Raw genomic sequence first — 115,343 nt, forward strand, 5'->3', positions numbered from 1 at the left:
ACGTTAGTTGTACGTGAGCATATTTTTGCAAACCTTAGCAGTGATGGCATCATCTAGACCCATAGGTCATTCTTTCTGTCAATGCGTAAGTCCTAAATATGATAAAAATCAAACCATATATTAAGTAAGGCAGTATAAACAATTAAAAATTTGTAGTAAGCACAAAGCGTGCTGCTAATTTGAGAGCTTCAGCTTCATTAGGAATTAAAGGTTAGCAGCAAGTAGATCAGCAGTTATAATCAATATAAAACTTCAATTTTCAAAATATTATGAATTTAACTGTAAAAACTGCGCATTTAACAACTGCACCTAAGTTAACTTATGATGTGCTGATTGAAAATCAACAAAATGGCGAAGTTAGTGCAATAGTGCTAGGCTTGCCAGATTTTAAAGGTTCTGGTGTGACTAAAGAAGAAGCATTAGAGAAACTAATTCAACTTTTACAAGAGCAGAAACCAGAAATAGTGACTTTGGAAATTGAGCTTCCCCAAACCGAACATCCTTGGATGAATTTTTCGGGAATGCACAAAAATAACCCTCTTTTTGCTGAGACAGTGGAATACATAGAAGCTGAACGAAGTCAAGTTGACTTGGAGAATGAGACAAAGTAAGTATTATGAAATTTAATCCTTAAAATATTGTTATTACTATTATTACAGCAACAGAACAACTGGTGGGACGACTCAATGTTATGTTCTAGCTGTACAATTTTCGATAGTAGAGAAGAGAATAATAATATTATATCCAGTACGAAAATAAGGTAGGTGACCTTGTGGTTCTGTATTATCAAAAGTAATATCTTTTTCATACAACCAGTTTGCTCCTTTCCTCCATCCTACGGTGTCACAAAACGCTCCCCAAATTTCTGAATTGTACTGATTCGTTCCTCCTAAACTTTGATAAATGAGCTTTTGGACAGAAAAACCAAACCGTTCATCACTGTATTTAAGCCACAATTGGTCAATAGTGCTGAGGTCTTGACAAGGAAAATTATCGATATCTTTAACACTCAAGTACCCTTCATTATCCGGTTTCGCTACCACTAACATCACTCGCGCTGTTTCTTCATCTGCTTCTTTCCATTTTCCTGTTGCAAGATAGTCACGCAGTCCGGTATAGTCCATTCCCACTGAGGATTTCAGTTCTACCTCCGCAATTGTGGGAACGCCCTCCCCAGTTGTAGAGACGGGATTAGGGGATGGGTTCTCTCTATCAAAAACGCTTTGTCTAGCCATTACGAACCCAAATCCAACACCTGCTAACCCTAGAACTTGTAGAAAACGACGACGCGAAGGTTTAGATAAATTTGTAGACTGATTAGTTTGCGAAACTTGAGATTGAGTTGGCTTAATTGATGATGAAGTAGCTGTATTGCTTAATGAGGCAACCTGCCAAATATTGGTTGATTCAACAACAGCAGCTTGTTTTGGTCTAACAAACCCAGGAAATATATCAGTACCAAGTTTTATCGTGCGATCGCACCAATAACACTTACCATAAGTTCGGCTGTAATAGTGGCTATCTACCTTTCCACAGATAGTTAACTCATTAACAGCAAGTCTGAGCGCCTTTACCCAATCCCCAGCAGTTGGGCGCAAGCTAGAATTTTTATAACCATCGTTAAAGCATTTGAGAAAACATCGCTGAACCTCTGGGTGAACAATCTCAAGAGGAATTATCCTTTCTACAGGTTGAATCAAACTGTTTGGTGCATACAGCCATAAACCCTGACGTATAAGTTCATTATTTTGTGGAGTTTCACCTGCGCCTATCCACTTTCCTGCAAAAGGACTTTCACCACCAAACAACAACTGATAGATAATGACTGCTAACCGAAAGCGATCGTGTACTTCCGTTTGATCAATGTTAGAAAAATCTTTATCAATCAGTTCCGGTGGTGTATAGCCCTCTGAACCAACTAGACAACGATAAACCTTATTATTTTTCGGATTCCGAACCTGAAAAGAATCAGTATCAATTATTGAAGGTAAGGCGCGATCATTAACAAGAATATTTTGCGGCTTGATGTCACCCAAAACATAGCCAGAAGTGTGAATTGCTTCAATAATTGAGGCGATATTCAACGCTGTTGTGTGCAAAAAACGCCAATCAACCTCAAGTTTTAAAGTCTTACGACGCTGGGTGTTATATACATCAATAAGTTCTTTTGCTTCCTTTATTTCCGGCATCAAAAAGCCCACACAATCACCCTGAGTGTCTTTCAGTACCGACTTAGGCCAAGCAAAAGAAATATGATTGAGGTGAGAGTTTGGCTCTTTGGGTCGGTGCGCTATCATCACCGCCAACTTTTGCACGCGCTCAGGTTTTTGGTCGTGATAAATTTTCGCTAAGTAACCATTGCGATTAGTTCGCCAAACCTTTGCTTCTCCACTAATTTTAGGTTCACCCAGCAGAGTAATCGATTGACTCGTACTGGTACAAGTGAGAACTGTCATCGAATTTTACTCTCTATCAAACAAGCACAAAAGTAAAGTTTTATCATCGTCAGTGCGAGAATTTAGCCGTTCCGAGTTAAGAAATTCCATCAGATATTTATCTTCATCCTCTGGATTAACAGGTTCGTGTAAGTATTCCTCCAAAGGTTTAAAAAAAGGTGGGAAGGGTTTCCAGTCACTCAAACGAATTGCTACTTTTTCTAGTCCATCAGTGGAAGCACAAATAAACTCTTGTTTTTGGGAAATAACCTCTACCTGCATTTCTTTTAGTGCATTTGTTGAGGTGATAAAAGTTGTCTCATTAGCAAATTCACCTTTATCTGGTTGAAACAACAGTTGATATTCTGAGTTTTCGGAACGCAGCACAATAAATCCATCGCCGATTTGCATAGCTGCAACGCAGTCAGGGGTTGCCACAAAAACCAATAAAGTACAAGCTAAATCATTGATAGAACAATCTCTTTCATCTGCTTGCTTTTGTAATTCTGTAATGACTTGGTTCACAATCTTAGAAAAGACTTTCTCAGCTTCTTCTTTAGCCAGTGGTTGAGAAAAAGCTTGCTTCTGAGGAGATTCATTAATATCAGAAAAGCATTTGAGTACCTTTTCTACCGCCAACTTAGAACCAATATCAGAATGTTTAGCACTACCAGCGCCATCAGCAACAGCGCCTACAATCACATCATTAAAGATGCGATAATCCCCATAATCTTGACAATCTATCTCCTGGTTTTGATGACTTGTTCCAATCGCGTAACGTACAACAGCTTTCCAATTCACAAAATTTCCTCTAACTAGTAATTTGACCCCATCCCATAGCTGGTAAAGCTACAGCTTGCCCTACTTTGCCACTAGAAACACGTTTCACCGAAGCAGAAAGCCAGACAAACAGCTCGCGAAAATCTAAGCCATTTAATGTAACTGGTGGACGTTGAGGAGGGGAAATTTGTTTGAGGATATTCATATCAGCATCCTTTACACCAACCGCGAAAAATGACAGTCGGCTTTGTGTTTCTGCTTCTCTCAACCTTTGCGCGGCTAACTGCCAGGAGTCATTTGGCGCTCCGTCTGTAATTAAAAACACCCAAGGGCGATAATAAAGAATACCGTTGTCTTTGTAAGTCTGTTTGCGGTTTTCTAGAAAATCCAAAGCATACTCAATCGCCCCACCCATTGGGGTTAAACCATCTACTTCCAATGTAGGCGGTGTAAATTGGTCAATCGTCACAAAGTCTTGTATCAGCTTAACTATGGGGCCAAATGTAATCATCGCAACTTCCACACTCAGCGATGCTTGGGAATCTTTTACTACATCTGCTTTGAAAGCAGCAAGTCCTCGATTTAACTCTTGGATAGGCTGACCTGACATAGAACCAGAAGTATCGAGTAAGAGAATTACTGGGCAACGATTTTCTGGATTTTCAACAAATTCAGGGAATCCTACAGCCATTTGATACTCCCAATTAAGTAAATAATTATACAAAATATATCCATTAGATTTTATTAGCTAATAAATACTTAAACAGTAGTGTTTTTACTGAAATAACTTCCCTACTTAAAATGTACGGGCTGATGGCGATCGCAATTATTTGTCTACCTAAAGTGTTCCGCATTCGCTAAACTCAGAATTGCTGCAATATTCCTCCTGAAATGTCAGACTTCCAAACTATTAGCGCTGCTGTTGCCAGACTTTACGATACCTATGCCTTCTAAAGATATATTCCATCAATCTGTCCGCACTGCTTTAGAAAAAGATGGTTGGATGATTACCCATGATCCTCTGCATCTCAAAGTTGATGACATTGAATTTTTTGTGGATTTAGGAGCAGAAAGACTATTAGCAGCACAAAAACAAGGTCAAAAAATAGCTGTAGAAATTAAATCGTTTGTAGGTGCATCTGAAGTAACGGAATTTCATCTCGCTTTAGGTCAAACCTTGAATTATCGGCTAGCATTAAAAAAAGAAGAACCAAAACGTATTTTATATCTAGCTATTAGCCAAGATACATACCAAGACTTTTTCTCACGTCAATTTATTCAAGATTCTTTAAAAGAATATCAAATTAAACTTTTAATATTTAATTATTTAAATCAGAACATTGTTTTATGGAAGGAATAAATTACTCTCAAATTATTCAAGATATTTTAAACAAACATTCTGCTAATGACGTAGCTAATGGTACAGAGGTTCAATTTTTGTTTGATGCAGAACGCCATCATTATCAAGTTTTAAATATTGGCTGGAAAGAACAACGTAGAATTTATGGAGTTATCATTCATGTTGATATCAAAGACAAAAAAATTTGGATACAAAGAGATGGTACAGAAATCGGTATCGCTAATGAATTAATTGCGGCTGGTGTACCTAAAGAAGATATTGTATTAGGATTTCATGCTCCTTATAAACGCAAATTTACGGACTTTTCTGTTGGATAAGTAGCAGTAAATAAGCATAGTAATCTTTGCTTTAATCAGCCACTATCCGCTAAACTCAGAAATGCTGCGTTATTCCTCATCATGTCCGATTCTCAAACCGTTAGTGCTGCTGTTGCCAAACTCTACAATACTTACCCCTTTCCGCCAGAAGCCCTGTTGGATGAACCACCTCCAGGCTACAACTGGCGCTGGAATTGGCTAGCTGCTCATAACTTCTGCACAGGTCAAAAACCCCAAAGGCAAGATATTCAGATTTTAGATGCAGGTTGCGGTACTGGTGTGGGTACAGAGTACTTGGTTCACCTCAATCCTCAAGCTTCTGTTGTGGGAATTGACCTCAGTACTGCTGCTTTAGCTGTGGCCAAAGAACGTTGTCAGCGTTCTGGAGCGAACCGTGTTGAATTTCATCACCTCAGTTTGTTTGACGTGGAACAGTTACCGGGTGAGTTTGATTTAATTAACTGTGTTGGCGTTTTGCATCATACCCTCGATCCCATTCGCGGTATTCAAGCTTTGGCGAAGAAGTTAGCCCCAGGCGGCTTGATGCACATTTTTGTGTATGGAGAGTTGGGGCGTTGGGAAATTCAACTGATGCAAAAAGCGATCGCACTTATTCAAGGTGACAAAAAAGGCGACTACCGCGATGGTGTCCAAGTCGGGCGACAAATATTCGCTTCACTACCAGAAAATAACCGAATTGTCAAATACGATAAACAACGTTGGTCACTAGAAAACAACAAGGATGAATACTTTGCTGATATGTACGTTCATCCCCAAGAAATTGATTACAACATTGAGACGCTGTTTGAATTAATCGATGCTTCGGGATTGGAATTTATTTGTTTCTCAAATCCGAGTTTCTGGGATTTAGAGAGACTTTTGGCTAAAGCACCAGAGTTAGTAGAACGGGCAAAACAATTGAGCGATCGCCAGCTTTATCGCCTGATAGAATTATTAGACCCAGAAGTAACTCATTACGAATTTTTCCTCGGTCGTCCTCCTTTAATCAAAGCTGACTGGTCAGAGGATAACACTTTACTGGCAGCAATTCCCGAACTGAATCCTTGCATTGAGGGATTTCCCAGTCAATGTTTTTTTAATTACGATTACCAAATTGTTAATTTATCTGTAGCAGAGTTTGAGTTTCTGCAAAGATGTAATGCTAATTCCACAGTTGCAGAGATATTGACAAATGTAGAACTGGGATTAGATAGGGTAAGAACCCTTTTGCAACAGCAGTTGATTTTATTGACACCTGCTTAGGGAATTCAAGTAAAAAATATCCAATTATTTATTGTGGGATGAGCGTTTCGGCTATCCCACAATCAGATATTTATCCAACAACAGCTGGACTTGCTACCTTTTCTTGTCTTTGGGAAGGCGGACGCATTCCCAAACCAAGTAAATTCAGCATTTCTCGGTCAGTATCGTAATCGGGACAAGGAGTTGTTACTGTCAACATCTTGTTGTCGTCGCTGGAAAAGATAGAATTAGCTCCTGCCATAAAGCAGAAAGCTTGCTCAACTTGAGAAAGTCTCGCCCTTCCGGCACTAAGACGCACATCGGAAGTTGGCATTAAAATTCTGGCTGTGGCAATCATCCGCACAATATCCCAAATGGGAACATCAGGCTGATTTTCTAAGGGTGTGCCGGGTACTTGGGAAAGAATATTAATTGGTACGGATTCTGGATGGGGATGTAAGTTTGCCAGAGTTTGTAACATCCCAACCCGGTCATCGATAGTTTCGCCTAAACCAAGGATACCGCCTGAACATACAGTAACATTTGTCTGACGGACATTCTCAATTGTATTTAAGCGATCGCTATATGTCCTTGTGGTAATAATTGTGCTGTAATATTCCTGCGAGGTATCTAAGTTATGGTTGTAGGCGTAAAGTCCCGCTTCTTCTAATTTCCTAGCCTGATTTGCCGTCAACATACCTAGAGTGCAGCACACTTCTAAACCCATTGCAGTCACATCCTTGACCATTTCTAGGACTTCCTCAAATTGTGAGTTATCCCGCACTTCGCGCCAAGCAGCACCCATACAAATGCGACTAACACCAGTTTCTTTAGCTTTTTGGGCGATGTTAACTACTGTTTCTTTTTCTAGGAGTGCTTGCGCCTTTACCTCTGTTTTATAGCGGGAAGATTGGGCGCAGTAGCTACAATCCTCTGGACAACCTCCCGTTTTAATCGATATGAGCTTGCAAACTTGTATCTTTGTTGGGTCATGATATTGGCGATGCACGCTAGCAGCTTGATAAATAAGCTCTAGCAAAGGCGTGTTGTATATCGCCCTAATCTCTAATTCCTGCCAATCGTAGCGTATTCCCACCACATCACTATCCTTCTTGTAGACTGGGTTAATCAAGAGCTATTTTTTACTTGAATCTGCTGTGGTACAGCGTTTGAGCAAAGCGATTTTATCGAAGTTATGCCCCGCACTGTGTTTTATCATCCATTGGCTCTCAATCCTTACGCTCTAGATATTAGACATCAGCTTATCAAGATTTTGGTTGAATGGCAGATTAAGAGCAAAAATACTCATAGATTGGGGATTATTGACCCTTAATTATTAACAAACTTTATGAAAAAGCGATGACACTTACGTAAGTCGTAATGATCAGACAGCTAAATTAACTGCTGCTAAACCGCAGGTTATGAGAGAATTTATAAGATTTAAAGAGTGTTTTAGGAAGAGATCCCCTTGATTAAGTAATTTATGATATCAGAACTGCCAATAATTGCAAGCGATCGCCTGTTATTACGAGCAGCGATCCATGAAGATATACCCCAAATTCTCAAATATTTTATTAATAACAAAACTTATCTCACTCCATTTTACCCTCTTTGGACTGATGGTTTTTCACTGAAGAATATTGGCAATATCAGATAGAGAATAGTTTTCTAGAATTTATCAATGGGCAATCATTAAAACTATTTGTTTTTACCAAAAAAAATCCTACCGTAGTTATTGGAACGGTTAATTTTAGTAATTTTGTCCGAGGAGCCGCTCATTTTTGCTATGTGGGATATAGTCTTGCTGAAAATAAACAAGGTAAAGGATATATGACAGAGGGTTTAAAGTATGCAACTCAATATTTATTTCAAGAGTTAAATTTTCACCGAGTCATGGCTAATTATATGCCTCATAATCGGCGCAGTGGCAATGTACTCAAAAGACTCGGTTTTGTTATTGAAGGATATGCTAGAGACTATTTGTTAATTAATGGTCAATGGGAAGATCATATTTTGACAAGTCTTACAAATCCTGATTGGAAAGCACCCGATTTTTAAGAGACACTGAGATTTTTTATTAATTTACTATTTTAATTATCGACTATATCTGTTGAAAAAACAACTAATTTATACTTGCTAATTATAAATTTTATTTAGACAATTTATATAAGTGAGTTAGACTTAAAATGAATTCACACACTTTTTGATATTCAGTGAAACATACCCATTTATATACCTATATATAATATTATATATCTACCTAATAATGAATTTGACATATCAATTGTAAATATCTCAAAATTCATAGCAAATTCATAATAACTACACAACAACTCCACAAGCAAATGCAATAGTAATATTTGTTAACTACCAGGCTTAGTTATTAAGGTTAGCTTTAACCGATGTGTCCAATTTTATTAAATAGTTGGGGAGTTTTTGAAAATGCTCATTAATTCTATAAAGCGCTTATCTGTCTTTTCTACTATCTTCGCTTTTGCTACCATCTTAAATGGAGTTGTCTTCGCAGCACCAGTCCCAAATCCCACTACTACACCAGTCTTAAAACCTCAGACTAGTGCTACATCACACAAGGCAATCAAACTCACAAATCAACAGCGCCTACAAATCCAAATGGCTCGCCAGCAAAGAGATAAAGATATTGAGGCTCTATTAAACCCGTCCCAAGATACTAAATTTAAGGCGGCATTACAATCCCGTCAGAGAATCAGAATAGTTTTAAAATCTTTGGATCTGAATCAAAATCAACAGAAACAAGTTCAATCAATTTTGCAAACTTATAACCTACAAGTGAAAAAAATTCTTGCTTCACAAGTATCACAAACAACATCAAAATCAGTAGAAATTACTTCGCCAACATCACAACCAATTACAAAATAAAAAATCAGTTTTATTTCATTAAGTTTAAGTTTTGTAAGACTGGTGGATTTTATCCAAACTTCCGTTGAGCCAGTCTTATTTTTTTAATATGCAAAACTTTATTTATTTTAAAAGAGGGCAGGAGGAAATAATTATAAATGAAAACTTTAGTTTTGGGTCATTAGTCAATTTAAAAAAAGAATTGTATCGGTTAGAAAGTATCATAAAATACAAGTGGGTCAGTGCGGTCTTCTCCGTTCTTTACGAAATGCTCTGCGTTCGCATAGCCTCTGCTTTTGGCAGAAGAGGAGAAGCCCACTGTAGGATGTTAGAACTTACGCAACTAGCACAGTGCGATTGTTAAATTAGTATTTATATACCAATCTGGTATCGAGCCGAGAGAGATCGTTGTAATTTCCTGCAAGATAGCGATCGCCTGTCTGTCATAATGCCTGGTTAGCATTCCTTACACTACCCCCGCGCAAGTGATGTTCAGATGTGTTTGCCCTTGTCTACCTGCCCACGCCGCGCTTTGTGCCAGTTGCGTAAGTCCTGGATGTTTCGTTCTTGCTTCAATTCCATGTTTTTCAAGGTGGCTTACTTCTTCTACCTCCTGAAGCGCTCGCGATTTTGATCGCAGCGCTGCCATATTTTAAATATGGATCGCTTTTTGTGTCTATGCTGATGATGCTGAAGCCAGAGGTAGTATTAAAGGAAGAATGAATTAGCTTTGCTCGTAATGACTCTGGCTGAAACTCCAAACGACAAGAATTCTAGCAATCCTTTTCTCACCCTCAACTACGAAACTGCCTTAGAATCTCTAGGTGGTGACTACTACGATGAGGTTGCAGCAGCTGAATTTCCCCAACACCTCCTGCGTTGGCGTAACGATGAACTATTGCCCCGTTTCGGTCTAGACCCTCAAGTAGTCAAAGACGAAGATTTCATCAGAGCCTTTGGTCAATTTCAGGGACGCAAACCCTTGTTGGCTCTACGCTACCACGGCTATCAATTTGGTGAATATAACGGACAGTTGGGTGATGGTAGAGGCTTTCTCTACGGGCAAGTACGCGCCAATGATGGCGAATTATACGATTTTGGCACTAAAGGTTCTGGCAGAACACCCTACTCCCGTGGTGGCGATGGTATGCTCACGCTCAAAGGTGGGATGCGGGAAGTTCTGGCTGCGGAAGCACTGCGCTACTTGGGTGTACGTACCTCGCGCTGTCTGAGCATGATTGAAACAGGTTTACCCCTCTGGCGGGGTGATGAACCTTCGCCTACCCGTTCAGCTGTGATGATTAGAATGAGCAGTTCTCATATTCGATTTGGCACTTTTGAGCGGCTGCACTATTTCCAGCGTCCAGATTTGACTAAGAAGCTGTTAGACCACGTAATTGAGCAGTATTATCAACACTTAAATGGTGAAGAAGATAAATATGCCCTGTTTTACGCCGAATTAGTTAAACGGGTTGCAGAATTAGTAGCCCAGTGGATGGCGGCTGGCTTTTGTCATGCAGTCCTAAATACTGACAATATGTCGATTACTGGAGAAAGTTTTGACTATGGGCCTTACGCATTTATTCCGAGTTTTAACCCATCCTTTATCGCTGCATATTTTGACTATTATGGACGCTACTGTTACGGGAATCAACCAAGTATTTGTCATCTAAACTTACAAATGCTCCAAGAACCTTTAAAGGCAATTATTGATAAAGGTGCAATGGAAGCTGGATTAGCTCGATTTGATGAGTATTATGAAGCGGAATACAGTTCTTTGATGTTGAAAAAGTTAGGTTTTGAGGAGCTGTCACATCCACAAGCTTTGGAACTGTTGAATCTAACGATTGAATTTTTGAAAGATAGCCAAGTTGGTTATCACCAATTTTTTTATGAGATGGCTCGTACTTTTTCATCGAAATGGCGAGATGAACCAGGTTTTGTAATGGATAATTCAGATATTGTGCCAGTACCGGGTGCATCTGGAATATTTGATGATTGGTGCATACTATATCATCAAATTTTGAACGATTTTGATAGTGATGCCTACGACGGGCTACGCCTACGCACCGATGAAATTGCTCAAACTCTAGCTGTTAATAATCCGAAAACAGTATTATCAAGACCTGTGATTGAATCTGTTTGGGAAGCAATTGCCCAAGAAGATAATTGGCAACCTTTTTATGAGTTGATCGAGGCAATTCAGTCTAGGAAATAGTTAATGAGGGGGATTGGGCACGAGAGGCAGAGGGGAAAAACTTACTGCAACTTTTCCTCTTCTCCCCTACTCCCCTGTCTTTAACTAAACTGCTGGGCATAAAACCGCGCATAGCGACGCTCTAGGGCTAATAATTCTTCATGGGTTCCCGATTCGACAATTTGACCCTGTTCGAGAACTAAAATACGATCGCACCTCTTAACTGTTGATAAACGGTGAGCAATAATAAACACCGTTCGTTTTTCCATCAATCTTTGCAGCGCTTCCTGTACCAATGCTTCTGATTCGGAATCTAATGCTGATGTCGCCTCATCGAGAATCAATATTCGGGGATTGAGCAAAACAGCACGAGCGATCGCAATTCTTTGTCTTTGTCCACCAGATAAGTTTACCCCACGTTCGCCTACCCAAGTCTTATAACCTTCTGGTAGTTGGCTAATAAACTGATGGGCATTCGCAATTTTCGCCGCCTCTTTAACTGCTTTTATGTCAAAAATATCTTGTCCAAAGGCGATATTTTGGGCAATTGTCCCCGAAAACATAATGGTTTCTTGAGGAACAATCCCAATTTGTCGCCGCAGACTATGTAACTTCACATCCCGAATATCAACATCGTCAATGAAGATTTGACCAACTTCAGGATCGTAAAAACGGGGTAAGAGATTCACAAATGTAGTTTTTCCAGCACCAGAAGCACCCACAAGAGCGATCGCTTCACCTGGCGATACTAATAAACTGATATCTTTTAAAACAGGTTCGCCCGGTTTATAGGCAAAAGAAATATGACGATATTCTACTTTGCCATTGACTGGAGAAAGAGCGATCGCATTTATCTTTTCGATCACCGTTGGCTGAATTGCCATCAATTCAAAAACGCGGTCAACAGATGCTTCACCCTGCTTAAATTCATTGTAATTATTAGTAGTGTGACCAATGGGATCAATTAACAGCGCCGCCGCCGCCAGATAACTAAAAAAATTTGCCACTGTCAAGTGGCCTTGGGAAATCTGCCACGCTCCTACAATCAGTAACAATAAGGCACTTAAAGCTTCCAGAAATCCGATAATCGGAATTTGAATTGCTTTTAGACGTTCGGCTGAGTATTTTGCTTTGAGACTGCGTTCTGCTTCATGACCAAAGCGAGCAATTTCGTAATTTTCGGCAGCAAAAGCCTGTACTAAACGAATACCGTTGAAAACTTCCGCAAGGATGGCTGATAAACCCGACACGCGATTTTGACTTTTTAAGGAATATTTGCGTAAGCGTTCACCAAACCAACTGACTAAAATACCTATTAATGGTGCAACTATCAGTGTTGCTAGTGTCAGTTGCCAATTCAAGTAAATCATGTAAATAGGAATTGCTAGCAACTGCAAAATGCAGGGGATAAAGTCGTGAAATCCTTTATTTACGACTTCGCCAACGCGGTCAACATCTTCGGTAAGGCGATAAGATAAATCACCTGCTTTTGCCGTTTCAAAATAGCTGAGATTGAGCTTTTGGAGATGAGCGTATACTTGCTGGCGAAGATGAAAAGCAACTCTTAAAGCTGCTTTTGCCATGTACATATCTTGTATAGATTGAAATAAGCCTCTCACCAGAAATACTAAGGCACAACTGCCAGTTATTTGAGCGATCGCGACTACATTACCTTGGGCAAAGGGAGTTGCCAATTTCCCAGCGAGATTAATTAATACTAAAGTCGCCAGTACGTATCCTGATATACCAATAAGTCCCTTGGTAATGGTTTGCCACTGGAGCCGGATATAAGGCAGTAGTTGCCAGTAATTAGAACGGGTTTTCAAGCTTGAAGATCCACAACAATATTGTTTGACGCTAACAGCTTTTGGCGAGTTTCTGAACAGTTCACCAATTAGTTACAAACTGTTGTAGTATTAAATTCAAAAGAATGTTACACAAATAACTAGTTTAAGTACTAAAAGTATATCTTCTTATAGATGCTAGTTTTTTAGTATTTATTAATACTTGTATTAAGATTTGAGTATTGCTTACAGCCACGCTTCATAGTTTTGCAGGTTGAGCAACATGGATGTAAATAACTTTGACCAGCAGATAGAGGAGTTGCGATCGCGGGTAAGGGGAATATGGCAGCGCACTGCAACTCAACCGAACTCACACCAAGAGCTAATAATAGAGGCTTTCGATGAACTCCAAATAGCAGTAGAAGAACTATTAGCTGCCTCTGAGGAGTTAGAGGAAACAAGAGTAGCAGTAGAGAAAGAACGCCAGCGTTACCAAGAATTATTCGATTTTGCGCCAGATGCTTACTTAGTAACTGATGCCACAGGAAAGATCCTAGAGGCTAACAATGTAGCAGCAACCATGTTCTGTATGGCCCTAAAATATCTGGTAGGTAAACCATTAATTCTGTTTATTGCTCAACAAGATCGGCAGTTTTTTCGCTCCCAGATAAATAATCCACGGCAGATACAAGACTGGGTAATTGATTTAAAGCCACGCTTCAATAAGCCCTTTCCTGCTAGTATCAGGACATCTCCAGTATATGACTCACAAAAAAAGTTGGTCAGCTGGCGTTGGTTGCTGCGTAATATCAGCGAAGCTAAACAAGCACAAGAACGAGTGGCAAAACGTACAGAGGATCTGGCAAAAGCAAATGAGCAATTGCTGAGTGAAATTACAGAGCGTAAACGAGCCGAGTCACAACTGCTGCACCTTGCGCTTCACGATGTACTGACGGGCCTGCCAAACCGCACTTTATTTATGAACCGCTTAAAAGATGCGGTCGATTATTCCAAACGGCATTCAGATTATCTGTTTGCTGTTTTGTTTATAGATTTAGATCACTTTAAGTTGATCAACGACAGCCTGGGACACGCATTGGGAGATCAATTACTGTTTACCGTAGCTCAAAGGCTTCAAGAATGCTTGCGCTCTGTAGATATAGCTGCGCGCCTGGGAGGAGACGAGTTTATCATCTTGCTGGTGGGAATTAAAGATGTACTAGAAGTGGTAGCGGTTGTTAAACGAATACAAAAGAAACTGGCACTTCCAGTAGTTTTAGGCGGGCAAGAAGTTTCTACTACAGCAAGTATTGGCATTGCCTTAAGCATAACAGGTTGTCAACAACCAGAAGATTTCTTGCGTGACGCCGATATTGCCATGTACCGAGCTAAGACACAAGGTAGGGCGTGTTATGAGATTTTTAACACTGATATGCATATTCAAGCAATGGCACACTTGGAGTTGGTTAACGAGCTACGCCGAGCCATCGAGCTTCAAGAGTTTCAGGTTTATTATCAACCGATAGTGTCACTCAGTAGCGGCAGGATAACTGGTTTTGAAGCGCTTGTGCGTTGGCTACATCCAAAATACGGCATTGTTTTGCCAGAGTATTTCATGTCAACTGCCCAAGAAACCGGGCTAATTATCCTGATTGAGCAATGGGTTTTGTATGAGGCATGTAGTCAGATACAACAGTGGCAAGAGCAATTCTTTTCTAACTCTAAGGGTCTGCCTGAGTCTCCTTTGAGTATTAGTATCAATCTTTGTAGTACTAGATTCAGCGAAGAAAAGTTACTGCCGCACATCAACAAAGTTCTACAAGACACTGGACTTTCCGCACCAAGTTTGACGCTAGAGATTACAGAAAGCGTAATTATGGAGAACGATGATAAAGCCATTATCAGACTAAAGCAACTGAGAAATTTAGGAATTAAGTTGGCAATTGACGACTTTGGTACGGGCTATTCCTCATTAGGTCGTCTCCACCACTTTCCAATTAATCAGTTGAAGATAGACCGCTCTTTTGTTAGCGGGAGCATTTTTGATCATGGAAATTTAGATATCGTTCAGACAATTATTACATTGGCACACAAATTAAGTGTGGATGTGACTGCTGAAGGAGTGGAGACAGAAGAACAACTAGCAATGTTAAGAAATTTGAGTTGTGAATATGGGCAGGGATATTTTTTCTCTCATCCATTAGATAGCTCTGAGGCGGCGACATTAATTATGGCAAATCCTCAGTGGTAATCCGCCAAGAGCAACAGCGAAATCTGTCTTTTATCAGGATGAGATTTTGGTAGATAAAAAATTAGCCCCCTCCTTACTTTTAAGGAAAGAGCTAAATAAATCTGAAAATTTAATTACGAATTACTTAATATCCGCCTTCTTCTTCGTATTCTGGCTGTCTTTCCTTGACTTTCTTAGGAATATTCACTGGCTTTGGCGCATCTTCCCAAGCATCGCCCTCTACGTCGTCATAATCATCGTATTCGTCAACATAAGGCTTGTTGTAGGGCTGGGCTTCATATTTTAGCGGCTGCGGTTGTTGATACCTGTCGCTGCCTGTTGCCTCGCTCCAGTTATCTTCTTCCTCATCTTCTTCGTATTGAATAGATTCATACTGCTGTGCTTTCATTACCTGACGCCGTGGCCTTTCTTCTTCCACATAGTCTTCTGTCCATTCTTCTTCCCGCGCTACGGGTTCAGGGGCACGAACTTTTTGCCTGGGTGGCTGCAATGGCACTCCACTAGGTAGTTGATTAGCTGGTGCAACTTGGCGCGGTGGAGTATAGCCGTATTCTTCTTCTACATCTCGCTCCCACGGCGCTTTGCCGATACCCAGGCGCTCTAATAAACCGACTGTCAACTGGTTTACTCGTTCTTCGGCTCCCTCAAACACAATCAACCGATTGGGGCCAGTGCTGACAATTTCATCGACTGAGAACTCGTAAGTACTCAAAAATTGGTCGGGAATTTGGGGCAATCCTAAAGAAGCAATGACTATAGATTCAAGCTTCCCACTCTCGCCGTTAAACTTGAAGCCGCGAACTTTGCCTAAGACTTCACCTGTTTCTGTAATTACTTCCCAGTTAATTAAATTACTGAAAGATTCAACATCAATATCTTCAATGACATCTTCGTTATCAACCAGGATGACATCACCAATCTGGCTGATGTTGTTGAGGTACATATAGCGCGGTATGCCCGAAATGGAGATCAGGCTGTCTCGCAAACCAAGAGCCACAACCTCTCTTTGATCGATATCAACCCAGACTTGACTGATGATGCCTAGCCGCTTGCCGTTGTCGCGGGTAATCACCTGGGTATTTAATATGTCGGAACGCCTAATTATCTGTTCGGAGGTCATTCTATACCGAGTCCTGATCTCGAATCCGGTTTGTCTATACACTATTATTAACAAAAACTCAAGCAGATGTATTGGATGATTGTAACTTAATCCCCAAAACTTGAGTGTAAGCTCCTCGTGCTTGAGTAACGCCAATTGTGCGTTCGGCTGATTCTATCATCGGACGACGCAAACTCACAACTATAAATTGCGCTTGTTGTGACTGTTGTTTAATCATTTTAGCTAATCGCTCTACGTTTGCCCCATCTAGAAACATATCTACTTCGTCAAAGGCGTAAAATGGCGATGGGCGGTAACGTTGCAGAGAAAAGATAAAGCTTAAGGCTGTAAGTGATTTTTCTCCCCCAGACATAGAAGCTAGGCGTTGTACGGGTTTACCTTTGGGGTGAGCGACTAAATTCAATCCACTATTAAAGGGATCTTCGGGATTTTCGAGTTGCAGGTAGCCGTCGCCGTCGGAAAGGACGGCAAAAATTGATTGAAAGTTTTCGTTGACGGCATCGAAAGCTTCTTTAAAAGCAAGTTGTCGCAATGTGGTAAAGTTTTCAATCCGCAAAAGTAATTCGGTGCGTTCCCCTTCCAGTGTCTCTAATTTTTGTGTGAGTTCTTGGAGACGGTTTTGAGTGCGTTCATATTCTTCCAACGCCAGCATATTTACAGGCTCCATTGCTTGTAAGCGTTTGGTAAGCGATCGCAATTCTTTCTGCAATTCCTCTAAATCTACTTTATCTGGAACTTCTGGCAAGGGATTTGGTAATTCTGCTCCCACATCTCGTAATTGAGTTTGCAGTGCAATTAGTTCCTCCCGGCGCTTCTCTTGGGTTTCTTGGAGTTTTTCGATTTCCCATTCCAATTGTTGTTGGCGTAAAAGATGCGATCGCACTTCTTGTTCTGTAGCGTCGCGTTTTTGTTTCTCTTCTCCCAAATTTTGCTCCATTTGACTCAACGATAAACGGGTTTGGGTGATTTGCTCGTCTATGGTTGTGATTTGTGTGGAGACGCGATGAATCGCGTCTCTACAAGAGATTTGTTGGGTTTCGTATTCTGCAATGCGCGTTTCTGCTTCTTGGATTTTTTCTTGCAAACGTTGTTGCTGATTTTCTAAATTTTTTAATCTTTGTTCAGCTTCTCTTAACGCCGTCTCTCGTTGTTGCAATTGTTGCTCTTGAATTTTAATTGTGGCTTGGATTTGTTGCCATTCACTGGGGGTTTGGGATGCTTCTAACTCTGCTAATACGTGTCGCAATTGTTGCAATTCGCTTTCTTGTCCTGGTAATTCCCGCTCTAAAATTTCTAAACGTGATTGAGCAGTGGCTAACTTTTCACTGTTTTGGGCGAGTTGCGATCGCGTCCCCTCTAATTGCGTTGTTAAATTCTTAATGTCTTTTTGCAACTGTTCCAATTGCAACTGCTGTTCGCGCCGTGCTTGACGTGCTTCGGCGAGTTCCTGAGTCAGTTTTTTGGTTCTAGTTGACAAAGTAGCGATCGCCTCTGTACAACGCTCTAAAACTCGCTCAATATCCACCAAGCGACTTTTTAAAGCGATCGCTTCATCAGATTCTGCGGCTTCACCCGTACCAAACCGCAGCGCTGAACGCTGGGTGTTGCTACCACCAGTCATTGCACCGCTAGTTTCCAGAAGTTCCCCGTCTAAAGTAACGATGCGATACAGTCCTAAATTTTTCCGCGCCGCCTCTAGGCTGGCAAAAACTACCGTGTTACCAAAAACATAGCTGAATACATCTTTGTAACGGCGATCGCAATCAACTAAGTTAACAGCATAGTTAACAAAACCGCTAGCAAAACGCAGCGTTGCATCTTGGGTAAATTTGGGAGCGTGAACTTTATTCAGTGGTAAAAAAGTCGCCCTCCCTGCACGTTTTTGTTTGAGCAGTTCAATCCCGGCTGCGGCGATCCCGTCATCTTCCACCACAATATGTCCCAGGCGTCCACCAGCAGCCATTTCTAAGGCTAGCTGATGGCGGGGTTCCACCAGTCCCAACTGCACAACTAAGCCGCAAACACCAGGCATTCCTGATTGTAAAATAACTTTACTAGCTTGGGTTCCTTGGACTTCTTGCTGTGCTTGCGCTTGCGCCTCGATTTTATCCAACTGGCGTTGTTTTTCTCGTTGTTCAAAAAGTAACCGTTTTTGGGTTTCCTGTTGGATTTGCAGTTCTTGCTCTGTAGCTGAGAGATTTTGGGCTAAATTTTGGATGGGTTCGTTAGAGGTGTTAAATTCCGTTTCAACTCCACTACACTGAGTTTGTTTTTCTGCTAATAGCGGTTCGTCGCGTTCAATTAACTGGGTTTGCTCTTGGATCAGCCGCTGTAACTGATTATTGCGTTCCCTGAGTTGGGCTTGTTCGGTGCGTTGCGGTTCTAGAGTGTGCAGTAAAGCTTCAATTTGACGGTTGAATGCCGTTTGTTGCTGCACCCACGCTTCTGAAGCTGAGGCGATTTCTGCTGCGGCTTGGCGGGAAGTTTGTAGCGCTTGCTGTGTTTCATCCCTTTGTTGCTGACAATAGACAATAGATTGCCCCTCTACAATTTGTGTTTCGGCAATTTCTTCTAGGGAATGACGGTGTTTTTGAATCTCTTGCTGAGTTTGAGCTAGACGTTTTGCAGTTTCTTGGGAAGCTGTTTGTAATTCCGTTAGCTGACGCTGGAGTTGTTTACGTTCTGCTTCTTGGGTGGCGAGGGTAGATTGTACTGCCAAAAGTTCATCTTCTCCCAATGCTTTTACGTGGGCATTGAGTTGTTCAAGTTGATCTGTTTTTTCAACGATTTGGGAATTTAGGTTTGTGAGTTGGGTAGTGAGTTCACTAAAATTGCGATCGCCTGTTTGAATTTCGTTAACTAACTTTTCTTGTTGTGCTTGTAGCGATCGCCATGATAAAACAGCTTCCCAAGATTGTTTAGCGAGAAATTCCGTGCGGAGTTTTTGATATTTCTCAGCTTTCGCCCGATCTTGGGAAAGGCGATCGCGCTGTGCAGTTAATTCCGTTTCAATAATCCGACAGCTATCTTCTTTTTCCTTCACCTCGTCTAAAGTTGATTTGGCTTGGATAATTTTGCGATCGAACGCCGCCACCCCAGCTAATTCATCAATAATTTCCCGGCGTTCCCGCCCATTCATCGAGATAATGCTGGTGACATCCCCTTGCAGTACCACATTGTAGCCTTCAGGATAAACCCGGAGATTACTTAGTTCTCCGTGTAATTCTGTCAATGTGCAAGGTACACCATTTATATAATAATTCGATGTGTAAGTCCCTTGGTGAGTTACTCGTAGCCTTCTAGTAACACTCCATTCAGTTGGGGACTGGCGACTGGCGACTGGGGAGTGGGAATTCTCCAGTTCTTCATCTACTTCCTCCCTTTGTGGCTTTACATCTTTGTGTGAGATTTCATCGGACAAATCAAATGTCACTGTGACGCTAGCCTCAATCGAAGCACGTCCTTTAGCCGTTTGAGTATTATTTACCAAATCCGGTAAACGTTCGGCTCGCATTCCCTTAGAACTGGAGAGTCCCAGGCAAAAGAGCAGTGCATCTAAGATATTAGACTTACCCGAACCATTTGGCCCAGATATGACAGTACACCCCGGTAGCAAAGGGACAGAGGTAGTGCCACCGAAGGATTTGAAGTTCGTAAGTTCCACGCGCTTGATGTGCACCATAGGCGCTGGTTCCCTGGGCTAATGAAGAACAAGTGTATCAACTTATTAAAAATTCGCAAGAGGGTAAAGACGATAATTGAACACGATCGTAGACGCGTTGCGGTGAACCTGCAAGCTTTATCCGAAGGCTTAACGCAGGCGATCGCTCAGTTTAGGGCAAAAATTTTGATATCGCAAACTCATCATCAAAATTTTCCCAGAGCAGATAATATCATGTATGACTGATTACTTGTAATTCAAAAATCTCTACATTTGCGTGTCTTTGCGTCAGTCCTAATTACAACTATTCAACCGGACACAATCTCAAAATAGTTTAAGTGCTAAGGATAACCAGTTGGTATAGTTTTAATCATCTCTTCTGTATCTGTCGTTGTCAGTTAACCGTGACAACGAAGCGTTGCATTTTTATCTTAGGATATAACTAGTTTGAAATAAGCTCAAGACATTCTTACACCGTAATGTGACCTGCTAAGGAACATAGGGCAGCAAGGTAAAAAAGTAACTTAACCAAATGGTAAAGGATATTAAAAGCACCAAATGAATTTATAATATAGTAATCTTTACAATTGGAAAAACGTAGAAAGAAAGTCTTCTTTACTACTTAAATCTGCTGTCTGTGATTTGATTCTTAACCCCCAAATATTTGTAGAACTTAGTAATGAAGAGATTAATTAAAGGTCTGCGCGAATTTAAATCTAGCTATTTTTCGACACATCAACAATTATTTGAGCAGCTTTCACACGGTCAAAAGCCCAGGGTCTTATTTATTACCTGTTCTGATTCGCGTCTCGATCCAAATCTAATTACACAAGCCCAAGTTGGTGAATTATTTGTGATTCGGAATGCAGGTAACATCATCCCACCTTATGGGGCAAGTAATGGCGGTGAAGGTGCGACAATTGAATATGCTGTTCAAGCTTTAGATATTCGCCAAATTATTATTTGTGGTCACTCTCATTGCGGTGCAATGAAAGGATTAATGAAGTTACACAATCTCAGCGATGAAATGCCGCTTGTACATGATTGGCTTAAATATGCAGAGGCAACTCGAAGGCTAGTTATAGACCACTACAGCCACTACGACGAAGAAGAATTGCTAGAAATTATGATTGCCGAAAATGTTCTTACTCAAATTGAGAATTTGCGGACATATCCAGTGATTCACTCTAAGCTTTATCAGGGAGAACTCAGCATTTATGCTTGGATTTATCACATTGAAACAGGAGAAGTTTTCGCATACGATCCCCAGAAGCACGCTTATGTTCTGCCCCAAAGTCAGGTTGCAGAATTAGAATTAGATGAGTCCTTTAAGGCTCAAGCTCCAAATACTAACATAACAGTAGGTTCTCCTCGAAACCAGCAGAATGATGTTCAACCTTATGAGAAACAATCTGTTTCTCCATTTGAGTGGTTTCCAATGAGACGCCTATCTCCAGAGCAAATGGAGCGAATTTATCGAGGTTCAAATAATAATGGAAGTTGAGAGATGAAAAAGTATAATTTCAAGCATCCTATTATAGGATTGAGGGTGATTTCTTTGACCTTATTTACTCAACTAAAAACCACTACATAAAGCTACTCAATTAATATCAACTACCCATTACTTACTTTTATTTAAGTAAGTAAAAAACAGAGACTTGCACAGATGTAAGTCTCTATTTGGTTTTCGTGCCAATGCTAACTGAAAGCTTCAGTTATTCTTTTAGGACTTTTTTACAGTATCAACTTTTGCTTCTAGCTTCACTGTCTTCACACCTGGAATTTCTTTAGCCAAAGTTTCAGCTTTCTTGAGTTCTTCAACAGAAGCGGCTGTACCTTTGAGGATAATTTCACCCTGTTTGTTTTCAACTTGTAACTTATTGCCTGGTAAGCCTTTATTCAACTTTTCACTAACTTCAGTTTTTAAATCGCTCTTAACTTTGGTTGCTGCGGTTTTTTCAGAATCGGTTTTAACTTTAGTACCTGTACTAGCTGCTAAAGGAGTAGTTTGTGTTTCTGGAACTTTGAGAGTTTGATTTGTTTGGGAAGCTGGTTTCGCTGGTACTTCAGCAGTTTCATTAGTTGTACTAGGAGTTTCCGAACCAGTTTTAGGAGCTTCTTGGCAGCCAAAAGTACCAATTACCAAAATACCACTAACTACTAATAGAATTAGCTTTTTCATTGTCTATCTCCGAATTGAGTACTTGAAGCGGTTAATTGAGATGTGTGTGATGGTGAAGAGCAAATTTAAAAAAACAATTAAAAGTGAAGTAACAAAAATGCCTCAGCAATAGCTCAGGTTACTGAAAATTGAAATTTGGACGATTTCTTGAAGCTAAGATTTTGCGTCCAGTTTTGAGAAATACCAATTCAATTTTCCTGACGGCTACTAACCAGATGCATACAATCTATTGCTCTTTATGAATTTAACGTAGATGCTGAGTAACTCTTTCGATGGTAGACGATGCCACCCCACAGTGGTGACTCGATGTTATCAGATTTGAATCAATTTGGCGATGTCTATGACGAATTTCAAACTTCAGCCTTTTTGCAATCCTATGCCAGCAAACTCACCAACAAAATGTTACTTTATAAAACTATGGCTTACTTACAATGCCTTAAATATCAGGAAATATTAACCAATGCCCTACCTTACTTCGGTTAACGAAATTTTTGCAATTGTTACTGAATATACCAATGCTAAAACATTGTGGATAGATACAGAAGTAGCTGACTATAAAAGTCGTAATCCCCGGTTATCGGTGATTCAGGTATTAGATAATCCTCAAGATATGAGTGGCGATCGCGTCTATGTTTTAGATGTTTTAGATCAGCCTCATATTGTAGCTGAATTTATTGAAAAAATTATGATAAATTCTGCAATTGAAAAAGTTTTTCATAACGCGAGTTACGATCTAAAATTTCTCGGTAGCAAGAAAGCCAAAAATATCACTTGCACTTTGGAAATGGCTAAAAAAATTCCCTACTATCTATTGCCATTACCCAACTACCAACTCAAAACAATCGCTACAGCGCTTTGTAGCTTCAACAATATCGATAAACAAGAACAAAAAAGCGATTGGGGAAAACGCCCTCTAACTGAAGAACAGATAGAGTATGCTTACTTAGATTGTATTTATCTGGCTCAAATCTACTCAAACTTATTAACATTACAAGCCCAAGCCAGCCCCGATTCCGTAACAGAAGATTTAAAAACACTAAGTACTATATACTCACAAATTGAGCAGCAATGCAAGTTATTGAATTCAGAATCTGAGCATTTGCAAGAACGTATAAAAAAAGCCATGCAAGCTCAGAATATATCTGAAACTTCTAATTACAAACTGACTAGCTATGAACGAACCACAATCAAAGCTACTTTTACAGAATTGGCAAGGCTAGCACAAAGTGAAGGTATTAATTTAGATTTTCCGATCGCACTAACTCAAAAGCTCCAAAAAGATTTAGGGCAAAATTTAGAAAAACTCTCTGTAGATATTGAAAAAAGCACCTCTTGGCGGCTAAATCCTAAAACTCAAGAGAGCGATATCGAGGATGAATGAATTGTCTAATATCAATTCGTAATTCGTAATTCGTAATTCGTAATTAATAAAGCTAGACTATATCTGGGTTTTAATATGTTACTTTATTTTAAAAATTGGTATAAATAGCTACAAAAACTAGAGTTTATGGAGTTTTTATTAAGAAAAATCTTCACATTTATTTTAAAAAAGAAAGATGTTATTGTTCATAAAATTATTGTAAAGAAATACAAATATGACAATAGCAAAAAGCCAAAGTGACAAGTTTTATACTTTATATTTCCAGCAAGTTATTTAAGATAACTATTAAATAAATCTTTGGAATATAAAGTAAATTTATTAATTGACTTTAAATCTCTATCAAAAGGTAAGAACTCAGAAGTCAGAATTCAGGAGTCAGAATAGTTAAAGAATCAGAGTCAGATTTGGTAAATGAATATCTTATTAATACTAAACTCCTTAGAAAATCTGACTTCTGACTCCTGGGTGCTGAATTCTTACATCAAAAGTTAAAATAACTATTGAGTGAAAGAATTAAAATTTATATTTTGGCACTAATTGCGTTCAGGTGTTTTGGCAGTTTATATTAAATTATGAAACGGCGTTTATTTAGACAAAAGCTACCAAAGGTAAATCAAGTATTTACCATAGCTGTTTTTACTACATTGACCGCAATTAGCAGTGTTTCTTGCAGCAAGAATGACAATGTTTTAGTGACAGAAATAGGAGTCACTCAACCTAATCGTCGTTCAGCTACAACTTCTGTTGGTGGAGAATTCTATCTTCAGGGAAAGAATCAGCATTTAAACGGCGACTTACAAGCTGCGATCGCTTCATACAGTAAGGCAATTAGTCAGAATTCTCAATATAGCGCTGCTTACAATGCGCGGGGATTAGCCTACTTTGATTTGGGAGACAAGGAAAAAGCGATCGCAGATTACAATCAAGCACTCCGCATCAATCCTAACGATGCCGAAGCCTACAATAACTTGGGGAATGCCCGCGCCTCACTGGGAAACAACAGAGAAGCAGTTAAAGATTACAGTGAAGCGATTCGCCTAAATCCTAACTATGCCGAACCCTACAGTAACCGGGGAAATGCCCGCGCCACCAATGGAGACAAAAAAGGGGCAATAGACGATCTTGACCAAGCAATTCTCCTTAACCCCAAATATGCGATCGCTTATAATAACCGAGGAAATGCCCGTGCTGCCAATGGAGATCCTCAAGGTGCGATCGAAGATTACAATCAAGCCATTCGCTTCAATCCTAACTTTGGCCCTGCCTACAATAACCGAGGAAATGCCCGCGCCGCTAATGGAGACAAACAGAGGGCACTTAAGGACTTACAACAAGCAGCAAGCATTTTTCAAAGTCAAGGTAACAACGACTTATACCAACAAGTGATGGATAACATCAAAGAACTTGGACAGTAGGCAAAACCAACCTCTATGGGTATAAAAACCTTAATTTTCTCTTAATCGCACAGAGGTTGGCTTTGTTTGTGTAGCCGCGAATTCCATTCGCCCTGAGTTCTAAGTTTAGGCTTGTTTATGCGTTGACAAAATCACATCCCAGAACCAATGTGAATGCGATCCTCAACTTCCGCAAATTTTTCTACTGCCAGTTGTTCAGTACTCAATAGTGAAACGATAATCGCCACAATAAACGCCAGTGGGATACTGATTAATCCGGGATTTTTTAGAGGAAAGGGTGCAGAAGCGTGCTTGAGAATCGTTACTTGAATAGTAGGTGACAAATAAATCAGCACTAAAGAAGAGACAGTACCTACTAACATACTTGCAACTGCACCATTAGTAGTGAAGCGTCGCCAAAGCATTGATAAAAGCAAAGCTGGGAAGTTTGCACTCGCAGCGATCGCAAATGCTAAACCTACCATATAAGCTACGTTTTGTCCTTTAAACAAAATACCCAGAAATATTGCCACTAATCCCAAAGCCATTGTCGCACCACGAGCCACCTTCAGTTGTTCTGACTCGTCAGCATGACCAGATCGCACCACGTTCACCCACAAATCGTGGGACAATGCAGCTGCACCTGAGAGTGTCAACCCAGCGACAACTGCCAAAATAGTTGCAAAGGAAACAGCCGAAATAAAACCTAAGAAAGCATCACCACCGAGAAATTCTGCTAACATCGGCGCAGCCATATTACCACCAGTACCGATTTGCTTAATCGCATCTTGACCTACTAGCACCATTGCTCCAAACCCCAAAATGAAGGTAAGGAGGTAAAAAACGCCAATAATAGCTGTGGCGTAAGTAACAGAAAGCCGCGCTGCTTTAGCGTTGGGTACTGTGTAGAAACGCATTAGGATGTGGGGTAATCCAGCAGTGCCGAACATCAAAGACATACCTAAAGAGATCGCATCAAAGGGATCGGAAACTAGTTTGCCTGGAGCTAATACACCTGTATATTTCTCAGATGCAGCAGCTAAAAGAGCGATCGGGTTAAAATCAAATCGTGCCAGTACCAAGATAGCTAGTAAGACAGTTCCGCCAAGCAACAAAACTGCTTTGATAATTTGTACCCAAGTGGTGGCAATCATCCCGCCAAAAATCACATAAGCCATCATCACACAACCGACGATGACCACAGCTAATTCATAATCAAAGCCAAACAGTAGTTTGATTAGTTCCCCAGCACCTACCATCTGAGCAATTAAGTAAAAGCTAATTACTACCAGCGTTCCAATTGCAGAGGCAATACGTACAGGTTTTTGCTGCAAGCGATAAGCCACTACATCAGCAAAAGTGTATTTACCTAAGTTACGTAACGGTTCGGCAATTAGAAACATAACAATCGGCCAGCCCACCAAGAAGCCGATAGAATAAATTAAGCCGTCAAAGCCGTTGAGTGCCACCAGCCCAGTGATACCTAAAAAGCTAGCTGCACTCATAAAGTCTCCTGCTAGGGCTAGCCCATTTTGGAAACCGCTAATATTACCGCCAGCTGTGTAGAACTGTGCCGTATTTTTGGTGAGCTTCGCCGCCCAATAAGTAATGCCTAGAGAACTGGCAACAAACAGAAAGAAGAAAGCGATCGCTAATGGGTTAAACTGACCAAGACTGGTAATATCCGCCGCTAGTGGCAGATCGAACCATACACTATTCATGCTTTTTTTGGTTTAGTATTTTGAATTTGGGACTAGAAATTGCTAATAGCTAATTCACTTACGTGTTAGCCTTGCGATTTGGTCATCGTAACTGCTATTTGCCCAACGCACGTAAACAAAAATTAATACCCATGCTGAGACAATTACTAACGCTCCTAATAAAATTCCCAGGCTGAGACCAGGAACTATTAATGACCCCAGCAGCGGCTTATTGAACGCGATTAATAAGATAAAGCCGAAGTAAATAAACATCATGGCTCCACTGAGAATCAGGGATATCCGCCAACGTTCAGCGGCGAGAGCCTGGAGAGCCTTTGTGCGATCGTTCATGTCTTCCTTTAGATTGAGAAGATTAGGTGAGATTGTCTCATTGAAGCTGATTTCTGCGTAATTTTCTTAAAGATTGTTAGTAAATTTATTGCTATATCAGGTGATAAAATTAACTTTGCAAAGTTATATCTCAAAATAACAAGACAATAGCGACTCTATTTTGAGTCAGAGAAACATAAAATTATAGATGCAGTTAGACACAAATAAAGCCGAGCTATTCGGTAATTTGTAATTGTGTTTATAATAGTATTTTTTATAATTAAAAATTTAAATACCTAGCTCATTAATTAAATTTTATATATTAAAAAATAAAATAAATACGTAGTCCCTACCAGGCTTTAAAATTCTTCAAGTGTATAACTTGTTATTCCACTGATGGGGCATTACCAAAATTTATTAAAGTATATTTATCGAAACTAATGATAAGCAGTTGCCACATATATTTTTAAGTAAAAATACTGAATAATATTAGATAGTAATTACTTCAGTAATCTTAACATTGAAGTTAGTGGATATGCTTAGTTACCTTAAAGGCACAACTTGAGTAGCAAGATTACTGTGTTTAATCTAGAAGATTTTTTTTACCTTTCATCTGACCTGTTTTGTATCATCGACCAAGATGGTTTTTACCAGCAAGTGAATCCAGCATGGGAACAAGTGTTGGGATGGAAGGCAGAAAACTTAATCGGGCATCCGTGGCTGGGATTAGTGCATCCAGAGGATATCACAATCAATTATTTGCCAACGGAACCACTGCAACTGTTGCAGTGGGAAAGCCGTTATCTTCATAAAGATGGTAGTTATCGATGGTTGTGTTGGAGTTTATCAACTTCTCAAAAAGGACTCATTTATGCAGTAGGTAAAGACATCAGCCAACAACTGCGGCGAATAGAAGCGTTGCAAACTGAACGGGAAAGCCTTTATAACCTACTCAATCAGTTACCAGCTTTTCTCTATCTGCAACCTAAAGATTACGGGGTGGGATTTTATAACCAACGCTTCCGCGAGGTATTTGGAGACCCGACAGGGAAACGTTGTTACGAAGCGATCGCCGGATTAAAGCAACCTTGTCCTCAATGTCCCACCTTTCGCGTTTTTGACAGTAATGCTCCGCAACTTTGGGAATGGGTGGATAGTAAAACAGATCGGATATATCAGATTTACGATTATCCATTTAAGGATATGAATGGTAAACCGATGGTTGTGGAAATGGGTTTAGATATTACTGCTGTCAAAAAAGCAGAGGCTGCTTTGCGACAAAGGGAGCAGGAATTAACTCTAAAAAATCAACAACTTCAAGAAACCCTTGAACAATTACAAAAGACCCAGGCACAACTAATTAAAACAGAAAAAATGTCTTCTTTGGGACAATTAGTTGCGGGTGTAGCTCACGAAATTAATAATCCGATTAACTTTATTAATGGCAATATTACTCATGCTAAAGAATATATCCAACAATTGCTAAAAATACTACAGCTTTACCAAAAAGAATATCCTCATCCAACACCAGTGATTCAGAAAGGAATAGAAGCGATCGAGTTAGATTTCGTCATTCAAGACCTACAAAAATTACTAAATTCCATGCAAATAGGAAGCGATCGCATTCGCAACATTGTACTGTCGTTGCGGAACTTCTCACGATTGGATGAAGCAGAAATGAAAGCAGTGGATGTTCATCTTTTGTAGTACAATTGTATTTCATAAATATTCAGTCGTGTAGGCATCGCTTGATATATCTGTTCTTAATCGGTTGAAATATGCAATTCAGAGGAACAGCAAGGAACCAGCACGTTATTTTTTCGCAAATTCAGGCTCCGGGTTTGAAATAATCGAAGAGGCGATCGCCTGAATCTGCACGAATTAATGCTACAACTACATCTGGTAAGGTGGCTAAACTGGGGTAAACGAAATAACGCGGTTCCCAACGAGGGCGGAATTTCTCCTTGTAAGCGTGCAGTCCCTGGAAGTTGTAAAAGCGATTCAAATGGTCGTAAAGATAGTGCAATATTTTTTCCAAGCCGCGTGATTCGGGGTTGTCTCCAACTCCAGCAAGGGCTGAAAGACCAAAATTAAAGCTGTCGTAACCACCCTCTTTAAAATGCTGGAGTAGGGAAATAAATAGAAAGTCCATTGTGCCATTTTCAAGAGATGAGCGATGTCGCATCATGTCAATAGTTGCTTCGTTAAGTTGGTACTCCGGGATAATATTGGCAAAGGCGCTAATCTGACCTTCGGGATTATATACCACAGCAATTTCGCACTCTCGCAGGTAAGCTTCGTCAAACCAACCCAAAGAAAATTGTTTTTCTGAACCTTGTGCCATTTTCAACCATTCATCACTCACAGATTTGAGCCGATGCAATAAATCATTGTTGATGGGTGGTTGGTGAAAGTCGATTTGGTATCCTAGCTTAGTTAAACGACTGATTGATGGTCTAAAGTTTTTACCAGCTTTACCTTGTAATGTAAAACTTTTCAGGTCAACGATCGCTTCTTCTCCAATCTTGAGTACCTTATACCCCAACGATTTATAAAGCTCAACATCATCAGGCATGGTTTGGTAAAAGCCAGGATACCAGTCATTACGCTGGCAAAACTGCTGGAAAGCAATAATTGTCTCTTTGCGGTCTTCAATGGGGCCAATGGGATCTCCTAAAGCGATCGCGCCCCGTCCTTTGGGAACATAAGCAATTACACTGTTACCCGAAGGACTGAAATAATAACTTTTATCATTTAAGAGTGTCAGCGCTGCTAAAGAAGAACATCCATATTGCTCGACAATTTCTTTAGCTCTTTGTTGCTCATTTGTAGTTGCTAAATTCCGCCAAAATACAGGTTGCAACAGCATTACTATTGCATAAGTAATAGTAGCTGCGGCAATAACATAGATAGAATTCGCAAAAAATTCTCCAAATTTGCTTTTTGGTTGCAGTCCCCAATTATCCTCGGTGAAGAACATCGCCAAAGTCTGAACTATCGCTTCCCGCCAATTAAAATTCTCGGAAAATTTGCCATCTAACAAGTAAAATCCAATAGTTCCGTATGCCAGGGTAAATAATAAAGCGCCTATCAAAACTCTAACTCCCCGTGCAATGGAAGGACGGTCTGATTGTGCCGTGAAAAAATGGCGCATCAAAATTAATTGCACTAGCAAAACTCCTGAGAGTAGACTTTCTTCATAGTCCAGTCCCTTCAGTAAGTGGCTGCAAATAGAAATTACTAGTAGAGCAATGGTTAGTAACCAGGCTATTCTTTTTCGGCGTAATAAATTAGTAGCAAGTGTTAGTAAAATAAATCCAGTTAATGCTGCAAATATATGACCACTAGCACGAACATCAAATGGTAAAAATTCTTTTAACCAGTGATTCCGTCCATACAGGTTAGGTGTCACGGCTGATAATAAATTTACTACTCCGACTAAACCTGTTAGGAAAGCTGCACTCCAAAGTCCAATCTGAGTTTTTAAATTATTAGTCATTTGTCATTTGTTATTTGTCATTTGTCATTTGCTTTGGAGTTAAAACTCTTAACTCCTATACAGATGCGATTAATCGCGTCTCTACTCTGACTTTTTAAATTGTTCTCCGACATAGGATAGTGAATCTTTAAGATGTTTGTGAAAGTAATTCCAACCTATATCTGCACCAGACAAACCATGACCTCCAGGAAATGCATAAAATACGTGAGCAATGCCTAATTTATTTAAGATTTCGTTGAAAGCTTTAGTAGAAGCTAGCAAATTAGTATCGTTCACACCTGCATCTAGATAAACACGTAATCGCTTCCTATGTTGAACTGGTAGCTGTTGCACAATTTGTTGAGGACTATTTTGTGAGCCGCTATCATCAGTAAAGTAACCGCTATGGCTAAACAAAATCTGAAAGTTGTTGAGATAGCGTAATCCGATATTAAATGCACCCCATCCTCCAGAAGATAGACCTCCTAGCGCCCAAAATTGGGGTTGTTCCAAAGTGCGGTAGCGCGACTTGACAACTTGTACTAATTCTGAGCCAATCAAAGTTCCCACTTTGCCATTCGGTCCATCAAAATAATCGGGGTCGTATAAAGGACTAGAACCGCGATTATCATTACCATCAGGTGTAATTACAATCGATGGCGGTAATTTCCCACTTTGATAAAGTTCATGCAATACGTCTAAAAGTGCATATTTATCAGCATACGCACGAGCATCATCATGACCTCCGTGTAGTAAAAATATCACAGGGTAGCGTTTTTGCGGATTTTTGTTGTAACTAGGTGGCAAAATCACGCCATAGTTACGGACTGCACCCATTGCTTGGGAGTTAAAGGTTGCTAATTGAAATTTTAGCCCAGTAGTTGCCTCTTCTTTGGGTGGGTCTAGTTGTGGCGCACCTAAGATGAATACATAATAATAACCAGCGCTAGTAAGGAGTGCGATCGCTCCTGTCAAGCTAATTAATAATTTATTAATTTTCATATTCTTTATATTCTTTTAACTTTTAAAAAAATCACCTCCATTAGAATTTACTATAATGAATATTTTGAAAAATGGCAGTATAGTTTTTCACCTTAACTTTTAAGTATCAACTGGTCGGCAAAATAGTATTATTTCTACTGGTAGCCCGTCAAGTTGAAATTGATAGGCAAGTAAGTTCGTAGTAAAGACTTTAATTCTTAATTTTCTAAGCACTAAAGTTTTTACTACAAACTTCTCATTACTATAGCAGTCCTAAATCATTTGTAAAATATTTTTGGGGTTGGTCGTCATTAGTCATTAGTCATTTGTCGTTTGTAATCATAAATTGACTAATGACGCGTTGACGGCTGACAGCAGGGTAGGACAAATAAACTAAGGGATCTTCCAACTAAAAAAATACCCACCGCTTTGGTGAGTAGGGGAAGCAGGGGAGAAAGAATCTAATGCTCGTCTTCGCTCATTATCATTAAATAATTTAATTTCTGGAAGTTCCCAATAACGACCATAACAAAAATTTTCACAATTTTATTAGAATTGCTATAGCTTGACAAAGCATTAGAGATTTTCAATTATTTTTAGTATTTTTATTTTGATTAATACTTAAGTTTCTCTTCACCATATTTGCTGTTTCTGAAGCTCGAAATTGTTCGCCGACAAATGTTAAGGAATTTGCTAAATGTTCCCGCCAGTATTTCCAAGTGTGACTGCCAGGAAACTGACGAAATGAATTATAAATTTTCAGATGATTTAGGACTTTACTAAATCGCTCTGCTTCACCGAGTTCATCAGTATCTGATGTGCCCGAATCTAGATATATTTTCAGCTTTCTTTGAGCTTGTGGAGGAATGGTTTTAATATAAGATATTGGGCTATTTGCTGGGCCGCTTTTATCTTGAAAATAGCCACTATGACTAAATAAAATTGAGAACCGATCTAGGTTGTGTAATCCGACATTAATTGCTCCCCAACCACCAGAAGATAAACCACCTATCGCCCAAAAATCTGGATTATTTATTGTACGATAACGGCTTTGGATGACTTTTACTAATTCATCGCCTACGGCTGTAGAGATTTTACCATTAGGGCCATCGATATATTCGGGATCTCGGTAGGGACTAGAGCCACGCTTGTCGTTGCCATCTGGTGTAATGATGATGCTGGGTGGCAACTTACCTGTAGTATAAAGTTGTTCTACAGTCTTGAGAGCTTGTCCCTTACTCTGAATAAACCAACTACTGGGATCACCATGTCCACCGTGTAAGAGAAAGATTACAGGATACCTTTGTTTTGAGTTTTGCTCATAGCCAGGAGGTAAAGAAACGCCATAAGTGCGACTTGCATCCATTACTTTACTATCGTAAGTTTCAAATTTATAAGTTAGAGGAGTCGCCAAGTTGCTAGGCTGGGTTGGAAGAACGGAAGGCATTGTTTGTAAATCTTGCTGTTGCGGTGGTTTTGCGACGACACCTTGGGAAAAATTACAGCCAAATAGGGTTAATACTGAAAATAACAAGAAAATTTTAGATTGTTTGTAGTTCATTTTTGAAAAGTATTGGTTAAACAGAACATTATTAAGTAATTGGTGCTTGTTTTCAAAAGTTTATGCAAATAATATGTCGATACTGTGTCAACAGGATGGAAACTTTGCGACTGGTTGTAAATTAAAAGTCAAGAGTTAGGATAAGTTTCTTCATAATGCTTAAAAAGCTGCAATTCAATTTGAGTTCTTTGTTTGGCTTGTTACTGCTGGTGCTTTCCCTGTGGGCGATCGCTAATGAATTACATCAGTATAATTATCGTGATATCCTCAACTCTCTAGCTGCTATTCCCAAAAGTCGCTTAAGTTGGGCAATTTGGCTGACAGCTTTCGGCTATCTAGTGATGATTGGGTACGATATCTTAGGTTTTAACTACATTAATCGTTCCCTAAGTTGGAATAAGATAGCTTTCACTAACTTTATTAGCTCTGCATTTAGTAATACCATCGGTTTTGCCTTGCTAACTGGCAGTGCTATCCGTTATCGATTTTATGCTAGTTGGGGAGTATCAGCAGTGGCGATCGCTCAAGTAATTGCTTTCGCCAATTTTACTTTTTGGTTGGGGATGTTTGCTGTTGCAGGTTTCTTATTTATCATCAACCCCCTCAAGATTCCCACTCAATTACATTTACCTTTTGCTACTGTGCGTCCCATCGGCGTAATTTTTTTACTATTAGTTGCGGCTTATTTACTAGGAAGTATTTTTATTAAACAACCATTAATAATTCGTGGATATGAATTTCGATTTCCTTCTTTTAACATATCCCTAGCTCAAATAGCAATTTCTAGTTTTGACTGGATTCTGGCGGCGGCAGTTCTTTATGCTTTACTTCCTAGCAATATATCTTTGTCATATCTAGACTTTTTAGGCATTTATTTACTAGCGATGTTTGCAGGTGTGATTAGTAATGTCCCTGGAGGTTTGGGAGTATTTGAAACTATAATTTTGCTGATTCTTTCTTCAAAAGTTTCGGCGGCGGTAGTTTTGGGTTCAATGTTAGCTTATCGGGGAGTCTATTATTTCTTACCTTTGCTGATTGCGGCAGGTTTGCTGGGAATATATGAAATTAAATTTAGAGTCAGGGATTAGGTTTTTATAACGCAAAGGGATGCAGAGGTAAGCGCAAAGGTACACAGAGGTTTTGTTGGGAGTCGTTCCTTAATTTTTTTATAATTTATTTTGTTAGTTGTTCTTCATCACTTGTTTAGAGGCTGTTAGACTGAGAACCATAAGTAAAATTTCGTATGTTTTGGCGAATTTATGGAGCCAGTATCACTGACAGCAGCTGCGATCGCCACTTTGGTAATCACCAAAGCCTTTGAAAAAACTGGTGAAATCATCGGCGAGAAGGCTTGGGATGAAGGTGAAAAGTTGTTAGTTTTGCTCAAACGCAAGCAACCTAGCACGGCGAAGGTTATTGAACAGGCTAAAACGCAACCTTTAGATTACAATCAAGCTTATCTTATTGGGCAGCAGGTAGAGGAAGCGGCAAAGAAAGATCCTGAAATTGCTTAAGCAGTGGAAGCTGTAGCTAATGAGGCACAACCTCAACTTACGAACACTATTATTGAAAATTGGCAGGGGATAAATATTAAAGGTGGAACTAATACCATTTCTGGTAACACCTTAAACTTCTGACTACCGTCGCCCGAACGGGAACGGGTAAAGTTAAATCTCTCTACTGGAATACCGCAAAATTTGCCCCTGAGTGGGGTGGTGGAATTTGTCGGGCGTGAAGAGGAATTGCAAAACCTCCACCAACTTTTGCAGGATAATAAACAAGTTGTGATCGCAGCTATTGCCGGGATGGGTGGAGTTGGTAAAACAGAACTCGCCCTGCAATATGCCATCCAGCAACGCGAAATATATAACGGTGGGCTTTGCTGGTTGCTGGCAAAAACTGGGGATGTGGGCATTCAAGTTGTGCAGTTTGCCAGAACGCAGTTTGATTTAAAGCCACCAGAAGATTTTGATTTACTCGCCCAAGTACAATACTGTTGGCGGCGTTGGCGTGAAGGTGATGTGCTGCTAGTGCTGGATGATGTAAGCGATTACGAGCAAGTTAAGCCTTATTTTCAGTCCCTACCATCTCGGTTTCAAGTGTTGATGACTACACGCCAGGAGTTGGGACGCATCGCACAGTTATCTTTGGATGTGCTGCAACCAGAAGCGGCGCTGGAGTTATTAAAATCTTTGCTTAAAGAAACACCAGAGCGAATTGAGCGAGAATTAGCTTTAGCAAATCAGTTGTGTGAGTGGCTGGGATATTTACCTTTAGGCGTGGAATTAGTGGGGCGCTATCTGGCGCGGAAACAGGATTTATCTTTAACAGAAATGTTGCGGCGGTTAGAGAACAAGCGATTAGATGAGCGTTCTCTCTCTAAATCTAAGTTGGAAGACGACATGACAGCACAACAAGGTGTGTTAGCAGCCTTTGAGTTGAGTTGGCAAGAATTAAAGGACGACGATAAACAATTGGGTTGTTTATTGAGTTTATTTGCAGCCGCACTCATACCTTGGAAGTTGGTGGAACAGTGTTTACCAGAGGAAGATGCCGAAGATTTAGAAGAAATTAGAGATGATCGCTTGCTGAATCTGCACTTACTCCAACGCAAAGGTAAGGGAATTTACCAATTGCATCCACTATTGCGGCAGTTTTTCCAATACAAGTGTACAGGTTTAGAAAAGGCAGAAGAACTTAAGCGATCGCTTTGCCGGGTAATGATAGCAGTTGTTAAAAATATTCCTCAAACTCCCACCCTTAAACAAATCACCGATGTCACACCTGCAATACCTCATTTAGCTGAAGTAACGAAAAATCTCATTCAATATGTCAGTGATGATGATTTAATTTGGGCTTTCACCAGTAATGCTAAATTTTACAGTGGTCAAGGTTTATATAACCAAGCTTTACCTTGGTATGAGCAGTGTTTAGAAGTCACTAAAAAGCGCTTGGGTGAAGAACATCCAGATGTCGCAGAAAGTCTTAACAACCTAGCGTTTCTCTACGACTGCCAAGGTAGATACAGCCAAGCCGAACCCCTTCACATCCAAGCTTTGGCACTCTGGCGCAACCTGCTGGGTGAAGAACATCCAGATGTTACACAAGGTCTCAACAACCTAGCGTTTCTCTACGACTGCCAAGGCAGGTACAGCGAAGCCGAACCCCTTTACATCCAAGCTTTGGCACTCAGGCGCAAGCTGCTGGGTGAAGAACATCCAGATGTCCCAGAAAGTCTGAACAACCTAGCGTTTCTCTACGACTGCCAAGGCAGGTACAGCGAAGCCGAACCCCTTTACATCCAAGCTTTGGCACTCTGGCGCAAGCTGCTGGGTGAAGAACATCCAGATGTCGCAGCTAGTCTTAACAACCTAGCGGTACTCTACAACTTTCGAGGCAGATACAGCCAAGCTGAATCCCTTCACATCCAAGCTTTGGCACTCAGGCGCAACCTGCTGGGTGAAGAACATCCAGATGTCGCGCTTAGTCTCAACAACCTAGCGTTTCTTTATTGCTCTCAAAGCAGATACAGCCAAGCTGAACCCCTTTTCATCCAAGCTCTGGTACTCTATCGCAAGCTGCTGGGTGAAGAACATCCATCTGTTGCACTTGGTGTCAACAACCTAGCAACACTCTACAACTTTCAAGGCAGATACAGCGAAGCCGAACCCCTTCATATCCAAGCTTTAGCACTCAGGCGCAAACTGCTGGGTGAAGAACATCCAGATGTCGCAGTTAGTCTCAACAATCTGGCAAAACTGTACTATTTACAAGAACGCTATACGGAACCTGAACCATTGTATCTGCAAGCATTGGAGATTTGTGAGCAACGATTAGGGGTGAATCATCCCTGGACTGTTAAGTGTCTTGAAAATCTAGCAAATCTTCGCGATCGCCTCCCCCCAAATCCAGAATAAGCTAGTTTTGTGCAAAGCGTACAGTGATAAAACTGAAAAGTGCGTTAGCGTTCGCGTTGGCAAAGCCTCTCGAAGAGAAGCTCACCGAAGGTATCGCCTAAACTAAAATTCATATTGAACTAAGTAAAAATGCGATTTTATTTACTCAAAATGAGCTTTCACTTACTCAAAAGCAGCTTTTGCTTTCTCATTTTGGTGTTTTCCGCAAGCAAAATAAGCTTTGACTTACTCAAAAGCAGCTTTTGCTTTCTCATTTTAGTGTTTTCCGCAAGCAAAATAAGCTTTGACTTACTCAAAAGCAGCTTTTACTTTCTCATTTTGGTGTTTTCCGCAAGCAAAAGCAGCTTTGACTTACTCAAACCCCAGTTTGCTTACTCATTTAAGTAATTCACGCATTCATTTTGGTATATCATTGAGCCGAAAGAAAAGCGATCGCTTAAAAGCAATCCATTCCAACTGATCTATCCATTCTTCTGCCTCAGTAGTCTCCCAAACTAGCCCCAAATATATCCACCTTCTGACCAATGTGCTTCTAAATGAGTTGGCATACTAGCGCGATTATCTGTCACTAACAGCCGTTGAGATAATTGCAGATAACACAGTACGTCAGTTAATAAAATTCTCCCTTCTATACGGGCTTTAATTAAAATTTCATTATCTGGTAGTCTTTGCAAACCTTCATCGCGTAAATGCACGACATCATAACCATCGCCACGCAAGCAAGATACAGTGCGTAGTGAAATTCCCATATCTACCAAAAACTTCATTTTAGTGGTTAAGCAATTTTGAATGGATAAACCCGTTCTTGAGTCAACCACGCTGCATAAAGTAGAGATTAACGAATATCCTCTGCTTCTAAATCAGGATATTCTTCTAAAATTTCTTCTACAGGTTTTCCATTAACTACCAAATTGACTAATAAAGAAACCGGAATTCGCATTCCGCGAATGCAAGCTTGTCCACCCATAATACTAGGGTCAAATGTAATTCTATCTAGACCTAACATAAAATTATCTCTCCAAAATCTCTCTCAAAAACTAACTTCAATCCACAGCAAACGCTATTCTATAAATCAGTATCCCTCAAATCCTAAAGTTTCAACTATGATAGCTTCGCCCCAACAAAACTACGTCACCGTTGAAGAATACCTGCAAGTAGAGGAACAAAACAATATCAAGTATGAATATATAGACGGCTACATCTACGCAATGGCTGGAGCGCTAGATTCACACGTTACAATTGCTCTTAACCTGGCATCTTTCCTCCGTAATCATCTGCGCGGCTCTGGTTGTCGTGTTTACATTGCTGACATGAAAGCCAGAATTGAATCTTTGAATCGCTTTTATTATCCCGATGTGATGGTTACTTGCGATCGCCGAGATCAACAAACGCCAGGTTATAAAAGATTTCCCTGTTTAATTGTCGAAGTTTTATCTAATTCTACTGAAGCCTTTGACCGGGGCGACAAATTCGCCGATTATCAAACCCTGGAAAGTCTGCAAGAATATGTTTTAATTAATACAAAACGTCAACGAGTTGAGTGTTTTCGACGCAATGAGCAAGGGTTGTGGGTTTTACAATCCTACACAGCAGAACATCAATCATTTCGACTCAATAGCGTTGATTTTGAGGAAACAATGGCAGCACTCTACGAAGATGTAGTTTTTGAATAGTCAATTATGATCGGGCATTCGCCACGATATTTAGTAAACTATATAACTGATAAGCCTTGAAGGCTTCCTTACCAGGCGGAAGCGTTAATGAAAGCAGGCACAATTGATTAAATAAAAAGTTATGGCGCTCATAGTTCAGAAATACGGTGGTACATCTGTCGGTTCAGTGGAACGTATTCAAGCTGTTGCACAGCGTGTTTATAAAACTGTTAAAGCTGGAAACTCTATTGTTGTAGTGGTTTCAGCAATGGGCAAAACCACCGATGGACTCGTCAAACTAGCTACTGAAATTTCTCCAAATCCTAACCGCCGGGAAATGGATATGCTGCTTTCTACTGGCGAACAAGTAACTATTGCCTTACTCAGTATGGCTTTGCAGGAACTCGGACAGCCTGCAATTTCTATGACTGGCGCTCAGGTAGGAATTGTTACTGAAGCTGAACACAGCCGCGCTCGAATTTTGCATATTGAAACTACTCGCCTCACTCGCCACATAAATGCAGGTAAAGTAGTTGTAGTAGCTGGCTTCCAAGGTATATCCAGCGTCGGAGAGATGGAAATTACGACTTTAGGGCGTGGTGGTTCCGACACCTCAGCAGTGGCGATCGCAGCCGCATTAAATGCGAATTTTTGTGAAATTTATACAGACGTTCCAGGGATTCTTACTACAGACCCCCGCTTAGTTGCTGAAGCGCAATTGATGGATGCCATCAGCTGCGATGAAATGTTGGAATTAGCTAGCTTGGGCGCAAAAGTGCTGCATCCCCGTGCTGTGGAAATTGCCCGTAACTACGGTGTTCCCCTTGTAGTTAGGTCTAGCTGGACGGATCAACCAGGAACTTGGGTGACATCAGCCAAACCCCAAGGGCGATCGCTAATTAATCTAGAAATTGCCCGTCCTGTAGATCATGTAGAATTTGACACTAACCAAGCAAAGGTCGCTTTGTTGCGCGTCCCCGATAAACCAGGTGTTGCAGCCAGGTTATTTGGCGAAATTTCTCGGCAAAAACTAGATGTAGATTTGATTATTCAGTCAGTTCACGAAGGTAACAGTAATGACATTGCCTTTACGGTGACAACACCAATACTAAAACGGGCAGAAGCAGTAGCAACAGCGATCGCCCCAGCACTGCGGAGTCAATCTAACCCCAAATTTGACGAAGCCGAGGTAATGATAGAACGTAACATTGCCAAAGTCAGCATCGCAGGTGCAGGAATGATTGGCCGTCCTGGTGTTGCTGCAAAGATGTTTGCCACATTAGCTGAAGCTGGCGTGAATATCCAAATGATTTCCACCAGCGAAGTGAAAGTCAGTTGCGTAGTCAATGCCGCAGAATGCGATCGCGCCGTCTTAGCACTCCGCAGTGCCTTTGAAATCGAAGCAGGGGAGCAGAGAAGCAAGGAAGCAGAGGAGAGTCCATACCTAGATTCTCCTCTGCCTAATTGTCCCCCAGTTCGCGGCGTTGCCCTTGATTTAAATCAAGCGCGTCTTGCGATTCGCCAATTGCCAGATTGTCCGGGGATGGCGGCAAAGTTGTTCGGATTATTAGCACAACATAATATCAGCGTTGATATGATTATCCAATCTCAGCGCTGCCGGGTGATTGATGGTGTTCCCAGACGAGATATTGCTTTTACAGTCTCGCAGATAGACGGGGAAAATGCTAAAGAAATGCTTACCCAAGTAGCGGCAGAATTAGGATGGGGTGAAGTTGTTTTAGATCGTGCGATCGCTAAGGTGAGTATTGTCGGTGCAGGTATGATCGGACAACCAGGTGTTGCTGCTAAAATGTTTGCAGCTTTAGCCCAACAAGAAATTAATATTCAGATGATTGCCACTTCAGAAATCAAAATTAGTTGTGTTGTGGCGCAAGAGCAAGGTGTTAAAGCTTTGCAAGCTATTCATGCAGCCTTTGAACTAGCTGGTAGCGAGAAATTTGTCGTTCCAGTATAAAACCTGAATTAATCAGCTTTCAGCTTAAATCCCTCTCCCAAGCTTGGGAGAGGGACTTTGAAATATACACGCGGTGGCAGCCCACGCATCAATCTCATTTGAATTCGCTTAATAAATAAATATTTACAGCAGTTTGCAAGTAAATCAGGTACAAGATGTAAAACTCAATATTAGATAAAAATCGTTTTTACCTTCTGCTTCTTCCCTATAACACGTAAGCTATAATCAAACAATTTATCAGACTATAACTTATATTGATGAATAGTCATTTTTTAGATGGACATTATCAAATACTAAAAGTTCTCAAGGATGGGGAAAAAGAAAAAACCTATCTAGTTGAAGATGTTAATCTTTTTGGCAGCCAATTTATAGTAAAGCAGTTACGTTCTTCTAGTAGCAATTCTCAATCTTTAACAATTTTAAGCCGCTTGTTTGCCGATAATGCAGCAACTTTAGAAAAGTTGGGACAGAAAAATGACCAAATCCAAAAACTCATTACTTCTTTTGAAGAAAATGAAGATTTTTATATAGTTCAAGAATTCATACCCGGTAATCCTTTAACTGAGGAAATTATTCAGGGACAACCTTTAAAAGAAAATGAAGTAATTAGTCTTTTGTCAGAGATATTAGAAATTTTAGTTGTTGTACACAGCTATGGCATGATTCATCGGAATATCAAACCAGCAAATCTTATCCGTCGCGAATCAGATAAAAAGTTAGTTTTGATTAATTTAGGTACTTTTAATGAAGCAATCGATAATACTGTTGACAATTCTGAGTATATGTCTAGAGAACAAATTAACGGCAACCTCAAATACAACAGTGATATATATGCTTTAGGTATGGTTGCGATCGCAGCATTAAAAGGTTTACCTACAAAGGAAATATCTAATTTACGAAGTCAGAAAAATAAGCTAACGGGTGAAATACTTTGGCGCGATAAAAATTTAAAAGTTAACAGAAAATTAGCAAAAATTATTCATAAAATGGTGCGTTTTGATTATCGTAAGCGCTACCAGTATGCAACCGAAGTTTTAGACGACCTGAAAAATTTCACAAATGCTGATGACAATCAACAAAAACACCATCAGAAAAAATTATTATTAGTTTTAGCGGGGATAGCTGGCTGTATTACTCTTAGTGTGGCAGCTTGGCAATTGAGATCGCCAAAATTTGTAAATGATGCCCAACAAACATTATACCAAGAGGGAGTAAATAAATATGAGTCAGGAAACTATGAAGGAGCAATTGCAGATTTCAATCAGATTATTGAATTAGATCCGCAAAACGCTTTGGCTTATAATCGGCGAGGTGATGCTTATTATCGATTAGGAGATTACGAGCAAGCACAAGCAGATTCTAGTCAAGCTATTTTACTCGATCCTCAAGATGCTAATGGCTATTTTGACCGAGGATTTGCTTTTTCGGAATTAGGCAAAAACAAAGAAGCGATCGCAGACTATACCCAAGCAATAAAGTTAAATTCCAAAGATGCTTATGCATACTATGGACGAGGATTAGCTTATGCTCAATTGAAGGATAATAAAGGCGCACTTGGAGATTTTAGCAAAGCGATCGCCCTCAAACCTCAGTATACCGAAGCTTATTTGCAACGAGGTATTCTCCACCGCCGCCTCAAACAAAGACTTGAAGCAATCCAAGATTTTGATAAAGTAATTAAGATTAATCCTAGCGATGCTAAAGCTTATTATCAAAGGGGTTTAACTCAATCTATTAATCAACAAAAATATGAAGCAATTAAAGATTACACAGATGCAATTAATATCAATCCCAAATACATAGAGGCTTATCTGAATCGCGGTGATATTTATAGCGATTTGGGAAATCAAGTAGAAGCTACTGAAGATTACAACACTATTTTACAAATAGATCCTAAATTTATTGCAGCTTACATTCACAGAGGTATTCACCGCTTTTCCTTTGGAGATTATAAAGGTGCTATTGAAGATTATACCGCAGTGCTGAAATTAGATACAAATAATATAGCAGCTTACAACAACCGTGGTAATGCTTATCTGGAACTGGGAAATAAAAAAGCTGCAAATCAGGATTATTCACGAGCGATCGCAATTAGTCCTAACAATGCCTTAGCCTATTATAACCGGGGTGTGATTCGCACCAAGCAGAAAAATAAATCGGGTGCGATCGCAGATTTCAGAAAAGCCGCAAAACTATTCCAACAGCAAGGGGAACAAGATAGTTATCAAGATGCACAGCGAGAAATAGCAATTCTGCAAAATAAGTCAGCGCCAGCGAAAAATACACGCCCGAAATCTGGGAAAATAGAAAAAAACTGAGTTATTAGTCAATAATGTGTTTTATATTACAATTTTACCACTAATGCTTTATCAAGCTAGTTTTTAAAGTTAATAGTAAGTACTTTAGTACTTCTTACGATGAGTCACAGTATTTTTTAACGACTCAATTTGGATTGCTATATGCTAATTCTCCTGACTTTTTATCCAGATAACCTGGAAATATTCACAAACAGGGATGTCGATACGGTACTGAAAAGAATTGATGGTTCTCATAATATTTGGTTACGCTGTATTCACTTCCGCGATCGCACTGGAACAGCTAGAATTATCAAGCACTTTGGACTCAATCCATCTCGTGTTAACATGATTTTCAACCATTCACCTGTAGGAATTGATGAAAATATAGAAGATTGTTTATTTGATAGCTATGAAATCCTAACTCCTCAAATCAAAAATAATGAGTTTGAGGTTGTACGGGGTAATATTGTAGTTGGGAATAAATTTATTATCACTTTTGAAATTACTGAGCTAAAAGTTTTCAATATTTTAACTAATCATCTGCAAAAAAGAACTATAGATATTCAAAAGCTGGGAATTGACTATCTTTTTTATCTCATATTTAAAGATATTTTGAATAATTATGAAACTGTATTTACCTATATTTCTAGAAAACTTGATGATTTAGAAGATGAGGTTTTAGACAATTCTGGTAATGAATCAACGTATCAGAAAATTGCTACAATGAGGCAATCTACTCGTTCTGGACGCCGTAATTTTCAAAGCATCAAGTTACTTATGGCTATTATGGATAATGAAGATTTTCAATGGGTTAGCCAGCCAGTGAAAGAATTATTCAATCAAGAATTGGTTCATCACGTTGATAAACTCTGGCAAGAATATCAAGCTTTAAGAGCGTGGATGTCAGAATTAATGGAAATTCAACGTGATAATATTGCAAGCAAAACAGGTGAACGAATTAATCGCCTAACCATCCTATCAACAATATTTTTACCAATTACTTTTATGTCTGGTTTCTATGGTATGAATTTTAAATATATGCCGGAATTAGAGCAACCATTGGCTTATCCTGCGGTGATCTGTATGATGGTATTAATTGTGATTAGCAGTATTATTTATGCTAAAAAACAACGTTGGTTGTAGTATCTATCAAGTTTCTAATAAACAATTATCAATTTATTAAAAAAGTTGTGGTTATAAGCCTGTCGGTTTAGAGGTTGTTTGAAAAGTGGTTGACTGTGATTTTATTCACTATTTCGAGCATAGCGATCGCTAATACCCAATTAGACCTGGAGTTTTAAAGCTTGTAACTTTTTAAACTGAAATAAATATAATTAACTCGATCGAAACTTAGAATCTGACAAATGACGTGAAATCAACCCATGAGTGACTTAGTTTTTCTACCCGCTCATCAACTTGCTCAGATGATTCGCGATCGCCAAGTCTCTGCTGTCGAAGTGTTCGATGCTTACCTGGCGCAGATTTATAAACACAACTCAAAGTTAAACGCGATTTGCACGTTAGACGAAGACAATGCTCGTACCAGAGCAAAGCTTGCAGATGAAGCCCTAGCTAGAGGAGAACACTGGGGCGCTCTGCACGGTGTCCCTGTGACAATTAAAGATATTTTTGAAACAGTAGGACTCCGTACCACAGCAGGTTACATTCCTCTCAAAGACTACATTCCTCAACAGGATGCCACTGTTGTTGCAAGGCTGCGGACAGCAGGAGCCATTATCCTTGGAAAAACCAACATGGCAGAACTGGCTGGTGATTATCAAAGTACAAATTCTCTGTTTCCACGGGTAAATAATCCCTGGAATCTTGAGTATACAGCAGGTGGCAGTTCTGGAGGTAGTGCTGCTGCTGTTGCAGCCGGACTTTCACCATTAGATATAGGTAACGATATTGCAGGTTCCGTGCGCCAGCCTGCGACTTTCTGCGGTGTGTATGGCTTAAAGCCAACAGATCGCCGTATTTCCACCGCCGGAAGTATCCCTGAAGTACCGGGAATGCCGCTATGCTTGCGACAAATGTTGACTATTGGCTGTTTTGCGCGATCGCTCGAAGATATTCGCCTTTGTTTCTCGCTGATCGCTGGTGCGGATCTGCGTCGCCCAGATGTGCCGCCGATTCCCCTTGATACTCCATCAGGCAAGTCTTTGCAGGATCTTAAAATTGCTTGGATCGATCAATGGGTAGAGGTTCCCGTTGCTGCGGAAATTCGAGGTGCAGTGCAGACAGTGGTGCAAAAACTTGCTCAAGCAGGTACTCATGTTGAACGCTGGCTTCCCAAAGATTTTGATTTATCGACAGTGTGGAACCTCTGCGGACGGATGGAAGCATATATCAACAATTACGCCCAACCCAAGGATCGCTATAATGTGCTACGCAGCTTAGAGTTACTCTTTCGCACGGCAACTCAAGGCGACAAAAAATTGCGAAAATTGGGGAATTTCAGTAGCTTTCTGCCAGAACTTTTAAATCCCAGCTTAAAAGGATATTTTGAGACACTCACCGAACGCGATCGCTTCATTGCCCAAATCGATGAAGCTCTAGAAGCGTGGGATGTATGGCTCACTCCTGTGACAGCAACTCCTGCATTTACCCATTGTCCGGCTTGGAGCGCTATTGATATAGACGGCAAATCCTATCCTCATGCGGTGGCAAACGGAGCTTACACTATGCCATTTAATCTCAGTGGTCATCCGGCGGTGGTGATTCCGATTGGGCAAACTCACAATGGCTTGCCGATTGGAATCCAAATTATTGGCAAGCGATGGCGCGAGATGGAATTGCTAGCGATCGCTCAAGAACTTGACAAAGCGGTTGGTGATTTCCGCCATCCATCAGCCTATTTTTAACCGGATGTGATATCACGGTAAGTTAAAAAACTCAAACAACCCAGTCGCCGAAATAACAAATGCGTTCGCTCGTTTAAATGTATGCACTGATCTGGAATCGATACCTAATAATGAAGGCTATCAAGGGTAATTTTTGGCAGAATTTTACAATTAGTTATTCTAAAAATTCCTACTTCTTTTTCTAATATGTGCTTGAAACCCTTGATCTTTTATTTTCAGTTTTCAATAAGTATAAGCTTTGTAGCACAGATATTATTAGTGGGATAGGTTTACCAATTTAAAAAAATAATGTGACAAATACAAGCCTATAAATCTAGATAAAATTTAGCTTTTTGAATTTTAATTAGTATTTAGAGGGGAGTGGTACTGATACCGCGCACAAAAATATCTACACAGGTTTCAATATAGTCTTCACAGCTATAGCTGCCTTGATTGAATTTTGCACTGCGGCATAGCATTCCAGCCAATAGCATTCCTGTAAACATATCGACAACCGGAAATGGATCGAGGTCTGCCCTGACAGTGCCTAGTTTCTGACTCGATTGCAGGTAAGCTACTAGTTTTTGTGCTAACGGCTTGGCAGCTTCTTGAATCACTTGTTTAGCTGCCTCTGGATGACGTTTAGCTTCTCCAATGAAGGTACGAATTAAGTCCTCCTGTGTCTCTAGCATAGTATTGTAGAGATGAGCATACCGTTTTAAATCAATTTTTAGATCCTGTGTCCACACTTCGGGGTATGCAAGGGCTTCTGTCTGGAGTGCCAAGGCATTTTTCATTACTGCTAAGAGAAGTTGTTCTTTGCTAACAAAGTGGCGAAATAAAGTCACCTCATTCACACCAGCAACACGAGCTATTTCACGGGTAGTTGCTCCTTGAACACCTAAACTGGCAAATACCTGTAAGGCGGCTTCTATCAAACGTGTGCGGGTGAGAGTTGATGAACGAATGGTTTTATGCATTTATGCTGGCAAGTACTTCCCTTCCTTTCATCATAGAATATGTAGAAAAAGTGGTTGTAATTTTGGGGAAATAATATTGATGCTAGTATTTTTAAAGTTATTGAAAAGATTTACCTTTTCAAATTGATTTTGGTGTAGTAGCTAATATTTTACTCATTTTAATAACTGGAACAACTATCCCACTTCTTAAATAATGAGGTGCTTTTTGGATGGCAGTAAATCCCAGTCGTAAATAAAACCCTTCAGCATACAGGCTAGCGGTTGTAATTACCTTATCTATACCTTGCTCAGTTGCTTCATCGCAAAAATGTTGAACTAAAGCACGGCCAATCCCTTTACCTTGATATTTCGGATGGACATACAACCCGATTAGTTCATCAACAATGAAACTAGCAAAACCTATAACAACATCTCCCTTGATCGCAACCCAGAAAGATTCTGCTTTCATACTCTTTAAGATATTTGAACCATCAGGTTTGGCGCGGTAATTGCGCCAAGCTAAAAGTTCTTTTTGGGTGTATAAAGTTGCAGGCAGAGCTTTGATAGCAGCAATATGAATTGCACTCAGCACCCACGCATCTGTTTCTTGGGCAGGTCGAAGAGATATTTCGTTAGAATTCATAGGTTCAAGGCTAGCATTCAAATTATACCATTTTGGATTTTAGATTTGAGATTGTGTACTCCTACACAGAAGCAAGCTATGCGTAGTGTCTCGCAGAGAAAAAGTTAATGAAGCAGACAGCAATAACGTAGCGGGCTTGTTTACCTTGGGTTTTGAGAAAATTAAGAAACTTTTCATCTTCCATTTTGACATTGATATCTAAGCCTCCTGACACAAAGAATACATCTAAGGCTGGGGCTAGGGTATGTTTCTCCACCCTCACCGATAAGTGTTTCGTAGCCCATCGGTAGTTCTTTAATAAATTGATGTGCGCCTGCTTGTGTAGCGGCTTTTATGACTTCTTTTAAAGAAGTTTCAAGATGACCTAAACTGATGTTTTTCCGAATTGTATTGCCAACACAAAGGTATCTTGGTCAACTATACCAATTTGCTGCCGGAGCGATCGCAGCGATAAACTAGTGGTCTGTCCCATTAATTCTGCAGGGTTGGATAAATCTTGGAAAGCTTAACTCTGGCATCTTCTGTACGAAAACGCCAATTTACACGAACATGATTTTGATTGCGATCGCACTCCCAAATTGAAACCAATGAATCTAAAGTTACAATCCGCCGGAATTCTTCGTTGAAGACATTGACGAACAAGTACAGACAATTCAGATTCCACCATATTTAACCCTTCGGGTTCGCCAGCTGCTTCAAGTCGGGGAACCCGCCTAACGCACTGGCTCACCAACTACCATGTTTCGGTGTATGGTGAATTTCTAGTTTTTTCGCAATTCTTCTGGACTCAGTTGCGGGAAAGACTTCATACAATGCACCGATGGTATGAGTATTTAAGTTGTGCATCACCAGTCGAATTACATCCGCGTCCTCTCCACTGTTGCCACACTTATATGTAGAATTTTGGCGAGCGCTTCATCTGTTTCACCTGACGAAGCCATTAGTAAAGTGTGCGCCCGACGAATCATTCGCACCGTTGCTTTTCCTTATTCAATGACCACCGAAAATCCGGCTCTAAATTTGGTAGCAGGTTGCCAATAGTAATCCGAGAATTCTTTGTGTTGTCAGTTTCTTGCTCAGCAGTCTTGCGTATCTGGCGAGTTGAAAGTCCCATTTCTTTGAGCAAGCGATTAATGTGGCAAGCACTAACTTTCATCCCCATCTCTTTTGCCAGATGCTTGCTTAACCATTGTCCTGTCCAGCGTTCAAATGGATAGCCATACTCACGCGGACTATGGTTTGCTAGTTCTTGCAAACGAGCCAGATATTGCTCATTCACAGCCTTGGGACGACCCATCGGGCGATCGCTCCAATGATGAGCTTGACCTGTTTGAGCAATCGTCATCCAGTGCCGTGCTGTCTCCTGAGCGCATCCTAACGCTTCACAGATTTGAGTCTGAGATTGGCCTGCATCTGTCAACAACATAATTTCAATCCGACGGCGATATTCTGGACGTAAATCTGTTTCTAGACTCTTGAGCAAAAGTTTGCGCTGAAAACTTGTTAAGTATAGACCTTGCTTGTCCACAGCAATTCCTCCTGGTATAACTTGCAATGCCCAGATAGAAATTAATCTGGATAATTCCTGAGAACCTCTGTTACTTCTCTGAATCAAAACTCCGGGAATTCCACATCTCGTTACAAAGCTTTACAGTAATTTGCTAGACAGTCACAACTATGGCTTTTCAGGCTTTGGTGGTGTGACAGGGCATCAAGTACCATCTGCGACTATAAATATAGCTTCAGTTTGAAATTGCAGGCATTGGTAAATATGTACTGAAAATGGTGATTTACTACTACCAAATTTGACAATATCCCTATTTACAGTAGAGCAATTTTGGAATCAAAACACTCTTACTTATGCATAAATAAAAAGCTTTTACCTCTTGAAATCGTTGAGAATAACTCATATCTTTGAGTTGAGGTTAATTAAGTCAAAGTTAATCTTAACCAAAGAATTTTATTAAGGAGAAAAGAAAAATGTCACAGATCAAAATACTAGATTTAGATAATGCTTGCTCACTATCTGAATTAAGCTGCGAGGACATCAATATTGTTAGAGGAGGATTCGCAGTTGTATTCGCAGCTACTAAAAATCCCTTTGCTGCTATTCGTGCATACAGACGTGTTCTCGCTAACACAGGTAACCAAGTGTTAGCTAGTGGGGCTTCTTTATCTACTTCAGATTAGATACCAAATGAAGTCTGAGTGTTAGTATCATAACTGTGTTGTTTAGTGCCTTTCAGATAGGTATTAGATGATACAAAATCCCCTGAAGCTGAACTTGATTTAGTTTCGGGGGATTAATCAACCCGTGCAAATGGATTTTGTTAATCATTCAAGAAAGAAATAGAGACTTTACCTACATTTACTTCCGTATTCAGTATTATGGTTGGCAAAGTAACAACTCAAGGCGATAAGATCCTCAAAGCAGACATTGCACGTCAGCTTTTTGGTCTTGACGGTCAAGGAATTAAAGTAGGCATCATCTCGGATAGTTTCAATTCGCTTTCTGGATTAAGTGAAAATGTTAAAAGTGGAGATCTGCCTGGAAAAGCGAATCCATTTGGATATCGCCAGCCTGTGAACATCCTTGCAGACAGTAATAAACCACTGTCGGACGAAGGTAGGGCATTAGGTCAAGTAATCCACGATATTGCACCAGGGGCAGAGCTATTTTTTCATACTTTCATTAAAGAGGATCGAGACGGCCTGTTTAAAGATGAAGAAACTTTTGCCAAAGCAGTTTCTACCCTTACTGCTGCCGGGGTTGATATAATCGTTGAAGATGCTATATTTGCTGCTTCTCTTCTACAAGACGGTAAAGCAGCTAAGGCTATCGAAGCCGCCATTGATCAGGGCGTAGTAGTTGTCTCTGCTGCTGGTAATAATGGCGGAATTTCATACGAAAGCGTATTTCGTCCAGGCGCTGAGTTTAAGCTTGAAGGTTTTCAATTTCAAGCCCACGATTTTGATCCCACCGATGGCGTAGATATCTTTCAGAACATCAATCTCCCAGAAGGTAATACACTGATCAATCCTCTTTTGGGATGGGACGATCCTATTGGAGAGATCAAAACAGAATATGTCCAGTTTTTAGTGAATACGCCTGAATTGCCAAACCCAGCCAATATTGTTGCGGTTTCAGGGGTAATTAGCGAGTCTGCTGTAGATGTTCCCCTTCAAGTACTTGGGTATGCCCCTGAAAAGGATGAACAACTTTACTTTGTAATTGCCAAGGTTGGTGATGATGTATCCGAAAAACCAACGTTTATCAAATGGGTTAGTGGCGCTAATGGAGCAGACCGCAAAATTGACTATGAATACGTAGACGAAGATGCCAATAATAGATCAGTTTACGGACACAGTAATGCACCCAGATCCATTACTGTTGGTGCCACGAATATCAAAAATCCTACAGAAATCAGAGATTATTCAAGCCACGGCGGATCTCCCATTTGGCTGGATTCTCACGGCAATAGGTTGGCCAATCCCATCCTTAGAAATAAACCACAAATCTATGCCCCAGACGGCGTTGCAACCAATTTCCCAAGTGATTCTTCGTTTGCTGAATTTTTAGGCACTTCAGCATCTGCACCTCACGTAGCAGGCTTAGTAGCACTAATGTTAGATCGAGCCGATGGAAATCTTACCCCTGAAGAGATTCGTACTAAAGTCCAAGATACTGCGCTTTCTATAGGAGAAGGTTCAGGGCTTGTACAGGCAGATCGAGCTGTTATAGAAGCATTCGTTTCAGAAAAGATAGGATCTGACTGTACCGATTTTCTCTACGGGACAGATTCTGCTGACAATCTTTACGGAAATAAAGGCGCTGATATTTTAGTTGGGCGGGGAGGGCAAGACTATTTAGTAGGAGGAGACGGGAAAGACATTTTATTAGGAGGTAATGGCAATGATGTTATCGATGGCGGTAAAGGCAACGATATCCTTATTGGTGATAAAGGAGCTGATCGGTTTGTGCTGCGATCGCTTTATGGACAAGATAAAATACTTGACTATGATCGTGGAGAGGACTTTTTCATCTTAGAGGATCTGACATTTGAGCAGATCACAATTACACAAGGCATTTTTAGCACTTCAATTCAGGTTACAGATACACAAGAAAGACTAGCGGAACTTATTGGAATAGAAGCTAGCACGATTAGGGTGGAAAACTTTATAGCGTTAGCATAGCAAGGGATCTAGATTAATTCGCATCATAGATTAGCTTTACACATTTGACTCGACGCGAAGAAATCGATGCTGCGATCGTAGTCCTTCAGCAAGGTAAAGTAATCTAGATAACAGTATAATTACAACCAATTTCCCACCAGAACATAAGGTGCCCAAAAATATGGGCAATTTTTTTTAGCTAAAATAGCAAGTTGGGCGCGTTGCAAGGCTTGGGCTTTAGTTACCCCAGCATCCAACTCTCGGTATAATTCACCCATAAACTCGCTAGTAGATTCATCATCTATTGTCCACAAAGTTGCTAGCGTACTGCGTGTGCCCGTCAGTTTATAGATTCTTACAATTTGCAAGGTTGCCGCTTTGCCTTAACGCCCTTAGCGGCAACCTTGCAAACAGATACTCCTGGTTCTATACGTTTTTTTGCAATCTCCGAACTGGGATAAGTCCATTACTTGGGCTGGGGAAACCTGCTATATAGCGTCAAAACTGGCGAAATTGCTCTCCTAACTTGCCCAATAGTATAACTCTTGAAATATAAACTACGATAATTATATAAACAAAAAGTATAAAAAACTCTAATTAACACTAATTCTATCGACAAACCGTATATTATGGATAAAGTAAAAAAATAACCAACTTCAAAAGACAAATTTTGAAGTAATCAAGCAATATCTTGTAATATTTGGCTTATTTTGCTGTGCTTATTTTGAATATCTTCTCAAAGCCTGCTCTATTAGAGTATTTGACAAGCTGGAAGACATTAGAAAGTCAAAAGGAGTGAATGTGATCAACGCTATACAAATTAACGAAAACTTGACAACAACAGGACAAGTCATACCGAAACAGCTTGAGCAAGCTATTCAAGAAGGTTTTAAGTCCGTTCTCAATCTGCGATCGCCTGATGAACTAGGATTTTCCAAAGATGAGCAAAAAGTAGCGGAAGCATTGGGGCTGTATTATCAAAATGTTCCACTCAAGGTGGATTTAAAAAATTTGAATGAAGAGATGATTACCAAAATTCTCACGACACTCGAACAAATCCCGAAACCAGCAGTCGTACATTGTGCCGCCGGGATGCGATCGACTGGAATTGCGCTGTTGAGTATCGCTATCCAGGAAGGATTAACACCAGAGGAAACCTTAGCAAAAGCGAGAAATCTCGGTTTTGGATTTTTTGAACACGCTGGTGTTAGTCCTCGATTGAAGCAATTATTTGTGGACTACGTTAACAAACACGCAAAAATAGCTATATCTGCTAGCTGTTCTTAAATATTAGTAATTTCTAATTGTTATGTCTTAATAGACTAGTACCGCAAAGCAAAATTCAAAATTCAAACAGGTATACAGCGCAAGTATTTTGTTGATTTGGAATAGGTGGTTTATTTACGCCGTGCTGTATTAGACGACTGCTTTACAAATCATTAAAAAACAATTCAGAAGCGAAGCCTAAGACACTCCGCCAAAGCGTCAGAATCAAGACGTTTTCTACATTCGCGCAGCACGTAGCTTGTTTCTTTGCAGGGGTAGCGAGTTGCAGAGAATTTAATTGGAGAATTCTGGCTCCTGACTTCTGAATTCTTTCTTGTTAAATTAAAAACTGCTCTTGTTGAAAGTAGACAAGAGCAGTTTTGAATAGCAAAGCCCAAAATAAAAATTAGGCATCTTCAAGTTCAAATTGAGCCACTGTAACAGCATTAAAAGCAAAAGCTAAAACTAATGGCATCGGCGACTGGAACCAAAAGGTAAAAAGAACAGCTAGAATTGTGCCAATTACTGCTGACACCGACCACAATCGTTCTTCCAAAGTCAGTCCTTTTTCGGCTTTAATCAATCTCAGAACATGAACTGGGATTGGCTCTGGCATTACCCCACCCGGAGGGAAAGCCCAGAAGTTGTTACGTCGCTCAACAAATAAATCTGTCCAGCCATTTTCTTGGCACCATGCCTCAATCCATTGAAGTGAGTAATGATTCATCATCGGGTTTCGGAGTTCGGTTTGTGGAAGTTGTGTACTTGGTGAATGTAAATGGGAGATTCCTGAAGAACTAATTAATCGCTATAAAATTAACGCTAATTATCGAACTTTTAAGCTTTGTTAAGCAATTGAGACGCATATAATTACGTTCAAATCTTGCTTTCATTAATTAAAAGACTAACAGTTGATAGGGGCTGTCGAATTCAAAAGACAATAAACTTTACTTGCAAAATAGAAAGTCAAGAATTGTAAATAACTTCGTGAGTATTACTGCTCAGAAAAACTTTTTATATCTTAAAAATTTAAATCTATAAATGAAGAATTGTAAATAAGTCAACAACCATAGGCTATAGCAAACATTGTTTTATTCAGCTAAATTATTCCTTTAGAGTTAGGAATTTCAAGTTTTATCTTGATTAAGAGCGATAGATTATCCTCGCGGCCTCTATTTTGCTAAAGCTTACTTGATATGAGAAACAATTTATACTCAGTCATTGCGATCGCTATTTAGTAATTATTGTTTTGATATCTAATCTAATTTTAGTGCGATCGCTGATTGCCACTCTCTACCTCAAGTAGCAGGGATAATTTTGCTAAAGTAAGAAGCTTATGCTCTTTTTGCGTTACAAAATATTAAGCAACGAAAATACACGTTCTCCAAGTCCAGTAGCAAGGCTGCGAGTCTCAATTAGTACGAGCCAGTTTTGCTAATATTCAAATGTGGTAATTAAATGCGGCAACTATACATTAAATTGACTCTCAATATATTTTGGCGGCAAGCATTAGCATTCCTTTTGGGAATTATGATCTGGTGTGTGGCCGATCCAGCAGTGGCAGTAGACTGGACTCATCCACTGTCATTTAGCAATGCAGAGTTATCAAGACGTGATTTTTCGGGACAGAGTTTGCAAGCTGCGGAGTTTTCTAACGCCAATATGGAATTGGCTAACTTTACAAACGCTGACTTACGGGGAGCAGTCATGAGCGCTTCGGTGATGACAAAAGCAAATCTCCACGGAGCGGATTTAACGAATGCAATGGTCGATCAGGTAAACTTGACTAAGGCAGATTTGAGCGATGTAGTTTTCAAAGAAGCTCTTTTGCTCCGTGCCATATTTAATGATGTAAATATAGACGGTGCAGATTTTACAGATGCAATTTTGGATAGAGCGCAAATCAAAGAACTGTGCATTAAAGCCAGTGGTGTGAATTCCAAAACAGGCGTGCAAACTCGTGATTCTCTAGGATGTCAATGAAGCGTGTTGGTGTAATTGGTGGCGGACAACTTGCCTGGATGATGGCGGATGCGGCACAGAAGCTAGGAGTAGAATTATTAGTACAAACTCCTAGCGAACACGACCCGGCCGTGTCAATCGCCAAAGAAATTGTTTTCGCGCCAGTTGATGATGCAAGTGCTACGAAAATATTAGCTCAAAAATGCGATGTCATCACCTTTGAAAACGAATTTGTTAACCTGAATGCTTTATCTGCTTTGGCACAGCAAGGCATTTGTTTCCGTCCCAGATTAGAGGCATTAGCTCCTCTTTTAGATAAATATCATCAGCGTTGCTATTTACGCGACTTGGGCTTACCAGTTCCTCAATTTTTCGCCCTTGACGAGGTGGAAAATCTCAAATCAAAAATAGAATATCTAGGTTTTCCAGTAGTCCTTAAATCCCGTCGCCACGGTTATGATGGTCAAGGTACTTTTATAATTCCAGATTTTGCTACTTTAGAGCAAAAGCTAACTGATGAAACCTCAACACAAACTTTAAATCAATCGCTTTTCGTGGTAGAAGAATTTGTCCCATTTGAAAGAGAACTAGCAGTAATTGCAGCTCGTTCTGTGGAGGGAGAAATTGTCACTTATCCAGTCGTAGAAACCCAACAAGAACAACAAGTGTGTCGGCGGGTGATTGCGCCAGCCGAAATTACGCCCAATCAAGTAGCAGAAATCCAAGCGATCGCCCATACTCTATTAAATAGCCTAGAAGTAGTAGGAATTTTTGGAATTGAGCTATTTCTCAGGGCTGATGGCAAAGTGCTGGTAAATGAAATTGCACCACGTACTCATAATTCTGGGCATTTTTCTCTTGATGCTTGTGAAACTTCTCAGTTTGAGCAGCATCTTCGAGCCGTTTGTGGTTTACCTTTAGGAAATCCGGCTTTGCAGTGCGCCAGCGCTGTAATGGTGAATCTATTGGGGTATGAAAATTCTCACAGCGACTACCAAAGCCAGCGTCAACAAATAGCAGAAATTCCCCAGGCGCAGGTTCACTGGTATGGGAAGACAGAATCACGTCCGGGACGAAAGTTAGGACATATCACCGTTTTGCTGGATAATCAAAATCGAGAGATGGCGATCGCGATCGCCCAAACCATAGAATATATCTGGTATCCCAGGTAAATTGAGCAGAAAGTTTCGCTGTTGAACACACAACATATTTTTGAAAGCTATAATGATTTAAGTTCCACTACGACGTTGGTGACTGCCATCAAGTTTTTTGATCTATGCCTTTAATGACAAGGGAGTCAACTGTTCTCGTGGCAGTATACCGGGCATGTACCCGGAAACTTTAAACGAGGAATTTAGGTTCCCACCTGGATAAACCCAGGTCATAAACTTAGGTAAAACGGCGTCGCGGTGAACTTAAAATTATTAGCTCCCAAAGTCAGTTAGAACTTGGGAGCTTTAATTATTTCAATCAGTTTAAAATAAGCGAACTGACAGTAAAGATTGCCATTATTTCGGGAAACCTAAATACTGACGTCTCAAGAATTAAGCCGTATGGTCAGCATTCCCGGATATCAGGTTAGCAAAGAACTCTACAATGGTTCTCGAACCTTGGTTTATCGTGCTAATCGAGAAACTGACCAAAAATCTGTAGTGATTAAGCTGATGAAAACCGCTTATCCCAGCTTCAGCGAATTGGTACAGTTTCGCAACCAGTTCACCATTGCCAAAAATTTGAATCTACCTGGAATCATCCAAACATACAGTCTGGAACTTTATCAGAACGGCTATGTGTTAGTGATGGAAGACTTTGGGGGAATTTCTCTAAAGCAGTGGCAAGACAGAGGAGAGAATAGAAGAATAGGGGAAACACCACAAGCTCTGATTGAGTTTTTACAAGTAGCGATCGCTCTGTGCAATACATTAGATATTCTAATTCGTCATCGGATTGTTCATAAAGATATTAAACCTGCCAATATTTTAATTAATCCAGAAACTAAAGAAGTTAAATTAATTGACTTTAGTATTGCATCTTTATTGCCACGAGAAACTCAAATCCTGATGAGTCCTAATGTACTAGAAGGAACACTCGGCTATTTGTCTCCAGAGCAAACTGGACGGATGAATCGGGGGATTGATTACCGGACTGATTTTTATTCTCTAGGTATAACTTTTTACGAATTACTAACAGGACAATTACCATTTCAATCGCATGAGCCGATGGAATTGGTACATTGTCATATTGCCAAACTTCCGCCTTTAGTACATGAGATTAATCCGCAAATTGCGCCTGTACTCTCATCTATTGTCAGCAAATTGATGGCGAAAAATGCTGAAGACCGTTATCAGAGTGCATTTGGGCTAAAATATGATTTAGAAAATTGTTTAGCTCAACTAAAAAAAACGGGTAAGATTGAAAGTTTCCCAATTGCCCAACGAGATGTGTGCGATCGCTTTATTATCCCAGAAAAACTCTATGGTCGCGAGCATGAAGTTGAAACTCTGCTCAAAGCATTTGACAGAGTTACTAACAATCAAACAGAACTAATGCTGGTAGCTGGTTTTTCTGGTATTGGTAAAACTGCTTTAGTTAACGAGGTTCACAAACCCATTGTCCGCCAACGGGGCTACTTCATTAAAGGCAAATTTGACCAATTTAATCGGAATATTCCCTTCTTTGCTTTTGTGCAGGCATTTCGAGACTTAATGGGACAATTACTGAGTGAAAGTGATGTCCAATTGTCAACTTGGAAGAATAAAATTTTACAAGTGCTGGGTGATGAAGGAGAAGTTATTCTTGAGGTAATTCCTGAACTAGAACAAATTATTGGTCATCAACCACCTGCAACGGAACTTTCACCAAGTGCAGCCCAGAATCGTTTCAATTTACTTTTCCAAAAGTTTATTCAGGTATTCACTACAAAAGAACATCCATTAGTAATTTTTCTGGATGATTTGCAGTGGGCTGATTCTGCATCATTCAAATTGATGCAGTTATTGATGAGCGAGTCAGGAAGTGGATCTTTACTTTTAATTGGGGCTTATCGAGACAATGAAGTATCTATAGCACATCAGTTGATGTTGATTTTAGCGGAGATTCGCAAAGCCAATGCGACAATTCACAGCATTACTTTAGCTCCGTTAAGTAAAACTAGTTTAAATCAATTGGTGGTTGATACCTTGAGTTGTTCAGGTGAAATTGCTCAACCTTTAACGCAACTTGTTTATCAAAAAACTCAAGGTAATCCATTTTTTGCAACGCACTTTCTCAAAGTATTATATGAAGATGGACTAATTAGTTTTAATTCCGCTCAAGGGTACTGGCAATGTGATATTGCTGCTGTAAAAGCACTTTCCCTTACTGATGATGTTGTAGAGTTTCTAGCGCTACAGTTGCAGAAGTTGCCAGTAGTAACGCAAAATCTGTTGAAATTAGCCGCGTGCATTGGTAACTCTTTTGATTTGCTAACCTTAGCAATTATTTCTGAACAATCAGAAACCGAAACGGCAGCATTTTTATGGAAAGCTTTGCAAGAAGGGTTAGTTTTACCTACTACTGAACTTTATAAATTTTTTCAATATAGTGAGCATGATTCCGACTCAAACCCATTAAATTGCAATTTCCAAATCCCTATCTATAAATTTTTACACGATCGCGTGCAACAAGCTGCCTATTTGCTGATTCCAGATGAAGAGAAACAATTTACCCATCTTAAAATTGGTCAATTGCTCTTGCAAAATACCTCAAAATCACAGCAAGAGGAGCGAATTTTTGAGATTGTCAGTCAGTTAAATCGAGGAATATTACTAATCACCCAACCGACTGAATGTCAACAATTAGCTGAGTTAAATCTGAATGCTGGTCGAAAAGCAAAAGAAGCTACCGCTTATGGTGCAGCAATTCATTACCTCAATTCTGGAATACAACTGCTGACAATTAATAGTTGGGAAACTGCCTACGAACTGACTCGAAGTTTATACGAAGAAGCTGCCGAAACGGCCTTTCTCAACAATGAATTTGAGCAAATGGAATCTCTGATTCAGGTTGTCATCCAACAAACAACTACTTTATTGGATAGAGTGAAAGTTTATGAAGTTCAACTCCAAGCTTATCAGGTTCAAGGTCAACCATTTCAAGCGATCGCAACTGGGTGTAAACTTCTAGCTCAACTTGGAGTGACATTACCTGAATCAGTAACACCTTCAGACATTCAGCAATATGTAGTAAACACGCTCTCTACCTTGGCAGGCAGAAGTATTGAGGGCTTAGTTAATTTGCCATTGATTAATGATACCAAAGCTTTGATTGCTTTGCGGATTATGGCTAGCATCGCTCCCGCCATCCACCAGACTTCTTCCTATCTGTTACCAATTCTTGCCTGCGAAGAAGTGAATTTATCTCTTAAATATGGCAATGCACCACTCTCAGCGCCAGGATATGCTGATTTTGGAATTGTACTTAATACTTGTAACCAACTAGAGTTAGGCTACGAATTTGGCAAGCTAGCTTTAATACTTGTGGATAGATTTCAAGCAAAATCTGTTCAAAGCATGACTATATTCAAAGTGGCTGCATTGAATCAATATAATAAACAACATGTTCGCGATTCAATTAGTTTATTACAGGAATCGCATAATATTGGATTAGATACAGGCGATTTTTTTCATGTGCTGGCATCGATGATTTTCAAATTATTCTATGTCTATTTAAGTGGTACAGAAGTCTTGGAGGTTTTATTAGCAGATATCAAAGCTTATGAGTCTAATTTTGCCAAAAATCAGCGCTTACTAAATTGGTCGAATATAATCTGTCAAAGCATTAACAATTTAACCGAATATAGCGACAATCCAGAATGTCTCATTGGTAAATCTTGTCAAGAAGAACAACTCTTATCTAGGCTGATTCAAGAGAACGACGAATTAACACTGCATATATTTTTCTTAAGTAAGTTAATACTCAGTTATCTGTTTAATAATTTTCCGGCAGCAGTTGAAAATGCAAATCAGGGAGAGCAATATCTCAACGGTGCGGCAGGAATGTTATCTGTGCCCATTTTCTATTATTACGATTCTCTGTCTCGGCTTGCTGTCTATCCAACGGCTGAACCCTCTCAACAAAAGCAATTACTCTTAAAGGTTGGCGAAAACCAGGAAAAATTACAGTTTCGAGCCAATTTTGCACCGATGAATTTTCAGCATAAATTTGATTTGGTGGAAGCAGAACGGCATCGGGTTTTGGGCGAAAAGATGATAGCAATAGAATTATATGATCGCGCCATTTCTCTGGCGAAAGAAAATCAATATATCCAAGAAGAAGCCTTGAGCAATGAGCTAGCTGCCAAGTTCTACCTCGAATGGGGCAAAGAAAAAATCGCTCAAGTCTATATGCAAGAAGCTTATTACTGCTATGCTCGTTGGGGTGCTAAAGCCAAAACCGAGGATTTAGAAAAACGCTATCCTCAACTCCTGGCTCTCATCTTACAAGAGCAGTATCATCGCTTACAACTGAGTTCAACCGTCGATGCCCCATTATTTCCACATCAAACCATTCATACAAATCTTTCTAGCAGCAGCATTTCTCATGCCCTCGATTTTGCCACCATCTTTAAAGCCGCCCAAATTCTTTCCAGTGAAATTCAATTAGAGCAATTACTTACTACTCTTTTGCAAGTGGTGATGGAAAATGCTGGGGCGCAAAAAGCTGCATTACTTGTACTCCAACAGGACAACTTAGTGGTTGAAGCTGTAGCTAGCATTAATGAAGGAGTCACTCTGCTATCTGTACCATTGTCAAGCAGCGAAGGCATTCCCATTACATTGCTAAACTATGTTAAACGCAGCTTAAAAACTGTTGTGCTGGATGATGCAACAGCACAAACTGATTTTATCGCCGACTTATATTTTATGCAGCAACAACCTAAGAGTATGTTGTGTACACCGATGTTAAATCAAGGTAAACTCATCGGGCTGCTATATCTAGAAAATCCATTGACAATTGGTGCATTTACAAGCGATCGCACCGAAGTTATTCAACTGCTATGCGCTCAAGCCGCCATCTCTCTAGAAAATGCCCGTCTTTATCAAGAATCTCAAAATTATGCCCAACAGTTAGAGCGATCGCTACAAGAACTTGAGCAAACTCAATTACAAATGGTGCAAAATGAAAAAATGGCAACCTTGGGCAATTTGGTTGCTGGAGTGGCACATGAAATAAATAATCCCATTGGATTTTTGCAAGGCAGCCTCAATAATGGCGAAGAGTATATCCAAGACTTACTCGCTCATATCCAATTGCTTAAACAACATTATCCTAATCCTGCGATCGCAGTCATTGAGCATAGCGAAGAAATTGACCTAGAATTCTTGACTGAAGACTTACCAAAGCTAGTAGACTCGATGAAGGTGGCTTCAGAAAGGATTAAAGACATTAGCATCAGTCTCCGCACCTTCTCCAGAGCCGATACAACCGAAAAAGTTGCTTGTAATCTCCATGAAGGAATTGAGAGTACCCTGTTGATTTTGAAGTATCGCCTCAAAGCTAACGAAAAACGTCCAGCAATCGAAGTCATCACTAAATACGGAAAATTACCACCAGTAAAGTGCTTTTTAGGACAGTTAAATCAAGTATTTATGAATATCCTTGCTAATGCCATTGATGTCTTAGATACTTCCTGCAAGGGGCTTTCTTTTGCCCAAGCCAAAGCCAATTATCACCAAATACTGATTCACACCGAAGTATCTATTGAGCAAAATTTGGTGGCAATTGGGATCAAAGATAACGGTCAGGGGATGCCAGAGGAGATTAGATCGCGGATCTTCGACCACCTATTTACAACCAAAGAGGTTGGGAAAGGAACGGGATTAGGATTAGCGATCGCTCGTCAAATTGTCGAGGAAACCCATGATGGGCGGTTGATTTGCAATTCTGTACTTGGCGAAGGAACAGAATTTGTCATTGAGATTCCAGTATTTTAACTAATTTGCGATTTTCCTCTCAATGCATAACGCTTCTAATTTTTCAGTAATGTGGAGAACAGCAATAGCATAATTCTACTAAATCTGTATAACTTGATTCTAAATGAGGTATCGTTCAGAGTTAAAATGACACAATTGCCTTAAATTGTGGTTAAAGCTACAAAAATTGTTAAAACAACTAACTAATACTGTATTTCCAGCCTCAGTCTTCCGACTAGAGAGTGGTTTAACTTTTATTCATCAAGAAATTCCCACTACTCCTGTAGTTGTGGCGGATGTTTGGGTACGTGCTGGAGCCAGCTTAGAGCCAAAACCGTGGTTTGGCATGGCGCACTTTTTAGAACACATGATTTTTAAAGGTACGGCGACGCTACCCCCTGGAATGTTCGATTCCAAAGTTGAAAACCGGGGTGGCGTCAGTAATGCGGCGACAAGCTATGATTATGCTCATTATTCACTCATCACAGCTGCCCCTTATTTAAAAGAGACTCTGCCCTACTTGGGAGAATTACTACTCAATGCAGCAATTCCAGAAGATGAATTTAGCCGCGAACGAGACGTGGTACTAGAAGAAATTCGCTCTTGTCAGGACGATTCCGACTGGATAGGATTTCAAGCTCTAATTCAAAGTATCTATCCGCATCACCCTTACGGACGTTCGGTGCTAGGTACTGAGCAAGAACTGATGCAGCAATCGCCAGAAGCAATGCGCTGTTTTCACCGCACTCACTATCAGCCGGAAAATATGACAGTGGTAATTGCCGGCGGTATACCCCAGCAACCAGCTTGGGAAATGGTAAATCATTCATTTGCTGATTTTGCCGAACCTTCTAATTGTCCACAGTTTGAGAAAGTGGCAAAGCCAGTAATAACAGGAATTCATCGTCAAGAACTGTATTTACCACGCATAGAGCAAGCGCGATTGTTGATGGCGTGGCTGGTTCCTGGAGTAGAAGATATCCGTACTGGCTATGGTTTAGATTTTTTGTCCGTGTTATTAGCAGAAGGGCGGACTTCGCGTTTAGTGCGTGATTTGCGAGAAGATTTGCAATTGGTACAGGGAATTTGCAGTAGTTTTTCTCTACAACGAGAATCAAGTTTATTTACAGTTACTGCTTGGTTAGAACCAGAAAATCTAGAGGAAGTTGAGTCTTTAATCTGCGCTCATTTGGATGATTTGCTGAATAGAGGAATTAGCGAACAAGAACTTGCTCGTATACGCAGACTTCTATGTAATGAGTATGCGTTTTCTACTGAAACACCAAATCAACTGACGGGGCTTTATGGATATTACAATACCATTGCCCAAGCGGAATTAGCTGTGACATATCCCCAGCAGATTCAGTCTTTCGATGCTAAAGAACTGCAACAATTAGCTAAACAGTATCTCTCGCCACAGAATTATGCGGTTACTGTACTTAAACCATGTTAGTTATTGAAAATTGAGCATTGGGGATTGGGCATGGGGCATTAGTTTTTGACAAAGGACAAATGACAAATGACAAATGACAAAGGACAAATGACAACCTTACTGCAAAAATCGCCCATCCATCGTACTGTATTGAAGAATGGCATGGTCGTGCTGGTGGCAGAAAATCCGGCTGCGGACATTATTGCAACGCGAATCTTTGTGCGTGCCGGTAGTTGTAACGAAAACCGGGAGCAAGCAGGGTTGGCACATTTGTTATCAGCAGTGATGACAAAGGGATGTGATGGACTTTCTAGCTTGGAAATTGCTGAAAAAGTCGAGTCTGTAGGAGCGAGTTTGAGTGCGGATACTGGCACTGATTATTTTTTGCTATCTTTCAAGACGGTAACATCTGATTTTGGGGAAATTTTAACATTGGCAGGGCGGATTTTGCGATCGCCTACTTTTCCCGAAACTCAAGTGGAACTAGAACGGCGTTTAGCACTCCAAGATATTCGTTCCCAAAAAGAGCAACCGTTCAATATCGCCTTTGAACAAATGCGACAGGTAATGTACCAAAATCATCCCTACTCGATGTCAGTGCTGGGAGACGAAACCACCATGAGCCGCTTAACTCGTGCGGATTTAGTGGAGTATCACCAAACTTATTTCCGTCCAGATAATGTAGTTATTAGTATTGCTGGTAGAATCACACCCACAGATGCAACAGCGTTGGTAGAAGAAGTTTTTGCTGATTGGCAAGCGCCAGCCCAAGCATTGCCAATACTAAATTTACCTGAGATTAAGGTAGAACCGCAGGTAAAGCTGAATCCAGTACAGACACAACAATCAATCGTGATGCTTGGGTATTTGGGAACATCGGTGAGTTCTGTTGACTACGCCTCATTAAAATTGCTGTGTACCTACTTGGGAAATGGGCTTTCTAGCCGCTTGTTTGTCGAATTACGGGAAAAACGAGGTTTAGCTTACGAAGTATCTGCCTTTTACTCCACAAGGCTATTTCCAGCCTCCTTTGTGGTTTACATCGGTACAGCACCAGAAAATACCAGCATTGCCCTAGAAGGACTGCGTACAGAAGTAGATTTGTTATGTACCACCGAAATATCCGAAAGCGCACTCCAAGCTGCTAAAAACAAGATCCTGGGGCAATACGCCTTGGGTAAACAAACGAACGGGCAAATTGCTCAGATATACGGTTGGTATGAAATTTTGGGCTTAGGAATTGATTTTGACATTAAGTTCCAAGAATTGGTTGCGGCAGTGAGTGCCAAGGATGCGATCGCTTCAGCTTGTAAATATTTAAAAGAGCCTTACTTGTCTTTAGTTGGTCAAGAAGAAGCAATTAATCGTGCGATCGTGAACTGAGAATGTGCCGCAGCGACGCCCGTTGCAGATATCGTAAAATGTAGCAGCTGTTTTTTCAACCAAGCGGCTGTACCATTAGCATGAGAATATTCTGGGAGTGAATTCCATGCAAAGCAGCCTGACAGCAAGTATTTTGAGTTATTTAAAATTATTAGACCTAACTGTAAATCGCTGTAGAATGGAAAAACGGCAAAAGGATTGGTGGTTAAACAGGTCTAAATCTTTATCAGCTATTAAAATACTCTTGTTCTTTGCTACGCCTCTGCTGATTACCTCAACGACTGTAGTATCAATAGCAGCGCCACAAAAAATTGCCCAAGTAAATCCTCAAGATAGCATCAACCGCCCTAACCTGAAAGTTGGTAGCCAAGGTGAACGCGTATCTGAACTTCAGGCAGCTCTGAAACTTTTGGGTTTTTATTCTGGTGCAGTAGATGGTATTTATAGTGAAAACACAGCTACTGCTGTTTCCCGGTTTAAACAAGCAGCTGGCTTGAATCCAGATGGCGTTGTTGATGCTAGCACTTGGCAACGACTTTTTCCTAATCAAACAGTAGCAGCATCAACCACCCCTTCATCCCAGCCAAGATTTAACTCAGCTACAAATTTTCCTGTTCCAACTCAGGCTAGTAACCTTACCAACGTTGCAAATCCCAACCCCAACCCTCAAAGACAAGCTGTAACCCAAGTTCCGACTAGACCACAACCAAAACCTACTACCACAAAAAAAGCTGTAACCCAAGTTACAAACAACCCTGAACCAAGACCTGCTACTCCTAGAAAAACTACAACTTCTAGCACAAAGAAAACGCCAAAGCGTACTACATCAACTACTCCAACTCAGTCAAACACAACTACAAAACGAACTCCTGGTATTCAATACACCTCAGAAGGATTGCCAATTTTGCGTATAGGATTACGTGGTTCTGAAGTTGTTAAGTTGCAACAACAGCTGAAAAAGCTTGGTTTGTTGAAAGGTGATGCCGATGGTGACTTTGGCGAGACAACCGAAGCAGCAGTGAAAGCTGCACAAAAGCGCTATGGTTTAGAAGCTGACGGCGTAGTTGGTGGCTCTACCTGGGAGGTTCTTTTGCGGCGTTAACCGTATCCCTAATCTTCAAGCTTGGTAATGTAGCGTCTCACCCGTCCGTAACCAGAGGTGCAGACAAAATTTCGGTGTGAGCGCTTAGTCGAATGCTGTCAATTGAACAAAACTAGATACTTTATTTCTTGGAATCCCTAATGACTGAGGTTTCTCGATTTAGAGAAACCTTTGTTGGGCTTTTGCACTCCACACTGTTTTTTATGAATTTAATGCGGTACATCCTGCAATACGATAAAGATATACCGATTAGAAATATCTCTCTTAGCAGCACTGAAAAATTGCATTGATTTTAGGCTGACGAAAGATGATGGCAATTTTAAAAGTCAAGCACAACAATACCTAATCGTGTTACAGATCACAACTGGCAATAGTGAAATTAATTAAACTGACTGCTAAATCCTCTAAAAAAACTTATGCAACACTTTTTATTAACTTGGCTCGGTACTGCGGTGGCGTTATTTCTTACTGCTAATATCGTTCCGGGATTCTTTATCAAGAATTTTCTGACTGCCCTAATTGCTGCCCTTGTTATTGGTCTGGTTAATGCATTTATTAGACCAATTTTGCAGATTTTGACGTTTCCAATTACCTTACTCACCTTTGGTTTATTTACATTGGTGATTAACGCTTTAGCCCTTTGGCTGGCAAGTGTCCTAACTCCTGGTTCTGGTTTTGAGATTCAGGGTTTTTTACCTGCTTTGTTAGGTTCAATTGTGCTAGCAATTGTTTCTAGCATAATTAACTATTTTTTGCGAGTTGTTGACTAGAAAAATTAGAGAACTTTTGTAATACTAATATTTCAAGCTTGGGCAACAGCAAGAGTTACCGCTCCTGGTTGTCCTTGTGTTTGGAAAATTTGTTTAGGAACTAAGAACTTTACCCGCAATTCCTCTATGTTGGTAAATGGAAAAACAGTCAACGATGTAAGTTGAGAGGCTGCAAGCATAGCAGCTGCCTCTGCTACGCTAGGTGTACCTACTTTATCGTTGGTAATTGTGGCAGGGTTGGGTACACAGATAGAGCTAAGGATTTCCGCAGAAAAGGTTTTTAGAGGCAAATTGCGGAGGCGGCAAAGTTTGATTAAGCCAACTTCCGAGGCTTTAGTATCAATGGTAGCAATACCTGCGATCGCACCTGCAAAAAGCTGATTTTCTCGAAATACTTGCTCAATTGCCCAATCGATCAACTCCCATGATGTTCCTTGTTTACAACCGATTCCCACCCATAAAACCTGTTGTATTTGCTGTATTTCCTGATTCAATTTCTCATGGTTTGACATGATTGGGTTTACTCCAATAGCCAACCAAATAAATCTCCTACCGTTAGCCTCAACTCACTTGCAAAATCTGGCACAGGTAGTAAAGCTTTTAGTTCATCCAACATGATTGGCTGTTGATTGCGGATGTACACAAATACCGTTTGTTCTTCTGGATCGATCAGCCAACCCATTTGTGTTTCATAATTTAGGCAATGTAAAATATTTTTTGTAACTTTCGTTTGTCTTTGGTCAGGCGATAGAATCTCAATAGTCCAATCGGGGGCTGTTTGGAATACGTTAGCAACTTCACCATTTTCATCACGGGGAATTCTTTGCCAAATAAACACAGAAATATCTGGCACTATTGACCTTCCACCAAAAGTACACCGGAGTTCTGGAAAAGCACGAGCAATTCGCTTGGGCTTGACTGTTAAGTTGACAGTGCTAACCATTTCACCTTGAATTATACTGTGCTTTCCCTGTGGCATAGGTTTTTGAATAATTTGACCATCAATATATTCACTAGCGGGCTTTATTTCTGGTAACATTAGAAACTCTGCCAAAGTTATGTTTTTTGATGGTGTCCGTACCATAAGCGATCGCCTCCAAATCCAGCAAATTTTCTTAACAACCCGCAAAAGACACAAAGAAAAATCAGCTTTAGCATAAATCTTACTCTGCGTACCTTAGCGCTACCTCAGCGGAACTTTGCGTTAAAAAATATTACATTCTCTCCAATACCTGAATTCCCAATAGAGATAATCCCAACTTCAAAGTTCTAGCAGTCAAATCACACAAAATCAAGCGAGAGATTCGCTGCGGTTCCTCCGCTTGGAGTATGGGACAGCGATCGTAAAATTGGTTAAACTTCTGACTCAGTTCAAACAAATACTCACATAAACGATTGGGCAGCAAGTCTTGCTCTACACTACTAATAACTTCATCCAATTGAAGTAAATATTTTGCCAACACTAATTCTGTTTCATGCTGCAACAAAACGGCATTACTTCCCAACTCTTTAAAGTTAATATCACCCTTGCGGCTAATTCCATAAATCCGCGCATAAACATACAGCATATAAGGCGCAGTATTACCTTTGAGATCCAGCATCTTGTCGTAGCTGAAGATGTAGTTACTCGTGCGATTTTGGCTTAAGTCTGCATACTTAACTGCGCTGATTCCAACTACCCTAGCAACTTCATTAATAAATTCTTCAGTTTCTTGGCGTTCTTCTTTTTGTAATCTAGTTTTCAGGTCAGTATGGGCACGAGAAACAGCTTCATCTAATAAATCCCGTAACCGCACAGTATCCCCAGAACGAGTTTTGAATTTCTTACCATCTTCTCCTAACACCAACCCAAAGGGAACATGAACTAATTCCACATCATCGGGTATCCATCCGGCTTTGCGTGCTACCTGAAAAAATTGAGCAAAGTGGTTTGCTTGTCCAGCATCTGTTACATAAATTATCCGTTTTGCTTCATCCTGCTGAATGCGGTAACGGAGAGATGCTAAATCTGTTGTGGCGTAGTTATAACCACCATCTGATTTCTGCACAATTAAAGGTAAGGGTTCACCTTCTCTATTTGTAAACCCTTCCAAGAAAACACATTTTGCCCCTTGGTTTTCTACCAGTAATCCAGATTTTTCTAAATCTTCCACAACTCCTGGTAGTAAAAAATTGTAGAAAGATTCCCCGCGTTCAGTTAACTTGATATCCAACAACTCATAAATTATTTGAAACTCAGAGCGCGACTGTTCGCACAATAGTTTCCAAGCATGAAGTGTATCTTCTGCACCTGCTTGTAATCTGACGACTTCTTGGCGTGCTGTTTCTTGAAAAGCTTCATCTGTATCAAACCGCAATTTGGCTTTGCGATAAAAAGAGACTAAATCACCAATATCTAAAGCATTAGCGGTGGTAAGGGCGTCTGGGTAAACTTCCCGCAGATAGGCGATTAACATTCCAAACTGCGTACCCCAATCACCTACATGATTTAACCGCAGTACATCGTGTCCAAGAAATTCTAAAATCCGGGCGATGGAATCACCAATAATCGTCGAACGCAAGTGTCCGACGTGCATTTCTTTGGCAATATTCGGACTGGAAAAATCCACAATTTCCCGCTTCGGCGTTTTTGCGGCTGGAACTCCTAGTCTGGGATCGGCTTGAATTGCGTTTAGTTGTGCTTCTAAATATGCTGTTTTTAGTTTGAGATTGATAAATCCTGGCCCAGCGATTTCCGGTGGTTCGCAGATTTCGGATACATCTAGTTTCAGGGCGATCGCACCTGCGATCGCTCTTGGTTGCTTTCCTAACTTTTTACTCAGGGATAAAGCCACATTTACCTGATAATCGCCAAATTTAGGATTGCTAGCAGGAACCAAAATTGGATCTACTCCTTTCCATTCAGCGCCAAAAGCCGCAATTAAAGCTTGCTCAACCTGAGCTTTTAGTTTTTCTTGTGTAGCGTTCATATATAGATTTTATCTGTGAAAGGGGGAATGTAGCTCTGGAAAAGCTTGATTATTTTAACCTTAAAAGATATTCATCAAGTCTAGGCAAAGACTGTCATTTTAAGGTACAACCCCCTTAAATTGTCTCCCATCCTTGGGATAACTTCTAGATTCTGACGATACCGAAGTCGATTTTGACAGACTACTAGTTAATCAAGCCAACGAAAGCGTAGTACATAGTAAGCATTTGAAGATTTATATGGTGGTTTACACGCTTCAGGGGTAGATTCTGCAACTGGTAAGTGGAACGAAGGTTCCGATCGCGACTTTAATGATGTTGTCGTCGTTCTTGATGTGGGTGAGGCAAATGTTAAAGAGCTAATTGGTGCTACCGTTCCTGAACCATCTGTTACTCTATCAATGTTTGCAGTGGGAGCAGTTAGTATGTTTGGATTACGCCGCCGCCGTCAAAGTCGCGCTTCTCACTAAACTTGGAAATGGTGCTTAATATAAGATACGTTTAGTTTCATTGGAACATAACAAGCGATCGCTCGCATTTTCACCCGTACATTTATACGGGTGAATTTATGTTTGTAGTGGCATTTATATTTTATCTATTGCGATCGCGTTCTAAATCATCAATCACTTTTTGCAAATACCACTCGTCTGACATCCCAGGATGGTAATCTTGGTTTTGCTGAATCAATCGTTCGGCAATTTCCCAGTATCCCCCAACCATTCGTAAAAGTCGCTGACGTAGCAGGTGATATTTTTGCTTTTTTGACTCTGGACTAAATTTCTGAATTTTTTCTAGGCTACTTAAGACTTGTTGATAATTTTCCCAGTCTTCTTGTTCGCAAAAGATGCTCGCCGCTCGTTGATAATCTTCCACGGCGTTTTGTATTTCTTCTAAGCAAGTATAGGCAATGCCGCGATTGTAGTAAGCTTGAGCATCATCAGAATTGATTTGTAGCGCTTGCGTGTAATCTTGAATTGCACCGAGATAATTGCCGGTTGCTCGATAGACATTACCTCTGGCAATATAAACTAAGACATCTTTCGGCTGCATCTGGAGTGCTTGGTTAAGATCGGCGATCGCACCTTGATGATCTCCCAAGACAGAACGTGCTTTACCTCGGTTGCGGTAAACAATGGCATCTTGAAAATTTAATCGTAATGCTTGATTAAAATCTGCGATCGCTTCTCGATAATTCCCAATTTTACAACGCACAACCCCACGACAGCAGTAAGCTTGGGCATCTTGCGGATCGGCTTTTAATACCCAGTTTAAATCGGCGAGTGCCTCTTGGGTATCTCCCTTTTCAGCCTTTTCTAATAACTGCGTGAAATAATCATTGGTGGATAAAATTGGCGCATTAGTGGAACGCGATTCCTCAAGGGCAAGTAATTCTTTGGGTTGTAGCTGTTTAATTCGTTCTAGACAAAGACGACAATTCTCTTTGTCCTGTTGCTCTAAATGTAACCCAGCAGCCTTTTTAAAGTTAGCGATCGCATCTTGAATGTAACCCTGTTTGCGCCGCACCAATCCCCGCAGATTATAAGCAGCAGCATAATTAAGATTGAGACGAATCGCGTGTTCAACATCATCTAGCGCCCCGGGTAAATTTTTCAGCGCTACTCTAGCCAATCCCCGACAATAATATGCCTCTACACTATCAGGATTAAACTTCAGGGCTTCGGTATAATCTGAAACAGCTTTTAGGATTGCTCCTGAGTCATAATAAGCTAAACCGCGTCGCAAATAAGCTTCGCTAAAGTAAGGTGTCAGTTGTAAAGCATGGTTAAATTCTTCAATTGCTCCCGTGTAATCTTTTCCCCTAGCCTTTTCCAATCCTCTATTATAAAATTCGTCATTCATAACATTTGTTTGGTTGATTCAGTTAATTGAATTCCAGCAAGCTTGTTTCGTAGTCTAACCTATACAATCATCTTCATATTTTAAGTATATTTTATAGTTTTAGTGAAACAAAACTAACATAATACCCTAAGTTTTGATAAATGGAATATTGTACACATCTAGATTTGAGAGTTAAGTTTAGTGAAAATATCACTAATTAAATTTATGGTTATATTCAGCAGTTTGTGCCTGTGTATTTGATATAGTTTTGCCTCACGATAAAACTTAATCGTTAATTTTAATCAACTCTTATCAGCTAAATTCTGTTAATTTTCCAATAAAAATATGAGAAATTGACTAAATTCAATTTCCCATATATCAGAAATTTTAAAATATTTACGGTTGACTAAAATTCAGAATTTATGAGTCAGAATAGTTTAATAATCAACTGAGAACTTATAGTATAAACATACTAAGAATATTAGATTTCTTCTGATTTCTGCTTTTTGAGTCCTAAATTATCCCACTAACATTATTCCGAAAGCAAGCTAGGAGAAGTTAGAACAAAAACATCCCAATTTCCTTGAGCCTCAGTTTGTGGTTTTATAGGATTAGCGTAGTGGAAAAACTCGTGGTCATTAATCAATAGGAGTTCTCCCGGATTTAGAATTTTGCTAAATACAGGTTTTTCTTTTTTGGCAGTATACAGATGTGTTTCTCCACCTTGAATATTCTCTCTATTTACTGAAAATATGCCAATAGAATCAGTGCCATCTTGATGGATGCCTTCAGGCGCTGGATTACCAAAATTCTCTGGAGTACAACTAATTCTAATTTGATGAACTCCGATTTCAGCTTCAGGATGAAGTTTACAAGAATCACTAAATGCCAAAACAAGATTTTTGAAAATATCAAGTTCTATGAGTGCATCATCTAATTCTGCAAACTCTCTTTTTACGTTTCCCGCTAATCGATTATACTCTTTACTTTGAAAAAACACGCCATGAGGTAATTTTATTAACTGATTTCCAGAGACTGTGAACCGAGATAATCTTCTGGAACGATAATTGCCTTTGATATAAGGGTCAAGAGGCATATTACTAAAAAATGGCTTGAAACCTTCTAGACCGATTGAATTTACTTTTCCGAGAGTAAATAGAAAAGCATATTCTAATTCCGTTTCTGTCCACACTTTTTGCATAGGATTTACCTCCTTGCACATTGAGATTCTCCCGAATTTGTTTGGGAGGCTTGTAATATTTATTATATGCTAATTTTTGTTAAAATATTGTTATTTTAACTACAGGAATTGACAATTTATGATATATAAAGTTACTCAAGTTCTTGTCACAGAATGGAGTCGCTACTGAAAAGATTTGCACATAGGGTTCGGTGGTCAAAGAATCGACGTATATTTACAAGCAGCAACAAGGTTCCATAATGATAGATTGGCTTTACCGTTACCCACCTTTGTATCCTGGTATTTTACTCAAGCGTTACAAGCGGTTTTTTGCTGAGGTTCAACTTACTTCTGGTGAAATAGTGACAGCACACTGTCCCAATACAGGGCCAATGACTGGAGTATCGACACCTCTAAGTGCAGTACAACTTTCTAAAAGCGATAATCTTAACCGCAAATTGGCTTACACTTTAGAACTAATTCAGGTACATGATAATGAGCCGACTTGGGTAGGCATAAATACTTTTTTGCCCAATCGGGTGGTAAAGCTAGCTTTGGCGAAATACCTTTTCCCAGAATTGGGCGACTATAGCCAAATTAAAGGCGAGGTAGTTTATGGGCTAGATAAAAAAAGTCGAGTGGATTTTTTCTTGACGGGGAGTGATGAGAAGCGCCCGATTTATTTAGAAGTGAAAAATACAACTTTGTCTGAAGGGAGATTAGCTTTATTTCCTGACACAGAGACTACCAGAGGGCAAAAACACTTACGAGAATTAATGGCGCTGTTACCTTTGACTCGTGCAGTGATGCTTTATTTTATCAATCGGGGTGATTGTACAGAATTTTCCCCTGGCGATCGCACAGATCCTGTATATGGTAAATTATTGCGGGATGCGATCGCTCTCGGTTTAGAAGTTTTACCTTGCCGTTTTGACATTTCCCCCGAAGGTATCCGTTATTTAGGTTTAGCAAAACTAAAAATTTGATTACATCTAATTTAAGAGAAACTAGCCATTGCAACGTTTCTACACGCCTAAAACAACAAATCCATCTAGATGTTGTCTAGATGGATTTGTTGGTAGTTGATGTTTGCTAAAAAACATTCAACCTGTAATGAACAAACGACTATAGATAGTCGCCGCCTCAGAAATAGCATTCGCTATTCTGACGTTTGGTTATGCAGGAATCAAAACGGTGTCAATTACGTGGATGACACCGTTATCAGCAGCAACATCTGCTGTTGCGACTTTTGCATCGTTGATCTTAACGCCATTAGAAGCGTCAATTTTTACATCTGAACCTTCAACTGTTTTAGCCGTCTTTAGTTTAGCTACATCAGCAGCTAGTACTTTCCCTGATACCACATGATAGGTCAAGATTTTCTTAAGTTTCGCAGTATCTTTTAGTAATGCGTCTACTGTACCTGCTGGAAGCTTATTAAATGCTTCATCGGTGGGTGCGAAGACGGTGAATGGTCCAGGCCCTTTGAGTGTATCTACCAGACCAGCTGCTTGGATTGCTGCAACTAGTGTTGTGAAAGAACCATTATTAGTAGCAGTGTCAATTATGTTGGCCATGTGTTTTACCTAGTTATGTGTAACTTGTTACAAACCTAAACTATTTTTTCAATAAAATCTATCTATCACTAGGCGTATGACAAATCATTTTTTTTATTGATACGATAAAACGTTGTATATATTTTTATACAAAGAAAGAATTATACCAAGTGGATAATTTCTGAGCATTGCTGGATGCGATCGCCTTAATATAACGTATAAAAATATACACACTTAAAATTACCAGTGTAGTACTAATAATACCAATAAAGTTAGTTAAATAAATAGTCTTAAATATGTTTACAGTATAAGTTTAGACAAAAATACTTTTATATAACTGAAATATACTTACATTAACTTTTTGTCAGGATTTAATAACCAAATAAGTTGGTAAAATGCATATTTAACTGATATTATTTTATCACCAAATAAATTTCACTTGCTGTTTGTGTAATTTCACCTGGAAATAACAAACGGGCAATCACAATTGCCAAAATCATTAGTGTGATTACCCGTCTATTTCCATAATTTATCATGCGTAGGATTTACGCCAAAACCTTCTCTAACTTCCATTTATCTATGGTTGGTATTTCTGTTGCCTGTGCGTAAGTCAGGTATGTCAACAAAGAGACTTTTAGGTAATATTTTCCCCAAACTATGACTTTCATGAACAGAAGAAGACTTATCGCTTGGATTGCAACAGCAGTTACCAGCATGATGCTGGTAATAGGCTCTCAGTTTGTGAATTTCTCGCCAGCCAACTCTGCAACGACACTTAACGTGTATGCGGCTGTCAGCTTAACAAACGCGATGAATGACATCAAAACTCAGTACCAAAATGCTAACCCAGGTGTCACCATTAATTATACATTTGGTGCTTCTGGTACTTTACTTAGTCAAATACAAGCAGGAGCACCAGCAGATATTTTCATTTCTGCTGCCACCGATCAACTAGATGTCTTACAAAATTCAAGCCCAAGCAAAATAGTCGCAGGTAGCCGTAAAAACGTTGTCAAAAACCGTCTAGTTTTGATCGCTCCGACAACACCTCCAGTTAGTGCTGGTAGTGCTGCTCTGACTAGCTTCAATGGTTTGACCAACGCCAACATTACTGGTATTGCTATAGGTGATTACACAGGAACTCCACCAGTTGTACCAGCAGGAAATTATGCCAAACAAGTTCTTACCAGCCGAGGTATTTTCACTACTGTTAGTCCGAAAACATACCTTGCTAGTAATGTGCGTAATGTCTTAACTGCTGTTGAAAATAAAACTCTGGTAGTTAACGGCGTAAGTAAAACTATTGATGCAGGTGCGGTTTACAAAACTGATGCCGCAATTTCTACCAAGGTAAGAGTCGTAGAAACTGCTCTGACAACAGAGAGCGATCCGATTGTCTATCCACTGGGTATACTCACCAGAACTACAGTTTTATCGACAGCACAGAGTTTTTCTACCTACTTAAGTGGTAGTACTGCCCAGAATATTTTCAAGAATACTTATGGGTTTGTCTTGCCTTAATTACCGAAAGTAAATCAATCAAGTACTCGCTGTCGTGAATTTTGAACTATTTGGAGTTATGTCTTGTGAAGTTCACTAAAAAGCTCTCAATTATTTTTTGTAGTTTAACTACTGCTGTTTTCAACACTGCTGTGATTGTCAATACTTATAAGTCAGCAGCACAAGCACAAGTAGTAGAACTGATTACCAATGGGGGATTTGAAAACGATCCTCTTGTAGATCCGAATAATCCTAATGCGACAAATCCTAATATTACAGGATGGATTAAAAATGGCAATTCGGTAGATACATCAGGTACTAAAATTGACAATTTTGCTAACACTGGGAACCAAGGTTTATCGCTTGGTGGATTTTCTGACTTGAGCTACATATCACAGAATATCCCTACAGTCGTTAATCAATACTACCGACTTACTTTCTATTTAGCATCCACAGAGGAAACACCTGACCTGAAGAATAAATTTAAGGTTTTTATACGTGGAAAGAAGGTTTGTAAGAAAAAGGATACTTCTTACCAACCCTATACACAATACACGTTTTATTTTAAGGCGAAAGAAACATCCACCGAGATCAAGTTTGCTTCCAAAGTCCAGTATGCATTTTTATATTTGGATGATGTGAGTGTTAAATCTACAGAGAAACTAGGGCAAAACTCTGTATGTGACGCTCCTGATAGTGAAGAATAAGCTACACGCAAGCTAACCATCAGTCTTCTAAAATACCAAGCTATATCTGGCTCTATAGTGTTAAGAATGCACTTAAATTCATCTGATTAAAAAACTCTATCATCGTTTGATCGAGAGATAAACTATGGTGAATGACTAACTTTTATCAAACTGAATAAAATGTTGGTTTTCTTGACACTAACTAGAGCTAAAATCGATGTAACTATCAACTTGTTTTAATTGTTATAATTTGCAAGTAATTATTTGGAGTTAAGTTCCATGAAGTTCAAGAAAAAATCCTCAATTATTGTTTTTAGTGTTGCTACTACCTTAATTAGTACTGCTGTGATTACCAATACTTCTGATGCAGCAGCAAAAGCAGCAGAACTTGTTAAAAACGGAAACTTTGAACTCGATCCGCTTGTAGATCCTAATAATCCCAAGGTTACAAATCCTAATATTACAGACTGGGCTAAATCTGGCGATCCGATGGATGTATCAGGAATTAGAATCAGCAATTTTCCTCAAAGTGGTAATCAGGGCTTATCACTTAGCGGATTTATAGGTCTCAGCCACATATCACAGACGCTTTCTACACTACCTGGTCAGCAATACGAACTTAGTTACTATTTAGCATCTATAGATGAGGCCCCTGACCTTGATAATCAATTTCAGACATTTGTCGGTGGAAATAAGATTTCTGATTTAGAAGATATTTATTTTCAACCATACACGCAATATAAGTTCAATTTTACGGCAGATTCATCATCCACAGAGTTAAAGTTTGGGGATTGGGATAGATATGGATTCTTATACTTGGATAATGTGAGTGTAAAACCTGTGCCTGAGCCATCAACTATCGGAGGAATAGCAGTTACTGCTGGTTTATTGGGAATATGGCTGAAGAAAAAAAAGGCAATTAGTTAGCTAGAAAAAATAATTATTTTTCGTCATTCTCAGATAATGATAACGCGATGGCTACATGATTAAAATAAAAAGCTGCGTCACTGTACAGCCTATTGTAGACATCGCATTACTTTTTTAATAGCTGAACAAAGTTGAATCTGTCAAAATTACAAACCCACAGAAGTAGTATTGCTGACAGAACAGTGAAATGGAATGTAGCAGACGAAAAAAATTATAGATTTACTTTATAAATAGGTGAAAAATCAATTAGATGAAAAGCCAATAACCTATTTTTTAAAATAACATCTTTGTATTTTTATTAAAAAACATATTTAAGACCCTTACTTGAATGATTCATCGATCTTTATATTACTTTTTCATAACTTTATCATCAGATTCTAAGTAAATTACCAACCTAATGCTTGAAGTAAACTTGGTTGGTATTTAATTGGCTACCCAAGTCTATTTAGTATATATAGGCTATAAAGCTGCTAAGTCAATACTTTTAATCTTTGTTTATATAAAAGGATTTTCTTGGTACAAGTGACTTGGGAAAACTACGAACTTATATTTCAATCTTATATTTCAATTGTTAAGCTTTACTTACCAAATTATTTGGTAGCTACCTATTTTGATGGTACAATCTCATCATTCTATCCTTTTTACTCTCTGTTTAAGTAAACCTACTGGAAAATCGTCAATTTCCACCGTCGGAAACGCTTTAGGTAATTCTGGCTTGGTTTTTTGTTTCCAGGTATCGATATATGCGAGTGATGGGATTTCATCTTAGAACTATGATTTTCATGAAAAGAAGAAGACTTATCGCTTGGATTGCAACAGCAGTTACCAGCATGATGCTGGTAATAGGCTCTCAGTTTGTGAATTTCTCGCCAGCCAACTCTGCAACGACACTTAACGTGTATGCGGCTGTCAGCTTAACAAACGCGATGAATGACATCAAAACTCAGTACCAAAATGCTAACCCAGGTGTCACCATTAATTATACATTTGGTGCTTCTGGTACTTTACTTAGTCAAATACAAGCAGGAGCACCAGCAGATATTTTCATTTCTGCTGCCACCGATCAACTAGATGTCTTACAAAATTCAAGCCCAAGCAAAATAGTCGCAGGTAGCCGTAAAAACGTTGTCAAAAACCGTCTAGTTTTGATCGCTCCGACAACACCTCCAGTTAGTGCTGGTAGTGCTGCTCTGACTAGCTTCAATGGTTTGACCAACGCCAACATTACTGGTATTGCTATAGGTGATTACACAGGAACTCCACCAGTTGTACCAGCAGGAAATTATGCCAAACAAGTTCTTACCAGCCGAGGTATTTTCACTACTGTTAGTCCGAAAACATACCTTGCTAGTAATGTGCGTAATGTCTTAACTGCTGTTGAAAATAAAACTCTGGTAGTTAACGGCGTAAGTAAAACTATTGATGCAGGTGCGGTTTACAAAACTGATGCCGCAATTTCTACCAAGGTAAGAGTCGTAGAAACTGCTCTGACAACAGAGAGCGATCCGATTGTCTATCCACTGGGTATACTCACCAGAACTACAGTTTTATCGACAGCACAGAGTTTTTCTACCTACTTAAGTGGTAGTACTGCCCAGAATATTTTCAAGAATACTTATGGGTTTGTCTTGCCTTAATTACCGAAAGTAAATCAATCAAGTACTCGCTGTCGTGAATTTTGAACTATTTGGAGTTATGTCTTGTGAAGTTCACTAAAAAGCTCTCAATTATTTTTTGTAGTTTAACTACTGCTGTTTTCAACACTGCTGTGATTGTCAATACTTATAAGTCAGCAGCACAAGCACAAGTAGTAGAACTGATTACCAATGGGGGATTTGAAAACGATCCTCTTGTAGATCCGAATAATCCCAATGCGACAAATCCTAATATTACAGGATGGATTAAAAATGGTAATTCGGTAGATACATCAGGTACTAGGATTGACAATTTTGCTAACACTGGGAACCAAGGTTTATCGCTTGGTGGATTTTCTGACTTGAGCTACATATCACAGAATGTCCCTACAGTCGTTAATCAATACTACAAACTTACTTTCTATTTAGCATCAACAGAGGAAGCACCTGACCTAAATAATCAATTTCAGGCTTTTATACGTGAAAAGCCGGTTTGTACGAAAAAAAATACTTCTTACCAACCCTACACACAATACACGTTTTATTTTCAAGCCAAAGAAACATCCACCGAGATCAGGTTTGCTTCCAAAGTCCAGTATGCATTTTTATATTTGGATGATGTGAGTGTCAAATCTACAGAGAAACTAGGGCAAAACTCTGTATGTGAGTGACGCTTTTGAGACTTAAAAATAAGCCACAGAGCGCAAGCTAACCATCACTCTTTTAATAATCCCAAGCGATATCTGGCTCTACAGTGTTGAGAATGCCACTTAATTCATCTGATTAAAAAACTCCATCATTGTTTGCTCGAGAGATGAACTATGGTGAATAACTAACTTTTATCAACCTGGATAAAGTGTTGATTTTTCTTGACACTAATTAGAGCTAGAATAGATGTAACTATCAACTTGTTTTAATTGTCGGAATTTGGAAGTGATTATTTGGAGTTAAGTTTCATGAATTTCAATAAAAAACTTTCAATTCTCTTTAATTTTCCCATTACATTAGCTAGGACTACTGTGATTACTGGTACTGGTATTTCAGTAGCGCAAGCACAATATAATTCCAACTATGTTCTAGATACTCAAGACCGTGTTTTTAACGGAGGATTTGAAATCGGACCACTTGTAGATCCTAATAATCCTAACACTACAAATCCCAATATTACAGGATGGAATAAATCTGGCGATCCGATTGATACTTCCGGAATTAAAATTAGCAATTTTCCCCAAAGTGGTAATTTAGGTTTGGCTATTGGTTCATTTGTAAATCCTGCTTACATATCCCAAAGTATAGATACGACTATCGGTAGTAACTATAATCTTAGTTTCTCTTTAGGAACGGATGAAGATGGCAGTCAAGTTGATAATATTTTTGATACATTTATCGATGGAAATAAAGTTTTTGAAAAAATAAATAGTGCAAATATTGCTGGAACTCCCTTCACACAATATGACTTGAATTTTGTGGCAACAGAATCATCTACAAAGTTGAAGTTTGGTGGTAGAGCTAGATATGGTTTTTTATACTTGGATAGTGTGAGTGTAAAACCTATCCCTGAACCATCAGCTATTAGAGGAATAATAGTTACTACTGGATTATTGGGAATACGTCTGAAGAGAAAGAAGGCAATTAGCTAGAAAGAATAGCCCTTTTTTTAACTTTTGGAAAAGAACACATCCCACCTGATTGTACAGAGTGCTACTGAATAACTTCCTTAAAACCCAAGTGGAAACTGTAGCTCTAATGAAAGAGCCGCTAACTCAGCGCGGTCGCCAAATCACTGCAACCATAGTAAATGAATCAGACTACCCTTACGAGTGTTAACCGATGATGCGATTAAGTAGTAACGCCCGCTCTCCAGTTAATTCTAAAATTTGCAGTTGAGATGCGATCGCTTTACGTGTTCTATTTATAATATTATTGCCACTATTTGCAATTATTTTAAGACTCTAAAGCAACTTAGCGAAAGTAGTAAGTAAATTTTAATTAAAAATTATTATTATCTTTTGCTCAAAAATAATTTTTATAAAGTATATCAAAAGATAGATTACAAAGTGCCAATTAAGTAAATCTAACTTTGTTTTTACTATAATTATATCTTGAAAAGACTTATTAATAAAGATTTTTCACACAACGCTAGTCATATTTATAAAATTTAAAAGTTTTGATAGCTTGCTCAGGTGTAACCTTTATGATAATGTCTCCTAATAGCACTAGAGTTAGATGCAAATTAGTCGCAGATAGCTTTTGAGGGTTTATATAACTAGTGTTAAGCATTATTGATAATATATCGCGTCATTAATATCAGACGTGACATTTTTCACTGACTGTGAGAATGAGTATCAATATGCAATTAGTATTTGGATTTTATGTCGGTTTGTTACGGAACATAGATTAAAGGCACTAAATTTTTCCAGTCAAATTAATTTAATCAAACCATTATGTTGAATGTTAGGGTGTATTTGTGGCAATTTGACCAGTCAATACTGAAAAGAAAATTATTTAGATTTTTAGCTTTTATCCTCAGTGCTATTTTAGTTGTCGTTTTGGCAAACAATAGTTTTGCAACTGCGCCCAGAACTACAGAGATATTATGGGATACTTACGGTATACCGCATATATACGGAAAAGATACTCCAAGTGCTTTCCAGGCGTTTGGTTGGGCACAGATGCAGAGTCATGCTAACTTGCTGTTGCACCTCTATGGTCAAGCTAGGGGAAAAGCAGCCGAATACTGGGGAGAAGAGTATTTAGAATCTGATAAATGGGTACTGACGATGGGAGTGCCCAATCGTGCTAGTTCTTGGTATCAGGCACAAAGTCCAGCTTTTCGTAGTTATATAAATGCCTTTACCACTGGGATAAATACGTATGCAAAAGCCCATCCTGATTTAATTGACGAGCAAGTAAAAATAGTATTACCTGTCAAACCAGAAGATGTGTTGGCACATTTGCAAAGAGTGCTGGATTTTACTTTTATTGTCAATCAAGAGCAAGTAGCAAATATTACTCATACTCCATCAAAAGCTGGTTCTAACGGTTGGGCGATCGCACCCAAACATTCTGCCAGTGGAAAAGCGATGTTGTTGGCAAATCCCCACTTGTTATGGTCAGATTTATTTGTCTGGTACGAAGCACAAATTACTGCGCCAGGGATGAATGCTTCTGGAGCAGCTTTAGTGGGAATTCCAGTTTTAGCGATCGCCTTTAACGATCATTTGGGTTGGACTCATACCGTCAATACCCATGATGGTTGGGATGTATACAAGTTGAAATTAGCTGATAATGGTTATCTTTTTGATGGCAAAGTCCGTCCTTTTACAACATCAAAGTTTTTGTTAAAGGTTAAGCAAAAAAATGGCTCGTTAATCGAACAACCATTATTAGTCAAAAGTTCTGTCCACGGTGCAGTCGTTCAAGAAAAAGATGGGTTCGCTGTAGCGCTACGGGTTGTCGGTGCAGATCGTCCCGGTGTGTTGGAACAGTGGTGGGATATGGCGTGTTCCCAAAACTTCAGCCAATTTCAAAAGGTATTGAAACGTTTGCAACTACCGATGTTTACCGTCATGTATGCAGACCAAGCCGGACACATCATGCACTTCTTCAACGGTTTAGTGCCGATTCGTCAACAAGGAGACTTTAAATACTGGGAAGGCTTAATTCCTGGCGACACATCTAAGACTTTGTGGACAAAAATGCACCCATACAAAGATTTACCGCGTGTAATTGACCCGCCTAGCGGTTGGTTGCAAAATACCAACGATCCACCTTGGACAACGACTTTTCCAGCTGTCATCAAAGCAGATGATTACCCTGCTTATATGGCTCCACGAGGAGAAATGTCTTTCCGGTCACAAAGGTCTGCAAAAATGCTGGCTGAAGATCCAAAAATTTCTTTTGAGAAAATGATTGAGTACAAACATTCCACCAAAATGGAACTTGCAGAACGCATCCTCGATGACCTAATTCCTGCTGCTCAAAAATATGGCAATGAATCAGCTCGTCGTGCTGCTGATATTTTGGCTGCTTGGGATCGAAATGCTAATTCTGATAGTCGAGGCGCGGTATTGTTTTCCTTTTGGTGGCAAGAAATGGATCAAAAGCAAACCTTTAGTATTCCTTGGAGTGAGAACTCGCCGCGCACCACACCCGATGGTTTAAAAGACCCACAAAGTGCAGTGAAAGCGCTACAAATAGCGGCAGCAAAAGTCGAAAAAGCTTATGGAAAACTAGATGTTGTTTGGGGTGAAGTCTTTCGAGTGCATAGCGGAAACTTAGATTTACCTGCCAATGGTGGCGATGGGGATGAAGGAATATTCCGCGCCCTTAATTTTGCTCCAGTTAAGGGTGAACGCTTTCAAGCCGTAGCTGGTGATAGTTATGTTGCAGCCATTGAGTTTTCGCAACCAGTAAAAGCAATGGCTCTGATCAGCTATGGTAACGCTACTCAACCCGGTTCACCCCACATTACTGACCAGCTACCACTGTTTACTCGCAAGCAATTGCGTCCTGTTTGGCGAACTCGTACAGAAGTATTAGCAAACTTGGAGGAACGCAAAACTTTTTGACAGCTATGAGTTATGAATTAATAGGCTGTCTGTACAGTTGGAAAATTGTTCTGGCGATCGCACTTACTAGTCTGCCTTTACCAGCGTTGTCAGAAAACAAACAGCTGAATAATTATCAACCACAAATTCTTCAGACAGAAATTAGCGATCGCGATCTAAAAATTATTGAGCAGTTAGTTGCGATCGCCCAACATCAGTCTTCGCAGGTACAGGAGGCAAAAGCTGCTATGGGATGGGGTGCTTTCACCGATGTTTTAAGTGTAGAATTATCACCATCTCAAAGCAAGATCGATTACAACTTGCCTGAAATAGCATCTGAAAGTCAGCGCGGTTTTGCGATCGCAATGACAATTGACCCGATTAAACTTTTGAATATCACTCAGCAACTACCGATCAGAGAAGCTCGCTGGCATGAAGTTAAACAGCAAAAACGGGTAGCCGTTGTACAATACTACCTTACTTACTTACAAGCCCGTCAAGCTGTAAAAATAGCCACTTATCGAATGCAACAGCTTGCCCTTTTACGAGCAAAAACTGAGCGGATTGCTACCGTGAATTCTCCAGGAACTTTAAATCACCTGGCGAATCCTGACTATGTTGCAGCTGCAACGGAGATGCTGAATACAAACGCACGCGATCGCTTGGCATTAGAAGAACTAGCAGCTTGTGTTGGCTTATCTTCACATGCAACAATTACACTGCTTGAAGCCAGTATATTTGAACAATGAGTAGATCGGTTCACTCACTAGCCAGAGGATTGTTGTCATTCCTAACATTTCCCGTTGCGGGTTTAATCGTGGGATTGCTAATTCTTCTGGTTTGTTTAATTTTCAGCGTCTCATTTGGTGCAGCAGATATTCCCCTAAATCAAATACTGACTGCGTTTATTCAGTTTGACGGTAAGAGAGAACATTTAATTATTCAAACTGTTCGCTTACCGCGATCGCTTTTGGCAATATTAGTGGGTGCAGCAATGTCTACTGCTGGTGCAATTATGCAGGGTATAACTCGTAACCCATTAGCCGATCCTGGTATTTTGGGAGTGAATGCAGGTGCAGCTTTTGCTGTAGTCATTAGTATTTTTCTATTAGGCACATCTGCACCAAGTGTTTATATTTGGTATGCGTTTATTGGTGCAGGTGTCACCGTTGTCAGTGTCTATCTTTTTGCTTCTCTGGGACGTAGCGGTATAACTCCCTTAAATTTGACAATTGCGGGTGCAGCTATTAGTAGCTTACTTACTTCACTAACAACGGGAGTTTTAATAGTCAGTCAAAGAACTTTGGAAGAAATTCGCTTTTGGTTGGCTGGTTCTTTGGCGGGTATTGATAAAGGTGTTATTTTACAAGTATTGCCTTACATTTGTATTGGCATGATTTTGGCATTTGCTTTAGCAAGACAAATCACGATTTTAAGCCTGGGAGAAGATATTGCTAAAGGTTTGGGGCAACAAACTTTATGGATAAAAATTGCTGCCGCTATCAGTGTTTTACTCTTAGAAGGTAGTTCTGTTGCTGCTGCTGGTTCAATTGGATTTATTGGTTTAGTTATTCCTCATATAGTTAGGTTTGTAGTTGGGGTAGATTACCGTTGGATTTTACCTTATAGTGCAATTTATGGGGCAATATTGCTATTAGTATCCGATATTTTGGCGCGATTATTAATTCGACCGCAAGAAATACCCGTGGGAATTATGACAGCTTTAGTTGGTGCGCCCTTCTTCGTTTACTTAGCCAAATATCAAGTAAAAAAATGAAGAAAAACTCACTGATTTTTCGTTCTGCAAAACTAGGATTTTCCTTTCGGATTCAAAACCAAGTTCCCAGTATTTTATTTATCTTGATAATTATTACCTTGGCCACAATGGTAATTAACACTTCAGTGGGAGAATATCCAACACCACCGCTAGTAGTAATTCAAACTGCACTGCGGATAGATACAGGAAATCCTGATTATGCTTTTGTAATTAATACTCTACGTTTGCCTAGAATCTTAACCGCTTGTTTGGTAGGAATAGCTTTAGCAATTTCTGGCACAATCATGCAAAGTTTAACTCGAAATTCTTTAGCCGATCCCGGAATAATTGGAATTAATTCAGGTGCAAGCCTTGCATCTGTGAGTGTAATTGTATTATTACCAAGTTTTCCAACAGGAATTTTACCTTTATCAGCTTTTTTGGGTGCGTTAGTTGCATCTTTATTAATTTACTTGTTAGCGTGGGATCGGGGACTTCATCCCGTTCGCTTAATTTTAGTTGGTGTGGGAATTTCCGCTGTAGCCAGTGCTTTGACTAGTTTAATAGTAACATTTGGTGAAATTTACGATGTCAGTCAGGCTTTAGTTTGGTTAGCTGGTAGCGTTTATGGTAGAACATGGAAACAGGTTTTTGCTTTTTTACCTTGGCTAGTTATATTTGTCCCTTTGGCTTTAATCAAAGCACCAGAATTAAATGCTTTAAATTTAGGAGATGATATTGCTAAAGGTTTAGGTACTAAAGTGGTATGGCAGCGCAGTTTATTATTATTAATTAGTGCAGCGCTTTCTGGCGCAGCAGTAGCAACTGCGGGAACAATTGGATTTGTAGGATTAATTGCTCCCCATATTGCCCGTCAATTAGTAGGTGGAAATCATCAAGGTTTGATTCCAGTAGCGGGAATCACAGGAGCAATAATTGTGGTTTTATCTGATTTTATTGGCAGAATTATTTTTGCTCCTATCGAAATTCCCTGTGGAATTGTTACTGCTGTGATTGGTGCTCCATATTTTATTTATTTATTAATCAGGAATCGAAAAATTCTGACTTAATTTAGTATACTTAGTACTAAATAATAAGAGAAAAAATTCTTATTTAGGTGTAGCATTAATAAAAGCGAATAGTGTAATATATCATCTTCGGGTAATTAGTTATGATTCCCATAGTCATTGCACCCTACGCGCCGAATTCTCATAGGATTTCCCCTGTCACCGTCCTGGCTTTCCTGAATCCCCTATCTGCAAAATGTGAGATAAAGCGCTGATAAAGCAGCGTGGGGTTCTATGAGTTTAATTAAGTAATCAAGCAAACATGATATTACATACTTACAAAATCACCAAAATATTCCTTTAAATTTAATTATGTCAATATCATTAATGAGCGAGAATCTACATTACCAAATGTCAGCGAATAATTTGACTTTGGGTTATGATCATATAACTATTATTAAGCATTTAAATTTAGATATACCACCAGGTAAAATAACTGCTTTAGTTGGTGCAAATGGCTCTGGAAAATCCACTTTATTACGGGGTTTAGCAAGATTATTAAAACCTCGTGCTGGCACAATTTATTTAGATACAACAGATATACTTAAGCTATCAACAAAAGATGTTGCTAAAAAATTAGGAATTCTTACTCAAGGGCCCGTTGCACCAGAAGGATTAATCGTTAGAGATTTGGTAGCCTGTGGAAGGTTTCCTTATCAAAGCTGGTTGCAGCAATGGACAAAAGAAGATGAAAGATTAGTAGAACTAGCGTTAGAAATTACTGGAATCAAATACTTAGCAGAACGCGAGTTAGATACTCTTTCTGGTGGGCAGCGACAACGTGCTTGGATTGCAATGGCATTAGCTCAAGATACAGATATTTTATTGTTAGATGAACCAACTACTTTTTTAGATTTAGCGCACCAAATAGAAGTTTTAGATTTATTGTATGATTTAAACCAAAACCAGGGAAGAACGATTGTCATGGTGTTACATGATTTGAATCATGCCTGCCGTTATGCTGATTATTTGGTAGCAGTGAAAGAAGGTCAAATTTTTGCTGTTGGCGAACCTAATTTGGCGATCACTGAGAAGATGGTAAGGGAGGTGTTTGGATTGGAATGTCGGGTTATTCCAGACCCAGTTTCCGGTACACCGATGTGTATACCAGTGGGAAGAAAGGGGAAAAAATAGAAACAAATAAAAACCTTACATGGCACAATACACTTCAGTTAAGTATTTCTTTATTCTCGTCTTGCAGAGTAGAGAATAAGTTTTCTTACTCGCAGCAAGCAAAAAATATCTTGCAGATTCAGTCGTTTAACTCCAGATACTTATTTACGACGACAAAGCTGGCGTGAAGTTTGATGAAGTTGTATGAGTTGTAGTTACGAAGCATCAGAAATCAGGAAACCTGTAAATAAAGTTTTACTCGATAATAAAAACTAATAGATAAACAGCAAATTATAAAACTGCTAATTGGTGATTTTACTTGGCAAAGACTGGTTAAATCTTTAGTCTTTATCTAGATATTTTTTGCTGTATTTGTATATTTTCATGCATATTAAAACCTAAATAAATTCGGATGAAGTGAGGGTGTGTGACAAAAGTAACATATTCTAGCATCAGAGATTTCTGACAAAAATCTGTAAAATCAAAGATTCTAAAAAGGCGATCGCATGACTAACGGCGTAATAATGCAGTATTACCATTGGTACATTTCCAATGATGGTACATTATGGGACAAGCTGGATAAAACAGTTAATGAGCTAGCTGATGCAGGCTTCACTGCCTTATGGCTACCGCCAGCTTATAAAGGCAGTGGTGGAACATGGGATGTTGGATACGCAGTTTACGATTTGTTCGATTTGGGTGAGTTCGATCAAAAAAATACTGTTCGGACAAAATATGGAACACGTGAGCAATACTTAAGGGCGATTAAAACAGCACAGCGTGTAGGTATACAAATATATGCTGATGTGGTTTTCAACCACAAAGATGGTGGGGATGAAATAGAACGCATCTCGGCCCAGGAAATGGATTGGAATGACCGCAACCGTCCAGTCAGCGATTGGTACGAAATTGGAGCTTATACAAAGTTCAATTTTTCTGGTCGTGGAGATAAATACTCCAGTATGAAATGGTATTGGTGGTGCTTTGATTCATTATCATACAATGTAGATACTGAAAGGGCAGACAAACTCTACCGTCTTAAAGATAAACATTTTGAGACAGAAGTTAGCCACGAACACGGCAATTACGATTATTTAATGGCCAACGACCTGGATACAGGTAATGACCTCGTGGGCGGTGAGTTGATGTATTGGGGGCGTTGGTTTGTTGATACCACAGGTGTAGATGGCTTTCGTATTGACGCTGTTAAACATATCTGCTCCACTTTTTTCCGTGATTGGTTAAATCACCTGCGAGTTCATTTTGGTGGGCGGGAACTGTTTAGCGTTGGTGAATACTGGTCTCAAGATATCGATGCCTTACACGGTTATATTACTTCTAGTGATGGGCGTTTGTCGTTATTTGATGTGCCTCTACATTTCAAGTTTCACCAAGCTAGTCGCGAGGGTAGTAGTTTCGATCTGCGATCGATTTTTGATCAAACCCTAGTTAAAGAACAACCTGCCCTAGCTGTTACCTTTGTTGAAAACCATGATACCCAACCTTGTCAATCCCTAGAGTCGCCTGTTGAACCTTGGTTTAAGCCCTTAGCTTATGCACTAATCTTACTGCGCCAATCAGGCTATCCTTGCGTTTTCTATGCAGATTATTACGGGGCACAATATCAAGATAAAGGACGTGATAATACCCTTTACTCTCACCGTTTCTTGATTGACAAGTTCTTGGAGGCGCGTAGAGAATACGGTTTTGGCGACCAGCATGATTACTTTGACCATCCCAATACTATCGGTTGGACGCGCTTGGGTAATAGAGAACATCCGGGTGCAATGGCTGTAGTGCTGACCAATAGCTCACCAGGGAACAAGTGGATGAATATGTTCCGACCCAATCAGGAATTTTATGATGCTACGGGACATATAAACAATATTATTCACACCAATAACGACGGATGGGGAAATTTCCCATGTCCAGGTGGTTCAATATCAGTCTGGCTGCAAAAATAGTTTAATAGGACTTATGCTTAGATTCCGCAAAAGAAGATAATACTTGCAACAAGGAGTATCAAAAAACTGTAGAATCCAACACCGTTCCTGACTGCTGCCACTATGCCATTCGTGAGCGATATCTTGTACTTTGATTTGTGATATTGAAACACTCATACTTCAAAAATTACAGCATTTTGCGATGCCTGTGACGGGCTACGCCTATGCACTTGTGGAATGTGGGATTAAGGGTAAAAAGTTGATAATAGTCCTCCATCATCGGAACAATAGCTTTTTACCCTTTCCCTTGCCCCTTACCGTTCCTGATAAATAACTGATGATGCACTTCCTGCTCCTGCCTTCTTGTATTAGGGCAATGTCGCTTCAGAAATGCTCAAAGTTTTGTTAGCATCAGCTTTAGAGGACTCGTTTGCTGGAACAGATGCAGTTATCTCCCCAGTGGCGCTGTCGTTTATCTCGTTACCAGGACGCAAGGCACTTAAAGCAGTCTTAATCACAACAGCTGTAGGTACTGCCACAATTACACCCAACAGCCCACCAATTCTTGCCCCTGTTAAGACCGAAATTAAAATCCAAACTGGATTTAAACCTGTAAAACTGCCTAAAATTCGAGGGGCAATTAAATTTTCGAGAATTTGCTGTACAATCAATGCTGCGATCAAAACTCTCACACCCATTGAAAAATCTTGCAATGCTACCAATAGTGTAGTCAGGGCGATGCCTACAGAACCGCCAAAGGGAACAAGAGCCATCAGACCAATAGTTAGGCCGAATAGTAACCCAAATGGCACTTTCAGCCACAAAAAGGTAGGAATAAGGGCTGAAGCCATACAGGTAGATAAAATCAACTGGGTGATGAAGAAATTTTGGAAGCTGAGGCGGACTGTTTTGGAAAAAGGATCGCGAAATTTATTAGGTAGCCATTCCACTAAACTTTCCCAGAGTTCACCGCCGTGCTGCAAAAGATAAAAAGTCAAAACTATCGTTAAGAGAATATCTAGCAGGCTAGTAACTGTCAGCACAGCCAGATTTAAAACTTGTCCAGCGATCGCTTGCAATTGTCCTTTGACGCGATCGTTGATTTGCACCACTAAAGCATCAAGGTTAATCGGTAAGCTAAAAGTCTCAGCTTTTTCGTTTAATATCATTAACTGAGAGCGTCCAGAGTCGATTAACTCTGGCAAACGAGCCACCAGTTGTTGAGCTTGGGTAAGAGCCAGGGGGAAAAGTGTCACACCCAATGCCAATAAAATCGATAAAGCCAAGAGAAATACTAAGATAGCGACTTGCTCTCGCTTTGCACCTTGATGCTCCATCCAGCTCACGGGGTAGTTGAGCAGAAATGCTAGCACTGAGGCTGCAACTAGAATGACTATGAGAGAATGGAAATAATTAAAGAAGACCGAAAGTGCCCAACCATTGAGAACTAGCAGCGGAAGGAATAACGCGATCGCCCCGATTCGCGCTATTGGTGTGAATCTTTGCCACCAGTCGAGTAGCTTGCGTGTCTGCATTTTGAGCTGATTGGAATAGAACTAGGTGAAATTTTTCTTTACAGCTTATTATCTCTAACTATATGAGTCTTATTCATCCTTCTAGTTTAGGAGTTAGACTAACCCCAATGAATAATTTTGAACCAAAAGAGAATGGGAAGTGGGGAATGGAGAGTGGGGAGTGGGGAGCAGGGGAGCAGGGGGGACTGGGGGCCCACTCTGGGGATAGGGGGGAGCAGGGGGAGAATAATAATCTCCAGTACCCAATCCCCAGTACCCAATCCCCAGTACCCAATCCCCAATACCCAATCCCCAAAATGCAGTTGCTTTTACATTTAGTTCCGATTGTCGGCTTTTTTCCATCTTTGTGGACGCTGTATCGGGGCCAGGGTAGTCGGGAACAACTTGCTATTAGTCGTCTGTCCATTACTTTGGCACTTACTTGGTTGTTGAGTTATCTATTATTAGCCACCGGAGCAGCAACTTCTTCAAATTTTTTTCCGCTACGTCTATTTATCCTCAATAGCTTTCTCACATCAGGTTACTTTTTAGTAAGTGTTTGGTTGATTTTGCGCCTAATGCAGGGCAAATCTGGTCGTTTACCAGGGTTTAGTAATTTAGCAGAACGAGTGCTTGGTAAGTATTTATCTTAATTTTTTGGGTGAGAATTTATCGGTGTTTTTACTGATTTTTGAAAAATTTATGGCTGATTTATTTATATATCTAGTCAAATCCAGTTTATTATTGCCATACTTCAGTAAAACATCTCCAGGTTGTCCCAAAAAAAGAGTAAATGCTGCTATAAGTGTTGTGGTTGACACTACATTAAAAAAGTTAGCACCGATAATTAAGAGTTAGCTATTATGGGTTGATTTGTTTGGGTGTTTTTAGCCTGCAAATAACTGAATTTGATTAGTGAATAAGTGTGAGGAAGTCTGTGACCATTCAAAGAAGTTCGGCGGAAGAAAACCAGTCAGGAAAAGCCTCAAGGTCTAGTAAAAAAATTTCCCAGAAATCGACATCAGGACGTTGGCTGTGGTTTTGGGTAGGGATGAGTGGTATTGCAATGGTGTCAGCAACTGCGGGGGCGCTTTTGGCGGTATCTTTAACCAGTACGCCTCTGCAACAAGCCCAGCTAACTCCCAAGGATGAGGCGGTCTTTGATAGCGATCGCATTTCTGGAGGTGTGTTGCGATTTTCAGAATTAACTCGCCCGGTGAATCTTTTGGTGATGGGAATGAGCGTACTTCCGCCAGATATCCAAAACCCTCCTGAAGATACCAAAAACCTCAGATACCTGCCGCAAGTAAACTCTTTTGATGGTCTTTCTGATGTAATGCTCTTGGTCAAATTCGATCCAGAGACGAAAAAAATAAATATGCTCTCCATTCCCAGAGATACCCGCACGGAAATAGAGGGTTATGGAGTGAAAAAAATTAATGCTGCCAATGTTGACGGTGGCCCAGCTTTGACTGCCAGAACCGTCAGTAATCTCTTAGGAGGAGCAGGAATTGATCGCTATATCCGAATTAACGTTTTGGGAGTTGCCAAACTGATTGATGCTTTGGGTGGCGTGACTGTCTACGTCCCTAAAGATATGAAATACCAAGATGATTCTCAACATTTGTACATCAATTTGAAGGCGGGTAAGCAGCATCTCAACGGCGATCAGGCGCTACAATTGCTGCGTTTTCGCCATGACGAACTCGGTGATATTGGTCGGATTCAACGGCAGCAAATGGTGATTCGCGCTTTGATGGAGCAAACACTCAACCCAGCTACTGTTACTCAATTACCTAAAGTTCTTGATGTTGTGAAAGAACATATTGATACTAACTTGACGGTTGAAGAATTAGTGGCGCTAATGGGTTTTGGAGTGCGGACAAATCGCTCTAATATGCAAATGTTAATGCTGCCAGGTCGCTTTAGCGAGAAAGGCGAGTTTGATGCTAGCTATTGGTTGCCTAACAAAGATGGTATTGCGAAACTGATGGCTCAACACTTTGGTTTGGAGTCAGAACAGGAACAGTTGGGGACTGCAACTGACCACCGCTCTTTACGTGTAGCAATTCAAGATAGTACAGGTGGCGATCGCTCTAACCTGCAACCGTTAATTAGAGCCTTGGAAAAATCTGGATATCGCAACATCTATGTGGCCAAGCCGTGGGGTGAACCTTTAGACGAAACTCATATTGTCGCCCAACAAGGAGATGGTGACAGTGCTGAATCAATCCGTAACACTTTGGGCTTTGGAGAAGTGCGGGTGGAAAGCACTGGCAATCTTGGCTCGGATATCAGTATTCAAGTGGGTCAGGATTGGTTACAACAAAAATCTATTTTGGAGGAATCGCTGAGTAAATAATTCGTAATTCGTAATTCGTAATTAATTAGGAATTATGTTGACACCTACCAAATAAGAAAATTCATACTTGTAACTAAACTGTTGACACTGGCATAAATGCTGCTGATACTGAATTTACTACCTGGCTCAGTTCTTGGAGTTTAGCTGCTACTACACCATTGGTTAATAATTCTTCTGCTTTCGCTAAACCCTCTGCCATATCTGAACAAATACCACTGCGCCATAGATAAAATCCGCCATTCCACAAGGCTGTTTGCATCAATTCACCTGGTTTACCTGCCAAAACCTCTTGAATATCTGCCACCAGTTCTTCAGTAGTTCCAAGGGGTACGTTCTTGGTAGTAAAGCCGTAATCACGCGGTACGAGGTGCAATCGTTCTACCTCTTGGGATGCTACAGATGAAGATAAGCTGATGATTGCAGTGCGATCGCGCGGTAAGTCGCAACTCCCTTCCAATCCTTTAACTAAAGTAAATTTTGTTACTCCCCGCAGTCTGAGAGCGATCTGAAACATTCCTTCTGTTGGCGGATGGACAAACCCAGCAATTACGTTAGCATCCGCAGCATAAGGACACCAAATTAGCTCCATTGTCGCCAAGGGCGGACGTTTACCAAGTTGGTCACGGTACTCCCAAATACTTGTAGTTAAGGGAAAATGCTGAGGTAGATAAATAAAGCCGATTCCCGTTTGCTCAAACACTTGTTGGGTTTTTGCTAATGGTAAGGTAGTCCAATCAACTCCTAAACCCTGCCAAATATCTATTAGAGGTAAGCCGTACTTCGTTGGTAGGCGATCGCCACCATGCATTACTACTGGTTGTCCCACTGTAGCGAGTAGTAAAGCGATGACGGGACTAATTGGTGCTGTGCGTGTTCTACCATCATAAGGAATGCCAAGAGCGATCGCTGGTCGCTCAGAGCCTATTGGTTGCAGTTTTGGCCCCAATTCCTCATAAGCATCCAACATTCCGGCTAACTCTTCGCCGGTGGGACGCTTGATTCGATGAGCAATCAAAAAGGCTCCAATTTGAGCTGGTGTCGCTTCACCTAGCAGCATCATTTTAGTAGCAGTGGCTGCTTGGGCGCGAGTTAAATTCTCGGCTGTGTGGTTTCCACTGCCTACTTTTTGCAGAAATTCCCGAAATACATTGCTCATTTTTCCTTTGTCCTCTGTCCACCGTCATTTGTCCATTGTGCTTTGTCTATCGTGACAACCGAAAATGGCTAATTACGGAATTTTAGATTTAAGAAGGTAAAAATGAGTCGTAAACAGCAGGTTTACTAAATTATTTAGTTTAGAATGTCTACCTTTAACAAAGGGCTTAAGCTTGTTGTTACAATACGGTTCGGATAAGCATTGTAAACTCACCAATTGCATTTGGGGAAAAGGTTACTGGGTTTGGGTTAAAGGTTTTTTCTTTCCCTTTCCCCTTTCCCCCTGCCCCTTATCCCCAGAGGGGGCCCCACCTTCCCCTTTAACCGAACCGTATTGCTTGTTGTTAAGCCCCAAGTCTTGTTAATTAAAAGTTATAAAATCAGCTTTTTACTACACAATATATACAGTGAAATTAACTAGGTTATCTTGACCAAATCGCAGTGAATCACCGTTAAGTATGCGATACTGCATACCGGGAGTCAAAGGATTGTTGTTTAAATAAATACCATTTGTACTCATATCAACAATCATGTAAGAATTTTGCGACCAGTCCCAATCGACTCGCGCATGACGACGAGAGACTATTCCCTCACTGGGAATACCAGTCAAGTCAATTTCTGGTGGCGCTATTCCTGGACTCTGACTGCGGCGACCAATATAACCTCCTTCTCCAACGAGATGAAATTCTCTGTCGCTGCTATGAGTTAGCTTTAAAGCTGGCGCTCTTTGAGCCGGAGGGGTATAAACAGGCGGTGTTGGTTGATAGGAAACTCTTTGCTGATAGACTGTTGAATAATCAACGGGGGCTTGTTGGGGAACCTGGTAGTTAGGTTGGTCTGTGGCTGGGCGCTGATACTGAATAGGCGGTTGTTGATTAGGCGGTGGTTGACTAGGCGGTTGTGATGTAGGGGCAACTACATTACCCACAGGAGTAGAACACCAAGGACAAACCTTAGCATTGTTAGGCAGGGCGCGGTTAAAATATTCGCAACTGGGATTAGGGCACCGATTTGCAGGCATAAGATTTTATATCATCAGGCATAGGTTGTAAAGCTACAAGACCTACTTTACCAAGTAAACACTGACCCTGACGAGTAGTTAGCATCTGGGCAAATGTAGAACCACCAAGCAGGCGGTTGCTGTCTTTAGGGTACACTACAAAAATAGGGTATCCCAAGGGGTAGCTTTGGAAAGTTGTGACATCAACATAATAATCATCATGCTGACACAAATCATCCGAGGGATTAATTGAGCGCCGATCGCGCTTTTGAAACAAAGGTTGAATCGCTGAATTGCCATCTGCGATCGCTAGCGGATAGCCAGTACACTGACTCGAAGTTTTACTGATAATCCCAAAACTGATAATACCAGTGCTTCGCCCATCTAAAGTCTCACTGCGTATCAGGTTTTGGGTTTTTGTTGTATCAAGTTTAGTAACTTTTGCTGCAAATAAAGCTTCGTCTTGAGGGGCATTTTTCAGAACTATTTGTTGAAATTTACTGATTGCTTCTGGTTCAGTTGGGGCAAAAGGTTTCACAGGTAAATCTGGAAGTTTGGAACTAATTTGCTGCCAATTAGTAATTTTACCTGTGTAAATTTGACGCAATTGCTCAAGATTGATTTGCCCCCTAAGAGCATTGGCAAGATTTGAATCTCTTTTATTAAATGCTACAAAAACAAGTAACCCATCATAAGCTACTGCTTCTTTTGCTAGTTTATCTGTAATGTTGTCTACCAAACTAGTAATTGCAAAATCTTTTTTGTTTGTTTGAACTTCTTCAAGACTTTGAATCGGATTATTTATATTTGATGATAAAACAGATTTATAATCAAATATTGCTGTTGCATCTGATTTTGGTCTGGTTAATAAATCTCTTAAACGACTGCTGTCCACTAATTGCGTTAAAACAAAACTCCATGTACTATCTTTTTCTCCTGTGTAAGTAAATTGTCCAGAAGGAACGTTGGGGACTTCTGAAAAATTCCGCACAAGTCTAGACCATTGTATATATTGATTAGGACTAGCTGTTTTCCTCCCCCAAAGCCAATACCAAATTCCTCCACCAAGTAATAATAAAAGCAAGATTAATAGCAAAAGTAAGGGCATTGACAAAGGCTTTTTTATTTCTTGAGAACCTGGCAACGAACGCACCGAACTTTTGCTACGATCTTCTTGAGGAAGTTCTAGCAGTGCTTGACGAGCCGCTTCTGCACTCTCAAAAAGAGTTTCCAGCCCAATTAAACGATAAATAAACTGCTTTAAATGGCTATCGGTATCCGGCCATTGTTGATTATCTCTAGGATCGAGAAGCTGGTTGGATGAAAAATTAGTTGTTCGCCCTGCCCATAAATAAAAAGCTAATAATCCTAATGATTCTAAATCTTGCTCAGGTCTAGCGGACGCGGGTTGAGGAATAATCGGTGGAATAAATAAGTTTTCCCAGATAGCTAAATCACAAAAGTATATAGAGAACTTTTGATTATTTTCTATTTTAATTAAAGTACTATCTAAATTTATATTGCCGTGAGTGATACCCAACTGTATTTGATTAGATGGAAAACGCAGCTTTTGGGTGTGGAGAAACTGGAGAGTTTGTAAACCTTGATTTAGTACCTGACGCACATCAAGAGATGTCATGGCTCCCTTTTCTATGAGATACTTACCTAAAGTTTGGGATGACTCTATTCCTTGAATAATTAAATAACAACGTTCTCCTTTTTGATCGGCGATCGCTTCTTTAGTTTCCACAAGACGGAAGTTTTGAATTCGACTATCGGCTAAACTTACCCCACCTACCCGTTTAAAAGTCTCCTTCCGCTTTTGAGTTTCGCTTTCATTAAAAGAACGATTGGGGAGCAGGTATTCTTTGATGATTACAGGTTGTTTGTCCTTGAGTTGAACAGCTGAGTATAAACGGCCTAAACCCCGTACACCAATAAAATTAGCTATTTGATAAGTTCCCTGACTTCCTTTAATCTCAGCCTCCTGTGGTAAAGTTGCCAGAAAACCACATTCCAAGCAAAACTTAGCACCCTTCATTTGCTGCGCCGTTTGGAAGGGGCGATCGCAATTTAAGGGAGAATTGTACGAGCAGGGGTATTCTTGATAAAAAGATTCAAATGAAGCCATATACAAAGAGTTTTGTGAATTGCACCGATTACTTCTGTCACACTCAAGTGTGAACTAATCCTAACTTGAGGGCAGCCACAATCGCTTGAGTCCGACTAGTAACCTTCAATTTTTCAAAAATACTGGTGAGATGCGCCTTAACCGTCGCAACTGTTACATATAAATGTTTAGCGATTTCTTCATTAGAAGCACCTTGAGTTAACCAGTATAAAACTTCCTGCTCTCTTTCTGTTAAATGCAGATCGTGACATGCTTTTACACAAGAATCTGAATAAGCCTGAAAAAACCGAAAAAATCGACTAGCAACTTCTGAAGGTAGATAAATTTCCGATCTTGTTACAGTGTCAATAGCTTCACACAATTGGGTTGCTACACGATTTTTAAACACATAACCTGCGGCTCCCGCCTGCATTGCTCTAAAAATCCACTCGTCTTCTTGGTGAGCCGACAACACTAAAACCTTGCCAGTATAAGCAGCTTCTTTAAGACGTACCAGAACTGTAATTCCATCACATCCTTTCAATTGCATATCCAGCAAAATTAAATCTGGACACTTGTGGGTTGTAAACTTCAAAACCTGCTCAACAGAATCTGCATCACCCATAACTTCTACAGGTAATGCAGAATTAATACTATAAAAACTTAAGAGAGTACGTAACCCTTGACGGAAGCGTTCTTCATCATCTACCAGCAAAACTGAAAGTTTTTTATGATCATTAACCATATCTTTAAATGACGAATTATTTATCCATTCCTTGGTCGAGGTAAAATCATAGAAAATTGTGCTCCACTTTCAGATAAAACTTGTGCCCAGATACTTCCTTGATGATCCAAAATGATTTTTTTAGCAATAGTTAAACCCAGTCCTGTGCCTCCTTTCCGTCGGGAATAAAATGGCGTAAATACTTTTTGTGAATCTTCTTGAGACAATCCTGGCCCTTGGTCGGAGATTTTAATTAAAACTTCATCTTGAAAAATTTGCCAGCTACAGGTAATAGTTCCTAAATCCGGGCTAAAATGAACGGCATTACTAAGAAGATTGTCAAAAACTTGTTTCATTTGCAATTTGTCTATCTTCAATATTGTCGATATATCAGGAATTATTATTTTAAGTTTTTTATGATTAATTAGAGGTTGTAAATTTGTAATACTTTCAACCACTAAACTTCTTAAATCTTGGAATGTTACCCTTAATTTTCCACTTTGACCACAATCAATCAGTTCATTTAAATTAGTATCTAAATCTTGTATACTTTCACCGATAATTGTTGCTTGCTCTTGCCAAGGGTTATTCTCTAAACCTAAGCAGAGATTATATGCATACAATCCTATAAGTCCTAGAGAGTTACGCAATTGATGACCGACTCGATGTAATATATCTTCTAGGAGTTTTATTTCAGTTTTTTGTCTGCCATAGTCCAAGGAAATATCTACATACTTACTCAGAAGCATAGCAGAGCGTTTTACATATAATTGCAAACTCTCTGAGAGAGGTTCATGAGTAATGATTTGAATGTATTCAGGTTTTTGATTTCTATAGGATATAGGACAAATATAAGAAATAGATGAAAAGTCCTTAAGTTTAAATTTATGTAAAGTCAAAGCAGGTGGAAAATCTGTAAGCCATGCTTCTGAACGTAAATAAGCTAAAGTTTTTGGGGAAAATGGAACTTGGTCTTGACTATAATTTATCGCTTCTTGATTAGCTCTCAATAACGAATCATGATAGACAATCCGAGCGAAAAAAATTGGATACTGACTAGTTAGCTGCTCAGACTCAAGCTGACAAAAGCTTTGGATGTCTGAGGAATTCAAATAATTCGAGTCATTCTCTAGTTTTTGTACAGAAAAGCCTAGTGTCATAGCTTCACTCGCTTTTTGCAACTAAATGTTTTTACTCTTCTGCTGATCAGTATAAAATTATGCAGTCTCAAGAATGTTTATTTTTTTGTTAAGTTCTCTTTTGAGATAATTCATACAAACAAAGAATTATAAAGTTTATATTCACAGCAGAGTTTATTTTCATAAGTATATATTGGTACATACAAGCTATAATTTGTAACACTTCGATAAATCTTCTGGGATGGGCGTTTCGCTCTAACTAAGGAAGGCAAGATGCCTACTCGACATTAAAAAAATGTAATGCATCAATTAAGAACCGCTCCAAACTAATCTATAAACTGAAGTTGCTGCTTTTCTGATTCTTGAGAAACTAATATTTTCCAGCTTCTCAATCATCATTCTGGGGGAAAGGGGAGCAGACGGGTAGAGGGACAAGGGGACAAGGGGACAAGGGGACAAGGGGACAAGGGGACAAGGGGACAAGGGGACAAGGGGACAAGGGGACAAGGGGGAATTATTGAACAAGTCTCTCCTTTGTCTCCCCCCTCTCCTTGTCTCCCTTGTCTGTTCTCTATGCCCCATGCCTAATCCAAAAATATCGACAAAAGTCTAATTAACTTTAGAAGCCTGATACATATACTGTAGATGGATCTGGATTAGCTACCAGCAGAACACCCTGATGCTTATCTTCGTTCTTCAAACTTTAGCCGAAATTCTAGCTGGAGGAACCTCACTTACCAGTACAGAGCAAATTGACTTTAGCCATCCTGGTAATCGTAGGGAAGAGGGAGCAGGCCCGACTCTCAATTTATATATTTTTGATATCCGTGAGAGTAAGCAGGTACAACATTCTGGCAGACAAGTTGAACGCAAGCTAACACGCGCTCTACAACCTGCCATTGTAAATTGGGCACCCGCTTGGTTTGATGTTTCGCTGCTATTAACAGCCTGGGATAGAACAGCTTTAGGTGAGCATCACTTTATTAGTGAGGCGTTAACCGTGCTGTTGCGCCATCGCACCTTGGAAGAAGAGTTTTTGGTTCCTGAGTTACGGGGCTATGGTAATTTGAACCTGACAGTTGCTTTAGAGCCGCCAATTGAGATTGGCTCTTTATGGAGCGCTCTCAGTGTGCCATTGCGTTCAGCCTTATATTTGACAGTTACAATACCCTTCGAGCCACAACCGACCCCAGTACCTTTGGTTTGGGAGCGAATTTTCAATTTGCGAAATCAATCGTCTCGTGATAGTGACAGTTTAGTATTAACCAGGCGAGTTGCGATCGCGGGTATTGTCAAAAGTGCGGTGACAAATCTGCCGTTGGTAGCGACAGAAGTAGCTGTAAGAGGAACTGAAAAGTCCATATTAACCAACAAAGAAGGGCTGTTCTTCTTTGAAGACCTTCATTTAGGTAATTATGTTTTGACTCTGACTCATCCTGGCTATTTACCCCAAAATGTCAATGCATTGGTAGAGAACCAAAGTAATACTTTCAAAGAAATATTTCTAACTCCTGAATAATTAGCTTTTTACTGACTTGGAGAGACTTTCATGCCTAGACTTGATTACTTTGCTCCTGGTGTCTATATTGAAGAAATTGACCGTGGTAGCCGACCAATTGAAGGTGTCAGCACGGCAGTTGCCGGATTTGTCGGTTTTACTGAAGACGTTCGCGGTGGGGCTGAGTTATACAAGCCCATGCTAGTAACCACTTGGACGCAATACTTAAACTACTTTGCGCGTCTCGACTCTGATGGGTTCACCGACTTCAACGCCTATTTACCATTTTCAGTCTACGGCTACTTTATGAATGGTGGCGGTCGCTGCTGGGTAACAAGCATCGGGACTCAGTTACCAAGCGCACCCAGACCGTCAACTCCAGAACCGGCTAACCTCAGAATTAACGCTCGAGGTAATCGTCCAGCCCTGCGCTTTACTTTGCGCCCTGAACAAGCAGCAGGTGGATTAGTAAATATCGTCATTGTTGAAAGTTCGCCCCGTGCCTTACCCGAAGGTACTGAAGGAGAAGCGCCTCCAAATACGGGCGAATATTTTACCATCGAAATTCGTCGGGGAGATGAACTTCTAGAGCAATACGAAAACTTGACAATGAACCGCGAGCCTGCTATTCAGGTAGCCACTTATGCGCTGACAGCATTGAGAAATTCGATGTATGTCACTTTAGAAGATATTACTCAAAGCGGACAGCCTTTAGCTCGTCGTCCGGTTAATGGTCAATATGAACTAGCCCCGCCTATTGTCGCCACCCCGCCTGATAGATTTTCGCAAAATTTAGAAGGGGTTCGAGACGATCGCACCGGAGTACGCGGTATCTTTGAAATTGATGAAATCACGATGCTGGCCTGTCCTGATGTGATGCGGGCTTATCAAGAGCAAGTATTAAATTTAGATCAAGTCCACGGCATCATCGAACTGATGATTAGTATGTGCGAAGGTTCTGCCAGTGGCGATATTCCCAATCCACCCAATCGCATGGTTGTACTTGATGCGCCACCGGAAGCCGTCAAACCGCAACAAGTAGTGGAATGGTTAAATAGATTTAACCGTCGTTCAATGTTTGCGGCCCTTTATTATCCTTGGATTAAAGTACCTAATCCACGCGATCGCGGTAATCCAATTTTAGTACCTCCTTGTGGTCATGTGATGGGTGTTTGGGCCCGCACCGACGAAACCAGAGGAGTTTACAAAGCCCCAGCAAATGAAGTTCCCAGAGGCGTAATTGGTTTAGGCTATGACACTAACTTCCGCGAACAAGAACTATTAAACCCTTTGGGAATAAATTGTATTCGCAACTTCCCCAATCGAGGTATCCGCATTTGGGGCGCACGCACTCTAGTTGAGCCAGATAAAACAGAGTGGCGTTACATCAGTGTGCGTAGATTAATTAGCTATATCGAAAAATCCCTAGAACTGGGGACTCAGTGGGTAGTTTTTGAACCGAACGACCAAGATTTATGGGCGCGTGTAACCCGCACCGTCAGTAATTTCTTAGAACGTATCTGGCGTGAAGGTGCTTTGTATGGGGCATCTCCAGCACAAGCATTCTATGTCAAGTGTGACGAAGAATTGAACCCACCAGAAACCAGAATTTTAGGACGTTTATATATTGAAGTTGGTGTTTGTCCCGTCAGACCAGCTGAATTTGTTGTTTTCCGCATTAGCCAATGGAATGGTATTGAAGATAACGAATAGGGCATGGGGCATGGAGAAGAGACAAGGGAGACAAGGAAGAGGGGGGAGACAAGGGAGAGATTTGTTCAATAATTCCCCCTTGTCCCCCTTCCTTGTCCTCCCTGTCCCCCTAATCCCCATTCCCCAGTCCCTAATCCCTAGTCCCCATTCCCCATTACCCCTTATCCCCAGAGGGGGCCCCACCTTCCCCAATCCCCAATCCCAAATTAACTACATACAAAGGAGTCTAAAAACATGGCAGGCGAATTTTTAACCTCTTGTAAGTTTTACTTCGAGGCTGATGGAATTACTGATAAGTTCATTAAAGAAATTAGCGGATTAGGCGTTGAGAATACACCAGCGCAAGAAGTTCACGGTTCATCTAAGGGCGCTAAACTAATGCGCCAAGCAACACCAACTGTTGTGAAATTTACCAACATCACAGTAAAAGTCATTGCCACTGATGATATAGACCTTTATAAATGGTATCAAGACTGTAACGAAGACATGGGAGACCCTCGCAAGTGGGCACAGAATCGTAAGACTGGTTCAGTGGTTGCTTACGACCAACAAGGCTCTGAAAAGGCACGGTGGAACATTGTCAACTGTTATCCCTGTAAATATACTGGGCCTACCTTAAGTGCCTCTGGTGGTGATATGGCGAATGAAACCATTGAATTGGTTCACGAAGGAATTAAACGAATCAAATAATTAGTATTTGCAGTAATTAACAGTGGTACAATCCGCAAGTCGAATTCCAGAAGTTCTTACGGCTCATCGGTTCTATTTAGAACTGACACTAGAAGGTCAAAACGATGCCAATTGTTTCTTTTTGGAGTGTCAAGGCTTCAAAAGAACACAAGAGGTAATTGAAATTTGTGAAGTTACTTCTCAAAGCTGGGGTACAAAAGGGCAGTCAAAAGGTCAGGTGGTAAGAACTAAGCTTCCCAGCAATCCTAAGAGTGGTAATCTCATTCTGCGTAGAGGTACTACTAACTCTATGGATTTTTGGAATTGGTTTGAAAAAGTCCAACAGGGTAATTGGTCACAGCAACGTAGACTTGTTGCTTTGTCTATTTATAATCAGGCAAATCAAGAAGTAGCTAGATTTGAATTAGCCGGTGCTTGGCCCACAAGTTACAAAATTGCCGATGTCAACGCCCGCAGCAATGACATTGAAATTGAAGAAATAGAGGTTGCTTTTGAGGAATTTAAACGCGTGAAATAATCAGGAGGATTATGTTTCCTACAGAGTTTGAATTTACACTGCCAAAGGGGTATCTAGACTCGGAAGGCAACCTCCACCGCAAAGGTGTAATGCGGTTATCAACGGCGATAGACGAGATTGCACCCTTGCGTGACCCACGCGTTAAAGCTAATCCTGTTTATGCCACAATTATTATCTTGTCGCGAGTGATTACCCACTTGGGTGCTTTATCAGAAGTGACTCCTGCAATCGTGGAAAACTTTTTTTCCCAAGATTTAAATTACCTCCAAGATTTTTACCGTCGAATCAATGGATTGGAAGGCGAAACTTCCATACCTGAAGATAGGGGAGTGCTGAGTGCTGAGTGCTGAGGTAAAAGTTCCGAGTTTAAAAACTCAACGTTCGAGTAAAAAGGTGCAACTTTCAAGTTCAAAGGTTCAACGTTCAAGCAAAAAGGCTCAACTTCCGAGTTTTAAACTTGAAACAATAATATTTCTTCCTAACTTCTAACTCCTGACTTCCCACTTTCTACTCAGCACTCCCTACTCACCACTCCCCAATACCCAGTGCCCAAATAAAATAACCTATGCGCCGTAAAAAAGATACTCTCTGCACAGAATTTTCTTTCACTCTTCCTAAAGGATTGGGTGATGGTGAACAACGAGTACATCGTCATGGGGTGATGCGTTTAGCCACCGCAAAAGATGAAATTTTGGTGCAACAAGAGCGCAGAGTTCAGGAAAATCCGGCTTACGGCGTATTAGTAATGCTTGCGCGGGTTATTACTCGCTTGGGCAGTTTCAACTCTGTTAGTCCTGATTTACTCGAAGAACTGCTCTTACATGACATTGCCTATCTGCGAGAATTTTATAATCGAATCAATCAGCAAGGCAATGTACACATTCCGACACAATGTCCCCACTGCAATACTCAATTTTCAGTAGAGCTAGAACTAGCGGGGGAGTCGTAAGCTACCCCTCTGATACTTTATATGAGGAGGTAGCTTTTATTGCTTATCATTTCCATTGGTCACAAGATGATATTTTAAATTTAGAACACACTACCCGTCAGCGTTGGGTAGGAGAAATCAATAAAATTAACCAAAAATTAATATGAAAGTAAAAGTTAGCTACTCACCAAATCTAAGTGAAGTCAATGAACTTGACCTTACCCTAGAAACTACACCGAGAGGAGAATGGATAATAGGCCGTTCTCCTGATTCTGATTTAGTTCTAGACAGCCCAGATATCAGTCGGGTACATGGTAAGTTTTTTATTAAAAGTGGAAATTATTACTTTTCTGATCTTGGCAGTAGAAATGGATCAATATTTAATGGTAAACAAACTGAAAAAGATCGACCGTATTCTTTGAGCGATGGAGATGTTATTCGGATTGCAGATTATGTTTTGATTTTGTCAGCTGTTGCTCCCGCCTATGAGCAACCAGAGACAGTCTTTAGAATTATAGATCCTTCACTGTTTTCTCGGCCGCGATCGCCTGAAAATGTCAGCGCTGCCAATGTTGTTAATCCAGCCCCAGAAGTAGTCAACGAAGTTCCACCGCCAATTAGTCAAGAAGTAGAAACACCTGAAGTTAAAGCTGCTTCCCCAGAAATCAGCGAAATCTCAGAAGTTGTTTCTAATCAACCTGATGATGTCATACCGGTTGTTGAGATAATCGCCCCTGAAAACATCATTCAACCACCAGAAGCAGTCAACGAAGTTTCACACGATGTTCATGATAAAATTGGGGATTTGCGGACATTCAATAAACCAGATGGTGAGGAAGTAGAAGTTCCAGAAGCTACCCACGAAGCCTCAGAAGTTTCTTGGACTGAACCTGATGAAGCTATAGCTGCACCTGAAAACATAATTGAAACTCATAAAGAGGAAAGTGTTACAGAAGCTACCCACGAAACCTCAGAAGTTTCTTTGACTGAACCTGATGAAGTTATAGCTGCACCTGAAAACATAATTGAAACTCATAAAGAGGAAAGTGTTCCAGAAGCTACCCATGATGAAGTTGTAGGCTTTGAAGCACCACTAGCGAGAGAATCTACTTTCGTACAACAGCGTGATACAAATGCTATTCCAGAAACTACCTACGAAGAGGATGCAGAGTTAGAGGCAGCATTAGCAGCAGAAGTTACCTTCGTACAGCCACGTGATATTTTCAACGAAGTTCCTGCACAAAATGCTATTCCTGAAGTTACCGACGATGAGAATGCATTGGAGGCAGCACTAGCAGCAGAAGTTACCTCGGTACAGCCGCGCGATATTTTCCACGATATATCTGAGGAGGAAAGTGATATTCCCGAAGCTACTCATGATGAAGTAGTGAATTTAGATACACCAGTCAAAGAAGAAGTCAGTGAAGTTGTTGAAAATAAAGAGATTCAGCCACAAGAAGCATTGAGCCAAGTTACACAGGATACCACTGATAAAGCGGTAGATTGGGATACGTCAGTTACAGCAGCAGACAGCGTAGATGTTGAGGAAGTAGAACCTACTTCTGCTGTGGATGAAACAATAAGCGAAGTTTCTCAAGCATCAACTGTACCTGATGATGACGTTGCAGAAGTTTTAAGGAATCAACGCATTGATTTGAATAATGCAAGTACTGAACAAGTTAGTGTAGATGTTGATGATGTTTCTGCACAAGTAAGTAAAGTTTCTGACTCAGATAACATTCCATCTTTGGAAACCACAGAAAGTGGAGCGACTGAGAGCATCAGTCAAACTGTTGAAGAATTACCTGAAATAAAAGAGCGTTTTGATGAAACTCCAGAAGAAACAAATGTCAGTGAGTCTCCTCAAGCAATCAGTGAAAAAAATATAGTACTGCTTGCTCATGAAAGCAATAAATCAGAACTTGCTGAATTGGTTTCTGAACATCAGGAGTTTTTCTCACAGAGTTATACAATTACCTGGCCATCTGTTAGTGAAGTCTTACATCAACAGACGGGTATAACTATTAGTCAACAAACTGCTGCACCAACTTCTGGAGGATATCAAACAATTGCTTCATTGGTTGGAGCCGGAGAAATTGTAGCAGTTATTTTTCTACGAGATTTGCTGCAACCTCAGCCAGGTCAAGCAAATGAAGAAGCACTGTTAAGATTATGCACTATTAATCAAGTTTTATTGGCTACTAATTTGCCGACAGCAGAGGCGATTGTACATTATCTTAAACACAAATAGCAACTATAAATTATTCACAAACAACAAGATACCCGATTTTTTAATAAGTCGGGTATGTAATAATATTGGCGCGAATTAATTGAGGTTACAAACGAGTTGGTTATGATTTTATAACAGGAGATAGAAGGTAAAACTATTGCTAACTCTACCATTCACCCTTTCAAAATGCCCATAAAAAAGCTTGGTAAAGCGAGTGACCAAGCTATTAACTATTTCAACCAATTATTGCAGAAAAAGTAGTGCGATCGCAAACTATTAGTTAGTAGATTTTTCTAAATTAACCTTGACAACTTTGTTCTTTTCTTGCTCATTTTTAGGAAGTATTAGATTCAAGATGCCATCTTTATAATCTGCGGTAACGTCAGTATTTTTAATTCGAGCCGATAGAAAAATTACGCGTTGAAATTTACCGTAATGAAACTCACTTCTTGTAACATCTTTTTCTTCTGTTTTTGTTTCAGATAGATTTAATTTATACTAAACCTAAATTTTCTGTTGGAGGGGATAGTCCAGAAATGCGATGCCTCAGTTAAGCTATACCTAAAACTAAGTAACAGTGCTGCATAAATTTTTAGATAACCTCAGTTAAATAGATATCTATTCAAGTTTGTCCTACCTCAAATCCTTTGATACTACTGTTCTTGCTTATCAAATGATGGATTTTAGCAACTTTTAACGAGCGTAGGATACGCTCAATTAAATCACCCGAATGGGTGAAGAGCAAATCAACCGTTCAGGTGAACTGGGTGCAGGAAGTTAAGACAGATAAAAAATAAGACTCTATTACTCAAGAACACTAATTGCACTTTACTATAACTAAGGATAATCCTATGAAATTCTCTATCTTGATTGATTCTGTATTTATTGTTACTTCTATTGCTTTATTGCCTGGAATCGGTAGCACTCAGATAGCTACTAACAATAGTGGCGAGCCTATAGCTATCAACTCTAACAATTTATCTACTCATTCTACTAAATTCAGCTACCTCAAACCCTTTGATGCTGTATTTCTAGCTTATCAAAGTAATCTAAAACCACAGGGTATTCCTAGCAGTAGTACTTTGGTATCTCAACACCAAAAATGATTTATCTTACTAAGTACAGACTTGCGAAGGTTCGTAATGAGATTTATAAAATGCTGTACTATCATCTGGTTGCTTTGACAAGAAAATGCGTAACCGAGCAGGAAAAGCTACTGTCTCCCCCTAATCACCTATCTAATTCGCAAAAATTACTTGGACCCCTCCAACACCTTAGCTTGGAGGGGTTTTTAGTTGGTACTACGGTTGCTACTTGCTTTAGCGTCATTCTATGCACAGTAGCACTGCAATGCTTACTGCTCCCACAATGGCGTAATACCAATTATCCAAAATGAGGCAACACATCCAAACCCCCAAACCCAGATATAATCTAGCTTTCTTAATTACGAATTAGAAATTACGAATTACGAATTAGTATAAATTATCATACTTTTAGAAAAAAGGCACAGGTCATAAATTATTTACTGTTCTATCAAATTAACGTTGTTAAGTTACTCAGCAGGTGTAGTTTTCACCTCTAAGCTGTGTTAGATATTGTGACGCGAAGCAGGAGTATAGATACGTTGCTAAAGCTTTCTCCCGAATCTCCTTTATTTATTGTATTAATCATTATTAGTTTTCTAGTAGTAACCTTGTCAGCTTGGTTATCCTCTAAACCATTTGTTTTAAAACCATTTGGAGTTAATGATATCGTCCAAATACTCACATTACTATTATTTATCTCTTTATTATTAGAGCGCTCACTAGAAGTTTTTATAACTACTTGGCGTGGGCCATTCGTCGAACAATTAGATATTAGCATTGAGCAAAAAAAGGCTCTAATGTCTGAGAACATAAGACTTATAGAAGTACAACAAAACCAATTATTAAAATCTAATCAAATCAGTGGACTCCCACCTGAAGGAATGAGTTTAGAACAGCAAATTATCCAAAACTTTACACAAAACCAACAAGAACCATTAAAAATATTCAAACCACAAATGGATGATATAAATGAAAAAGAGCGTCAAAAAACAGCTTATAAATCTGATACACGAATAATTGCTCTATGGACATCCCTTTTATTCGGTCTTTTAATGAGTGCAATAGGTATTCGCTCAATTGAGCCACTTGTAGTTATTGATTTAGATAATCCCATACAGGTAGTTATTTTCCGTTGTTTAGATGCATTGTTGACGGGAGGTATAATTGCAGGAGGTAGCGAGGGAATTCATAAGCTTATCAAAGTTTTTATCGATTTCATGGAAGCTACATCTAAACAAATAAAAAACCAAGGATCGTCTTGATGAAACTCTCAATACAGAATAAGATTGCAAAGATTATGAAAATTACAGTAATATCTCTTTTTATCTAGAACTACTTTTTCACTTGGAATTTTGATAATAAAATTGACTCAAATATATAAAACAGATCGCATAATCACAATGAATTTTAAGCAAAGGATAGAGTTTTTCTTAATTGTATATTCGGTAAGAGATCGCATACAAAAAAGCCCAGTCATTTCTAACTGGGCTTTTAGCTATCTCAATCAATTATTGAAGGTGAGTATTTTCGTACTATGCAGTAGGTTGTTCAAGATTAACCTTGACAACTTTGTTCTTTTCTTGCTCGGTTTTAGGCAGTGTCAGATTCAAAATACCGTCTTTATAATCTGCGATGACATTGGTATTTTGAACTCTAGCAGATAGAGGAATTACACGCTGGAACTTGCCGTAGTAAAATTCACTCTTGGTAATACCCTTGTCTTGGGTTTTAGTTTCAGACTTGCGCTCACCGCTAATATGAACAGCATCTTGGGTGACTTGAATATCTAAGTCTTTAGCTGACAGTCCTGGCAGTTCTAGCTTGAGATGAATCGCATCATCAGTTTCATGCAACTCAGCAGCCGGAACTCTGATAAAGCCTTTTTCAAGCCGTGCAGATGGGACTTTGGTATCTCCCAATAAACCGTTGATGTGACGTTCTAAAGCGTTCAATTCTTGCCAGGGGTTGTAACGAACTAGTACCATAACTTTTTCTCGGAAAAATTCAACTATTGTTTAATCGTTTTTGCACTTGGTTTTGTGCTCATGTATTCATAATAAATATGATTCAAAGTTGTATAATTTCGGTTATCATCACCTAATAAAAGGATGATTACCGCACATAATTAGACTTTAAAAAAAAGATTACGGTTAACTCTAATTTTTTAGTTCGGTAAACCAGAATAATAACTATTAATGTCAATAATCAACTACCAAATCTACTGTTGAAGGAAATATACAGTCAAGCGATCGCTTATATTTCCTAAACAACAACATCCAAGCTTTACTCACCTCACCATCGTACTATTCAATAAGTATTTCGATTTAGTCATCGGGAAACTGCCAAAATGAAATACTTTCTACATCTTTGCGACTGCATTGAATACAAGTAACATTAAATGCTGAATCTATCCACTCATAACCGCAAGCACGATAATGACAGAAAATATTATTGCGCTTAGAGTGTGGTTATTGCGCGGAAACTCGCCGGAAAATAAACTATTGTGCCGTGGTATTCCTAAAACTTGAGGTTAGAATCCCCTAGCCTAAAGACAGAGGTGTTGACAGAAGATTTATGATTTTTAGCTCATGTCGCCTGATAATTCAGGTTTTATAATTAGAGTTAGAAGGCTTAGAGCATTAAGCATAAATGAGGTTAAAAGCTGTGAAGAAAATAGTTGTTGCTACTTTATTCAGCTTAATCGCTGGCTCAACATCTTTACTTTTTCCCCAAGCCGCTAAAGCTGATAGGGTTGTTTACTGTCATCCTGTTACTGACAATAGGGTACTCAAAGAATCGGTGGCAGACCACCCCAATGCTTATACAAATGGTTTTCGAGAAGGACAACAAAGCGCTCGGAATAGAGTTGCTTATAAACCTCGGACTGTGGGAGGTGAATTCGCTCGTGGTTTTCAGGATGGTTATTTGAATCTACCTTATGCTGGGCAAGAGAATGTTGTACCTAGAACAATTGTGCAACATACTACTCAGGTTTGTAGTGATGATGGTTATTACACCGTAGCGCCTTCTCCTGCTTACATCTACAACCCTTATCCCATCTATGGGTCGCCCTATCCTACTTATGGCATCAACTTCGGATTTGGAAGAGGGTTCCACTTTGGATTTGGCGGAGGGTTCCACGGATGGGGTCATCATCGAAGATGGTAGGGGTGGGGAATTTTGTCAAAGAAAGTTTCTGGGCTGGAGGATAGTTTCTATTCATCCTCGGAAGTGATCAGGGAAAAATTCGAGAATATATCTGAAATCAGAAAAAAAAGATATTCAGATAGACCAGATGAAAGTATTTCTTGCTTTTCTGGTACATAACCATATTTGTGCAACCGGTGCGGTTGTTTTCCAAGGCGATCGCTGGGAATTATACCAATTTGTAATTCGTAATTAAGAAAGCTAGACTATATCTGGGTTTGGGATTTGAATGTATTACCTCATTTTAGAGAATTGGTATTACAAATTAGTAGATTATCCAAGAAAAGTGAAAGGCAATACACTTGTTAAAGAATTATTTATGCCTTTGATATTCAATCCGCACTTGCTTAACGTTAAACTCAGATTCTAAAAACTCAAGTTTTTCTACTTGCTGTAATCCCAAACTTTCAAACTGTGCTAATTCTGAATCTGATAATGGCCAAGGTGGCCCAGAAGGTTCAGCTTCTGTATCTCGAACACGAGTAATCAGCAAAAGTGTGCCACCAAGAGCAACAACAGAGGTAACTGAAGAAATAACCCAAGAACGTACATTTAACGGTAAGGCTTGAATATTACGACATTCAAAAACAAAATCAAAAGCTTGATGCCATTGTGGGTAAATCGCTAACAAATCTGCAACTACATAGCTGACAGTCGAATCTGGAAATCGCTGCTTACACCAAGCGATCGCTGTCGGTGAAATATCAAAGGCAGTTACTTCAAACCCCTGTTCAGCTAAAGTTTCGGCATCATCTCCTAAACCACAACCAATGACTAGCGCCTTTTGCCCAGAAGCGAACGGTTGACGAATCGTCAACCAATCTTGTAGATAAGGGTGAGGAGCTAACTTTGCCCAAGGAATTTTTGCTGTATCACCTTTAGCTTCGGTATATAACACTTCAAACCATGCCGATGGTTCTGATTTTTGTAAAGCTTCGGTAGCTAACTGTTGGACATAAAATCGTAAATCTTCAGGTTGTTGTTCAAACATAAAAACCTATCACTGACACTAATAACTTGAGGTAACTGCTATAGTATCGCGCAATAATTTATGAACGCGATCGCCCTGAGTGAGAACCCGTAAAATTTTTTCTCGTGATACCTTTGTAGATTTTTCTAAAACAGTAAGTTCTACTTCAAAGAGTTGAATTACTTTATTTAACACTGGAAAACACTAAATATATATTATTGACTTTAAATACGTTCGAGTGCAACAAAAACACTTCACTCTTTGTAATGCTCAAAATTACCCTAAGTTAGCACACAAGGAGTGACCCTCAACCCTTGTATCAACTAGTATATAGACAGGTCTAGATATTTGCTAAGAACCAGTTTAGTTTGCAAATAGAATCTGGAAATTGCTTTTATATACAGCAGATTGCAAGTAAGTGAGGTACAAAATCCAGGACTGATTTATCAAATATTAAGAGTTTCTACCTCTTCCCTCCTGCCTCCAGCCTCCAGCATAGCTGCCTCAAAATCCGTAACTTTGTACTTCATGCAAATGAAAACTGCTGTATGTATTCTCGTCCACCCCAAGGAATGTAGCAGGTTTGGGTACGCCGGAAAAACCTTTTACACCAACCTTGATTGAGCAGTTTAAGTTAAGCGATACATATATTGATGGGGCTTTTGCTCTTGAGCAAGGGTTTATTTTTTCCGCTATGATTTTGGCTTGTATCACAGTTTATATTATTGAGCGCAAGTTTCGCCAAGCTGCCTATTGGTCTATAGTCGCTGCTGTCATTTCCTGGGTTGGGTTGATACACAGTTATCGTTGGAGTGTTGCAGATACAGTTGTTAATTTCGGCTGGGGAACTGGTACGCCTTGGGCTATTGGCTATGTAATGCTTGCAATTCTCTTTTTCTATGTTGATTGGCAAGAAAGGCGTAAGGCTTAATGCCTTATCGCATAAAAGTTGAATTATCTAGATGAGATTAGTCAATAAGTTGTGGGGTGGGAATTTGCGTATCGATATCTGCTTGGGAATAAGTGGGGAGCAACCAGTTACTCTCACCCGCCTTAAATACTTTGGCAGGTTCAACATTCAATTCAATTGCACCAGTGGCTGGATTAGTTCTAGCAAGAGACTGTGTACCATCGACAAACTTAATGGCGATTGGTTGAATCAGTTCTTGTGGTTGAGCATTCGGGCCTAGAATCACTTGAGAACCTGCGGGTAAGTAAATGCCATCGCAATCCCAATCATCATCGGTGATTGTTCCTGCGCCCAGAAAGTAGAGTTGGGTTGGAGATTTTTTAGGTTTATTGGCATAGACAGCCAAAGTCTTTCCAGTTTCATTACGACACTGTGCCCGCTTTCTAGCTGTTTCTATGACATATTTCTGAAACTGCAATTGTGCCAGTCGCTGTTGGAATTCCTCAGGTGTATAGCCAGCTTGCTCCGGTGTATTCTTGACAGTTAGAAGTTGATTGAGCGCTTGAGTTACCTCAGCATAGTCAGCCCCCTTAGTGAAATCCTTACCTGCCCAAGAAGGTTGAGCAATTAGCAAGTTCACTATTAACACCAGAGCAACAAGAACAATTTTCAGAAACTGCATATATTTCTCCTTTTTTGAAATTAGTGTTCAGTACCACTGAAACTTTACCAGATTTCAAATCCTTGGAAATTTAAAGAGCGATCGCACTAACAATATCCATAAGATTAATTAATAGCCCTACAAGCTCTCCTCAATATCCACTAAAAGGTGGTAGCAGTCAACTAGTAACTGATAGCTGATGTCAAACTCTTAACTGGGTGACGGCGATATTGCCGGAAAAACACACATCTACATCGCTACCAGGAGTGCGATCGCGTTTGCCATATTCTCCTACATAATAAAAATTATCGCCTTCGATTCGATAGTTCACGGGCAAAGGTTTGGTACAGGCTTGGCAAAACACCATCTCAGGATGTGGTTCTCCTGGTTGCAGATGCGGCAAATTCACATTCCAGAAGCTTCCTGGTTCTAAGGGACGCTTAAATAAATCCGCTAAAACTTCAGTTGTGAATTTGGCAGCCAGATCCCAATCAAAATTCTGCTTGGCTTTTCGATAGTGGGAAATGGCAACTCCAGGAATACCGTGCATCGCGGCTTCCCGTACGGCGGCAACTGTGCCAGAAATGTAAGCATCGACTCCTAAGTTTCCCCCAGCATTGATGCCTGAAAGTACAAATTTGACATCTGCGGTAATTTGTGTTATTGCAATTCTCACACAATCGGCGGGAGTACCTGCGATCGCATACTCAGTTTCAGAACGTCGCTGGAGATTGATAGCACGAGTTGTAGTAACTTGATGTCCACAGCCAGACTGATGATCCGCAGGAGCAGCGATAATAGAATTTCTGCCGTTTACAGCTTTGAGCAGCGCTTGGATACCGGGGGCATCAATGCCATCGTCGTTAGTTAAAAGTATAGTCATGTGTATATCATATTGATTTAGCTAAAATATCAGAAAAATGCAGAGATCAACCATCACATAGACATCTCTATAAATTAAGTATGCATTATCCAGAACTGTTGTAGAGACGTTGCAGTGCAACGTCTCTACAATCTTTTCTCTCAAATATTTAATCAGTACAGCAAAAAAAGCTACTTGCATATATGAAAAAATATGCTTGATTCTGCAAAAAATATCGCACTAGCGATATTTTTTCTTGATGGTTTGCAAATTCCGCCCTAAGCATTTGGGTTAATTCCCAAAATGGGGGGTATTTTTTGTCACAAGTAAGGGGGTTAGCATTAGGTTAATGCTTGCAACCGCCTTCAGAACAAGTTTGTGTAATCAAAAATCCCGTACAATATACATATTTGCTGGGAATATCAGAAATTTTACACTGGATAAAATCGGGAACGAGGTGATTTTTGCAGTGGTTCTGTAGTATTTTTGGTGCAAGTCTGTCTTAGGGATCACACGATGAAACAGCTCCTCAAACAAGTTTTTAGCAGTCAAAAACACCTCATCCGGCTAATTCTACCTTTGGTGACGGTTATTTTCGCAGCCTCACTGTTTGCTACACCTGCTTTAGCCACAGGTGTGTATCAAATACCCAGCCTGAGTGCCGGGAATAACACCTGGGTTTTGGATCGAGGTGAAGTCATCAGCCGTCTGAATGAAGGCAAGATTAGCAGCGCTTTTGAGGATTTGGCAAAGCAAACAGATAATGAGGTAAGAATTGTTACTGTTCGCCGCCTCGACTATGGTGAAACACCAGAAAGCTTTAGTAAAGAACTATTTGAAAAATGGTTTCCGACAAAAGCAGCCCAAGCTAATCAAACCTTGTTGGTTCTTGATACAGTTACCAACGGTACGGCCATTATTACTGGGGATAAAGTCAAATCTTTGTTAACTGACTCTATTGCCGAGAGTATAGCAACTGAAACAGTAAGTGT

98 protein-coding genes, 1 other RNA gene and 5 pseudogenes (1 of these 104 running past the window's edge) are annotated in these 115,343 nt (G+C 39.9%); 63 read left to right on the forward strand and 41 right to left on the reverse strand.

Annotation, left to right across the window (positions count from 1 at the left end; all coding sequences use genetic code 11):
- The first annotated feature begins 269 nt into the window (after positions 1-269).
- On the forward strand, positions 270-611 hold the full coding sequence (locus V7K79_RS11685) for a hypothetical protein (RefSeq protein WP_335047757.1): 342 nt from the start codon (positions 270-272) through the stop codon (positions 609-611).
- A 78-nt stretch (positions 612-689) separates the two neighbouring features.
- On the opposite strand, the gene V7K79_RS11690 is transcribed toward V7K79_RS11685, so the two are convergent.
- From V7K79_RS11690 to V7K79_RS11700, 3 genes are read right to left on the reverse strand one after another with little or no spacing between them, the layout of a single operon-like run.
- The gene (locus V7K79_RS11690) at positions 690-2,456 is read right to left on the reverse strand and encodes a GUN4 domain-containing protein (RefSeq protein WP_335047759.1); all 1,767 of its coding nucleotides are present in this window, start codon (positions 2,454-2,456) and stop codon (positions 690-692) included.
- A 6-nt stretch (positions 2,457-2,462) separates the two neighbouring features.
- Positions 2,463-3,236 carry a PP2C family serine/threonine-protein phosphatase gene (locus tag V7K79_RS11695; RefSeq protein ID WP_335047761.1) on the reverse strand — a complete coding sequence of 258 codons (774 nt, stop codon included), beginning with the start codon at positions 3,234-3,236 and terminating at the stop codon, positions 2,463-2,465.
- Between the two features lie 10 nt (positions 3,237-3,246).
- On the reverse strand, positions 3,247-3,906 hold the full coding sequence (locus V7K79_RS11700; RefSeq protein WP_335047763.1) for a vWA domain-containing protein: 660 nt from the start codon (positions 3,904-3,906) through the stop codon (positions 3,247-3,249).
- A gap of 252 nt (positions 3,907-4,158) precedes the next feature.
- Between V7K79_RS11700 and V7K79_RS11705 the strand changes: the two genes are divergently transcribed.
- From V7K79_RS11705 to V7K79_RS11715, 3 genes are all read left to right on the forward strand, one after another.
- Entirely contained in the window at positions 4,159-4,575 is a 417-nt protein-coding gene (locus tag V7K79_RS11705) for a XisH family protein (protein WP_335047765.1), read from the forward strand.
- Positions 4,563-4,892, forward strand: a complete 330-nt coding sequence (locus tag V7K79_RS11710; protein ID WP_335047766.1) for a XisI protein — start codon at positions 4,563-4,565, stop codon at positions 4,890-4,892. The genes V7K79_RS11705 and V7K79_RS11710 overlap by 13 nt, the downstream gene beginning before the upstream one ends.
- An 81-nt stretch (positions 4,893-4,973) precedes the next feature.
- Positions 4,974-6,155, forward strand: a complete 1,182-nt coding sequence (locus V7K79_RS11715) for a class I SAM-dependent methyltransferase (protein ID WP_335047767.1) — start codon at positions 4,974-4,976, stop codon at positions 6,153-6,155.
- Between the two features lie 70 nt (positions 6,156-6,225).
- On the opposite strand, the gene bioB is transcribed toward V7K79_RS11715, so the two are convergent.
- Positions 6,226-7,233, reverse strand: a complete 1,008-nt coding sequence (bioB, locus tag V7K79_RS11720) for a biotin synthase BioB (RefSeq protein WP_335048113.1) — start codon at positions 7,231-7,233, stop codon at positions 6,226-6,228.
- Between the two features lie 384 nt (positions 7,234-7,617).
- On the opposite strand from bioB, the pseudogene V7K79_RS11725 reads away from it, so the two are divergent.
- The 3 genes and pseudogenes from V7K79_RS11725 (at position 7,618) to V7K79_RS11735 (ending at position 11,229) form a co-directional block, all read left to right on the forward strand.
- Positions 7,618-8,192: pseudogene (locus V7K79_RS11725) on the forward strand (GNAT family N-acetyltransferase).
- Between the two features lie 384 nt (positions 8,193-8,576).
- Positions 8,577-9,032, forward strand: a complete 456-nt coding sequence (locus V7K79_RS11730; protein WP_335047768.1) for a hypothetical protein — start codon at positions 8,577-8,579, stop codon at positions 9,030-9,032.
- A gap of 718 nt (positions 9,033-9,750) precedes the next feature.
- Positions 9,751-11,229, forward strand: coding sequence for a protein adenylyltransferase SelO (locus V7K79_RS11735; RefSeq protein ID WP_335047769.1), 1,479 nt, complete (start codon positions 9,751-9,753; stop codon positions 11,227-11,229).
- 80 nt (positions 11,230-11,309) lie between these two features.
- Here V7K79_RS11735 and V7K79_RS11740 read toward each other — a convergent pair whose 3' ends face one another.
- Positions 11,310-13,034 carry an ABC transporter ATP-binding protein gene (locus V7K79_RS11740; protein WP_335047770.1) on the reverse strand — a complete coding sequence of 575 codons (1,725 nt, stop codon included), beginning with the start codon at positions 13,032-13,034 and terminating at the stop codon, positions 11,310-11,312.
- Between the two features lie 241 nt (positions 13,035-13,275).
- On the opposite strand from V7K79_RS11740, the gene V7K79_RS11745 reads away from it, so the two are divergent.
- Positions 13,276-15,243: a putative bifunctional diguanylate cyclase/phosphodiesterase gene (locus tag V7K79_RS11745; protein ID WP_335047772.1), complete on the forward strand. Its 1,968-nt coding sequence runs from the start codon at positions 13,276-13,278 to the stop codon at positions 15,241-15,243.
- Between the two features lie 124 nt (positions 15,244-15,367).
- Here the strand turns inward: V7K79_RS11745 and V7K79_RS11750 are convergent, their stop codons facing one another.
- The gene (locus V7K79_RS11750) at positions 15,368-16,363 is read right to left on the reverse strand and encodes a PRC-barrel domain-containing protein (protein WP_335047774.1); all 996 of its coding nucleotides are present in this window, start codon (positions 16,361-16,363) and stop codon (positions 15,368-15,370) included.
- 58 nt (positions 16,364-16,421) lie between these two features.
- A complete protein-coding gene (gene smc, locus V7K79_RS11755) occupies positions 16,422-20,045 on the reverse strand; it encodes a chromosome segregation protein SMC (protein WP_335047776.1) in 3,624 nt (1,207 codons plus the stop codon).
- A gap of 21 nt (positions 20,046-20,066) precedes the next feature.
- Here smc and V7K79_RS11760 point away from each other — a divergent pair, with 21 nt between their 5' ends.
- Together V7K79_RS11760 and V7K79_RS11765 are read left to right on the forward strand one after the other, a co-directional pair.
- On the forward strand, positions 20,067-20,270 hold the full coding sequence (locus V7K79_RS11760; RefSeq protein WP_335047778.1) for a hypothetical protein: 204 nt from the start codon (positions 20,067-20,069) through the stop codon (positions 20,268-20,270).
- Between the two features lie 433 nt (positions 20,271-20,703).
- Positions 20,704-21,528 carry a carbonic anhydrase gene (locus V7K79_RS11765; protein ID WP_335047780.1) on the forward strand — a complete coding sequence of 275 codons (825 nt, stop codon included), beginning with the start codon at positions 20,704-20,706 and terminating at the stop codon, positions 21,526-21,528.
- A 219-nt stretch (positions 21,529-21,747) separates the two neighbouring features.
- On the opposite strand, the gene V7K79_RS11770 is transcribed toward V7K79_RS11765, so the two are convergent.
- On the reverse strand, positions 21,748-22,206 hold the full coding sequence (locus V7K79_RS11770; RefSeq protein WP_335047781.1) for a BON domain-containing protein: 459 nt from the start codon (positions 22,204-22,206) through the stop codon (positions 21,748-21,750).
- A 282-nt stretch (positions 22,207-22,488) separates the two neighbouring features.
- Between V7K79_RS11770 and V7K79_RS11775 the strand changes: the two genes are divergently transcribed.
- The 3 genes from V7K79_RS11775 to V7K79_RS11785 all read left to right on the forward strand — a co-directional run bounded on the left by V7K79_RS11775 (position 22,489) and on the right by V7K79_RS11785 (position 25,002).
- A complete protein-coding gene (locus tag V7K79_RS11775) occupies positions 22,489-22,689 on the forward strand; it encodes a hypothetical protein (protein WP_335047783.1) in 201 nt (66 codons plus the stop codon).
- Positions 22,667-23,587 carry a ribonuclease D gene (locus tag V7K79_RS11780; protein ID WP_335047785.1) on the forward strand — a complete coding sequence of 307 codons (921 nt, stop codon included), beginning with the start codon at positions 22,667-22,669 and terminating at the stop codon, positions 23,585-23,587. The genes V7K79_RS11775 and V7K79_RS11780 overlap by 23 nt, the downstream gene beginning before the upstream one ends.
- Positions 23,588-24,159: 572 nt before the next feature.
- On the forward strand, positions 24,160-25,002 hold the full coding sequence (locus V7K79_RS11785) for a tetratricopeptide repeat protein (protein ID WP_335047787.1): 843 nt from the start codon (positions 24,160-24,162) through the stop codon (positions 25,000-25,002).
- Positions 25,003-25,133: 131 nt separating this feature from the next.
- Here the strand turns inward: V7K79_RS11785 and V7K79_RS11790 are convergent, their stop codons facing one another.
- Positions 25,134-26,702: a sodium:solute symporter family transporter gene (locus V7K79_RS11790; protein ID WP_335047788.1), complete on the reverse strand. Its 1,569-nt coding sequence runs from the start codon at positions 26,700-26,702 to the stop codon at positions 25,134-25,136.
- Between the two features lie 54 nt (positions 26,703-26,756).
- Positions 26,757-27,032: a DUF485 domain-containing protein gene (locus V7K79_RS11795; protein WP_335047791.1), complete on the reverse strand. Its 276-nt coding sequence runs from the start codon at positions 27,030-27,032 to the stop codon at positions 26,757-26,759.
- Positions 27,033-27,590: 558 nt separating this feature from the next.
- Here V7K79_RS11795 and V7K79_RS11800 point away from each other — a divergent pair.
- Positions 27,591-27,905 (forward strand): annotated as a pseudogene (locus V7K79_RS11800) (PAS domain S-box protein); the annotation flags it as partial.
- A 408-nt stretch (positions 27,906-28,313) separates the two neighbouring features.
- A pseudogene (locus tag V7K79_RS11805) lies at positions 28,314-28,709 on the forward strand (sensor histidine kinase); the annotation flags it as partial.
- Between the two features lie 130 nt (positions 28,710-28,839).
- On the opposite strand, the gene V7K79_RS11810 reads toward V7K79_RS11805, so the two are convergent.
- The 3 genes from V7K79_RS11810 to V7K79_RS11820 all read right to left on the reverse strand — a co-directional run bounded on the left by V7K79_RS11810 (position 28,840) and on the right by V7K79_RS11820 (position 33,031).
- Positions 28,840-30,510, reverse strand: a complete 1,671-nt coding sequence (locus tag V7K79_RS11810; protein ID WP_335047792.1) for a phosphatidylglycerol lysyltransferase domain-containing protein — start codon at positions 30,508-30,510, stop codon at positions 28,840-28,842.
- A gap of 81 nt (positions 30,511-30,591) precedes the next feature.
- On the reverse strand, positions 30,592-31,491 hold the full coding sequence (locus V7K79_RS11815; protein ID WP_335047794.1) for an alpha/beta hydrolase: 900 nt from the start codon (positions 31,489-31,491) through the stop codon (positions 30,592-30,594).
- A 565-nt stretch (positions 31,492-32,056) separates the two neighbouring features.
- Positions 32,057-33,031, reverse strand: a complete 975-nt coding sequence (locus tag V7K79_RS11820; protein WP_335047796.1) for an alpha/beta hydrolase — start codon at positions 33,029-33,031, stop codon at positions 32,057-32,059.
- Positions 33,032-33,186: 155 nt separating this feature from the next.
- Between V7K79_RS11820 and V7K79_RS11825 the strand changes: the two genes are divergently transcribed.
- The 3 genes from V7K79_RS11825 (at position 33,187) to V7K79_RS11835 (ending at position 36,948) form a co-directional block, all read left to right on the forward strand.
- Positions 33,187-34,119: a lysylphosphatidylglycerol synthase domain-containing protein gene (locus tag V7K79_RS11825; protein WP_335047798.1), complete on the forward strand. Its 933-nt coding sequence runs from the start codon at positions 33,187-33,189 to the stop codon at positions 34,117-34,119.
- Between the two features lie 171 nt (positions 34,120-34,290).
- Positions 34,291-34,545, forward strand: a complete 255-nt coding sequence (locus V7K79_RS11830; RefSeq protein WP_335047799.1) for a hypothetical protein — start codon at positions 34,291-34,293, stop codon at positions 34,543-34,545.
- 183 nt (positions 34,546-34,728) lie between these two features.
- Entirely contained in the window at positions 34,729-36,948 is a 2,220-nt protein-coding gene (locus V7K79_RS11835; protein ID WP_335047801.1) for a tetratricopeptide repeat protein, read from the forward strand.
- A gap of 494 nt (positions 36,949-37,442) precedes the next feature.
- Here the strand turns inward: V7K79_RS11835 and V7K79_RS11840 are convergent, their stop codons facing one another.
- Together V7K79_RS11840 and V7K79_RS11845 are read right to left on the reverse strand one after the other, a co-directional pair.
- Positions 37,443-37,766, reverse strand: coding sequence for a DUF5615 family PIN-like protein (locus tag V7K79_RS11840; RefSeq protein WP_335047803.1), 324 nt, complete (start codon positions 37,764-37,766; stop codon positions 37,443-37,445).
- Positions 37,767-37,783: 17 nt separating this feature from the next.
- Positions 37,784-37,954 carry a DUF433 domain-containing protein gene (locus V7K79_RS11845; RefSeq protein WP_335047805.1) on the reverse strand — a complete coding sequence of 57 codons (171 nt, stop codon included), beginning with the start codon at positions 37,952-37,954 and terminating at the stop codon, positions 37,784-37,786.
- A gap of 97 nt (positions 37,955-38,051) precedes the next feature.
- On the opposite strand from V7K79_RS11845, the gene V7K79_RS11850 reads away from it, so the two are divergent.
- From V7K79_RS11850 to V7K79_RS11870, 5 genes are all read left to right on the forward strand, one after another.
- A complete protein-coding gene (locus V7K79_RS11850; RefSeq protein ID WP_335047807.1) occupies positions 38,052-38,621 on the forward strand; it encodes a Uma2 family endonuclease in 570 nt (189 codons plus the stop codon).
- 121 nt (positions 38,622-38,742) lie between these two features.
- A complete protein-coding gene (locus V7K79_RS11855) occupies positions 38,743-40,575 on the forward strand; it encodes an aspartate kinase (RefSeq protein WP_335047808.1) in 1,833 nt (610 codons plus the stop codon).
- Positions 40,576-40,832: 257 nt separating this feature from the next.
- Positions 40,833-42,893: a tetratricopeptide repeat protein gene (locus V7K79_RS11860; protein ID WP_335047810.1), complete on the forward strand. Its 2,061-nt coding sequence runs from the start codon at positions 40,833-40,835 to the stop codon at positions 42,891-42,893.
- A 141-nt stretch (positions 42,894-43,034) separates the two neighbouring features.
- The gene (locus tag V7K79_RS11865; protein ID WP_335047812.1) at positions 43,035-44,015 is read left to right on the forward strand and encodes a magnesium transporter CorA family protein; all 981 of its coding nucleotides are present in this window, start codon (positions 43,035-43,037) and stop codon (positions 44,013-44,015) included.
- 239 nt (positions 44,016-44,254) lie between these two features.
- Complete coding sequence (locus V7K79_RS11870; protein ID WP_335047814.1) at positions 44,255-45,736, forward strand: amidase; 1,482 nt, start codon at positions 44,255-44,257, stop codon at positions 45,734-45,736.
- Between the two features lie 350 nt (positions 45,737-46,086).
- Here V7K79_RS11870 and V7K79_RS11875 read toward each other — a convergent pair whose 3' ends face one another.
- The 6 genes and pseudogenes from V7K79_RS11875 to V7K79_RS11900 form a co-directional block, all read right to left on the reverse strand.
- Positions 46,087-46,695, reverse strand: coding sequence for a TetR/AcrR family transcriptional regulator (locus tag V7K79_RS11875; protein WP_335047816.1), 609 nt, complete (start codon positions 46,693-46,695; stop codon positions 46,087-46,089).
- 118 nt (positions 46,696-46,813) lie between these two features.
- Positions 46,814-47,317 (reverse strand): GNAT family N-acetyltransferase, encoded by a 504-nt coding sequence (locus tag V7K79_RS11880; protein WP_335047818.1) that lies wholly within the window; start codon positions 47,315-47,317, stop codon positions 46,814-46,816.
- 251 nt (positions 47,318-47,568) lie between these two features.
- A pseudogene (locus V7K79_RS11885) lies at positions 47,569-47,777 on the reverse strand (hypothetical protein); the annotation flags it as partial.
- 266 nt (positions 47,778-48,043) lie between these two features.
- On the reverse strand, positions 48,044-48,166 hold the full coding sequence (locus V7K79_RS11890; RefSeq protein WP_335047820.1) for a hypothetical protein: 123 nt from the start codon (positions 48,164-48,166) through the stop codon (positions 48,044-48,046).
- 8 nt (positions 48,167-48,174) lie between these two features.
- Complete coding sequence (locus tag V7K79_RS11895) at positions 48,175-48,285, reverse strand: helix-turn-helix domain-containing protein (RefSeq protein WP_442938919.1); 111 nt, start codon at positions 48,283-48,285, stop codon at positions 48,175-48,177.
- On the reverse strand, positions 48,282-48,845 hold the full coding sequence (locus V7K79_RS11900) for a helix-turn-helix domain-containing protein (RefSeq protein WP_335047824.1): 564 nt from the start codon (positions 48,843-48,845) through the stop codon (positions 48,282-48,284). Before V7K79_RS11900 ends, V7K79_RS11895 begins: the two co-directional genes overlap by 4 nt.
- Positions 48,846-49,297: 452 nt before the next feature.
- Here V7K79_RS11900 and V7K79_RS11905 point away from each other — a divergent pair, with 452 nt between their 5' ends.
- Both V7K79_RS11905 and V7K79_RS11910 read left to right on the forward strand, forming a co-directional pair.
- Positions 49,298-49,507, forward strand: a complete 210-nt coding sequence (locus V7K79_RS11905) for a hypothetical protein (RefSeq protein ID WP_335047825.1) — start codon at positions 49,298-49,300, stop codon at positions 49,505-49,507.
- A gap of 198 nt (positions 49,508-49,705) precedes the next feature.
- Positions 49,706-51,511 (forward strand): S8 family serine peptidase, encoded by a 1,806-nt coding sequence (locus V7K79_RS11910; RefSeq protein WP_335047827.1) that lies wholly within the window; start codon positions 49,706-49,708, stop codon positions 51,509-51,511.
- A gap of 119 nt (positions 51,512-51,630) precedes the next feature.
- Here V7K79_RS11910 and V7K79_RS11915 read toward each other — a convergent pair whose 3' ends face one another.
- Positions 51,631-51,858, reverse strand: coding sequence for a CHAT domain-containing protein (locus V7K79_RS11915; protein ID WP_335047829.1), 228 nt, complete (start codon positions 51,856-51,858; stop codon positions 51,631-51,633).
- Positions 51,859-52,291: 433 nt separating this feature from the next.
- On the opposite strand from V7K79_RS11915, the gene V7K79_RS11920 reads away from it, so the two are divergent.
- Positions 52,292-52,777, forward strand: a complete 486-nt coding sequence (locus tag V7K79_RS11920) for a beta-lactamase hydrolase domain-containing protein (protein ID WP_335047831.1) — start codon at positions 52,292-52,294, stop codon at positions 52,775-52,777.
- Positions 52,778-53,162: 385 nt separating this feature from the next.
- On the opposite strand, the gene V7K79_RS11925 is transcribed toward V7K79_RS11920, so the two are convergent.
- Entirely contained in the window at positions 53,163-53,486 is a 324-nt protein-coding gene (locus tag V7K79_RS11925; RefSeq protein ID WP_335047833.1) for a hypothetical protein, read from the reverse strand.
- Between the two features lie 728 nt (positions 53,487-54,214).
- On the opposite strand from V7K79_RS11925, the gene V7K79_RS11930 reads away from it, so the two are divergent.
- From V7K79_RS11930 to V7K79_RS11965, 8 genes are all read left to right on the forward strand, one after another.
- The gene (locus V7K79_RS11930; RefSeq protein WP_335047835.1) at positions 54,215-54,739 is read left to right on the forward strand and encodes a pentapeptide repeat-containing protein; all 525 of its coding nucleotides are present in this window, start codon (positions 54,215-54,217) and stop codon (positions 54,737-54,739) included.
- On the forward strand, positions 54,736-55,890 hold the full coding sequence (locus V7K79_RS11935; RefSeq protein ID WP_335048116.1) for a 5-(carboxyamino)imidazole ribonucleotide synthase: 1,155 nt from the start codon (positions 54,736-54,738) through the stop codon (positions 55,888-55,890). Before V7K79_RS11930 ends, V7K79_RS11935 begins: the two co-directional genes overlap by 4 nt.
- Before the next feature lie 61 nt (positions 55,891-55,951).
- A non-coding RNA gene (gene ssrS, locus V7K79_RS11940) (6S RNA) lies at positions 55,952-56,135 on the forward strand.
- A 136-nt stretch (positions 56,136-56,271) separates the two neighbouring features.
- On the forward strand, positions 56,272-61,692 hold the full coding sequence (locus V7K79_RS11945; protein WP_335047837.1) for a trifunctional serine/threonine-protein kinase/ATP-binding protein/sensor histidine kinase: 5,421 nt from the start codon (positions 56,272-56,274) through the stop codon (positions 61,690-61,692).
- Positions 61,693-61,858: 166 nt separating this feature from the next.
- On the forward strand, positions 61,859-63,124 hold the full coding sequence (locus V7K79_RS11950) for a M16 family metallopeptidase (protein WP_335047840.1): 1,266 nt from the start codon (positions 61,859-61,861) through the stop codon (positions 63,122-63,124).
- Between the two features lie 66 nt (positions 63,125-63,190).
- A complete protein-coding gene (locus V7K79_RS11955) occupies positions 63,191-64,486 on the forward strand; it encodes a M16 family metallopeptidase (RefSeq protein WP_442938915.1) in 1,296 nt (431 codons plus the stop codon).
- A 106-nt stretch (positions 64,487-64,592) separates the two neighbouring features.
- Complete coding sequence (locus V7K79_RS11960) at positions 64,593-65,588, forward strand: peptidoglycan-binding domain-containing protein (RefSeq protein WP_335047843.1); 996 nt, start codon at positions 64,593-64,595, stop codon at positions 65,586-65,588.
- Between the two features lie 416 nt (positions 65,589-66,004).
- Complete coding sequence (locus V7K79_RS11965; RefSeq protein WP_104907020.1) at positions 66,005-66,358, forward strand: phage holin family protein; 354 nt, start codon at positions 66,005-66,007, stop codon at positions 66,356-66,358.
- A gap of 32 nt (positions 66,359-66,390) precedes the next feature.
- Here the strand turns inward: V7K79_RS11965 and V7K79_RS11970 are convergent, their stop codons facing one another.
- The 3 genes from V7K79_RS11970 to argS all read right to left on the reverse strand — a co-directional run bounded on the left by V7K79_RS11970 (position 66,391) and on the right by argS (position 69,327).
- Entirely contained in the window at positions 66,391-66,870 is a 480-nt protein-coding gene (locus V7K79_RS11970) for a cobalamin biosynthesis protein (RefSeq protein WP_335047845.1), read from the reverse strand.
- A gap of 8 nt (positions 66,871-66,878) precedes the next feature.
- Positions 66,879-67,442 (reverse strand): Uma2 family endonuclease, encoded by a 564-nt coding sequence (locus tag V7K79_RS11975; protein ID WP_335047848.1) that lies wholly within the window; start codon positions 67,440-67,442, stop codon positions 66,879-66,881.
- A gap of 130 nt (positions 67,443-67,572) precedes the next feature.
- Positions 67,573-69,327 carry an arginine--tRNA ligase gene (gene argS / locus V7K79_RS11980; RefSeq protein WP_335047849.1) on the reverse strand — a complete coding sequence of 585 codons (1,755 nt, stop codon included), beginning with the start codon at positions 69,325-69,327 and terminating at the stop codon, positions 67,573-67,575.
- A gap of 333 nt (positions 69,328-69,660) precedes the next feature.
- On the opposite strand from argS, the gene V7K79_RS11985 reads away from it, so the two are divergent.
- Positions 69,661-69,795, forward strand: coding sequence for a PEP-CTERM sorting domain-containing protein (locus V7K79_RS11985; protein ID WP_335047851.1), 135 nt, complete (start codon positions 69,661-69,663; stop codon positions 69,793-69,795).
- A 121-nt stretch (positions 69,796-69,916) separates the two neighbouring features.
- Here the strand turns inward: V7K79_RS11985 and V7K79_RS11990 are convergent, their stop codons facing one another.
- Both V7K79_RS11990 and V7K79_RS11995 read right to left on the reverse strand, forming a co-directional pair.
- A complete protein-coding gene (locus tag V7K79_RS11990; protein WP_335047853.1) occupies positions 69,917-71,185 on the reverse strand; it encodes a tetratricopeptide repeat protein in 1,269 nt (422 codons plus the stop codon).
- A 511-nt stretch (positions 71,186-71,696) separates the two neighbouring features.
- The gene (locus V7K79_RS11995) at positions 71,697-72,365 is read right to left on the reverse strand and encodes a 2OG-Fe dioxygenase family protein (RefSeq protein ID WP_335047855.1); all 669 of its coding nucleotides are present in this window, start codon (positions 72,363-72,365) and stop codon (positions 71,697-71,699) included.
- A gap of 239 nt (positions 72,366-72,604) precedes the next feature.
- Between V7K79_RS11995 and sfsA the strand changes: the two genes are divergently transcribed.
- The gene (gene sfsA, locus V7K79_RS12000; protein WP_335047857.1) at positions 72,605-73,330 is read left to right on the forward strand and encodes a DNA/RNA nuclease SfsA; all 726 of its coding nucleotides are present in this window, start codon (positions 72,605-72,607) and stop codon (positions 73,328-73,330) included.
- Between the two features lie 189 nt (positions 73,331-73,519).
- Here sfsA and V7K79_RS12005 read toward each other — a convergent pair whose 3' ends face one another.
- Complete coding sequence (locus V7K79_RS12005; RefSeq protein ID WP_335047858.1) at positions 73,520-73,921, reverse strand: fasciclin domain-containing protein; 402 nt, start codon at positions 73,919-73,921, stop codon at positions 73,520-73,522.
- Between the two features lie 645 nt (positions 73,922-74,566).
- Here V7K79_RS12005 and modA (V7K79_RS12010) point away from each other — a divergent pair.
- The 12 genes from modA (V7K79_RS12010) (at position 74,567) to V7K79_RS12065 (ending at position 89,097) form a co-directional block, all read left to right on the forward strand.
- On the forward strand, positions 74,567-75,421 hold the full coding sequence (gene modA / locus V7K79_RS12010; RefSeq protein WP_335047860.1) for a molybdate ABC transporter substrate-binding protein: 855 nt from the start codon (positions 74,567-74,569) through the stop codon (positions 75,419-75,421).
- Positions 75,422-75,486: 65 nt separating this feature from the next.
- Positions 75,487-76,107: a DUF642 domain-containing protein gene (locus V7K79_RS12015; protein ID WP_335047862.1), complete on the forward strand. Its 621-nt coding sequence runs from the start codon at positions 75,487-75,489 to the stop codon at positions 76,105-76,107.
- Positions 76,108-76,365: 258 nt separating this feature from the next.
- Complete coding sequence (locus tag V7K79_RS12020; RefSeq protein ID WP_335047864.1) at positions 76,366-77,013, forward strand: DUF642 domain-containing protein; 648 nt, start codon at positions 76,366-76,368, stop codon at positions 77,011-77,013.
- A 782-nt stretch (positions 77,014-77,795) separates the two neighbouring features.
- Positions 77,796-78,650, forward strand: a complete 855-nt coding sequence (gene modA / locus V7K79_RS12025; protein ID WP_335047866.1) for a molybdate ABC transporter substrate-binding protein — start codon at positions 77,796-77,798, stop codon at positions 78,648-78,650.
- Positions 78,651-78,715: 65 nt separating this feature from the next.
- Complete coding sequence (locus V7K79_RS12030; RefSeq protein ID WP_335047868.1) at positions 78,716-79,318, forward strand: DUF642 domain-containing protein; 603 nt, start codon at positions 78,716-78,718, stop codon at positions 79,316-79,318.
- 285 nt (positions 79,319-79,603) lie between these two features.
- Positions 79,604-80,287 carry a hypothetical protein gene (locus V7K79_RS12035; protein WP_335047870.1) on the forward strand — a complete coding sequence of 228 codons (684 nt, stop codon included), beginning with the start codon at positions 79,604-79,606 and terminating at the stop codon, positions 80,285-80,287.
- An 804-nt stretch (positions 80,288-81,091) separates the two neighbouring features.
- Entirely contained in the window at positions 81,092-83,218 is a 2,127-nt protein-coding gene (locus V7K79_RS12040; RefSeq protein WP_335047872.1) for an acylase, read from the forward strand.
- A gap of 5 nt (positions 83,219-83,223) precedes the next feature.
- Positions 83,224-83,946: a hypothetical protein gene (locus V7K79_RS12045; protein WP_335047873.1), complete on the forward strand. Its 723-nt coding sequence runs from the start codon at positions 83,224-83,226 to the stop codon at positions 83,944-83,946.
- Positions 83,943-84,974: a FecCD family ABC transporter permease gene (locus V7K79_RS12050; protein WP_335047875.1), complete on the forward strand. Its 1,032-nt coding sequence runs from the start codon at positions 83,943-83,945 to the stop codon at positions 84,972-84,974. The genes V7K79_RS12045 and V7K79_RS12050 overlap by 4 nt, the downstream gene beginning before the upstream one ends.
- Positions 84,971-86,023 (forward strand): FecCD family ABC transporter permease, encoded by a 1,053-nt coding sequence (locus V7K79_RS12055; RefSeq protein ID WP_335047877.1) that lies wholly within the window; start codon positions 84,971-84,973, stop codon positions 86,021-86,023. The genes V7K79_RS12050 and V7K79_RS12055 overlap by 4 nt, the downstream gene beginning before the upstream one ends.
- Positions 86,024-86,332: 309 nt before the next feature.
- Complete coding sequence (locus V7K79_RS12060; RefSeq protein WP_335047879.1) at positions 86,333-87,154, forward strand: ABC transporter ATP-binding protein; 822 nt, start codon at positions 86,333-86,335, stop codon at positions 87,152-87,154.
- Positions 87,155-87,639: 485 nt separating this feature from the next.
- Positions 87,640-89,097, forward strand: a complete 1,458-nt coding sequence (locus V7K79_RS12065) for an alpha-amylase (protein WP_335047881.1) — start codon at positions 87,640-87,642, stop codon at positions 89,095-89,097.
- Positions 89,098-89,444: 347 nt separating this feature from the next.
- Here V7K79_RS12065 and V7K79_RS12070 read toward each other — a convergent pair whose 3' ends face one another.
- Positions 89,445-90,611: an AI-2E family transporter gene (locus tag V7K79_RS12070; protein WP_335047883.1), complete on the reverse strand. Its 1,167-nt coding sequence runs from the start codon at positions 90,609-90,611 to the stop codon at positions 89,445-89,447.
- A gap of 296 nt (positions 90,612-90,907) precedes the next feature.
- On the opposite strand from V7K79_RS12070, the gene V7K79_RS12075 reads away from it, so the two are divergent.
- Both V7K79_RS12075 and V7K79_RS12080 read left to right on the forward strand, forming a co-directional pair.
- Complete coding sequence (locus V7K79_RS12075) at positions 90,908-91,243, forward strand: hypothetical protein (protein ID WP_335048120.1); 336 nt, start codon at positions 90,908-90,910, stop codon at positions 91,241-91,243.
- Positions 91,244-91,527: 284 nt separating this feature from the next.
- Positions 91,528-92,952, forward strand: coding sequence for an LCP family protein (locus tag V7K79_RS12080; RefSeq protein ID WP_335047885.1), 1,425 nt, complete (start codon positions 91,528-91,530; stop codon positions 92,950-92,952).
- A gap of 73 nt (positions 92,953-93,025) precedes the next feature.
- Here V7K79_RS12080 and V7K79_RS12085 read toward each other — a convergent pair whose 3' ends face one another.
- The 5 genes from V7K79_RS12085 to V7K79_RS12105 form a co-directional block, all read right to left on the reverse strand.
- On the reverse strand, positions 93,026-94,108 hold the full coding sequence (locus V7K79_RS12085) for an anthranilate phosphoribosyltransferase family protein (protein ID WP_335047887.1): 1,083 nt from the start codon (positions 94,106-94,108) through the stop codon (positions 93,026-93,028).
- A 390-nt stretch (positions 94,109-94,498) separates the two neighbouring features.
- Positions 94,499-95,128 carry an FHA domain-containing protein gene (locus V7K79_RS12090; protein WP_335047889.1) on the reverse strand — a complete coding sequence of 210 codons (630 nt, stop codon included), beginning with the start codon at positions 95,126-95,128 and terminating at the stop codon, positions 94,499-94,501.
- On the reverse strand, positions 95,106-97,238 hold the full coding sequence (locus tag V7K79_RS12095) for a substrate-binding domain-containing protein (protein ID WP_335047891.1): 2,133 nt from the start codon (positions 97,236-97,238) through the stop codon (positions 95,106-95,108). Before V7K79_RS12095 ends, V7K79_RS12090 begins: the two co-directional genes overlap by 23 nt.
- Before the next feature lie 43 nt (positions 97,239-97,281).
- Complete coding sequence (locus V7K79_RS12100; RefSeq protein WP_335047893.1) at positions 97,282-97,962, reverse strand: response regulator transcription factor; 681 nt, start codon at positions 97,960-97,962, stop codon at positions 97,282-97,284.
- 20 nt (positions 97,963-97,982) lie between these two features.
- Positions 97,983-99,122 carry a sensor histidine kinase gene (locus V7K79_RS12105; protein ID WP_335047895.1) on the reverse strand — a complete coding sequence of 380 codons (1,140 nt, stop codon included), beginning with the start codon at positions 99,120-99,122 and terminating at the stop codon, positions 97,983-97,985.
- Between the two features lie 637 nt (positions 99,123-99,759).
- Here V7K79_RS12105 and V7K79_RS12110 point away from each other — a divergent pair.
- The 8 genes from V7K79_RS12110 to V7K79_RS12145 all read left to right on the forward strand — a co-directional run bounded on the left by V7K79_RS12110 (position 99,760) and on the right by V7K79_RS12145 (position 106,677).
- Complete coding sequence (locus V7K79_RS12110) at positions 99,760-100,599, forward strand: Pvc16 family protein (protein ID WP_335047897.1); 840 nt, start codon at positions 99,760-99,762, stop codon at positions 100,597-100,599.
- A 30-nt stretch (positions 100,600-100,629) separates the two neighbouring features.
- Complete coding sequence (locus V7K79_RS12115; protein ID WP_335047898.1) at positions 100,630-102,291, forward strand: phage tail sheath family protein; 1,662 nt, start codon at positions 100,630-100,632, stop codon at positions 102,289-102,291.
- A 234-nt stretch (positions 102,292-102,525) separates the two neighbouring features.
- Positions 102,526-102,981 carry a phage tail protein gene (locus tag V7K79_RS12120; protein WP_099100384.1) on the forward strand — a complete coding sequence of 152 codons (456 nt, stop codon included), beginning with the start codon at positions 102,526-102,528 and terminating at the stop codon, positions 102,979-102,981.
- A gap of 22 nt (positions 102,982-103,003) precedes the next feature.
- On the forward strand, positions 103,004-103,498 hold the full coding sequence (locus tag V7K79_RS12125; RefSeq protein WP_335047900.1) for a phage tail protein: 495 nt from the start codon (positions 103,004-103,006) through the stop codon (positions 103,496-103,498).
- Positions 103,499-103,509: 11 nt separating this feature from the next.
- Positions 103,510-103,848 carry a hypothetical protein gene (locus tag V7K79_RS12130; protein ID WP_335047902.1) on the forward strand — a complete coding sequence of 113 codons (339 nt, stop codon included), beginning with the start codon at positions 103,510-103,512 and terminating at the stop codon, positions 103,846-103,848.
- A gap of 215 nt (positions 103,849-104,063) precedes the next feature.
- Positions 104,064-104,447 (forward strand): phage tail assembly protein, encoded by a 384-nt coding sequence (locus V7K79_RS12135; protein ID WP_335047904.1) that lies wholly within the window; start codon positions 104,064-104,066, stop codon positions 104,445-104,447.
- Positions 104,390-104,593 (forward strand): DUF6760 family protein, encoded by a 204-nt coding sequence (locus tag V7K79_RS12140; RefSeq protein WP_335047906.1) that lies wholly within the window; start codon positions 104,390-104,392, stop codon positions 104,591-104,593. Before V7K79_RS12135 ends, V7K79_RS12140 begins: the two co-directional genes overlap by 58 nt.
- Positions 104,590-106,677, forward strand: a complete 2,088-nt coding sequence (locus V7K79_RS12145) for an FHA domain-containing protein (protein WP_335047909.1) — start codon at positions 104,590-104,592, stop codon at positions 106,675-106,677. The genes V7K79_RS12140 and V7K79_RS12145 overlap by 4 nt, the downstream gene beginning before the upstream one ends.
- A gap of 255 nt (positions 106,678-106,932) precedes the next feature.
- On the opposite strand, the pseudogene V7K79_RS12150 reads toward V7K79_RS12145, so the two are convergent.
- A pseudogene (locus V7K79_RS12150) lies at positions 106,933-107,139 on the reverse strand (Hsp20/alpha crystallin family protein); the annotation flags it as partial.
- A 368-nt stretch (positions 107,140-107,507) separates the two neighbouring features.
- Here V7K79_RS12150 and V7K79_RS12155 point away from each other — a divergent pair.
- Entirely contained in the window at positions 107,508-107,762 is a 255-nt protein-coding gene (locus V7K79_RS12155; protein ID WP_335047911.1) for a hypothetical protein, read from the forward strand.
- Between the two features lie 518 nt (positions 107,763-108,280).
- Positions 108,281-109,003, forward strand: a complete 723-nt coding sequence (locus tag V7K79_RS12160) for a hypothetical protein (RefSeq protein ID WP_335047913.1) — start codon at positions 108,281-108,283, stop codon at positions 109,001-109,003.
- Positions 109,004-109,273: 270 nt separating this feature from the next.
- On the opposite strand, the gene V7K79_RS12165 is transcribed toward V7K79_RS12160, so the two are convergent.
- Positions 109,274-109,726, reverse strand: a complete 453-nt coding sequence (locus V7K79_RS12165) for an Hsp20/alpha crystallin family protein (protein ID WP_335047915.1) — start codon at positions 109,724-109,726, stop codon at positions 109,274-109,276.
- Between the two features lie 679 nt (positions 109,727-110,405).
- On the opposite strand from V7K79_RS12165, the gene V7K79_RS12170 reads away from it, so the two are divergent.
- Positions 110,406-110,909, forward strand: a complete 504-nt coding sequence (locus V7K79_RS12170) for a hypothetical protein (RefSeq protein WP_335047917.1) — start codon at positions 110,406-110,408, stop codon at positions 110,907-110,909.
- A gap of 352 nt (positions 110,910-111,261) precedes the next feature.
- Here the strand turns inward: V7K79_RS12170 and V7K79_RS12175 are convergent, their stop codons facing one another.
- Both V7K79_RS12175 and V7K79_RS12180 read right to left on the reverse strand, forming a co-directional pair.
- Positions 111,262-111,939, reverse strand: a complete 678-nt coding sequence (locus V7K79_RS12175; RefSeq protein WP_335047919.1) for a class I SAM-dependent methyltransferase — start codon at positions 111,937-111,939, stop codon at positions 111,262-111,264.
- An 18-nt stretch (positions 111,940-111,957) separates the two neighbouring features.
- Positions 111,958-112,113 (reverse strand): hypothetical protein, encoded by a 156-nt coding sequence (locus V7K79_RS12180; RefSeq protein WP_335047921.1) that lies wholly within the window; start codon positions 112,111-112,113, stop codon positions 111,958-111,960.
- Between the two features lie 388 nt (positions 112,114-112,501).
- On the opposite strand from V7K79_RS12180, the gene V7K79_RS12185 reads away from it, so the two are divergent.
- On the forward strand, positions 112,502-112,849 hold the full coding sequence (locus V7K79_RS12185) for a hypothetical protein (RefSeq protein WP_335047923.1): 348 nt from the start codon (positions 112,502-112,504) through the stop codon (positions 112,847-112,849).
- Positions 112,850-112,886: 37 nt separating this feature from the next.
- Here the strand turns inward: V7K79_RS12185 and V7K79_RS12190 are convergent, their stop codons facing one another.
- A complete protein-coding gene (locus V7K79_RS12190; RefSeq protein ID WP_335047926.1) occupies positions 112,887-113,510 on the reverse strand; it encodes a hypothetical protein in 624 nt (207 codons plus the stop codon).
- A gap of 181 nt (positions 113,511-113,691) precedes the next feature.
- Entirely contained in the window at positions 113,692-114,372 is a 681-nt protein-coding gene (gene surE, locus V7K79_RS12195) for a 5'/3'-nucleotidase SurE (protein WP_335047927.1), read from the reverse strand.
- Positions 114,373-114,867: 495 nt separating this feature from the next.
- On the opposite strand from surE, the gene psb32 reads away from it, so the two are divergent.
- Positions 114,868-115,343 carry the 5' portion of a photosystem II repair protein Psb32 gene (psb32, locus tag V7K79_RS12200; RefSeq protein ID WP_335047929.1) on the forward strand. It continues 262 nt past the right edge of the window, so 476 of the gene's 738 nt are visible here — the first part of the coding sequence; it begins with the start codon at positions 114,868-114,870; its stop codon lies beyond the right edge, outside the window.

The organism is Nostoc sp., assembly GCF_036917575.1.
Classification (GTDB): Bacteria; Cyanobacteriota; Cyanobacteriia; order Cyanobacteriales; family Nostocaceae; genus Nostoc.

Bases quoted from the DNA above. Each gene is read 5' to 3' on its own strand.
- V7K79_RS11685 (WP_335047757.1), top strand. From the start codon at position 270: ATGAATTTAACTGTAAAAACTGCGCATTTAACAACTGCACCTAAGTTA.
- V7K79_RS11690 (WP_335047759.1), bottom strand. From the start codon at position 2,456: ATGACAGTTCTCACTTGTACCAGTACGAGTCAATCGATTACTCTGCTG.
- V7K79_RS11700 (WP_335047763.1), bottom strand. From the start codon at position 3,906: ATGGCTGTAGGATTCCCTGAATTTGTTGAAAATCCAGAAAATCGTTGC.
- V7K79_RS11705 (WP_335047765.1), top strand. From the start codon at position 4,159: ATGCCTTCTAAAGATATATTCCATCAATCTGTCCGCACTGCTTTAGAA.
- V7K79_RS11710 (WP_335047766.1), top strand. From the start codon at position 4,563: ATGGAAGGAATAAATTACTCTCAAATTATTCAAGATATTTTAAACAAA.
- V7K79_RS11715 (WP_335047767.1), top strand. From the start codon at position 4,974: ATGTCCGATTCTCAAACCGTTAGTGCTGCTGTTGCCAAACTCTACAAT.
- V7K79_RS11730 (WP_335047768.1), top strand. From the start codon at position 8,577: ATGCTCATTAATTCTATAAAGCGCTTATCTGTCTTTTCTACTATCTTC.
- V7K79_RS11735 (WP_335047769.1), top strand. From the start codon at position 9,751: ATGACTCTGGCTGAAACTCCAAACGACAAGAATTCTAGCAATCCTTTT.
- V7K79_RS11745 (WP_335047772.1), top strand. From the start codon at position 13,276: ATGGATGTAAATAACTTTGACCAGCAGATAGAGGAGTTGCGATCGCGG.
- V7K79_RS11750 (WP_335047774.1), bottom strand. From the start codon at position 16,363: ATGACCTCCGAACAGATAATTAGGCGTTCCGACATATTAAATACCCAG.
- smc (WP_335047776.1), bottom strand. From the start codon at position 20,045: ATGGTGCACATCAAGCGCGTGGAACTTACGAACTTCAAATCCTTCGGT.
- V7K79_RS11760 (WP_335047778.1), top strand. From the start codon at position 20,067: ATGAAGAACAAGTGTATCAACTTATTAAAAATTCGCAAGAGGGTAAAG.
- V7K79_RS11765 (WP_335047780.1), top strand. From the start codon at position 20,704: ATGAAGAGATTAATTAAAGGTCTGCGCGAATTTAAATCTAGCTATTTT.
- V7K79_RS11770 (WP_335047781.1), bottom strand. From the start codon at position 22,206: ATGAAAAAGCTAATTCTATTAGTAGTTAGTGGTATTTTGGTAATTGGT.
- V7K79_RS11775 (WP_335047783.1), top strand. From the start codon at position 22,489: ATGCCACCCCACAGTGGTGACTCGATGTTATCAGATTTGAATCAATTT.
- V7K79_RS11780 (WP_335047785.1), top strand. From the start codon at position 22,667: ATGCCCTACCTTACTTCGGTTAACGAAATTTTTGCAATTGTTACTGAA.
- V7K79_RS11785 (WP_335047787.1), top strand. From the start codon at position 24,160: ATGAAACGGCGTTTATTTAGACAAAAGCTACCAAAGGTAAATCAAGTA.
- V7K79_RS11790 (WP_335047788.1), bottom strand. From the start codon at position 26,702: ATGAATAGTGTATGGTTCGATCTGCCACTAGCGGCGGATATTACCAGT.
- V7K79_RS11795 (WP_335047791.1), bottom strand. From the start codon at position 27,032: ATGAACGATCGCACAAAGGCTCTCCAGGCTCTCGCCGCTGAACGTTGG.
- V7K79_RS11810 (WP_335047792.1), bottom strand. From the start codon at position 30,510: ATGACTAATAATTTAAAAACTCAGATTGGACTTTGGAGTGCAGCTTTC.
- V7K79_RS11815 (WP_335047794.1), bottom strand. From the start codon at position 31,491: ATGAAAATTAATAAATTATTAATTAGCTTGACAGGAGCGATCGCACTC.
- V7K79_RS11820 (WP_335047796.1), bottom strand. From the start codon at position 33,031: ATGAACTACAAACAATCTAAAATTTTCTTGTTATTTTCAGTATTAACC.
- V7K79_RS11825 (WP_335047798.1), top strand. From the start codon at position 33,187: ATGCTTAAAAAGCTGCAATTCAATTTGAGTTCTTTGTTTGGCTTGTTA.
- V7K79_RS11830 (WP_335047799.1), top strand. From the start codon at position 34,291: ATGGAGCCAGTATCACTGACAGCAGCTGCGATCGCCACTTTGGTAATC.
- V7K79_RS11845 (WP_335047805.1), bottom strand. From the start codon at position 37,954: ATGTTAGGTCTAGATAGAATTACATTTGACCCTAGTATTATGGGTGGA.
- V7K79_RS11850 (WP_335047807.1), top strand. From the start codon at position 38,052: ATGATAGCTTCGCCCCAACAAAACTACGTCACCGTTGAAGAATACCTG.
- V7K79_RS11855 (WP_335047808.1), top strand. From the start codon at position 38,743: ATGGCGCTCATAGTTCAGAAATACGGTGGTACATCTGTCGGTTCAGTG.
- V7K79_RS11860 (WP_335047810.1), top strand. From the start codon at position 40,833: ATGAATAGTCATTTTTTAGATGGACATTATCAAATACTAAAAGTTCTC.
- V7K79_RS11865 (WP_335047812.1), top strand. From the start codon at position 43,035: ATGCTAATTCTCCTGACTTTTTATCCAGATAACCTGGAAATATTCACA.
- V7K79_RS11870 (WP_335047814.1), top strand. From the start codon at position 44,255: ATGAGTGACTTAGTTTTTCTACCCGCTCATCAACTTGCTCAGATGATT.
- V7K79_RS11875 (WP_335047816.1), bottom strand. From the start codon at position 46,695: ATGCATAAAACCATTCGTTCATCAACTCTCACCCGCACACGTTTGATA.
- V7K79_RS11880 (WP_335047818.1), bottom strand. From the start codon at position 47,317: ATGAATTCTAACGAAATATCTCTTCGACCTGCCCAAGAAACAGATGCG.
- V7K79_RS11895 (WP_442938919.1), bottom strand. From the start codon at position 48,285: ATGATTCGTCGGGCGCACACTTTACTAATGGCTTCGTCAGGTGAAACA.
- V7K79_RS11905 (WP_335047825.1), top strand. From the start codon at position 49,298: ATGTCACAGATCAAAATACTAGATTTAGATAATGCTTGCTCACTATCT.
- V7K79_RS11910 (WP_335047827.1), top strand. From the start codon at position 49,706: ATGGTTGGCAAAGTAACAACTCAAGGCGATAAGATCCTCAAAGCAGAC.
- V7K79_RS11925 (WP_335047833.1), bottom strand. From the start codon at position 53,486: ATGATGAATCATTACTCACTTCAATGGATTGAGGCATGGTGCCAAGAA.
- V7K79_RS11930 (WP_335047835.1), top strand. From the start codon at position 54,215: ATGCGGCAACTATACATTAAATTGACTCTCAATATATTTTGGCGGCAA.
- V7K79_RS11935 (WP_335048116.1), top strand. From the start codon at position 54,736: ATGAAGCGTGTTGGTGTAATTGGTGGCGGACAACTTGCCTGGATGATG.
- V7K79_RS11945 (WP_335047837.1), top strand. From the start codon at position 56,272: ATGGTCAGCATTCCCGGATATCAGGTTAGCAAAGAACTCTACAATGGT.
- V7K79_RS11955 (WP_442938915.1), top strand. From the start codon at position 63,191: ATGACAAATGACAAAGGACAAATGACAACCTTACTGCAAAAATCGCCC.
- V7K79_RS11960 (WP_335047843.1), top strand. From the start codon at position 64,593: ATGCAAAGCAGCCTGACAGCAAGTATTTTGAGTTATTTAAAATTATTA.
- V7K79_RS11965 (WP_104907020.1), top strand. From the start codon at position 66,005: ATGCAACACTTTTTATTAACTTGGCTCGGTACTGCGGTGGCGTTATTT.
- V7K79_RS11970 (WP_335047845.1), bottom strand. From the start codon at position 66,870: ATGTCAAACCATGAGAAATTGAATCAGGAAATACAGCAAATACAACAG.
- V7K79_RS11975 (WP_335047848.1), bottom strand. From the start codon at position 67,442: ATGGTACGGACACCATCAAAAAACATAACTTTGGCAGAGTTTCTAATG.
- argS (WP_335047849.1), bottom strand. From the start codon at position 69,327: ATGAACGCTACACAAGAAAAACTAAAAGCTCAGGTTGAGCAAGCTTTA.
- V7K79_RS11990 (WP_335047853.1), bottom strand. From the start codon at position 71,185: ATGAATGACGAATTTTATAATAGAGGATTGGAAAAGGCTAGGGGAAAA.
- V7K79_RS11995 (WP_335047855.1), bottom strand. From the start codon at position 72,365: ATGCAAAAAGTGTGGACAGAAACGGAATTAGAATATGCTTTTCTATTT.
- sfsA (WP_335047857.1), top strand. From the start codon at position 72,605: ATGATAGATTGGCTTTACCGTTACCCACCTTTGTATCCTGGTATTTTA.
- V7K79_RS12005 (WP_335047858.1), bottom strand. From the start codon at position 73,921: ATGGCCAACATAATTGACACTGCTACTAATAATGGTTCTTTCACAACA.
- modA (WP_335047860.1), top strand. From the start codon at position 74,567: ATGAACAGAAGAAGACTTATCGCTTGGATTGCAACAGCAGTTACCAGC.
- V7K79_RS12020 (WP_335047864.1), top strand. From the start codon at position 76,366: ATGAAGTTCAAGAAAAAATCCTCAATTATTGTTTTTAGTGTTGCTACT.
- modA (WP_335047866.1), top strand. From the start codon at position 77,796: ATGAAAAGAAGAAGACTTATCGCTTGGATTGCAACAGCAGTTACCAGC.
- V7K79_RS12035 (WP_335047870.1), top strand. From the start codon at position 79,604: ATGAATTTCAATAAAAAACTTTCAATTCTCTTTAATTTTCCCATTACA.
- V7K79_RS12040 (WP_335047872.1), top strand. From the start codon at position 81,092: ATGTTGAATGTTAGGGTGTATTTGTGGCAATTTGACCAGTCAATACTG.
- V7K79_RS12045 (WP_335047873.1), top strand. From the start codon at position 83,224: ATGAGTTATGAATTAATAGGCTGTCTGTACAGTTGGAAAATTGTTCTG.
- V7K79_RS12050 (WP_335047875.1), top strand. From the start codon at position 83,943: ATGAGTAGATCGGTTCACTCACTAGCCAGAGGATTGTTGTCATTCCTA.
- V7K79_RS12055 (WP_335047877.1), top strand. From the start codon at position 84,971: ATGAAGAAAAACTCACTGATTTTTCGTTCTGCAAAACTAGGATTTTCC.
- V7K79_RS12060 (WP_335047879.1), top strand. From the start codon at position 86,333: ATGTCAATATCATTAATGAGCGAGAATCTACATTACCAAATGTCAGCG.
- V7K79_RS12065 (WP_335047881.1), top strand. From the start codon at position 87,640: ATGACTAACGGCGTAATAATGCAGTATTACCATTGGTACATTTCCAAT.
- V7K79_RS12070 (WP_335047883.1), bottom strand. From the start codon at position 90,611: ATGCAGACACGCAAGCTACTCGACTGGTGGCAAAGATTCACACCAATA.
- V7K79_RS12075 (WP_335048120.1), top strand. From the start codon at position 90,908: ATGCAGTTGCTTTTACATTTAGTTCCGATTGTCGGCTTTTTTCCATCT.
- V7K79_RS12085 (WP_335047887.1), bottom strand. From the start codon at position 94,108: ATGAGCAATGTATTTCGGGAATTTCTGCAAAAAGTAGGCAGTGGAAAC.
- V7K79_RS12090 (WP_335047889.1), bottom strand. From the start codon at position 95,128: ATGCCTGCAAATCGGTGCCCTAATCCCAGTTGCGAATATTTTAACCGC.
- V7K79_RS12095 (WP_335047891.1), bottom strand. From the start codon at position 97,238: ATGGCTTCATTTGAATCTTTTTATCAAGAATACCCCTGCTCGTACAAT.
- V7K79_RS12100 (WP_335047893.1), bottom strand. From the start codon at position 97,962: ATGGTTAATGATCATAAAAAACTTTCAGTTTTGCTGGTAGATGATGAA.
- V7K79_RS12110 (WP_335047897.1), top strand. From the start codon at position 99,760: ATGCTTATCTTCGTTCTTCAAACTTTAGCCGAAATTCTAGCTGGAGGA.
- V7K79_RS12115 (WP_335047898.1), top strand. From the start codon at position 100,630: ATGCCTAGACTTGATTACTTTGCTCCTGGTGTCTATATTGAAGAAATT.
- V7K79_RS12120 (WP_099100384.1), top strand. From the start codon at position 102,526: ATGGCAGGCGAATTTTTAACCTCTTGTAAGTTTTACTTCGAGGCTGAT.
- V7K79_RS12130 (WP_335047902.1), top strand. From the start codon at position 103,510: ATGTTTCCTACAGAGTTTGAATTTACACTGCCAAAGGGGTATCTAGAC.
- V7K79_RS12135 (WP_335047904.1), top strand. From the start codon at position 104,064: ATGCGCCGTAAAAAAGATACTCTCTGCACAGAATTTTCTTTCACTCTT.
- V7K79_RS12140 (WP_335047906.1), top strand. From the start codon at position 104,390: ATGTCCCCACTGCAATACTCAATTTTCAGTAGAGCTAGAACTAGCGGG.
- V7K79_RS12145 (WP_335047909.1), top strand. From the start codon at position 104,590: ATGAAAGTAAAAGTTAGCTACTCACCAAATCTAAGTGAAGTCAATGAA.
- V7K79_RS12155 (WP_335047911.1), top strand. From the start codon at position 107,508: ATGAAATTCTCTATCTTGATTGATTCTGTATTTATTGTTACTTCTATT.
- V7K79_RS12165 (WP_335047915.1), bottom strand. From the start codon at position 109,726: ATGGTACTAGTTCGTTACAACCCCTGGCAAGAATTGAACGCTTTAGAA.
- V7K79_RS12175 (WP_335047919.1), bottom strand. From the start codon at position 111,939: ATGTTTGAACAACAACCTGAAGATTTACGATTTTATGTCCAACAGTTA.
- V7K79_RS12190 (WP_335047926.1), bottom strand. From the start codon at position 113,510: ATGCAGTTTCTGAAAATTGTTCTTGTTGCTCTGGTGTTAATAGTGAAC.
- surE (WP_335047927.1), bottom strand. From the start codon at position 114,372: ATGACTATACTTTTAACTAACGACGATGGCATTGATGCCCCCGGTATC.